The organism is Bacillus sp. BS98 (assembly GCF_008432245.1).
Classification (GTDB): domain Bacteria; phylum Bacillota; class Bacilli; order Bacillales; family Bacillaceae_G; genus Bacillus_A; species Bacillus_A toyonensis.
This window is the reverse complement of the sequence record NZ_CP043830.1, coordinates 2,138,915-2,254,257: the sequence shown is the minus strand read 5'-3', so window position 1 is coordinate 2,254,257 and position 115,343 is coordinate 2,138,915. Positions and strand designations below refer to the sequence as shown.

At 34.4% G+C, this 115,343-nt stretch carries 105 protein-coding genes, 3 pseudogenes, 1 riboswitch and 2 other annotated features (2 of these 111 running past the window's edge); of the genes and pseudogenes, 24 read left to right on the top strand and 84 right to left on the bottom strand.

Going from position 1 to position 115,343, the window contains the following annotated elements; genetic code table 11:
• Together F0362_RS11700 and F0362_RS11695 are read left to right on the top strand one after the other, a co-directional pair.
• Nucleotides 1–296, top strand: partial view of a ZIP family metal transporter gene (locus F0362_RS11700; RefSeq protein WP_000440622.1) — the 3' portion only. The gene continues 442 nt to the left of window position 1, outside the view; only the last 296 of its 738 coding nucleotides appear in the window; its start codon lies beyond the left edge, outside the window; its stop codon occupies nt 294–296.
• Nucleotides 297–377: 81 nt separating this feature from the next.
• Nucleotides 378–2,078 carry a pyruvate oxidase gene (locus F0362_RS11695; protein ID WP_000467253.1) on the top strand — a complete coding sequence of 567 codons (1,701 nt, stop codon included), beginning with the start codon at nt 378–380 and terminating at the stop codon, nt 2,076–2,078.
• A 45-nt stretch (nt 2,079–2,123) separates the two neighbouring features.
• Here the strand turns inward: F0362_RS11695 and F0362_RS11690 are convergent, their stop codons facing one another.
• From F0362_RS11690 to F0362_RS11650, 9 genes and pseudogenes are all read right to left on the bottom strand, one after another.
• Nucleotides 2,124–3,125 carry an ABC transporter permease gene (locus F0362_RS11690; RefSeq protein ID WP_149889766.1) on the bottom strand — a complete coding sequence of 334 codons (1,002 nt, stop codon included), beginning with the start codon at nt 3,123–3,125 and terminating at the stop codon, nt 2,124–2,126.
• 1 nt (nt 3,126) lies between these two features.
• A complete protein-coding gene (locus F0362_RS11685; RefSeq protein ID WP_000470649.1) occupies nt 3,127–3,993 on the bottom strand; it encodes an ABC transporter permease subunit in 867 nt (288 codons plus the stop codon).
• A 225-nt stretch (nt 3,994–4,218) separates the two neighbouring features.
• Nucleotides 4,219–5,250, bottom strand: a complete 1,032-nt coding sequence (locus tag F0362_RS11680; RefSeq protein WP_000721401.1) for an alpha/beta hydrolase — start codon at nt 5,248–5,250, stop codon at nt 4,219–4,221.
• 289 nt (nt 5,251–5,539) lie between these two features.
• Nucleotides 5,540–7,423: an FtsX-like permease family protein gene (locus F0362_RS11675; RefSeq protein WP_000897866.1), complete on the bottom strand. Its 1,884-nt coding sequence runs from the start codon at nt 7,421–7,423 to the stop codon at nt 5,540–5,542.
• 11 nt (nt 7,424–7,434) lie between these two features.
• A complete protein-coding gene (locus tag F0362_RS11670) occupies nt 7,435–8,202 on the bottom strand; it encodes an ABC transporter ATP-binding protein (RefSeq protein ID WP_000106414.1) in 768 nt (255 codons plus the stop codon).
• Nucleotides 8,203–8,451: 249 nt separating this feature from the next.
• A complete protein-coding gene (gene thrS / locus F0362_RS11665; RefSeq protein ID WP_000663080.1) occupies nt 8,452–10,374 on the bottom strand; it encodes a threonine--tRNA ligase in 1,923 nt (640 codons plus the stop codon).
• 44 nt (nt 10,375–10,418) lie between these two features.
• Nucleotides 10,419–10,641, bottom strand: a binding site (T-box leader).
• Nucleotides 10,642–10,676: 35 nt separating this feature from the next.
• Nucleotides 10,677–10,900, bottom strand: a binding site (T-box leader).
• A gap of 121 nt (nt 10,901–11,021) precedes the next feature.
• Nucleotides 11,022–11,729: a 23S rRNA pseudouridine(2604) synthase RluF gene (gene rluF / locus F0362_RS11660; protein ID WP_001222161.1), complete on the bottom strand. Its 708-nt coding sequence runs from the start codon at nt 11,727–11,729 to the stop codon at nt 11,022–11,024.
• Nucleotides 11,730–11,914: 185 nt separating this feature from the next.
• Nucleotides 11,915–12,535, bottom strand: a complete 621-nt coding sequence (locus F0362_RS11655; protein WP_000925134.1) for a DUF4937 domain-containing protein — start codon at nt 12,533–12,535, stop codon at nt 11,915–11,917.
• Between the two features lie 212 nt (nt 12,536–12,747).
• Nucleotides 12,748–12,968 (bottom strand): annotated as a pseudogene (locus tag F0362_RS11650) (hypothetical protein).
• A gap of 342 nt (nt 12,969–13,310) precedes the next feature.
• Between F0362_RS11650 and F0362_RS11645 the strand changes: the two are divergent.
• The 5 genes from F0362_RS11645 (at nt 13,311) to F0362_RS11620 (ending at nt 19,495) form a co-directional block, all read left to right on the top strand.
• Nucleotides 13,311–13,892, top strand: a complete 582-nt coding sequence (locus F0362_RS11645; RefSeq protein ID WP_000721822.1) for a hypothetical protein — start codon at nt 13,311–13,313, stop codon at nt 13,890–13,892.
• Between the two features lie 208 nt (nt 13,893–14,100).
• A riboswitch (glycine riboswitch) is annotated at nt 14,101–14,221 on the top strand.
• Between the two features lie 107 nt (nt 14,222–14,328).
• On the top strand, nt 14,329–15,696 hold the full coding sequence (locus tag F0362_RS11640) for an alanine/glycine:cation symporter family protein (protein ID WP_000451042.1): 1,368 nt from the start codon (nt 14,329–14,331) through the stop codon (nt 15,694–15,696).
• Nucleotides 15,697–16,152: 456 nt separating this feature from the next.
• Nucleotides 16,153–16,887, top strand: a complete 735-nt coding sequence (locus tag F0362_RS11630; RefSeq protein WP_000896073.1) for a DUF7018 domain-containing (lipo)protein — start codon at nt 16,153–16,155, stop codon at nt 16,885–16,887.
• 62 nt (nt 16,888–16,949) lie between these two features.
• Nucleotides 16,950–17,960: a DUF3994 domain-containing protein gene (locus tag F0362_RS11625; RefSeq protein WP_000644814.1), complete on the top strand. Its 1,011-nt coding sequence runs from the start codon at nt 16,950–16,952 to the stop codon at nt 17,958–17,960.
• 341 nt (nt 17,961–18,301) lie between these two features.
• Nucleotides 18,302–19,495, top strand: a complete 1,194-nt coding sequence (locus F0362_RS11620; RefSeq protein ID WP_000790784.1) for a S8 family peptidase — start codon at nt 18,302–18,304, stop codon at nt 19,493–19,495.
• Nucleotides 19,496–19,644: 149 nt separating this feature from the next.
• Here the strand turns inward: F0362_RS11620 and F0362_RS11615 are convergent, their stop codons facing one another.
• Nucleotides 19,645–20,169 carry a DinB family protein gene (locus F0362_RS11615; protein WP_149889765.1) on the bottom strand — a complete coding sequence of 175 codons (525 nt, stop codon included), beginning with the start codon at nt 20,167–20,169 and terminating at the stop codon, nt 19,645–19,647.
• 14 nt (nt 20,170–20,183) lie between these two features.
• Nucleotides 20,184–20,951 carry a DUF3891 family protein gene (locus F0362_RS11610; RefSeq protein ID WP_000577310.1) on the bottom strand — a complete coding sequence of 256 codons (768 nt, stop codon included), beginning with the start codon at nt 20,949–20,951 and terminating at the stop codon, nt 20,184–20,186.
• Between the two features lie 204 nt (nt 20,952–21,155).
• On the opposite strand from F0362_RS11610, the gene F0362_RS11605 reads away from it, so the two are divergent.
• A complete protein-coding gene (locus tag F0362_RS11605; protein WP_001043908.1) occupies nt 21,156–21,428 on the top strand; it encodes an HU family DNA-binding protein in 273 nt (90 codons plus the stop codon).
• A gap of 43 nt (nt 21,429–21,471) precedes the next feature.
• On the opposite strand, the gene F0362_RS11600 is transcribed toward F0362_RS11605, so the two are convergent.
• The 11 genes from F0362_RS11600 to F0362_RS11550 form a co-directional block, all read right to left on the bottom strand.
• Entirely contained in the window at nt 21,472–22,014 is a 543-nt protein-coding gene (locus F0362_RS11600; RefSeq protein WP_000959151.1) for a hypothetical protein, read from the bottom strand.
• Between the two features lie 35 nt (nt 22,015–22,049).
• Entirely contained in the window at nt 22,050–22,799 is a 750-nt protein-coding gene (gene sfp / locus F0362_RS11595; RefSeq protein WP_000573008.1) for a 4'-phosphopantetheinyl transferase Sfp, read from the bottom strand.
• A 58-nt stretch (nt 22,800–22,857) separates the two neighbouring features.
• Entirely contained in the window at nt 22,858–24,300 is a 1,443-nt protein-coding gene (locus F0362_RS11590) for an MDR family MFS transporter (protein ID WP_149889764.1), read from the bottom strand.
• Entirely contained in the window at nt 24,300–24,524 is a 225-nt protein-coding gene (locus tag F0362_RS11585; protein WP_000184074.1) for an MbtH family protein, read from the bottom strand. Before F0362_RS11585 ends, F0362_RS11590 begins: the two co-directional genes overlap by 1 nt.
• Nucleotides 24,521–31,678: an amino acid adenylation domain-containing protein gene (locus tag F0362_RS11580; RefSeq protein WP_001133895.1), complete on the bottom strand. Its 7,158-nt coding sequence runs from the start codon at nt 31,676–31,678 to the stop codon at nt 24,521–24,523. The genes F0362_RS11585 and F0362_RS11580 overlap by 4 nt, the downstream gene beginning before the upstream one ends.
• 33 nt (nt 31,679–31,711) lie before the next feature.
• Complete coding sequence (locus tag F0362_RS11575) at nt 31,712–32,605, bottom strand: isochorismatase family protein (protein ID WP_001007270.1); 894 nt, start codon at nt 32,603–32,605, stop codon at nt 31,712–31,714.
• A gap of 24 nt (nt 32,606–32,629) precedes the next feature.
• A complete protein-coding gene (locus F0362_RS11570; protein WP_000955337.1) occupies nt 32,630–34,246 on the bottom strand; it encodes a (2,3-dihydroxybenzoyl)adenylate synthase in 1,617 nt (538 codons plus the stop codon).
• Between the two features lie 12 nt (nt 34,247–34,258).
• Nucleotides 34,259–35,455, bottom strand: a complete 1,197-nt coding sequence (gene dhbC / locus F0362_RS11565) for an isochorismate synthase DhbC (RefSeq protein ID WP_001004384.1) — start codon at nt 35,453–35,455, stop codon at nt 34,259–34,261.
• 26 nt (nt 35,456–35,481) lie between these two features.
• The gene (gene dhbA, locus F0362_RS11560) at nt 35,482–36,267 is read right to left on the bottom strand and encodes a 2,3-dihydro-2,3-dihydroxybenzoate dehydrogenase (RefSeq protein ID WP_000991102.1); all 786 of its coding nucleotides are present in this window, start codon (nt 36,265–36,267) and stop codon (nt 35,482–35,484) included.
• A 716-nt stretch (nt 36,268–36,983) separates the two neighbouring features.
• Entirely contained in the window at nt 36,984–38,186 is a 1,203-nt protein-coding gene (locus F0362_RS11555) for an L-lactate MFS transporter (protein WP_000750116.1), read from the bottom strand.
• Nucleotides 38,187–38,982: 796 nt separating this feature from the next.
• Nucleotides 38,983–39,300 (bottom strand): hypothetical protein, encoded by a 318-nt coding sequence (locus F0362_RS11550; RefSeq protein WP_000627296.1) that lies wholly within the window; start codon nt 39,298–39,300, stop codon nt 38,983–38,985.
• A gap of 649 nt (nt 39,301–39,949) precedes the next feature.
• Between F0362_RS11550 and F0362_RS11545 the strand changes: the two genes are divergently transcribed.
• Entirely contained in the window at nt 39,950–40,135 is a 186-nt protein-coding gene (locus F0362_RS11545; RefSeq protein WP_000646787.1) for a YkvS family protein, read from the top strand.
• Nucleotides 40,136–40,314: 179 nt separating this feature from the next.
• On the opposite strand, the gene F0362_RS11540 is transcribed toward F0362_RS11545, so the two are convergent.
• Entirely contained in the window at nt 40,315–40,614 is a 300-nt protein-coding gene (locus tag F0362_RS11540; protein WP_000214792.1) for an ArsR/SmtB family transcription factor, read from the bottom strand.
• A 371-nt stretch (nt 40,615–40,985) separates the two neighbouring features.
• Between F0362_RS11540 and F0362_RS30520 the strand changes: the two genes are divergently transcribed.
• Nucleotides 40,986–41,159, top strand: a complete 174-nt coding sequence (locus tag F0362_RS30520; RefSeq protein ID WP_001142745.1) for a hypothetical protein — start codon at nt 40,986–40,988, stop codon at nt 41,157–41,159.
• Nucleotides 41,160–41,395: 236 nt separating this feature from the next.
• On the opposite strand, the gene F0362_RS11535 is transcribed toward F0362_RS30520, so the two are convergent.
• The 4 genes from F0362_RS11535 to F0362_RS11520 all read right to left on the bottom strand — a co-directional run bounded on the left by F0362_RS11535 (nt 41,396) and on the right by F0362_RS11520 (nt 46,334).
• The gene (locus F0362_RS11535; protein WP_001247485.1) at nt 41,396–44,485 is read right to left on the bottom strand and encodes an AAA family ATPase; all 3,090 of its coding nucleotides are present in this window, start codon (nt 44,483–44,485) and stop codon (nt 41,396–41,398) included.
• On the bottom strand, nt 44,482–45,639 hold the full coding sequence (locus F0362_RS11530; protein ID WP_149889763.1) for an exonuclease SbcCD subunit D: 1,158 nt from the start codon (nt 45,637–45,639) through the stop codon (nt 44,482–44,484). The genes F0362_RS11535 and F0362_RS11530 overlap by 4 nt, the downstream gene beginning before the upstream one ends.
• Nucleotides 45,640–45,654: 15 nt before the next feature.
• Nucleotides 45,655–45,894: a DUF2584 domain-containing protein gene (locus F0362_RS11525; RefSeq protein WP_000667358.1), complete on the bottom strand. Its 240-nt coding sequence runs from the start codon at nt 45,892–45,894 to the stop codon at nt 45,655–45,657.
• Nucleotides 45,895–46,076: 182 nt separating this feature from the next.
• Nucleotides 46,077–46,334, bottom strand: a complete 258-nt coding sequence (locus tag F0362_RS11520) for a hypothetical protein (protein WP_002093761.1) — start codon at nt 46,332–46,334, stop codon at nt 46,077–46,079.
• Nucleotides 46,335–46,794: 460 nt separating this feature from the next.
• Between F0362_RS11520 and F0362_RS11515 the strand changes: the two genes are divergently transcribed.
• Together F0362_RS11515 and F0362_RS11510 are read left to right on the top strand one after the other, a co-directional pair.
• Complete coding sequence (locus F0362_RS11515) at nt 46,795–47,847, top strand: enoyl-CoA hydratase/isomerase family protein (protein WP_000138562.1); 1,053 nt, start codon at nt 46,795–46,797, stop codon at nt 47,845–47,847.
• 149 nt (nt 47,848–47,996) lie between these two features.
• Entirely contained in the window at nt 47,997–48,629 is a 633-nt protein-coding gene (locus F0362_RS11510) for a LysE family translocator (RefSeq protein ID WP_000572351.1), read from the top strand.
• Nucleotides 48,630–48,857: 228 nt separating this feature from the next.
• Here F0362_RS11510 and F0362_RS11505 read toward each other — a convergent pair whose 3' ends face one another.
• The 8 genes and pseudogenes from F0362_RS11505 to F0362_RS11470 all read right to left on the bottom strand — a co-directional run bounded on the left by F0362_RS11505 (nt 48,858) and on the right by F0362_RS11470 (nt 58,540).
• Nucleotides 48,858–50,318, bottom strand: coding sequence for a CoA-acylating methylmalonate-semialdehyde dehydrogenase (locus F0362_RS11505; protein WP_000633339.1), 1,461 nt, complete (start codon nt 50,316–50,318; stop codon nt 48,858–48,860).
• A 22-nt stretch (nt 50,319–50,340) separates the two neighbouring features.
• The gene (locus F0362_RS11500) at nt 50,341–51,231 is read right to left on the bottom strand and encodes an NAD(P)-dependent oxidoreductase (RefSeq protein WP_000719424.1); all 891 of its coding nucleotides are present in this window, start codon (nt 51,229–51,231) and stop codon (nt 50,341–50,343) included.
• Nucleotides 51,232–51,247: 16 nt separating this feature from the next.
• Nucleotides 51,248–52,957, bottom strand: coding sequence for an acyl-CoA dehydrogenase family protein (locus F0362_RS11495; protein WP_000415977.1), 1,710 nt, complete (start codon nt 52,955–52,957; stop codon nt 51,248–51,250).
• A 155-nt stretch (nt 52,958–53,112) separates the two neighbouring features.
• A complete protein-coding gene (gene prpB / locus F0362_RS11490) occupies nt 53,113–54,021 on the bottom strand; it encodes a methylisocitrate lyase (protein ID WP_000312644.1) in 909 nt (302 codons plus the stop codon).
• Nucleotides 54,022–54,039: 18 nt separating this feature from the next.
• The gene (gene prpD / locus F0362_RS11485) at nt 54,040–55,476 is read right to left on the bottom strand and encodes a 2-methylcitrate dehydratase (RefSeq protein ID WP_000598146.1); all 1,437 of its coding nucleotides are present in this window, start codon (nt 55,474–55,476) and stop codon (nt 54,040–54,042) included.
• A 98-nt stretch (nt 55,477–55,574) separates the two neighbouring features.
• On the bottom strand, nt 55,575–56,693 hold the full coding sequence (gene mmgD, locus F0362_RS11480; RefSeq protein WP_000642649.1) for a citrate synthase: 1,119 nt from the start codon (nt 56,691–56,693) through the stop codon (nt 55,575–55,577).
• A 417-nt stretch (nt 56,694–57,110) separates the two neighbouring features.
• Nucleotides 57,111–57,383, bottom strand: a pseudogene (locus F0362_RS30735) (HesB/YadR/YfhF family protein).
• A 2-nt stretch (nt 57,384–57,385) separates the two neighbouring features.
• Nucleotides 57,386–58,540 (bottom strand): MFS transporter, encoded by a 1,155-nt coding sequence (locus F0362_RS11470; RefSeq protein WP_000440645.1) that lies wholly within the window; start codon nt 58,538–58,540, stop codon nt 57,386–57,388.
• A 237-nt stretch (nt 58,541–58,777) separates the two neighbouring features.
• Between F0362_RS11470 and F0362_RS11465 the strand changes: the two genes are divergently transcribed.
• On the top strand, nt 58,778–59,059 hold the full coding sequence (locus F0362_RS11465) for a hypothetical protein (RefSeq protein WP_000270098.1): 282 nt from the start codon (nt 58,778–58,780) through the stop codon (nt 59,057–59,059).
• 112 nt (nt 59,060–59,171) lie between these two features.
• On the opposite strand, the gene F0362_RS11460 is transcribed toward F0362_RS11465, so the two are convergent.
• Nucleotides 59,172–61,661, bottom strand: a complete 2,490-nt coding sequence (locus tag F0362_RS11460; RefSeq protein WP_149889762.1) for a transglycosylase domain-containing protein — start codon at nt 61,659–61,661, stop codon at nt 59,172–59,174.
• Nucleotides 61,662–62,127: 466 nt separating this feature from the next.
• Here F0362_RS11460 and F0362_RS11455 point away from each other — a divergent pair, with 466 nt between their 5' ends.
• Nucleotides 62,128–62,334 (top strand): KTSC domain-containing protein, encoded by a 207-nt coding sequence (locus F0362_RS11455; protein ID WP_000777816.1) that lies wholly within the window; start codon nt 62,128–62,130, stop codon nt 62,332–62,334.
• Nucleotides 62,335–62,402: 68 nt separating this feature from the next.
• Here the strand turns inward: F0362_RS11455 and F0362_RS11450 are convergent, their stop codons facing one another.
• The 5 genes from F0362_RS11450 to F0362_RS11435 all read right to left on the bottom strand — a co-directional run bounded on the left by F0362_RS11450 (nt 62,403) and on the right by F0362_RS11435 (nt 65,106).
• Nucleotides 62,403–62,615, bottom strand: coding sequence for a YqaE/Pmp3 family membrane protein (locus F0362_RS11450; protein WP_000990226.1), 213 nt, complete (start codon nt 62,613–62,615; stop codon nt 62,403–62,405).
• Nucleotides 62,616–62,787: 172 nt separating this feature from the next.
• Nucleotides 62,788–63,489 (bottom strand): DUF6944 family repetitive protein, encoded by a 702-nt coding sequence (locus F0362_RS11445; RefSeq protein WP_001070053.1) that lies wholly within the window; start codon nt 63,487–63,489, stop codon nt 62,788–62,790.
• A gap of 191 nt (nt 63,490–63,680) precedes the next feature.
• The gene (locus tag F0362_RS11440; RefSeq protein ID WP_000238413.1) at nt 63,681–64,409 is read right to left on the bottom strand and encodes an SDR family oxidoreductase; all 729 of its coding nucleotides are present in this window, start codon (nt 64,407–64,409) and stop codon (nt 63,681–63,683) included.
• A gap of 120 nt (nt 64,410–64,529) precedes the next feature.
• A complete protein-coding gene (locus F0362_RS30910; protein ID WP_033657305.1) occupies nt 64,530–64,736 on the bottom strand; it encodes a zinc finger protein 100 in 207 nt (68 codons plus the stop codon).
• A gap of 34 nt (nt 64,737–64,770) precedes the next feature.
• Nucleotides 64,771–65,106: a hypothetical protein gene (locus F0362_RS11435; RefSeq protein ID WP_001066863.1), complete on the bottom strand. Its 336-nt coding sequence runs from the start codon at nt 65,104–65,106 to the stop codon at nt 64,771–64,773.
• A 204-nt stretch (nt 65,107–65,310) separates the two neighbouring features.
• Between F0362_RS11435 and gerPF the strand changes: the two genes are divergently transcribed.
• Nucleotides 65,311–65,526 carry a spore germination protein GerPF gene (gene gerPF, locus F0362_RS11430; protein ID WP_001141565.1) on the top strand — a complete coding sequence of 72 codons (216 nt, stop codon included), beginning with the start codon at nt 65,311–65,313 and terminating at the stop codon, nt 65,524–65,526.
• Between the two features lie 208 nt (nt 65,527–65,734).
• On the opposite strand, the gene F0362_RS11425 is transcribed toward gerPF, so the two are convergent.
• From F0362_RS11425 to F0362_RS11405, 5 genes are all read right to left on the bottom strand, one after another.
• Nucleotides 65,735–66,070 carry a YolD-like family protein gene (locus tag F0362_RS11425; RefSeq protein ID WP_033658415.1) on the bottom strand — a complete coding sequence of 112 codons (336 nt, stop codon included), beginning with the start codon at nt 66,068–66,070 and terminating at the stop codon, nt 65,735–65,737.
• 620 nt (nt 66,071–66,690) lie between these two features.
• A complete protein-coding gene (locus tag F0362_RS11420) occupies nt 66,691–66,909 on the bottom strand; it encodes a hypothetical protein (protein WP_000864289.1) in 219 nt (72 codons plus the stop codon).
• A gap of 570 nt (nt 66,910–67,479) precedes the next feature.
• Nucleotides 67,480–68,331 (bottom strand): peptidylprolyl isomerase PrsA, encoded by an 852-nt coding sequence (locus F0362_RS11415; RefSeq protein WP_000727478.1) that lies wholly within the window; start codon nt 68,329–68,331, stop codon nt 67,480–67,482.
• 198 nt (nt 68,332–68,529) lie between these two features.
• Nucleotides 68,530–69,528, bottom strand: coding sequence for a glycoside hydrolase family 25 protein (locus F0362_RS11410; protein ID WP_000540675.1), 999 nt, complete (start codon nt 69,526–69,528; stop codon nt 68,530–68,532).
• A 489-nt stretch (nt 69,529–70,017) separates the two neighbouring features.
• Nucleotides 70,018–70,614, bottom strand: a complete 597-nt coding sequence (locus F0362_RS11405; protein ID WP_001157702.1) for a hypothetical protein — start codon at nt 70,612–70,614, stop codon at nt 70,018–70,020.
• Nucleotides 70,615–70,886: 272 nt separating this feature from the next.
• Here F0362_RS11405 and F0362_RS11400 point away from each other — a divergent pair, with 272 nt between their 5' ends.
• Entirely contained in the window at nt 70,887–71,081 is a 195-nt protein-coding gene (locus F0362_RS11400) for a hypothetical protein (RefSeq protein WP_000712072.1), read from the top strand.
• Nucleotides 71,082–71,507: 426 nt separating this feature from the next.
• Here F0362_RS11400 and F0362_RS11395 read toward each other — a convergent pair whose 3' ends face one another.
• From F0362_RS11395 to F0362_RS11375, 5 genes are all read right to left on the bottom strand, one after another.
• Complete coding sequence (locus F0362_RS11395) at nt 71,508–72,125, bottom strand: hypothetical protein (protein ID WP_079995200.1); 618 nt, start codon at nt 72,123–72,125, stop codon at nt 71,508–71,510.
• Between the two features lie 117 nt (nt 72,126–72,242).
• The gene (locus F0362_RS11390; RefSeq protein ID WP_001278084.1) at nt 72,243–72,779 is read right to left on the bottom strand and encodes a C1q-like domain-containing protein; all 537 of its coding nucleotides are present in this window, start codon (nt 72,777–72,779) and stop codon (nt 72,243–72,245) included.
• 131 nt (nt 72,780–72,910) lie between these two features.
• A complete protein-coding gene (locus F0362_RS11385; protein ID WP_000500114.1) occupies nt 72,911–73,159 on the bottom strand; it encodes a DUF3947 family protein in 249 nt (82 codons plus the stop codon).
• A gap of 414 nt (nt 73,160–73,573) precedes the next feature.
• Nucleotides 73,574–73,852 (bottom strand): hypothetical protein, encoded by a 279-nt coding sequence (locus tag F0362_RS11380; protein WP_002093762.1) that lies wholly within the window; start codon nt 73,850–73,852, stop codon nt 73,574–73,576.
• Between the two features lie 200 nt (nt 73,853–74,052).
• Nucleotides 74,053–74,793, bottom strand: coding sequence for an N-acetylmuramoyl-L-alanine amidase (locus F0362_RS11375; protein WP_000135303.1), 741 nt, complete (start codon nt 74,791–74,793; stop codon nt 74,053–74,055).
• A 330-nt stretch (nt 74,794–75,123) separates the two neighbouring features.
• Between F0362_RS11375 and F0362_RS30905 the strand changes: the two are divergent.
• The 3 genes and pseudogenes from F0362_RS30905 to F0362_RS11360 form a co-directional block, all read left to right on the top strand.
• Nucleotides 75,124–75,361: pseudogene (locus F0362_RS30905) on the top strand (site-specific integrase); the annotation flags it as partial.
• A 68-nt stretch (nt 75,362–75,429) separates the two neighbouring features.
• Entirely contained in the window at nt 75,430–75,744 is a 315-nt protein-coding gene (locus F0362_RS11365) for a thioredoxin family protein (RefSeq protein ID WP_001206937.1), read from the top strand.
• A gap of 629 nt (nt 75,745–76,373) precedes the next feature.
• Nucleotides 76,374–77,255: a cation diffusion facilitator family transporter gene (locus F0362_RS11360; RefSeq protein WP_000380382.1), complete on the top strand. Its 882-nt coding sequence runs from the start codon at nt 76,374–76,376 to the stop codon at nt 77,253–77,255.
• Here the strand turns inward: F0362_RS11360 and F0362_RS11355 are convergent.
• The 5 genes from F0362_RS11355 to F0362_RS11335 all read right to left on the bottom strand — a co-directional run bounded on the left by F0362_RS11355 (nt 77,245) and on the right by F0362_RS11335 (nt 79,988).
• The gene (locus tag F0362_RS11355; RefSeq protein ID WP_002093763.1) at nt 77,245–77,880 is read right to left on the bottom strand and encodes a phosphatase PAP2 family protein; all 636 of its coding nucleotides are present in this window, start codon (nt 77,878–77,880) and stop codon (nt 77,245–77,247) included. The genes F0362_RS11360 and F0362_RS11355 overlap by 11 nt on opposite strands.
• A 77-nt stretch (nt 77,881–77,957) precedes the next feature.
• Nucleotides 77,958–78,713, bottom strand: a complete 756-nt coding sequence (locus F0362_RS11350; protein WP_000486638.1) for a sporulation protein — start codon at nt 78,711–78,713, stop codon at nt 77,958–77,960.
• The gene (locus F0362_RS11345) at nt 78,695–79,516 is read right to left on the bottom strand and encodes a serine/threonine protein kinase (protein ID WP_000871043.1); all 822 of its coding nucleotides are present in this window, start codon (nt 79,514–79,516) and stop codon (nt 78,695–78,697) included. Before F0362_RS11345 ends, F0362_RS11350 begins: the two co-directional genes overlap by 19 nt.
• A complete protein-coding gene (locus tag F0362_RS11340; RefSeq protein ID WP_000473369.1) occupies nt 79,516–79,698 on the bottom strand; it encodes a hypothetical protein in 183 nt (60 codons plus the stop codon). Before F0362_RS11340 ends, F0362_RS11345 begins: the two co-directional genes overlap by 1 nt.
• Before the next feature lie 110 nt (nt 79,699–79,808).
• Complete coding sequence (locus F0362_RS11335) at nt 79,809–79,988, bottom strand: YozD family protein (RefSeq protein WP_000658452.1); 180 nt, start codon at nt 79,986–79,988, stop codon at nt 79,809–79,811.
• 150 nt (nt 79,989–80,138) lie between these two features.
• On the opposite strand from F0362_RS11335, the gene F0362_RS11330 reads away from it, so the two are divergent.
• Nucleotides 80,139–80,294 (top strand): DUF3930 family protein, encoded by a 156-nt coding sequence (locus tag F0362_RS11330; RefSeq protein WP_000456536.1) that lies wholly within the window; start codon nt 80,139–80,141, stop codon nt 80,292–80,294.
• Nucleotides 80,295–80,298: 4 nt separating this feature from the next.
• On the opposite strand, the gene F0362_RS11325 is transcribed toward F0362_RS11330, so the two are convergent.
• The 10 genes from F0362_RS11325 to F0362_RS11280 form a co-directional block, all read right to left on the bottom strand.
• Nucleotides 80,299–80,961, bottom strand: coding sequence for a hypothetical protein (locus F0362_RS11325; protein ID WP_000101503.1), 663 nt, complete (start codon nt 80,959–80,961; stop codon nt 80,299–80,301).
• 248 nt (nt 80,962–81,209) lie between these two features.
• Nucleotides 81,210–81,425, bottom strand: a complete 216-nt coding sequence (locus F0362_RS11320) for a YozE family protein (RefSeq protein ID WP_000750718.1) — start codon at nt 81,423–81,425, stop codon at nt 81,210–81,212.
• 72 nt (nt 81,426–81,497) lie between these two features.
• Nucleotides 81,498–81,770, bottom strand: a complete 273-nt coding sequence (locus tag F0362_RS11315) for a YokU family protein (RefSeq protein WP_000995765.1) — start codon at nt 81,768–81,770, stop codon at nt 81,498–81,500.
• Nucleotides 81,767–83,188 carry a lysine 2,3-aminomutase gene (ablA, locus tag F0362_RS11310; protein ID WP_000902144.1) on the bottom strand — a complete coding sequence of 474 codons (1,422 nt, stop codon included), beginning with the start codon at nt 83,186–83,188 and terminating at the stop codon, nt 81,767–81,769. The genes F0362_RS11315 and ablA overlap by 4 nt, the downstream gene beginning before the upstream one ends.
• A gap of 210 nt (nt 83,189–83,398) precedes the next feature.
• Entirely contained in the window at nt 83,399–84,784 is a 1,386-nt protein-coding gene (gene rocR / locus F0362_RS11305; protein WP_002038616.1) for an arginine utilization transcriptional regulator RocR, read from the bottom strand.
• Nucleotides 84,785–84,992: 208 nt separating this feature from the next.
• Entirely contained in the window at nt 84,993–85,850 is an 858-nt protein-coding gene (ablB, locus tag F0362_RS11300) for a putative beta-lysine N-acetyltransferase (protein WP_000878585.1), read from the bottom strand.
• Nucleotides 85,847–87,115, bottom strand: a complete 1,269-nt coding sequence (locus F0362_RS11295; protein ID WP_000811521.1) for a peptidase — start codon at nt 87,113–87,115, stop codon at nt 85,847–85,849. The genes ablB and F0362_RS11295 overlap by 4 nt, the downstream gene beginning before the upstream one ends.
• A gap of 14 nt (nt 87,116–87,129) precedes the next feature.
• Nucleotides 87,130–87,792, bottom strand: coding sequence for a CoA transferase subunit B (locus tag F0362_RS11290; RefSeq protein WP_000525286.1), 663 nt, complete (start codon nt 87,790–87,792; stop codon nt 87,130–87,132).
• A complete protein-coding gene (atoD, locus tag F0362_RS11285; RefSeq protein WP_000208114.1) occupies nt 87,777–88,475 on the bottom strand; it encodes an acetate CoA-transferase subunit alpha in 699 nt (232 codons plus the stop codon). The genes F0362_RS11290 and atoD overlap by 16 nt, the downstream gene beginning before the upstream one ends.
• Nucleotides 88,472–89,782 (bottom strand): aspartate aminotransferase family protein, encoded by a 1,311-nt coding sequence (locus F0362_RS11280; RefSeq protein ID WP_001205888.1) that lies wholly within the window; start codon nt 89,780–89,782, stop codon nt 88,472–88,474. Before F0362_RS11280 ends, atoD begins: the two co-directional genes overlap by 4 nt.
• 1,003 nt (nt 89,783–90,785) lie before the next feature.
• Here F0362_RS11280 and F0362_RS11275 point away from each other — a divergent pair.
• Nucleotides 90,786–91,535 carry a DUF4397 domain-containing protein gene (locus F0362_RS11275; protein ID WP_000083271.1) on the top strand — a complete coding sequence of 250 codons (750 nt, stop codon included), beginning with the start codon at nt 90,786–90,788 and terminating at the stop codon, nt 91,533–91,535.
• A 33-nt stretch (nt 91,536–91,568) separates the two neighbouring features.
• On the opposite strand, the gene F0362_RS11270 is transcribed toward F0362_RS11275, so the two are convergent.
• Nucleotides 91,569–92,687, bottom strand: coding sequence for a BA2291 family sporulation histidine kinase (locus F0362_RS11270; protein ID WP_000451750.1), 1,119 nt, complete (start codon nt 92,685–92,687; stop codon nt 91,569–91,571).
• 253 nt (nt 92,688–92,940) lie between these two features.
• Between F0362_RS11270 and F0362_RS11265 the strand changes: the two genes are divergently transcribed.
• Entirely contained in the window at nt 92,941–93,333 is a 393-nt protein-coding gene (locus F0362_RS11265) for a YueI family protein (protein WP_000247575.1), read from the top strand.
• 40 nt (nt 93,334–93,373) lie between these two features.
• Here F0362_RS11265 and F0362_RS11260 read toward each other — a convergent pair whose 3' ends face one another.
• Nucleotides 93,374–94,798 carry an aldehyde dehydrogenase family protein gene (locus F0362_RS11260; RefSeq protein WP_097881175.1) on the bottom strand — a complete coding sequence of 475 codons (1,425 nt, stop codon included), beginning with the start codon at nt 94,796–94,798 and terminating at the stop codon, nt 93,374–93,376.
• A 132-nt stretch (nt 94,799–94,930) separates the two neighbouring features.
• Nucleotides 94,931–96,286, bottom strand: coding sequence for a hemolysin family protein (locus tag F0362_RS11255; protein ID WP_149889761.1), 1,356 nt, complete (start codon nt 96,284–96,286; stop codon nt 94,931–94,933).
• A 359-nt stretch (nt 96,287–96,645) separates the two neighbouring features.
• Between F0362_RS11255 and racA the strand changes: the two genes are divergently transcribed.
• Nucleotides 96,646–97,188 carry a chromosome-anchoring protein RacA gene (gene racA / locus F0362_RS11250; RefSeq protein ID WP_016108320.1) on the top strand — a complete coding sequence of 181 codons (543 nt, stop codon included), beginning with the start codon at nt 96,646–96,648 and terminating at the stop codon, nt 97,186–97,188.
• Nucleotides 97,189–97,285: 97 nt separating this feature from the next.
• Here racA and F0362_RS11245 read toward each other — a convergent pair whose 3' ends face one another.
• The 12 genes from F0362_RS11245 to F0362_RS11190 all read right to left on the bottom strand — a co-directional run bounded on the left by F0362_RS11245 (nt 97,286) and on the right by F0362_RS11190 (nt 111,404).
• Nucleotides 97,286–97,882 carry a hypothetical protein gene (locus tag F0362_RS11245; RefSeq protein ID WP_000487809.1) on the bottom strand — a complete coding sequence of 199 codons (597 nt, stop codon included), beginning with the start codon at nt 97,880–97,882 and terminating at the stop codon, nt 97,286–97,288.
• 270 nt (nt 97,883–98,152) lie between these two features.
• Entirely contained in the window at nt 98,153–100,003 is a 1,851-nt protein-coding gene (locus F0362_RS11240) for a hypothetical protein (RefSeq protein WP_001243344.1), read from the bottom strand.
• On the bottom strand, nt 99,993–101,810 hold the full coding sequence (locus F0362_RS11235) for an AAA family ATPase (protein ID WP_016091088.1): 1,818 nt from the start codon (nt 101,808–101,810) through the stop codon (nt 99,993–99,995). Before F0362_RS11235 ends, F0362_RS11240 begins: the two co-directional genes overlap by 11 nt.
• A gap of 105 nt (nt 101,811–101,915) precedes the next feature.
• A complete protein-coding gene (locus F0362_RS11230; RefSeq protein ID WP_000391448.1) occupies nt 101,916–102,176 on the bottom strand; it encodes a hypothetical protein in 261 nt (86 codons plus the stop codon).
• A 76-nt stretch (nt 102,177–102,252) separates the two neighbouring features.
• Complete coding sequence (locus F0362_RS11225) at nt 102,253–103,680, bottom strand: basic amino acid/polyamine antiporter (RefSeq protein ID WP_000129458.1); 1,428 nt, start codon at nt 103,678–103,680, stop codon at nt 102,253–102,255.
• 213 nt (nt 103,681–103,893) lie between these two features.
• A complete protein-coding gene (locus F0362_RS11220; RefSeq protein WP_061529944.1) occupies nt 103,894–105,405 on the bottom strand; it encodes an ABC transporter permease/substrate-binding protein in 1,512 nt (503 codons plus the stop codon).
• A gap of 3 nt (nt 105,406–105,408) precedes the next feature.
• A complete protein-coding gene (locus F0362_RS11215) occupies nt 105,409–106,356 on the bottom strand; it encodes an ABC transporter ATP-binding protein (protein WP_000614062.1) in 948 nt (315 codons plus the stop codon).
• A 104-nt stretch (nt 106,357–106,460) separates the two neighbouring features.
• A complete protein-coding gene (locus F0362_RS11210; RefSeq protein WP_001045785.1) occupies nt 106,461–107,018 on the bottom strand; it encodes a YdcF family protein in 558 nt (185 codons plus the stop codon).
• A 63-nt stretch (nt 107,019–107,081) separates the two neighbouring features.
• Nucleotides 107,082–108,311 (bottom strand): MFS transporter, encoded by a 1,230-nt coding sequence (locus F0362_RS11205; RefSeq protein WP_061529943.1) that lies wholly within the window; start codon nt 108,309–108,311, stop codon nt 107,082–107,084.
• Nucleotide 108,312: 1 nt separating this feature from the next.
• Nucleotides 108,313–108,849, bottom strand: coding sequence for an NADPH-dependent FMN reductase (locus tag F0362_RS11200; RefSeq protein WP_000780368.1), 537 nt, complete (start codon nt 108,847–108,849; stop codon nt 108,313–108,315).
• A 145-nt stretch (nt 108,850–108,994) separates the two neighbouring features.
• A complete protein-coding gene (locus F0362_RS11195) occupies nt 108,995–110,149 on the bottom strand; it encodes a CgeB family protein (protein ID WP_061529942.1) in 1,155 nt (384 codons plus the stop codon).
• Between the two features lie 34 nt (nt 110,150–110,183).
• Nucleotides 110,184–111,404, bottom strand: coding sequence for a glycosyltransferase (locus F0362_RS11190; protein ID WP_000526215.1), 1,221 nt, complete (start codon nt 111,402–111,404; stop codon nt 110,184–110,186).
• 139 nt (nt 111,405–111,543) lie between these two features.
• Here F0362_RS11190 and F0362_RS11185 point away from each other — a divergent pair, with 139 nt between their 5' ends.
• Nucleotides 111,544–112,308, top strand: a complete 765-nt coding sequence (locus tag F0362_RS11185; RefSeq protein ID WP_142335583.1) for a DUF2711 domain-containing protein — start codon at nt 111,544–111,546, stop codon at nt 112,306–112,308.
• A 68-nt stretch (nt 112,309–112,376) separates the two neighbouring features.
• Here the strand turns inward: F0362_RS11185 and gnd are convergent, their stop codons facing one another.
• The 3 genes in view from gnd to gntK are tightly spaced (at most 18 nt apart) and all read right to left on the bottom strand, a layout consistent with a single transcriptional unit that may run on beyond the window.
• Nucleotides 112,377–113,273 carry a phosphogluconate dehydrogenase (NAD(+)-dependent, decarboxylating) gene (gene gnd, locus F0362_RS11180; protein WP_000765981.1) on the bottom strand — a complete coding sequence of 299 codons (897 nt, stop codon included), beginning with the start codon at nt 113,271–113,273 and terminating at the stop codon, nt 112,377–112,379.
• 18 nt (nt 113,274–113,291) lie between these two features.
• A complete protein-coding gene (locus F0362_RS11175) occupies nt 113,292–114,641 on the bottom strand; it encodes a GntP family permease (protein ID WP_061529940.1) in 1,350 nt (449 codons plus the stop codon).
• Between the two features lie 14 nt (nt 114,642–114,655).
• A protein-coding gene (gene gntK, locus F0362_RS11170) for a gluconokinase (protein WP_000450022.1) crosses the window boundary here: on the bottom strand, nt 114,656–115,343 show its 3' end. It continues 851 nt past the right edge of the window; the window shows 688 of its 1,539 coding nt (coding positions 852–1,539); its start codon lies off the right edge, out of view; it ends in the stop codon at nt 114,656–114,658.

Below are 115,343 nucleotides of genomic sequence, written 5' to 3'. Positions count from 1 at the left end.
CTTTAATTATCCCCTTTCTTTTTACAAAACATAAATATATTTCATTTCTATTAACAACTTTATTACTTTCTCTTATTCTCGGTACCGGTACGGTGTTTGGCATTTTAATGGAAGGAAAAGCTCTTCATTTACAAGGTCTCATTATGGGAAGCGCTATCGGTTCACTTGGTTATGTCACAATTCATGAAATGCTTTGGAAAGCTAAGAAACAGCTCTCTTTCCTTATATTTCTCATGTGGGCAACTAGTGGTTTTTTACTAATAACAGTGTTTACTTTATTCGCTGTTCATCATTAAAGCTAAAAAATTTATTATTTGTATATTTTTCCTTTTTCTTCAAAACATAATGTTATCTACCTATTATGAGGAGGAACAATTATGTTTGGGAAAACAGCTGGTGAAGCATTAGTTGATTTATTAATTGAATGGGGAGTAGAACATATATACGGTATGCCTGGAGATTCTATTAATTCTATAATTGAAGCTTTAAGAAAAAAACAAGATAAAATTAAATTCATTCAAGTTCGCCACGAAGAAGCTGGCGCATTAGCAGCGGCCGCTTATGCGAAATTAACAGGGAAACTCGGTGTTTGTATGGCAATCGCAGGACCTGGAGCTATTCATTTATTAAACGGTTTATATGATGCGAAACTCGATAAGGCTCCTGTGCTAGCAATTTCAGGACAGGTAGAAACCGATTTACTCGGAACGGATTTTTTCCAAGAAGTAAACTTAGAAAGATTGTTTGATGATGTTGCAGTGTATAACCAGCGCATTATGTCAGCGGAGCAACTACCTGCTGTAGTGAATCAAGCGATTCGTATGGCCTATACGAAAAAAGGTGTATCTGTTCTCACTATTCCGGATGACGTTCCGAAATTCGAAGTAAAAAATGGGGCTCGTGTTACAAACACTTCTTTTACATTGCCTGAGCTATTTCCGCAAAAAGAAGATTTAGATGCAGCGAAACTCGCAATAAATGAAGCGACAAAACCTGTTATTTTAGCAGGTAAAGGCGCAAAACATGCAAGAGAATCTTTACTTGCATTCGCAGAACATATCGGCGCTCCAATCGTACTTACATTGCCAGCTAAAGGAATTGTTCCTGATGAACACCCACTTTGCATCGGTGGATTAGGATTAATTGGAACGAAACCATCTTATGAAGCAATGAAACACGCGGATACTTTAATTATGGTGGGTACTTCTTATCCGTTCACTGGTTTCTTACCTGAAAAGGCAAAAACAATTCATATCGATACAGATCCTGCCCAAATCGGGAAGCGTTATGTGACAGATATCGGCTTAGCCGGTGATGCTGATAAAACATTAAAATGGTTAATTGAAAATGTAGAAAAACACGAGGACCATTCCTTCTTAGAGGATCATCAAGAAATGATGAAAAAGTGGGAAGAAAAATTACACGGTCAGGAAGAAGATTCCTCTACTCCAATTAAACCACAACGCGTTATGCATGCATTGCAGCAAGTAGCAGAAGATGACGCCATTCTTTCAGTTGATGTCGGAAATGTAACGGTCTGGACAGCAAGGCACTTCCGTATGACGAACCAGCAATTTATCATTTCAAGCTGGCTCGCAACACTTGGCTGCGGTTTACCTGGTGCACTTGCTGGAAAAATTGCGTTCCCGAATAAACAAGTATTTGCAGTTTGTGGTGACGGCGGATTTGGAATGACTATGAACGATTTTGTAACAGCTGTAAAATATAAACTACCAATCGTTGTCGTCGTATTGAACAATAATAAAATTGCCATGATTAAATTCGAACAAGAAGTTATGGGTAATATCGAATTCGGCACCGATTTAACGAATCCAGATTTCGCAAAATATGCAGAGGCGTGCGGCGGTATTGGCTACCGTATTGAGAAATTAGATGAACTACTACCTGCTTTCGAAAGTGCAGTAAAACAAAACAGGCCGTGTATTATTGATGTAGTTGTAGATGTAAACGAAGCACCAATGCCAGCAAAAATCACATTTGGTCAAGCAGCTGGTTATACGAAACATATGATAAAAGAATTATTTGAAGAAGGTAAAATTGATTTACCTCCACTTTAAACGAAAAAAGATAGCTGAAAACGATTTGTCTTCAGCTATCTTTTTTTATTTTTGTACCTCTCTATAGAATGAAAAATCATTCATAGTTGGTTGTATTTGTTTCTCTACTTTCCCTTTTTTCTTTTCCCCCTTTGGCCTTCTCACATTTCCTAATTTAATTGCATCTTGCATACTATTACTAATCAAATTTCCAGATAAGATTGTCATACTATAAAAAAGAATTGGTATGACCACGATCCAAGTATGAGTAGTTAAATGACGGAAGTTTTGACCAATTAATCCTGTCCATTCTTTTGTTACACTATCCGCCTCTATACCAAAGATTATTGTTCCGCCGAAAAACAGTTCTAACAAACCAAGATGTAAGAGAAGTAATAGGGTGCTTACAAATTGCTGGGCTACTAATAAAAGAAATGATGGTAACATATGTGGCCATACATGGCGTTTCAACCGCTGCCACTTACTCCCTCCGAGCACAGTAGCAGCCAACATAAATTCTTCATTCTTAATACGCTTTACTTCTTGCGCCGTATACAACATAACAGTTGGTACAGCAAGGCACGCAAGAACTATAATTTGAAACGTAACCCGTAAGTGAAACGGAGCAGCCTCCTCTCCACTTTCAAACATTAAAACTTCATTTAACATAAAATAGGAAATCATAATCATCGGTACAATACTAAACGGATCAAAAAAAGATGAGATAACTGAAAATGAGCGTTTACTGTACATACCAAGCAATAAACCAATCGTTCCGCCAATTACTACACGTAAAATTGCGATAACGATACTAGCACCAACTGTCCATTTCGCTCCTTCTATTATTAACTGAAAAAGGTCGCGTCCTTTCTCATCGCTTCCAAACCAAAATTTACTCGATGGTGAAAACGGAGCAGCCTCTAATCCTCCTTTTTCGTTATACATCATTGTTAATTCACGAATATTTCCGTCAAAAAACACCGTATTTCCAATACTAACAATCATTAATACACTCAAAAAAGTAACACCTAGCCAAAATCTCACATCTCTTTTTACAACTTGCCACATGTTACACACGCTCCTTTATAACATTTTTTAAAAGCGTATGTAATAAACGAAATAGTATAAAAAGCGGTACGTATAATATAACTAAACTCACTGTAAATATTTCTAATTTGGAATTTTCTTTTAAAAAAACAAACATGCCGTACGTATTAAATAGCCATTCAATAATATATAAATTTGATAACATAAATAAAATATTTGTTTTTGCATAATAGACTGTTGTTAACAAGACATTTCTTGAAATATGGTGCGTCAAAACATGTCTTAAACTCAGTCCTTTACTCTTTGCAAATATGCTATAATCTTTCTCTAATTCTTCTCTAAAACGTAATAATAGTAGCTTCATAAATAATAACGTTGTAGGTATAGCAAGACATATTATTGGTAACATACGAGCTCTATCCTCACCAAATCCCGCATGTTTCACTGGCATAAATCCTGTTTTTTGAAAGATAATTACTACTAGAAGTTGAGATAATAAAATTAATAAAATGTCCGGGATACTTTCAAGTGCGACGAAAACTCCATTCCATATACGTTGCTTTGATTGAGAGCGCTGCAATACCCACACAACGATAACATACGCAATGAGTAAAGAAAGTATAAATGCCGAAATAAATACAAACATTGTCTCTACATAATGAATCCATATTTGTGGAAATAACTTTCTTGAGTTCCGAAATCCATACGTAATTTCACCCGGTTTTAGTAACTTCTCCCCGAGAAACAGAACTGTGTCCCAAAAACCGATTAAATCAATTTGCAGTCCTTTAAATAAACGCGGAAGTGCCCCTAAAAAAAGGATACAAATAAGTGCCGCAAATAATTGTAAACATGTAACTCCACACCACTTACCAATTCGAATGAACATAACTATTATCCTTCCTATTTAAATGAATATTCAGAAATAAAATCCATGTATAGTACCTATACCTTTTAACAAATTAACTCCTCTTTCTAAAAAACATAGCAATTCCCGTCATTTTTTGGAAGTTGTATTATATCTTTCGATCATTATCCAATATTTTCCTTCCTAATCAATTCCATACTATAAAAAAGCACTTATTTTTAAACTAAGTGCTTTTTGTATTTAATTCTATTTTACGAATGTATCACACATCCACTCATAAAACTTTTCCTTTTCTTCAAATTGAGGGTAATGTGCTGAGTTTTCAAAAGCTATAAATTCCTTTTGATCCGCTTCAATCAAATCAAAATATTTTTTAGCTGCATGAAATGAAGTATTATAGTCATATTTACCCATAAGAAGATAAAATGGTAGCTTTAGCTTAGTTACTTTAGTAGGTAATGGATTCTTTAAATCTTTTTCTAATAAGACCGTTTGGGAATGTGATAATCCAACGTTATAACGAATTACGTCTAACAAGTTATATTCATTACTAAGTAACATCTGAATGTTATCACCATCTGGATTTTCAATGAGTCTTGATGTTCCACCATATTTTGTAACATAATCTCTCGGAGTGTATGTATCGCCGTTTTTAATTTTTTCGGTTAACTCTTTTAAATATGAAACCTCCTCCGCATTTCCCCCATTTTGCGCCTGTTCAATAACGTATTTTAAACTATCCATCTCACTTTCTACTGTGTCACTCATCTGCCCTATACCAACATACGCTTCATATTTTTCAGGAGCTTTATAGGCAGCTTGCATTCCAATATATGTACCGTAAGAATGCCCAATCAATATTACTTTTTCTTTACCGAGACGTTTTGAAACATAATCTGTCATAGCTAATAAATCTTCTACAAGTAGGTCTGATGATAATTTCGAATAGTCTTCAAAAAAATGATACGATTTCCCGCTTGCCCTTTGATCATAATTAACAACTGTGAATTTCTCTTCCAATAAGTATTGATATTTTTGAGCATATGGTATTTCCGAAGAACCTGGTCCACCATGAACAAAGATAATTACTGGATTCCTCTTATCTTTGCCACGTATCATAATCTCATGACCACTTCCATTTATCTCTACTTGTTCTAATGTACTTATACTGTTATTACTCTTTATTTGCGAAGTCCATGTAGGAAATATTAGTGCTATGGTTAGTAATAGTATAGTAATGACTCCAATAAGTTTTATTGATTTTTTTATCTTTTTCATAATACGCTTCCTTTCTGTTAAATTTATAAAATATCAATTTATTTCTGCAAAACTACCTCAAGAAAATAAAAGTACTAAACCAGTACACTTTCCAATTTCATCTCAATGTTTTTGTACATTACTAATGTCCCATACACATCTTAACTTTCCGCTATATAAACTCTTAATATTTTCTTAATTTTCAATATTTTATTATTATGAAGACTTAATAACGTCTTGCATACCGTATTTATGTATCACAAACATAGAAAAAAGCCCTTGTTTTCAAAACAAGGACTTTTTTCATAAACTATTTCGCTACTTCTTCTTTCGGCATTACCATCCCTTTATAAAGTTGAACAGTTATCCAGTAATAGATGAAATAAATGACTAAGAAAATCCCTATTGGCACCCACACTTTTACAAACGGGTCAACTAAAATAAAACTGAATAAGTTAAGCCCTACTAAAACGTGGGAAATTCCAATGATTGCTGGGAAGATAAATAAATATGAAATTTCTTTATAAATACTTTTTGTCAGCATACTACGTCTAACACCTATTTTTCGTAACATTTCATAACGTCGTACATCACGAGAAGCACCCGTTAATATTTTGAACATAAGCGAACTTGCCATCATTGCTAGAAAGGCAATTCCGAGGAAAAACCCCATAAACATTGTCCCACTCATGAAACTGTTCATAAACTGATAAATTGTCATTTTCGTAAATAAGTCTACTTTTGCACCTGTTGTTTTTTCAATTTGTTCTTTTTGTCTCTTGTCTATTTCGATCAATAATGGTTTATATTTTTTCATATCATCTACTTTTGCTAATGTTACAGTATGTTCTGTTCCTTGAATTCCTTTATAATGCTCTTCATCAGCAATTCTTACAGGCTTTCCGTTAAATTGATTATGTGTAATTTGTATTTCTCTTACAACCGCATCTTCCCAATCTTTTGGCATACGAGGAAGTTTATTCACTGCTTCGGGAGCTTCCAAAGCAGAATATACAGGTTCAGTTAAAGGTTCAGCCACCCGTTTACGCGCAGGCTCTTTTAAAGTTTCCATATTAAAGCGGTCGGAAATAAGTGGCGGTTTCGCAGTTAAATCGTCACGTAAGTAATACACCGCTTCTCCATCTACTTTATACTTATACTTGCTTTCTTCAACTATTTCCATTTCCTTTAATGCTGCTGTATCTTGATCATTTGGATCATGAATTACGACATCATATACACGTGAGAAATCTGTCATAATGCCTACATTTTTTTGAAATGCCATACCTGCTGTCATTGCCCCTGCACCTAATGCAATTAACATCGCTACAGTTCCTAATACTCTCGATAAACTATTTACTCGAAAGCGTAACTGTGCATATGTAAAACTATTTAAGCCCATTTCATTTCGTTTTTTATTTCCCTTAATTTTCATCACAAAAAATGGGAGCAATGAACTAAAAATAAAGTACGTTCCAAGTGTTGTAACAATCGTCGCTATTATAAAACCAAGTTCAGCATACGTTCTTATATTTACCATAAAATAATACCCTGTACTTACTAGTAATACACCCAGTACTGTCATTATAATAATGCGAGTTTTACTTTTCTTTACTTCATCTAGTGTTTCATCTTCACGAATTAACTCTAGTTCTGTTTTACGTAACAATCGAATGCTATTCATTATACCCGTAATGAAAAATAGTATTAAGAAGAAAATAGATGTAACTAAAATAGCTGGTGTGTATACAGATGCGTAACTACCTTTTGCTGAAATTTCCATGCCATTCATTAAAAAATTTCCTGCTACACTTGCAAGTAACATTCCTACTAAAATACCGATAATAATACTGACAATACCCATACCGAATGTTTCAATAAATAATAACTGTGCTACTTTTTTCTTTTTCGCTCCAAGCATCATATACATACCAAGTTCTTTTCTTCTTAATGTAAGTAAAAAAGAATTGGCATATATAATATAAAATACAGTTATGAAAGAAAGTAATATTGCACCTACCCAGAAGACGAGTCTAATACTACTAATGAGACTATTATCTTTTGTAAATTCACTGTTCATCGCCATCGTTTGGAACATATAGAAAATACTAATACTAATAACGAGACCAATCAGTAAAACCATATAATCTTTTAACATCTTTTTCATACTATGACGTGATAATTTAAATAACATTGTTTCGCCCCCTACTTAGACTCAGCAGCTGAGCCCATATGAGCGAGCACACCTAAAATGTCTTGATAGAAATTCTCTCGAGTGCCTTGACGATTTAATTCTTTATAAAGAAGACCATCTTGAATGAATAAAATACGCTCACAGTAACTTGCACTAAACGCATCATGTGTAACCATCAAAATACTTACATTGTGATTTTCATGTAAATCTTGCATTGCTTCTAATAAACTTTTTGCATTTTTACTATCAAGTGCTCCTGTTGGTTCATCTGCTAATACGATTGCCGGATTATGTACTAAAGCTCGTGCTGCCGCTGTTCTTTGTTTTTGCCCACCAGAAACAGCAGTCGGATATTTTGTTAAAATTTCAGTAATTCCTAATTTCTTCGCAACCTCATTTACTTTTCCTGTAATCTCACTTGACGGTACACCTTGCAAAGAAAGAGGCAAAGCAATATTTTCATAAATTGATAAGTTTTCTAGTAAGTTAAAATCTTGAAAAATGAATCCTAATTTTTGAGAACGAAAATCTGATAATGCATTCCCCTTCATAGAAGTAATATTTGTACCAGCTATCGTCACACTACCACCTGTCGCTTGATCCAGTGTACTAATCACATTAAGTAAAGTCGTTTTTCCAGATCCAGAAGGACCCATGATCCCGACGAATTCCCCTTCCTTAATATGTAATGATACGCCTCTTAATGCTTTTGACTGATTCTCATTTCTTTTCCCATACGTTTTTTCTACACTTTCTACAGTAACTACATTTGTTGACATTTCTTTCACTCCATCCCTTTTGTATAGTATTATTTTTTTCATATAATCCTTATTTTTCACTCATGTAAAATCTTACTATTTTTTAGCTTTTCAAACAGAAAGAGATGCACAAGTAACATGAACCTTTTTCCTCCTTCATATTCTCACTTTTCTAAAACTCGTTCATTCGATTTCTCTTACATTTACCTTACATTTTTGTAAGGTAAACAAGAAAACACACCAAATTCTAATGGTGTGTTTTCTTTTTAATCAATATTTTCTATTCTTTATTTCCTCTTCCATACTTGCCGCAAATACATCTAGCGCAACAACTTCTGACTTTTCTTCCCCATATTTACGTACATTTACAAATCCGTTTTCCATTTCCCTATCCCCAATAACAAGAACATAAGGAATTTTTTGCATTTGTGCTTCTCTTATTTTATATCCTAACTTTTCGTCTCGCACATCTCGTTCAATACGAACTCCAGCTTGTGCTAATTTATCTGCAACCTCATTTGCATATTGTACATGAACTGCATTTGAAACTGGAATTACTTTCACTTGAACTGGTGCTACCCATGCCGGGAACGCGCCTCCAAAGTGTTCAATTAATATTGCTAAAAAGCGGTCTAACGAACCTAAAACTGCTCGGTGAATAACAACTGGTCTTTTCTTTTCATTCTTCACATCTATATAATTTAAATCGAATTTCTCTGGCATTTGGAAATCAAGCTGAATTGTTCCGCACTGGTGACTTCTATTTAAGGCATCTTTAATATGGAAATCAATCTTCGGTCCATAAAATGCGCCGTCACCTTCATTTAGTCTATATTTATAATTCAATGACTGTAATACATTTTCTAATGCGGCTTCTGCTTGCTCCCACAATTTATCGTCACCCATTGAATCTTCTGGACGAGTAGACAGCTCCACTTCATATTCGAATCCAAAAGTTTTATATACGTAATCAATTTGCCCCATTACGGATTTAATTTCATCCTCAATTTGTTCTGGTGTTACAAATAAATGAGCATCATCTTGGCAGAAAGTACGTACTCTTAATAATCCGTTTAACGCTCCGCTAAATTCATGGCGATGCACTTGACCGAACTCACACATGCGAATTGGTAATTCACGATAAGAATGCAATTTATTTTTGAACATAAGCATGTGTCCTGGACAGTTCATTGGCTTTAATGCAAAACTTTTGTTGTCTACTTCTGAGAAATACATATTATCTTTATAATGGCCCCAGTGCCCTGATCTCTCCCATACTTCTTGGTTCATCATAAACGGAGTGCGTACTTCTTGATAATTGTATTCTTTTTGAATTTCTCTTAAAAATGCTTCTAATTCATTCCGAATAATTTGGCCTTTCGGTAAATAAAATGGCATTCCCGGAGCCTCTTCAGAAAACATAAATAACTCAAGTTCATTACCTAACTTACGGTGGTTTCTTTTTGCTGCTTCTTCAACAAAATGTAAATACTCTTCTAACTCTTTTTGAGAAGAGAATGCAACACCATATATACGCTGAAGCACTTGGTTATTACTATCACCTCGCCAATATGCACCGGAAACGTGAGTTAATTGAAATGCTTTCAAATAACTTGTAGATGGTACATGTGGCCCCCTACATAAATCTACAAATTCACCTTGTTTATATAGTGTTACACTTTCCCCACTAGGAATTGCTTCTAAAAGTTCTAATTTCAAGCGATCGTTCATTTCTTGAAACAGTTTTGCTGCTTCTTCTCGAGAAACCTCAACTCGTTCTATACTTATATTTTCTTTTATAATATTTCTCATTTCTTTCTCGATTTTTGGTAAATCTTCTACGTTTACACTACTTGGAAGATCCATATCATAATAAAATCCATTTTCAATAACAGGCCCTACCCCAAGATTTATATCACCATATAATCTTTTTACAGCTTGCGCTAAAATATGTGCCGCAGAGTGTCTTGCAATTTCTACTCCATCATTTGAATCTATAGTAATGATTTCTACTTCCGCATTTTCTTCAATATTTCGGCGTAAATCATATAACTGATCATTTACTTTCCCCGCGACTGCTTTCCTTTTCAAGCTACTACTAATTGATCCAGCAATTTCTTCTAAAGTAATTCCTTTTACAAATTCTTTAACACTACCATCTGGAAATTTAATTTCAATCATCTGTTCTTTCATTTTTCATCTCTCCATTTCATAATAAAAAGCACACTCATCCCTAAAATAGGGACGAGCGTGCTTTTACCCGTGGTTCCACCCAGATTCCCATTGTAAACCTACAATGGCTTCTTTTACGGTAACGTCGTTTACACGGCACTAGATACTTCATTTCCCCAGTGCAGCTCTAAGGTGGTAAGTTATTTTTCTGCGTTAGGAAGTTCTCAGCTTTCCTTCCTTCTCTGTATAACCGGGTAAAATAACTCGTGTCCTTTTCTTCGCTTATTATGAAATTGAATGCAAAAAAGCATATTCATCCCTAAAATAGGGACGAATATACTTATATCCGTGGTTCCACCCAGATTCCCATCACAAAAAACATAATGGCTTCTTTTGCGATAACGTCGCATACACGGCACTAGATACTTCATTTCCCCAGTGCAGCTCTAAGGTGGTAAGTTATTTTTCTGCGTTAGGAAGTTCTCAGCTTTCCTTCCTTCTCTGTATAACCGGGTAAAATAACTCGTGTCCTTTTCTTTGCTTTTATAAAACATCCATTTATTGTTATTTAATATATCTTATTCATTTTATTTTTGCAAGTGTTTAAAAAAATTATTTATTTAATTTAAAAAAGTGAAACCAAATTTTTTTGGTTTCACTTCACAATTTTACCAATCTTGTGGTTCGTAATTTAAATCTGAAAATAGACGTCTTTTCTCTTTCTTCGATAAATCTCTCCACTGCCCAACTGGTAAATTATTCAATTCTATATTCATAATTCTCGTACGTTTTAACGTATACACTTGATAACCTAAAGCTTCACACATACGGCGAATTTGACGATTCAGCCCTTGTGTTAAAATAATTTGGAACTCATATTTTGATAACTGTGTAACCTCACAAGGAAGTGTTTTTGTACCTAAAATTTTAACTCCCGCTGCCATTTTCTCTAAGAAATCAGGTGTAATTGGCTTATCCACTGAAACGATATATTCTTTCTCATGCTTGTTTTCAGCACGTAAAATCTCATTAACGATATCGCCATCATTCGTTAACAAAATTAAACCGTCTGAGTCTTTATCGAGACGTCCAATATGACTAATACGTAAAGGGTGATTCACTAAATCAATAATATTACCTTTTACTGCTTTTTCACTTGTACATGTAATACCTACTGGTTTATTTAAAGCGATATACACATGGTCTCGAGCAATACGAAGTTGCTCTCCATTCACTCGTACATCATCACCTGGATTTACTTGGTCACCAATTTTTGCAACCTTACCGTTAATAATTACTCTTCTCTCATTAATTAATTTATCTGCTCCGCGTCGAGACGCTTTTCCAGCTTCACTAATAAATTTATTGATACGCAAGTTAGGCACATCCTTTTCATAAAAAATTTCAAGCTCACACTGCTTCTACCGTACAATACAAAAGGGTAAGCCTCCTATTTTAACTTAAATATATTAACATGAAAGGGTATATGACGTCTTCTATTAATTTCTTGTTTACAAGAAATTATCTTTATTATACATTCATTTATACACTTTTTCTGCACTTAATATACAAGCCATTCTTCCTTACATACAGCTTGTTTACTTCTTATCTCTTCTATATCTTCATGAATGTTAGCCAGTTTATACAACATGGGAAAACCCTCTTCCACATAATATTGATGCGCCATTTCATCTTCCCAATAAGTTAATACTATGTAACGAGTTTCATTTTTTAAAGACTTCGCAACTACTCCACCTAACATCCCTTTTGCATTCTCCATTCCTTTATTCCAAATTGTTTCTTGCTTATGTAAAAAATGATTTTCTTTTTCTCCCTTTACATCACATATGGCAACTCTTACGAATGATCCTTCTGTAACAACGTTTTGCAAAGGCTTATCATTTATATCATACAACGTTTGAAATAGTTCAATTTCACATGAAAGAAACGTATCTTTTTGATTACTATTTAAATAAATTGTATCGTGAGCACCGTTCATAAATGATTGATATGCACTTCTATCTTCCCATAAAGTATATACACATGCCTCATCTTCATTCCATCCACCAAATTGCCCATGAAAACCATCTAAATGTTGTAAATCACGCCATTTTTCTTGAGCAGCCGAAAACATCTCCCTTTTCTCTTCTCCCACTTTGCAAAATATTGTTTTTAGTAACATTTCTACTTCCCCCTTATTATACAATCTCTCTCTTACAACAATTAGTTTACATAACAAAACTATGGTAACTAAAAACTTCTACTTTTGTACAAATAATCATTTTTTTGCACTATATCTATCAAACCATCTATCTGTTTTCATTTCAAATAATTCGGAATATAAAAAATGTAGCTCTATAGGAATTACATCGAAATCTTTTCTCCCTTGTATATCTATTGCTCAAATAAATAATACGTAATTTCTCTCGGATAATGTTTTACATTTACCTTTCGTTCCACTTTTTTAAAACTAACTAGGCTGGCTCCCATCCACTTGCCTTTATAATAAGCATTACACTTATATATGTATAAACCTCTTCATTATCATCATTAATATGGATTGCTGACATTGGTACTGGAAATTTTTCAATTTTAGATTCTTTGTCTACATAAATGAGTGCAAATAAAGTGAAACTTTACTCATTTTGGGATTCTTCATCCCCCACCTAACTTCTTTGCTTTCGCTGCATTTTGAAGTGGGGGTCTTACTGCCCGTTAATGCGAGATACACCAATTAATAACATAGCCGTTACAATATTTAAAACTAGTTTTCTTTTATTCACTTTCACTAAGATTCCCCTTTCTTACATATTCCTTTCATCTTTTTACTAATTTTAATTAGTTACGTATAAAAAAGATGTAATTCAAATCACTTCTAACTTTATTTTCTCTATTTAAAACAACATTATTGTTATATATTATAATTATAAGTTTTTAAATTTTGGAGGCGTTACATATTGAAGAAAATTCTTTTTACTAAATGGACAGTAGTTATTTCTATTTTCATCATTTTCGGTACGATTTTCTACGTAACTAATGGTAAAAATAAAACTGATAATGAAAAAGAAACTGTAGAAACAGTGGATACAAAAACTTTCAAAACTAAATTACAACCTAAAATTAAGGAATTGACTACTAATTATAATGACATTATCGAAAAAGATTGGTTGCCTGCCTGGGAAGAGATGAACACGAACGGAGATTCAGTGGATAGAAATAAACTATTAGTTACAATGAGTGCTGTTTCCAAACAGTATGAAACACTTATGAACGAAATAGACACGATAAAAATCGAAGAAAACATAACGGATATACATATACAAAAACAACTAATCCAATTCACAACTCAGTTTAAATCCGCATCAAATTACATGAAAAATGCAGCAGATTTAATTATTGATAAATACAATAATTCTACTCCGGCCAATGAAATAATTGAAAATACAAAACAGGCTTTAGGGCTTGCCGATCAACATATTGTCATCGCTTTATCTACTTTAAATGAAATTAAAGATAAATTAGGAATTTCTAAAAAATAAAACTGTTTACTATTTTAAAATAAAAAAAGATTGCAATTCACAGTTTATCTGTCTATAATATTTTTATTGATTTACATTCAATGTGTATATTAATTTTATAATTCGGATGAACCATTCAGGAGAAGGTCAATTGATCTACCGACGGGGCAAAAAGTTGTAATACCAACTTTGAAACTCTCAGGTCTTGGTTACAAGTAGAACTGCATGGGGACGAATCTCTGGAGAGACTCCCTCTCGCTTTTAATAGCGCGGAGGAAAAAGAGCGCCGAAGGAGCAAATCCGCTATTTTAGCGGATAATCTCTCAGGTAAAAAGGACAGAGACAAGCGAAGGAAAATGCCGATTTGTATCGGTTTATTTTTCTATTCCTTGTTTCTCCAGAGACCATTTCATTTACTTGAAGTGGTTTTTATTTTTTCTAAAAAAGGAGAATAAAGATGGAGACAGTAAGTAAAGTATTAGAACAAATGAATCATTACGTGTGGGGATTGCCAACTTTGTTGCTACTCGTTGGTACTGGTATCATTCTCACAGTGCGTTTGAAAGGTTTACAGTTTAGTAAACTATTATACGCTCACAAAATAGCATTTAAAAAGTCAGAAGATACGTCATCTTCTGGAGATATTAGCCACTTCCAAGCACTCATGACAGCTATGGCCGCAACGATTGGTATGGGAAATATCGCCGGTGTTGCAACAGCTGTTACAATTGGTGGTCCTGGTGCAATTTTTTGGATGTGGATTACCGCTTTATTCGGAATGGCAACAAAGTATGCCGAAGCAATTCTAGCAGTGAAATACCGTGTTAGTAATGAAAATGGTGAATATTCAGGTGGACCAATGTATTATTTAGAGCGTGGCTTAGGTAAGAAATGGCTTGCTGTTTTATTCGCTATATTCGGTACAACTGCTTCTTTCGGGATCGGTAATATGGTGCAATCTAACTCAGTTGCAGAGGCAATGCGAATTAATTTCTCTTTCCCCCCTGCTTTAACTGGTATATTAATGTCATTTTTAATCGCTATTGTTATTTTAGGCGGTGTAAAAAAAATCGGGAAAGTAACGGGATTTATCGTTCCTATTAAAGCTTTCTTTTATATAATTGCTGGTCTTATTATTATTTTCTATCACTTTGATCAAATTCCAGAAGCATTTTCACTTATTTTTTCTGGTGCATTTCAAGGTACAGCAGCCGCAGGTGGTTTTATTGGAGCAACAGTCGCATCAGCTATTCAAATCGGAATGGCGCGCGGTGTATTTGCGAACGAAGCTGGTTTAGGTAGTGCTCCTATTGCGGCCGCTGCAGCAAAAACAGATTCACCTGCAAAACAAGCTTTAGTTTCTATGACTGGTACTTTTCTTGATACATTTATCGTCTGTACAATTACAGGACTTGTATTAATTACAACTGGAGCATGGAAATCCGGTAAAACCGGTGTTGAAGCTACAACACTTGCATTCCAATCTGTATTCGGCACCGCTGGTAGTATGATCCTTGGTATTGCCATAATTTTATTCGCCTACTCTACTATTTTAGGCTGGTCATATTACGGTGAGAAATGTGTCGCTTATTTATTTGGAGAAGGTGCTGTTCGATATTATAAAGCAATCTTTATCGTGATGATTGCGATTGGTGCCAATTTAAAACTTGGTATCGTATGGACATTTGCTGATATTGCAAATGGACTTATGGCAATTCCAAACTTAATCGGATTAATCGGATTAAGTGGTATCGTTGTCGCTGAAACAAATCGCTTTTTACAAGCAGAAAAATTGAAAGAAAATCATAAAAAACAGGCAAGTTAATCTATGTTTAAAATAACTGCAGTTCAAATTTCACTATAAATATTAATTTTATATAGAATACAGCCCTACATTTTGAAAAAGAAATTGGTCAAAATGTAGGGCTTTTTATTTTATATTATTAAAAAAATTCCATTAAAGTAAATAAAAGAATATGTTTAGCATATTCTTTTATTTTTTAAGTAAACTTCATTTAAATTGATCAGTGTTGGTTACTCTAAAAATCATTAGCATCACACATAAATTATAGTGAAGTAATGCTAAAATAGAACAAAACTCAACATAAATATCTCTGTAAGAATCCCCTCTTTTTTTAAGCAGTATTATCAAAAAACTTTAAAGTCCAGTTGATTATATACAAATCAATACAAATCACAACTTAATAACCAGAAAATTACAAAAGGAAAACTCTTGAAGATTATGTAATATAAAGGTAATCTATAGATAGACGATTCTAAGATGTTATTCGGAGAAAACTTCTTAGTTAAGTATGTTAACTTGTTTGCACTAAATTTTACAAATAAAGGGGTATTAAGAATCATGAAAGCAAAGAAATTAGTAAGTTTAGCATTACCAGTTATGTTATTAAGTGGTTGTATTACAATTGAAACTGATAGTAAGAAAGCGGAACCAAAGAAAGAAGAAACGCAAAAGATGGAGAAAGAGAGTAAGTCAACCGATAGTAAAAAAGATGATAGCTTATCTGCAGCGAATGGTAAAGATGCAAACAGTAACTCATCAAGTAGTAAACCAAGTTCTTCTTCTAACAATTCAAAATCATCTACTTCCTCTAGTTCATCCACTGCAAAGTTAAGTGGTTCAGAAGTTGAGAAATACAAGTCAGAAATAGTAGAAAATGCTACTAAAGTTGATGATGTTTTGAAATTAATGGAAAAGGTAGCAAGTTCAGATGTTAAGTCATATAGTCAAAAGAAAAGTGAAGTACAATTAAGTATAGGTGGAGCAAAAGCATATGTAACAAAGTTAAGAAACCTCCAAGCACCGCCTGAGTTAAAAGTAGAACAAGAAAATATAAAACAATCAATGGAACTTTATAATGAAGCATTTGCACTTCTTTTTGATGCAATAGAAGAACAAAACGAAAGTAAGATGAATCAGTCATTAACGAAAGCTAAAGATGGTTCAAAGCTTTTTGAGGAAGCAACAGATAGTATTTCTAGAAAAACACAGTAAGGCTGAAATCAAGGTAAATAGATACGGCTAATTTATTAACTAAGGATAAGGGGCATTTAATCATGAAAGCAAAGAAACTAATAGGATTAACCATACCAGTTATGTTGTTAATGAACGGTTGCATAAAAATAGAAGAGTCTAAACCTGCTAAAACAGAAGAGTCTAAAACCGCTAAGACGGATTCTGAAGTTAAGACTTCTAAAGAAGCTGACTCTAGTACTTCAAAGCAGTCAACTTCTGATGTGAAGAAAGTAAGAGTATTAGCAGACGACTATCCTATGTATTTAATTGATTTAGGAAATGAGTTTGATAGATTATTCAAAGAGTACAATAATATAGTTGGGGAAGCTAGCAAAGGCAATAAGACACGAAAAGACGTATTAGTTAGTGTCGAAAACATCTTTAAAGCAATTGATAAGTTTGAAGAAATCGACCCACCGAACAAGTATATAGATGCTCAAAAGGATATTGAGAAAGCAACCGCTAAGTACAGAAAAGCCTTTGAGGGAGTAGAACGTATTTTCTCACAAAACACAGAGAAAAATACTGGTGGTAAAACTGACAAAGAAGTAATTGAAAACGCTGAAAAGTTAGTTAAAGAAGGCGACAAATACTGGATTGAAGTATATAACAACATGAAAAACGAAGTAACGAAGGCGAACGGCGGCGGAATATCTGCTAGTGAGAAAACAGGAATAGACACTAATTCAGGTGTTAACGAAGCAAACGTTAAGAGTAAAGTAACAGACGGAACTGAGTTAATTGCTGACTGGGGACTTGAAACTTCTAGTGGTTTCCTAGTAACATTTATCATAAAAGGTGGAAATACTTTTGAGTTATATACAGCAGGAACTTACCCAAACAAGGACAATATAACGGAAGGAACATGGTCTTACGATAAAAACTCTATGACTTTTGAATTACATATAACGAAGCGAATGGACAACGGTAAAGAAGTCACTGTTTCTAAGAAAGACATACCTTATATGGTACAGAATTTCGATGGTAAGACCTTACAATTATTAAATACAGAAACAAATAATACAACAAGATATGTGAAACAAAGTTTCTAATAGACAAGAAATAGAGTCACTCCCTCTTAACCACTTAGATTTCTTTTATCAAGATGGATAAAACGTAACAACTATTTATAAATGGTATAACTTCATTTGGAAATCACAATTAATCTATGAAAAAAGGAATGATTCATGCATAATGAGCATTCCTTTTTTCGTTCTCTTACTCAACCAATATCATTTAAAATAAATTTATATCAATCTTCCCCCCTTTTTATTCCAATAAAAGTTTTTCACATAAATGTCATAAATCGTATGGTCTAACTATATAGTTGAAAAGGAATGCGACATTAAAGTGTCGCTGAAAAACTCATCCAAGAAAAGGGAGGAAAAATCTTTTGAAAAACAAATTCATTGTTTTCCTATCTGTTTTGTCATTTATTATTGGTGGTTTCTTCTTTAACACGAATACTTCAAGTGCTGAAACATCATCTACTGATTACGTTCCTAACCAATTAATCGTTAAGTTCAAGCAAAATGCATCTTTAAATAATGTGCAATCTTTTCATAAATCTGTCGGAGCTAATGTCTTATCTAAAGATGATAAGTTAGGTTTTGAAGTCGTTCAATTTTCAAAAGGTACTGTAAAAGAAAAAATAAAGAGTTATAAAAATAATCCAGATGTGGAATATGCAGAGCCGAATTATTACGTTCATGCCTTTTGGAATCCAAACGATCCATATTTTAAAAATCAATATGGATTACAAAAGATCCAAGCTCCACAAGCTTGGGATAGCCAACGAAGTGATCCTGGTGTAAAAGTAGCTATCATTGATACAGGAGTTCAAGGCTCACACCCTGATTTAGCTTCTAAAGTAATTTACGGACATGATTATGTTGATAACGACAATACATCTGATGATGGTAATGGTCATGGTACACATTGCGCTGGAATTACTGGAGCACTTACGAATAATAGCGTCGGAATTGCTGGTGTTGCCCCGCAGACTTCCATTTACGCTGTTCGCGTATTAGATAATCAAGGAAGCGGGACTCTTGATGCTGTAGCGCAAGGTATTCGAGAAGCTGCTGATTCGGGTGCAAAAGTAATTAGTTTAAGTTTAGGAGCTCCAAATGGTGGTACTGCATTACAACAAGCAGTTCAATATGCATGGAATAAAGGCTCTGTTATAGTTGCAGCTGCTGGAAATGCTGGAAATACAAAAGCTAATTACCCTGCTTATTACAGCGAAGTAATTGCAGTTGCTTCTACAGATCAATCAGATAGAAAATCTTCATTTTCTACTTATGGTAGCTGGGTAGATGTTGCAGCACCAGGTTCAAATATATATTCAACATATAAAGGGAGCACGTATCAATCATTAAGTGGTACATCTATGGCAACACCTCATGTTGCAGGAGTCGCTGCTCTTTTAGCAAATCAAGGATATAGCAATACACAAATCCGCCAAATTATTGAGTCAACTTCTGATAAAATTAGTGGTACAGGTACGTACTGGAAAAACGGTAGAGTCAATGCATATAAGGCTGTACAATACGCTAAGCAATTACAAGAAAATAAAGCTTCGTAAGAAATACAGTGAAACTTTAATTATTGGAGGCTTTGTACATCCCAAATGATTATTTTCCCACACTAATTGGTACTTTATAGGCAGTTCATGCAGGATAAAATAGAAGGAGAGACTTTTACAATTAAAGTCTCTCCTTCTTACAAACTATATTACTCCCCCTTTTTCTGAATCATATGTAAATACAGTACAAAATCCATCATTGTCGATGAATGACCAAGTTGACGGATCATTGCTGTTATATTTCCTCTATGATATGTACCATGATTTACGACGTGTTGCACTAATTCTAAAATTGAAGTATGTAGTGTCCCTGCATATGGATTCTTAATAACAAATTCAGCATGTACATCTTGTTGTGTACTTAGAAATTCTTTATACTGATTAGCTATATTTAAAAACATTTCTTCTAATTCATTTAGCGATTTTGTATCGATTTGTTTTTTTAACTTTTCACGATCTTGTATTGCTTCACTCATTCTTCTGCCATGTAATATGTGTAACCACACTTGATCTGTAATATAAATATGCGCAAAAGTATCCTTAATGGATGGGAATACACTCTGTATCTGCTCTTTAAAAATTGTCTCATAATTTGGTAACTCTTTTAATCGATTGAATAATCTAGTATTAGCCCAAGCATGGTAATCACACTGTTTTAATATATAATCTTTCAATTTATATTACCTCCTTATTGTATAAAACGAATGTTTTGCTCCTTCATTTCCGATTCTCTATCAGCTTTTACAATCCCTTTTTCTTCAATTTCATGTTTATTTATCGTTTTATATTTTACATACGTATAAAATTCCGTTTGAAATGGAAATGGTGTAATCCGAATTGTTTCCTCGTCCACCCATTCAGCTTGAATAAGTTTCTCCTCTTTACTATTAAACATTTCTGTTCCTTCAAAACCATCTTTAAATAAATCAACTTCATCTTTCTTTTTGACACCAGGCTTATTCATACATACGTATAAAGAAAGTTCATCACAAAACTTTAATAATCTATAATGTTTATCGAACATCGCAAACTGTTCCTTTGTTAACGTTTTCAAAATTCTTTTTTGTCGTTCTAATTCATGTTTATAAAAAGAAAGCATCTCTTCATCTTCCTCATTTAATGGGAATGATAAAAAGTGTTTACTACACAGTAATGCCCCGTATGGATTAGAATCTTCAATTTCATTCAAACCAATCGTATAAAAAACAAAACGTAATGGGCTTGGACAATCCATAAATGTATACGGAATATTTTTAGCATCATTCAAAATTGGTACTTTATCAAGTTCTATCCATCCTCTATCATGTTCATATATTGCATCAATTGTCTCTTTTAAGTATGTTGTATCTTCAAAAAAACATTCTTTTATATGCCTAGCAATCTCTCCAGCCAAAAAACCATGATCATGTTGACGAATTAATATACTCTCTTTCTCACTCTTTTCACGAAAAATCATACGTATATTCCCCCTCATCCTCATACTATTGCTTTTTGTATGCATCAATTCTTAATTAATCCCCAATTATTAGCAGGGATTCAGTCTCTTGCAACGAAATTAACATAACTATATAGTATTCTTTCCAACCATAAAACTAGCTTTATCTTTACTATCCATTATACTAAAACATTCATTCTAAAAAAATTTTTATGAGGTGAAAACATGAATAAAACAGAATTAATTAAAAATGTGGCACAAACAGCTGATATTTCTCAAAAGGATGCTTCTGCAGCTGTACAATCCGTATTTGACACAATTGCTAACGCATTACAATCTGGCGATAAAGTTCAATTAATCGGTTTTGGAACGTTTGAAGTGCGTGAAAGATCTGCTCGTACAGGGCGTAACCCACAAACTGGGGAAGAAATTCAAATTGCGGCTGGTAAAGTTCCAGCATTTAAAGCAGGTAAAGAATTAAAAGAAGCTGTTAAATAAACAAGAAACCAGCCATTTTATAGGCTGGTTTCTTGTTTATTTCTTATTTAAGCAAGTCCTTTATATTTTCTGCATGATACACTTCACAAATATAAAATACACATTTGCAGTTACTTACAATTTGATATTTTCTAGTTGGATACACATTCGCCGCAACTGAACATCCATCAAACAATTCGATAATATTTCCAGATGGCTGATATCCTTCATATAATACGTTTCTTCTTACTTCCATTTTTTCTATCAGGTTTTCAACAGGAATAGTTCCACTTTCTAATTCACTTTTTATTGTATCCGGTAAAAAAGAAGTATCCGCAAAAATTAGATTTTCAGATAACACCTTACCATTATAACTAACATTAGATACACGATAAAGAAATGTTCCGTTTTTATCAAAGAAATTTTTTGCTTCTTTCGGAATGTACTGCCTATCTATTACCTCTTGTTCTAGAACATCAAATTGAACTGTATCATTCAAAAGCTTTTCTAAAGCAAGAATAGATGATGTATCTCCAGAAAATAAAATATTTTTAATTGCTTGTACATTATAAGTGAATTCATTTGTTCTACTTTCCGCCACTAACATGTGGAACACCTCTTCTATAAAATATTTTATTAAACTTATTTATAATTTAATAGCGCTACCGCGTCTAACTGCGTAATTTCAGTTACTTCTTTACTAAATATTGCAATGGAAGCCATATAATCTAAACTAGGCCTTACATCTTCCATCCTTGTATTTTCTGCTAACTCTTGTCTATCCCTAAAAACCAACAATTTAGGAGGATCATTTGGAGCTGATACAGTAATTTCAACTGGTGGAATCAATAGTCCTTCACCTGTCGCTTTCAGCACAGCTTCTTTTCGAGTCCAATACGTTAAAAATCCTTCTAATCGCTGTTCATTAGGTAATTTCATAACTTGTGCTATTTCAATATCTGTTAATACGCCCTCTGCCATTTTCATCACATCTACATTTGGATTCATTTGTTCAACATCAACACCGACAGATGCAGATTTTGTAAATGCAACGACAACCCACTCACCCGAATGTGAAACTGATAATTGTGGCATACCTTCTGGTAATTGCGGCCTACCATGTTGTAACTTACATACTGGGCACAATCGATCAATCGGCACTTGAACTGGCGACATAGAAAGTATCTTTCCAAGAACTAACCTACTAATTACGCAACCTATTATAAAACGTGCACGATCTGCCGAATGATGATATGAATTTGCTTTCTCTTGCTCTACATCATTTAGTAAATTGTAATGCCATGATTGTAAATCTGAAATTCTTGCCCACCATATTTGACAATCATTCTCATTCAAAGTTGGTATAGAATCTACAACTTTACTTTCTATCATGTAAAATCTCCTTTTTACTACTAATATCAATTTCAATTAAAGTAGCATACATATATTGCTATTCATTGACGAGTTCTTTCTCTTTTTGTGATACGGATAACATTTTTTCTTTCTTCTTTGACATTACCTCTTTATCAGAAATACGTAAAGAAAATAGTAATGCTATAAGTAAAAATAGTGCTGATCCAATTAATGCCGCTTTATATGGCAAGAAATCTGATTGTGCGTTATTCTGTACGTTATTACTTCCAAAACCAGACAGTATACTAGCTAAAACAGCAACTCCTATTGCAGATCCTAATCGGTTTTGCACATTGAATATAGTAGTTGCTCTACCCATAGAAGATGGTGTGATATTGTTAAAAGCAGAAAATTGAACTGCACCGACAGACTGCCCTAAGAAAATACCTATGCCAAACAATAATGCCCGTATTTGCCATGGATTCGTATCATGATTTACAAAACTTAATAATACAAATATAACCGCGGTACTTATTAGTCCAATAGAGATTACCTTTCGAGCACCTAATTTCTTATACGTCCATGGTACAATTTGCGAAGAAATCATTAATCCAATCGCCTCTGGGAATGTCGTAAGACCTGATTCCAGCGCAGAAACTCCGATTACATTTTGATACATAAGCGGAAAAACAAATAGCATTCCAAGTAAACCAGCAGATGAAAACAAGGATATGAGACTCATTTTTCTAAAAACGGGTTCTTTTAATAAGCGTAAATCTAACATCGGTTGCTTTACTTTCAATTCTACTATTATAAACAGTGAAATGAATACAATCCCAGCTATCCCAGTACTTATTATTTCTGGAGAAATCCATCCTTTTGACGGCCCTTGACTGAGTGCATAGATGAGCATCGCAAAACCTGGTGCTGAAAGAACAAAACCGAGAGAATCAAAACGACCAGCTGATTTTTCAATATGCTCTGCTAAAAATAGAAGTCCAAATAGCAACGCAATAATACCAAACGGCAAATTAATATAAAATGCCCAGCGCCAAGACATTTGATCTACAAAGAAACCACCAATAATTGGTCCAATCGCTGGTGCAACAGCAATTGGCAGTACAATAAATCGAGAAATTTTTGGTCTTTCCTCTGGTGAAAATGTTCGGAATAACATCGCCATCCCGACCGGTGTTAAAAGTCCGCCACCTGCACCTTGAATGATACGAAAAATATTTAATGAAGTAATATCATTCGCAATTCCACATAATGCAGATGCAATTGTAAAAACGAAAAGGGCAGTTAAAAATACTCTTTTCGTACCAAAACGATCGCCTAACCAACCGGAAATCGGAAGAAAAACAGCTAAGCTAACTAAATACCCAACATTTACTGTCCCCATTGCAGATGGGGGTACTTGCAGTTCTTTGCTTATCGTTTGCAATGCTACATTCACAATTGTTGCATCCATCGCAGCCATAAACATCGCTGTTATATACACGATGCTTATAACTACTTTTGGATTTATTTTTACTTTCATTATTGTTTTCCTACTAATATTTTTTCGCTAATTTGATTTTTTTTTGGCTCTAAATCATTCCAGTTTACTTCAACGCATTCTAAGCAAACTTGTCTGCTAGCTTCTTCATGTACGACATTCCATCCAATTGGTACATCGAGAAAGGCAGGCCAGAGAGAATACTGGCCCTCCTCATTCATTAATACTTTATATGTGTAATTATCATTTTCAAATGGATTCGTCATACTCTATTTACCCCTTTCTTATTCTGTAAATATTTCGCTAGTACTTGCCCAATTTCTGTAAGCGGCCCTGGCTGACATAAATCTTTATGTCTACAATCAATATCATGTTGCACGATATCTCCATCTAAATAATTTAGCCATGTATTTGGAGAAATAGGATCAAACCAGTCTGGTATAACAGTAGACCTAAAGAATAAAATATCCCCGTTATAAACTTTCGGTACATATTTCCCTAACAACCCTACTGAATTTACATATGTTTCTTTCAAGTTCAATATAGTCTCTTCTTCAAGACTTGCTAATGCACTTCCATCTTTACGAAGGATTTCAACTGCACTTTCCATTGTAAGTGGTTTACCATCCATGTTGTCTGGGTCATATCCGCCTAAAGCAAGTAATGCGATTAACGCTTCCTCTTCAGTAGGCGCTTCCGTATTCGGTAAGAAGTGTCCAGGATAAGAATCAAGCATAACGAGTAATTCTACTTCTTCTCCTTCATTTTGTAGTTGCGCCGCCATTGCATGCACAACATTTCCTCCAAGCGACCAACCTAATAAACGATATGGTCCATGAGGCTGTATTTCACGAACATGTTTCAAGTAATCCGCCGCCATCTCCTCTAAACTTTTTGGAAGTTCTTCATTTTCAGCGATACCACGTGCTTGTACACCATAGATTGGATAATCTGTTCCTAAAGATTTCATAAGTCCTGCATAGCACCAACTTAATCCACCTGCTGGATGTACACAAAATAGTGGTAATTGATCCCCGCTTGCTCGTAATGGAAGCAATACATCAAGTGCACTTTGACCATTCCCAATCTCAAGCCTTTCAGCAAGCCCCGCAACAGTAGGTGCTGCAAATAAAGTTCCAATATTCAGTTCAACGCCAAGTGCCTCTTTCATACGACTCATAAGCTGCACTGCAAGAAGTGAATGACCACCAAGATCAAAGAATCCATCATCAATTCCAATTTGAGACACACTTAAAACTTCTGTAAACAAGTCACATAACATTTCTTCTTGCGGTGTTCTCGGTCCGCGGCTAGATGATGATGCAATAAACTCTGGAGCTGGCAATGCCTTTCTATCTAATTTACCGTTTGGAGTTAAAGGTAACTCATTTACTACTACAAAAGCGTATGGAACCATATAATCTGGTAAACTACCACTAGCATGCTGACGCATTTCATTCGTATCAATCGTTTCATTATTTGATGCGACGATATAAGCAACTAATCGTTTATCCCCTGGTTGATCCTCCCGGACAATAACAGCCACTTGTTCAACTTTATCGTGTTTCATTATGACCGCTTCTATTTCCCCTAATTCAATTCGGAATCCACGAATTTTAATTTGATGATCTGCACGTCCTATATAATCTAACGTCCCATCTTGACGCCAGCGCGCTAAGTCTCCTGTGCGATACATTCTTGTACCAGGTTTACCAAATGGATCTGCGATAAAACGTTCAGCCGTTAATCCTGCTCTTCCTAAATATCCACGAGCTAGTCCAGCACCTGCAACATACATTTCTCCAACTACTCCTGGCGGCACTGGTTGTAAATAGTTATCTAATACGTATACTTTAAGATCTGGTATACTGCACCCGATTAAACTATTTGCTCGTAAAGAAACGATACTCTCATCTAACTCAATATAACTAACATGTACCGTCGTCTCCGTTATACCGTACATATTAATAAGTTTCGGTGCGTTATGAGGATGACGACTATACCAATCTTCTAATCGACTTAGTTCAAGTGCTTCTCCACCAAAAACAACATATCGTAAAGATAGTTTTTGACCAACCTCTTCATTTTCACGATCTGCTTGCATCAATTGATAGAAAGCTGATGGAGTTTGGTTTAAAACAGTAACCTTTTCCTTAACAAGAAGCTGTAAAAATTCTTTCGGCGAGCGACTTACAGTATGTGGTACTACAACTAAACGCCCTCCATATAATAAAGGTCCCCAAATTTCCCAAACCGAGAAATCAAAAGCGTATGAATGGAACATCGTCCACACATCGTCTGCGTCAAATTGGAACCAATGATCGGTTGCTCCTAAAAGTCTTACTACATTTTGATGAGGTATCATAACTCCTTTCGGTCTACCTGTTGAGCCTGACGTATAAATAACGTAAGCAATATGTGAAGGAGATAACGGCTTCAGGCACTCCATTTCATCAATATTGTCTTCACTATATTTCTCAATTTCTTCCATTACGTTCACATCATCAACTAAAATCTTTAGTGACTCATCACATTCAATTTCTACACTTGAATTTGTTAATACACATGATGGTTTCGCATCGTGTAGCATAAATGAAATACGATCTGACGGATAATCTGGATCTAACGGAAGGTATCCGGCACCTGCTTTAAGAACAGCAAGTAAGCTTACAACCATGTTTAATGATCTTGGCATCGCTAAAGCAACGAGTTGATCAGGACCAACCCCTTTTGCTATTAGGAATCGAGCTATTTTATTTGCTTTTCTATTTAACTTTTCATAAGTTAATTTCTTATCTTCAAAGACAACAGCTATAGAATTTGGATTTATATGAGCCTGCTTTTCAAACAATTGTGGCAATGTCATTTCTGGTGCAATTTGAAAACCACCATTCCACTTTTCTAATACTGTATTTTTCTCTGCTACAGTTAATATTTCTAATCTGCCAATTGATTGATTCGGATTTGTAGCTGCATCATCTAATAACAAAATGAATCGTTCTATTAGTTTTTGAACCGTTTCACGTTTATATAAATCGGTACTAAACTCTAGTAATCCATGTAAACCGTTCGGAGTACCATCAACCTCGTTACTCTCACTAATTTCAAATGTTAAATCAAATTTTGCAGAACCAACGCTTTGAATTTCAAGGCTCGCTTCTAAATCTGGTGCATTAAACGTTGCTTCTGGTGTATTTTGAAAAGCCAACATAACTTGAAACAACGGGTGGCTGTTTCGAGTACGTACTGGATTTAACACTTCAACAAGCCTTTCAAATGGAACATCTTGATTTTCATAAGCTGCAAGATTTACCTGCTTCACTCTATTTAATAATTCTTTAAAACTTGGATCTCCTGACGTATTTGTACGTAACACTAATGTATTTACAAATAAACCAACAATATCTGAAAGTACATCATCATTTCTTCCAGCAATCGGACTTCCAATTGGTATATCAGTGCCTGCACCTAATCTTGTAAATAGTGCACTAAGTCCTGCTTGCAATACCATAAACAAACTAACCCCATTTTTACGACCAAGCTCTACTAACCTACTATGCATACCTTCATCTATATGAAAATGAATTGTTTCCCCGCGATAACTCGTTTCCACCGGACGCTGGTAATCTGTAGGCAACTCCATTTGGTCTGGTAAACCTTTAAGTTCTTCTTTCCAAAAATCTAATTGTGTTGAAATAAGACTTTCTGGTGTCGTTTCATCACCTAGCAATTGCTGTTGCCAAAGTGCATAATCTGCGTATTGAACTGGTAGTGTCTCCAGCTGAACTCTGTCACCTTGACATCGTGCTTTATACGCCGCTGTAAAATCTCTCGTTAACGGCTGTAATGACCAGCCATCACCTACAATATGATGTAATAGAATTAATAATACATGTTCGTTTTCACTCACTGTAAAAAGTTGCAAACGAACTGCCGGCTCAAAATCGAGGTTAAAGCTATATCTTACCGCCTCTGAAAGTACACTTTCTAATTCATCTTTACATGTATTAGTTATAACCATTTCTAGATTTAAGTTTTCCATATCTAAAATTTTCTGATAGGAACTACCTAATACGTTAGGGAAAATTGTTCTAAGTGTTTCATGTTTCTCAACTACATCATAAAAAGCACCTTGTAATGCTTGCCGATTCAATATTCCATTCATACGAATGACTAGCGGAATATTATAAGTAGGACTTGGACCTTCTAAACAATTTAAGAACCATAACCTGCGCTGTGCAAATGAAAGTGGAACTTCATTTGGCCTACTTGCTTTCTGAATAGCTGGTCTTGCACTTTTTGCATGGTTTAATTGTTTCGCCAGTTCGGCAACAGTTGGTGATTCAAATAGTTTCCCGATTCCTAATTCCACACTTAACGTTTCACGAATTCTTGCCATTAAACGAGATGCGAGAAGTGAATGTCCACCCATTTCAAAGAAATTATCATCAATGTTAATTCGAGAAACACCAAGTACTTCTGCAAATAAATCACATAATATTTCTTCTTTCGGATTTCTAGCAACTCTCTCATTGTTCATTCCATTAAAATCAGGAGCAGGTAATTTCTTTCTGTCAACCTTACCATTTGGCGTTAATGGTAATTCTTCTAGCACAACAAATGCCGATGGTATCATATAATTCGCTAAACTTTCTGAAACATAAGAACGAATTTCTGAAAGATTAATCGGTTCCTTTTCTTCTGCAACGATATACGCAATGATGCGTTTATCATTTGGACGATCTTCTCGTACCATCACTACCGCTTGTTGAATATTTTCATGTCGTTGTAATACCGTTTCAATTTCAGCTAATTCAATTCGGAAACCACGAATTTTTATTTGATGATCTGCGCGACTCATGTACTCTAGCACACCGTCGTTACGCCATTTCACAAGATCACCTGTGCGGTACATAAGCTTCCCTGGTTCTCCATATGGATTTGCAACAAATCGTTCAGCCGTTAACGCAGGTTTTCCTAAATATCCGCTTGCGATTCCTTCTCCTGCAATATATAATTCACCGATAACTTCAGGTGGAACAGGTTGTAATCCTGCATCCAATACATACACTTCTGTATTGCAAATTGGCTTTCCAATAGGTGGTATACCCTTTTCACTTTCATCAATGTTCATGAAAGTAGACCAAATCGTCGTTTCAGTTGGTCCATATAAATTAGTTATTGAGCAACCTAATTCTTTTAATTTATTTGCTAAATACGCTGGAAGAGCTTCACCACCAACAAGTATGTTTAGCCCTTGTAGCTTTTCTGGATAATCAGTTACTAACGCCTGCCAAAGCGTCGGTGTAGCCTGCATAATGGTCACTCTTTCTTCTTGTAAAAGTGTCGTTAATGCTGATGGCTCTTGTATGTCTTCTTTTTGCGCAATTGTTAAACTTGCGCCACTAATAAGAGGTAAATAAATTTCTAGAGCAGAAATATCAAACGCAAAAGTTGTAACTGCTAATAAATGATCATTTTCATTTAATGAAAACTTTTGTTGCATAGCCATTAAAAAGTTACTTAAACCTCTCATAGGAACAATTACACCTTTTGGGTTTCCTGTTGAGCCTGAAGTATATATTGTATAGGCTGGGTTTAAAAGTGATACATCATTCTTACATGCTATATTCATACGAGAATATGTATGTAACGCTAGTTTCGTTTCTTCTTCATCTAATACAATTTTTTTCATATCATTTTCTATAACTAACTTAGATGAAACAGATGAATGTGTTATGATACAAACTAGTTTTGCATCATTTACTATATAATTAACTCTTTCTGCTGGGTATTCTGGATCTATTGGTAAATATGCTGCACCAGCCTTTAAGACCGCTAGCATACTAACTACCATTTCTATTGATCTAGGGAATACTAAAGCTACAAACTGGTTTGGTCGTATGCCTTCTTCTACTAAATAATGTGCTAGTTCATTCGCTCGTTCATTTAGCTCTTTATACGTAAGGTTTACACCGTCACAAGTAATCGCTAGTTTATTTGGATTTTTTTGCACTTGTTTTTCAAATGATATAGGTAGACTGATTAACTCATCATCTTCCTTCGTTTCATTCCATTCCAATAAAACTTTATGGTTTTCTTCAGGCAGAGTAATGTTTATTTTTCCAATAGACTCGTTTTTCTCATAATTATTTATTACTAATTCAAATAGATTCATAAATCTTTCTTTATGCAATGCTAGCTCCGCGCCATTATATACTTCGGGATTCGCATCAAAATGAATCATTAACTCCTTTTGATCAAAACGTTTATATACATTTATCGATAAATCATCGACAGGTCCTGCTGATAAGTTATGCGTAATACCACGCTTCCCAGCAAAATTAAGCCCGTAATCAAATGGCATAACATTCACTAACGGTCCAAACAACCTTTGATTTTCACCTAGTAACTTTAAGTCTCTTCTTAATTCCTCATGACGGTATTTATGATGGCGACGTACATCTCGGATTTCTTTAGAAACTTGTTGCAATAATTCCGCAAGAGTTATATTTGGAGTTACTGTAATACGAAGTGGAACTAAATTCATTACCATACTAGGTGTATGAATAGATACAGAACCTAGACGTCCCATCATTGGTAAACCTAAAACAATATCATTTTCACCTGTTAATTTATGCATATAAATACTTGTTACAGCGACAATGAATTCCGGCCAACTTGTTAACGAAATATTGATTTCTTCTAGTAAAGTTTTCGTGCTAGAACTAGATAAATAAGCTGTTTCTCGTGAAAATCCATTTGATGTTCTCGGTGCTCGTTCTGCCAAACTTACAACTTCTGGTTCATCCGCAAATTTTTCTAACCAAAAAGTACGATCTTCCTGAAATTGTTTAGACTCACGATACTCAATATCTTCTTGCACAACTTTTGCAAGAGAACCAAATGGCTTTTCATTCTTGTTTGTTTCTTCTATAAGTGATGTATACTCATTCGCTATCTTTTGGCTAAGAAGTGAAAATCCATAGCCATCCATCACAATGTGATGGATGCGCTGATACCAAAAGAAACGATTATTTTCAACTTGAATAAGTGCTTCAGTAAATAAAGTATCTTTTTTCAAATCGACTGGCATAGATAAATCATTTTTCATCCATACTTTAGCAGCTTCTTCAGGATTTTCTTCTTTACGAACGTCAATAAAATGCATATGAAACTGTGATTCTTCAATAACTTGCCATGGGCCAATTTCATCCTCTTCGAAGCGAACATGAAGTGCTTCTGCTTCCATTACAACTTTACGTACAGCTAATTCAAAAATGTCTTGATGAATATTCCCGTTTATTTCTACATATTCCCCAGTATTATATATCGGATTAAGCGGATCTAATTGTTGCGCAAACCACATACCAGACTGCGCAGATGATAACGAATGACGAATCTTTTGACTGTTAGGCATTCTTTACTACCCCTTTATTATGTAGTCTATTTGTTACAGCACCTGTGCTGTTTGTGAAGATAGTAAGCTGTACCAACCTGCAACAGTTGGACGTTCTGCTAAATCTGCAAACGTGATTTCTTTCCCTTCACGACGCCACTTCTCTACTAAACTCATAATTCTGACCGAATCAAGCCCTCTATTTAATAAGTCCTCATCAATATCAATACTCTCTACTGGCTCACGAAGTAGTTGTGCAACTAGTTCATGTACTTCCTGTATAGTGATTCCTTCACTCTCATCACCTTTTACACTTTGTAAATCTTTTAACAATAGGTTTGTTGATGTCGTTACTGCGCATCTATTAGATGCATACTCCAATGCTTGTTTATGATGCTCTAGTGAAAAATCAGCAACTGCATCTGCTACAAAGAACGGCTCTATACCATCCATAAATGCTTCACAAGCTGTTAAAAGGCATCCAATATGCGCATAAATACCGCAAATAATGAGTTGATTTCTTCCTTGTTCATTTAAAATTTCTAATAGATTTGTCTTTTTAAATGCACTATATCTCCATTTTGTTAGGAATATATCATCCTCATCAGGAGTAAGTTCATCAACAATTTTCTTTTTATCTGGTCCAGCAGGAATACCGTCACCCCAAAAGTCTTGTAATAAACCTCTTTGTTCTAACGTTTGTCCACCAGGTTGCGCTGTATAAACAACTGGTATACCAAGTTGTTTACATTTTTCTCTTATCATTTTAATATTTGAAATAAGTTCTACTTTTGGTGATTCTTTATCGCTATATGCATCAAGAAAATATTCTTGCATGTCATGAATTAAAAGTACTGCACGTTTCGGGTCTGGTGTCCAATTCACTTTATTTTTTGGTAGTTCTGATTCAATTGGCATTTTATATACTGAAATAGATGGGATAGCCATCTAATCACTTCCTTCCGGTTTTTATTATTGTTTTACTGTAATAAGTTTTTCAGCAATGACTTTACGTAGTTCTTTTTTGCTGACTTTTCCGACTCCTGTTTGCGGGAATGATTCAATAAATTCAATTCGATCTGGAATTTTATAAGCCGCTATACCACGTTCTCTTAAAAACATTTTTAATTCACTTACAGTTGGAACTTGTCCGCGAGCTATAACAAAAGCACAGGTGCGTTCACCTAAATAATCGTCAGGCATAGATACAATTGCTACATCATGTACTGCATCATGTGCTAATAGATGATTTTCAACCTCTTCCGCAGCAACTTTCTCACCACCACGATTAATTTGATCTTTATCTCTTCCTTCTACAATGATGTAACCTTGTTCATTTACTTTTACAAGATCACCTGTGCGATAAAATCCATCCTTTGTAAATGATCGTGCATTATGCTCTTCCGCTTTATAATAACCACGAATTGTATATGGACCTCGTGTTAATAAACTACCTACTTCACCCGGTTTTACATCGTTATCATTTTCATCAACAACCTTTACTTCATCGGATGTAGACATCGGTCTACCTTGTGTATGAATAATGATTTCTTCCGGATCATTTAATCTTGTGTAATTTACTAGCCCTTCTGCCATACCAAACACTTGCTGTAACGTACATCCAAATGTAGGACGAATACGCTTCGCAACTTCGGCACTAAATTTCGCGCCACCTACTTGAATCACTTGCAAGCTCGATAAATCGTTATTACGGGAAGATGCAGCATCAAGCCAAATCATTGCTAATGGTGGAACGAGCGCTGTAATCGTCACTTTTTCTTTTTCTATAAGAGCAAATGCCTCGTCTGGACTCCCTCCAGTTGCCAACACTACCTTTCCACCCGCATAGAAAGTTCCAAATGTTCCTGGAGAACTCATCGGGTAATTGTGTGCTACTGGAAGAACGGCCATATAGACACTTTCTGCATTTAAATTACAAATTTCAGCACTAACACGTAAACTATAAATATAGTCATCATGTGTTCTAGGAATTAATTTAGAAAGTCCTGTTGTCCCTCCTGATAATTGAAGAAACGCAACATCACTTGGCTGAACTTCTGGTAATGAGACGGGATCCATATACAGATCATTTATGTTCACAAACTCTTCTTCTTCTCCCACTACAATTACATGTTGTAAAGTTTGCACTTTCTCTTTCACTTCTCTTGCTAGTTTTCGATAATCAAAACCGAGAGCCTTATCTGAAATAACGTAAGCGCTCGCCTCGCCAAACTCACAAAAATAACTAATTTCACTGCTTCGATGTGAAGGTAGCGCAAAAACAGGAAGCGCTCCAATTCGAAATAGTGCAAAACATATTTCGAAAAACTCTATAATATTAGGTAACTGGATTACAACTCGGTCTTCTTTCTTTATTCCTACATTCAGTAAACCTGAAGCTAAGCGATCTACCTTTTTATCAAGTTCACTATACGTTATATGCTTATTACCGCTTACAACTGCAATCTGATCTCCATATTTTTCAGCACGCTCTCTTAACACTCGGCCAAATGTTTCACCAAGCCAACACCCTTCTTCTCGGTAACGATCGACGAATTCTTTTGGCCATTCCGTATAACCTGTTAACATTCTTTCTTCCCCCTATTCATTCAACGAATTATCTCTTAACCCTAAAGCCTTCAGCATTGTTTGGAACTTAGCTGATGTTTCTGCTAGCTCATCTTCTGGTTTTGACTCAGCAACAACTCCAGCTCCTGCATATAAACGAAGTGTATTCTCTTGCACTTCCGCACAACGAATTGTAACAATCCATTCGCCATCTCCATTTAGATCGCTCCACCCTAACATTCCTGTAAAGAATTCACGGTCAAATGGCTCAATTTTTTGAATAGCCTCTCTTGCTGCTTCCATTGGAGTTCCGCAAACTGCTGGCGTAGGATGGAGAGCAATTGCTAATTGTAAAGAAGAAGTATTTGGATTCTTAAGTTCACCTTTCACTTCGGTAGACAAATGCCACATTGCTTCACTATGAATAACTGATGGTTTTTCTGGCACATGCAATGTATGACAATACGGACGAAGCGCAGCAGCAACCGCTTCAACTACTACCGCATGTTCATGTAAATCTTTTGGTGAAGAGAGTAATTCCTCTGCTCTTCTTTTATCTTCAGCTGGATCGTCACTTCTTGGTCTTGAACCAGCTAATGGATTAGAAACGACTTGCATACCACTACGTGAAACAAGCAATTCAGGGCTTGCTCCAATTAATGTCTTATTGTTCTCTTTTTCATCTTTCGGTAAATTCACAGCAAATGTATAACCGTGCTTATTATGCTCTGCTAATTCGCGAAGTAGTTTTTGTTTATCAATCTTCTCTGAAGATTTAACATCTAACGATCTAGATAGAACGATTTTCTTTAAATCTCCATCCTGAATTTTTTCAATCCCTTGCTTCACACCATTCATATAAGTTTCAGAAGCTGGAACCGGTGTCATTTCAAATGTCAGTTTCTCATTTGGTTTTATCTCATTTGTTGTCTCCAACTGTAAACACTCAGTAATTCTGCAATATTCCGGTACAATAAGTTGAACTTCTTTTCTACGATCAAAAGGCAAAGCACCAACAACGATAGGATTCGGATTTCCGGATTGTTTTGCATTACTTAATACCGCTTGTACAAGTTCTGGAAAACTTTCAATTTCATGATGTTTTACTGTAGTAACCTCTCCTTCTGTCAATATCGTTCGAGTTGGTGAAGCGAAAAAGAACGAAGATTCAGTCTTATAATCTTCTAATAATTTTTCTGACAGTTCCTTTACGGCTGTAAGTTCATTCATAGTATGAAAACCTCCTGAATTTTTTATTAAACTCCTAATGTAGCTCCGCCATCGACACATAAATTGTGCATTGTAATATGACTCGCTTTATCAGAAGCTAAAAACAATACTGCTTCAGCAATTTCTGAAGGTTGTGCAATTTTTTGTAATGGTATACCGAGTCTATATGTATTTTGGGAACCAGCAATTATATTTTTAGCTCCATTCTCATCAGCCCATAGTAACCTTTGCATTTCAGTTTCAGTAGAACCAGGAGAAACTAAGTTGCAGCGAATATTGTATGATGCAAGCTCTAATCCTAAACATTTCATGAACATTGTCGTTGCAGCTTTTGATGCAGCATACGCAGCCATTTCCATTCTCGGAGTATTTGCTGCATTTGAGCCAACTGTAACAATTGCCCCTGATTTTCTTACCATCATACGTTTACTTACCGATCGAGATATATAGAAAACTCCTGTAGTATTTACAGAGAATGTTTTATGCCAATCTTCATCACTTAAAGAGTTAATCGCTCCCATTCGTAAAACTCCTGCGACATTTACTAATATATCTATAGGCGCTATGTCATTTTCAATTCGGTTTACTACCTCTTCAACAGCATTGCTATCACTCACATCTAAATGAAATGTCTTCATACGCGTTTCATATGATGCATCATGATTTAATAACACATTTAACCCTTCTTCATTTTGATCAACCGCAATAACTGTAGCCCCTCTTTCTAAAAACATTTTTGCTACAACACTACCTATACCTTGCGCTGCACCTGTTACGAAAACGGTTTTTCCATCAAATTCCCCTGCGTTCATTTCCTCTATCCTTTCATATAAAAATTAATCTAATGAAACAAATTGAATGATAACGATTTTCATTATCATTGGTGATGTAAAAAATAATACACTTACTAAACTAATTGGTCAAGTGTACTTTTCATTAAAATGCAATTAATTGATAATGTTTTTCATTTACTGCTCTTACATCGAAATGATAATGTTTCTCAATAATCTTGTCAATCTTTTTTTATTTTTCAGACAAAATATTTTTTATGTTTCTATGTAAGTCTACATCTATAAGCATTAAAAAGTACTTTAAATAAAGTGCAACTTTATTCATTGGGGGTTTTACGGGCTGTAATAAAGGATACAAAATAAATCCATAATTCCTTATCATCTTTTTGAAATTCAAAAAGATAACTTGTAGATTTCTTCGCCTACAATGCTTTACCAAAAATTCATTTTTTCTTTTCTCAACATTTTTCTGAAAATATTTTATTTTACATCTTTCATTTCTCAATAAATATTCTATGTATAATCTAAGATTTATTTAGATTTTCCTATATTATGCATCCCTTAATAAAATCCTAATATAATCCAAATTGATGTTTTACTCGCGCTTTTATTCGTATCATTACGTCGATTACAAGGACTTGGTAGGGAAAAATAATTTAAAAAAGTTCATATAGAAAAAAGCACCCTATTTCATAGAGTGCTTTTTCTTATCGTTGTGCCATAGAAGGTTTAAATCGTTACGCTACACTGCGATATTCTTCTTCTTTTTCTTTTTTCTTATTAGGTGCTTGAATTAAAATTGCGATAATAAATGACACGACACATAATACGCCGATCACCATGAAAGTTGGTTTAAATCCACCTAGAATTGCACCGATAAAGGAACCTGCAAGCGCTCCAAACCCGAATCCTTGATACACAATTCCGTAGTTTTTACTATGATTTTTCATGCCGAAGAAATCACCAACAATAGCTGGGAAAATAGTGATATTTCCGCCAAAGCAAAACGCTACACTTGCTACACAGACGAAGTAGATACCATAATTTAAATCTACGAAACTTAGGACCAAGACTGAAGTCGCCATAGCAACAAAAGTACCAGTAACGATTTTTAAACGGCCGATTTTATCTGATAACGGTCCTAGAATAATACGACCTAATGTATTGAAGATTGCAACCATAGCCACTGCATTAGCTGCTGTTGTTGCGCTAAGCCCTACAAGTTGAACACCGATGTCTTTTACCATGCCAATTAAGTATAAGCCACTCATACATGATGTAAATAACATAATAAATAATAAGTATACTTGTTTTGTACCTAGCATTTCTTTCGTTGTATATTCCTGCGTTTTTGTTTCATGAACTGCCCCTTGATCAGCAGCTTGATGGATTAAACAAGCGCCAATCACAATCATAGCTGTAACAATTAAACCCCAGTATATAAACGCTTGTGATACACCAACTGATTCAATCAACTGTGCGTTTATGTATTTAAAGATTAGGCTACCTGAACCATATGCAGAGACAGATATACCAGCAATTAAACCTTTACGCTCTGGAAACCACTTAATTAAATTCGATAGTGAAGTGATATATGCTGTACCATCTGCATACCCTACGACAACTCCTGCTAATACATAAAGCAATATTAATGAGGAAGCTTGTGAACTAAGTATTAATCCTAGTCCTAATGCTAGTCCAGCTATCATAATGAGTTTACGAAGTCCCCATTTTTCTTGCAGTTTACTCGCAAACAATGTTGAAAACGCTAAAGAAAGGCTTGTAATCGAGAAAGTTATAGCAACAGCATTCAGACTCCAACCAAATTTACTAACTAAAGGCTGATTGAACAAGCTCCAAGTATATATCGTTCCAAGCCCCATTTGTACTATGACTGTACCAAGGACAACAAGCCATGGATTAACAGTTGATTTTTTCATATTATCCCGCCTCCTCCTTCTATTTCAATGCTATTCGCTACATTTGATTTTTTTATGTTCATTTTGTCCACCTCTTTGATTTGACAACTTCATTGTATAAGATGTTTCCGCTTATGTAAGCACTTACAATACAAAGCGTCAAAAATATGAAATCAGTTACAGAAAACGAAGGGTGAAATACAAAGAACTACTTATTAAATACGTAGCGGCCGTTCGTATTGTGTTATATAAGTACGGCTTACAAGTGTTTTTGAAATCTTTTTCATTTAGTGAAACTTTAATCTGTAGGATTTTATTCACCTCTCATTGATTATTAGGCCACACCAATCAGATGTTTACGGGCAGCCCGACTCCCACCTAATTTCTTTGCTCCAGTCAAATTTTGATTACCTTATGCAAACAAAAGGTTCCCTACTTAATTGGATACGAATATATATAACTTCTTTTCGAAGTTTCTGGTTGTTTGCATGAAAAAAACCATTACATTAAAAGTGTAATGGTTACAATCCTATAGTGTCCTCTTTAATCTCAGAATGACTTCTCATCTATACCTATCTTATTAAAAACTTTACTTTCAAAAATTCGGCCTATATGAATATCTGTTTGACAACCATCTTTGAATTGAACTTTAAATAGTAGAACACAAATGAAATCATTGTCAGCCTTTGTTAATACACGTACTATTTGAATTGAGTTGTTGTATTTTCGTAAATTAAACTGGGCTGTAATAAAACCTTCTCTTTACTATTTAGTAAAGAGAAGGTTTTATTAGGTCAATTCATAAGGCTGATTTTCTTTATACGTTTATAATTGTTTCTTCAAATGTAACGATTGGCTCTACAAATTCCATCATAACGAAAGCGTTTTTAATACGTCTTGTTAAAACTTCTTTTAATTCTGCACACTTTTCTTCTGTAAGTGATTTTACAAATACAAAATTGTGATAATAGACCACACTCTTCTCTTTACTTAAAGGATTTAAAAACATCCCCTCTTTTGTAACGAAAGCGTTAGAATGCCCCGATAGAGTTGAAAGAAACGTCTCTAAAATTTTTATTTCTCTATTTGAAAACTGTTCCTCACAAACTACTTTAATATTCATTTCTGTTATCATTTATATATTCCCCCAACCAATTTTTTCACAAGGGGATAACTATAATACTATTAAAATTTCACGAGACTCCCCTTGCCGTTCAAAAAATTCACCAGAAAACTAGTTTGCTTAACTTTCTTTTTCCCTTTACTCATATGAATCTCTCCTTTCATATATATTACTTCTCCATTTTTAATTGAATACCTTTTTATATTTGAGTTTTTCTATATTTTTAGTCAGATTTATACAGATCATAACTCCATTTCTTTTCATTCCTTATACTATATTCACCTGAATACTATTACTTTTGAGAAACGCTTATTTATACTTATTGAAGAAATCACTTACTGTACTCCTAAAAACAATGCTGCCTTCCCTATAAAACTTTGCTTATCTACTTTACGTTTAGAGCTACATATTATCTCTCTTTTGATTAATTTGTTTAGCTACATAATTTACATAGAAATATTGGTTCGCCAATTCTGAAAAATTTTACTTTGCATATAATAACCTTAAACAAAATATAACTTTTACCATAGGAGCACTCTATACTTTTTTATTAAATAAAAAATTTTTCATTGATAAACAAAACTAAATATTCACTAATATAACTATCCGTGGTTTAATATATGTAATAAACAAATATTTCTGTCTTTTATAAGGAGGTACTATGAAAGCAAACGTAGGGGATACTATACTTTTTCAACGAAATAATTTAAAGATTACAGGGTCTGTACTAAAACTATATACTGAATCGGTCTTAGTTGAAATTACAGATGTAAGCGGTGGTACTTTTGAATTTGATCGAACGATAGTAAATCATAAAAACTATAAAATTTTAAATGCAAATACATAAAGTAAAACTTTAATCAACCCTCACCAATCGGGCATTAACGGGCAGTTTATCTCCCATCCTAATTTCTTTGCTCAAGCTAAATTTTGAGGTGGAAGTTTCATTGCCCGTTAATGCGGGATAAAACAACACAAAATAGCCTCTGCTCACCAGCAGAGGCTATTTTATATCATAATACTTCATTAGTTTATATATCCTAAAACATTAACAATCTTACTCGCTTTTAAATTATTAATGTGATAATAAATTTCTAAACCCTTTCGCTCAGCTCGTAACACTTTACCTTTCATTTTTGATAAATGTTGCGAAACAGTCGATTGTGGAATATTCAACAATTCTGTTAATTGTGTTACATTACAAGTTTTTCTAGTACTTAATTCATTTACAATTTGTAATCGGATTGGATGCGCCATAATTTTTAAAATATCTACATCCTCTTCTGAAACTACACTTTTTTTCATTTCACTCGTATATGTTGTCATAAGACATTCCCCTTTTATATGAATTCCTTTTTATTAAGATCCATTTCTACAAAATTCAATACTCCCGCTCAAGACCTTTATATAGAAATAATAGGATCTCAAATTTTCAAAAATAGAACTTACAATTATTCACTTTTTTTATTTATTCATTTATTTATTTGGTACATATACATAATACAATGTTAATATGTGCTCTATGTGAAGTTAGCATAAATTTATGATGAAGATTTATTTAATGACTTGCATCCTACTACGTGCTGGATAGTTTTATGCATTTTGTATCTTCCGCATAAAACTATCCAGTAATCTTAACACATTTTAGGCGTTTGTATATACTATTTACAAAACAATTTGGCAAAGGAGGATTCCATATGCCTACAATGTTACAAGAAGAAATTGAAGAAGCACGTGAGACATATGTCAGTCGTATCATTTTAGTTGGTGGATCAACTCTATTTTTAGTAGGTGGTGTTATATCGGCAATCGTAGCTTTTAAAGCTTATAATCGTTTGGAAAATACACCGCCTTCTTCTGATAATTCATAGGTGAGTTATCAAATTTTGAATAACAAACATACAAAGGCCGTCTCTAAAAAAAGAGACGGCCTTTGATTTTTCATAAGTTCTACATTTAATAACGATTAGAACCAGCTTACATACTTTTATTTAAATTTAAATGTAAATAAAACATTTTAAAATATAAACTATTACTTACATAATAAATTTATGAAACAATTCGAGAAAAGCGTGATTAAATCTTTTAGCATGAACTAAAATTGAACTTACTTCACCACAAACCGAGTCTGACTACACCCATCCTTCTGCTTTGTTACTTCTAATACAGCTGGCATTGCGTTTTTCAACTCTTGAACGTGTGAAATAACACCGATAAATCGGCCTGATTTTTGTAAGTCAATTAAAGCGTCTACTGCTTTCGTTAATGATTCCTCATCTAATGAACCGAAACCTTCATCGATAAACATCGTTTCAATGGAAATACCACCTTCATACGCTTGAATGACGTCTGCCATTCCAAGCGCCAAGCAAAGCGATGCGTTAAACTTCTCACCGCCAGATAATGTTTTCACATCACGTGTTTGGCCGGTGTATGCATCGTACACATCTAAACCTAATCCACTTTGACGGTTTCTTTTTTCAACTCGCTCACTTCTTTTTAAATAAAATTGCCCATTTGATAATTTTCGTAATCGTTCGTTTGCAATTTGAACAATTTGTTCTAAATACTCAATTAAGATGTAACGCTCGAATGATATGCGACTTTCGTTATCGCCTTTCATTACTTCATATAAATCAACTAGTTCTTGGAAAGCTTTTTCTTCCTCATGAATTTGTTCATCAATACGTCTAATACTTTCATGTAAATCAGAAATATATGTTACAGCGTTTTGCGCACGTTGTCGTTTTTCTTTACTTATATCGAGATTGATCTCTAATTCTTTTATATACTCACCTAACGATGTAATATCCATAAACTCTTTATCTTTTAATTCAGCATGTAACTCTTCAATTTGTTTTGCAAGTACTTCAAGAGATGAATAGTAACTTTGAATTTCTTTTTGTAACATCTCCATCTCAGCATCATTTAACTTAGCTTCTTTATACGTTAGCTGATCTATAAATCCCCTCTGCTCTAGTTCTTTCATAAAGCGCGCGAGAGTCTCTTCTTTCTTCAATTTTGCACTTTCAAATTGATTAGATGCACCTTCATGTTCTGCTTGAATACGTATATTTTCATTTTGCCAATGTTGATATGCTTCTTGCACTTTCTTCCATTCGTCTTCCATTAACCTAAGTTGTTGCATTGCTTGGTCAAACTGTGCTTTCCAAGCTTGTACTGTTTGTAAGTTATCTGGAATATTTTGTTTATCATGTTCATATGACGTACGAAGTTGCATGCACTCCATTTCTGTACGGTGCTGCAATGTTTCTGCTTCACGCTTTTGTTTCTGAAGTTCATCTACTTTTTCTTCTACACTTTTTATATTCACAGCAATTTGCTTACGCGTTTCTTCGCTTTCTTTTAACGTATTAACTTCTGCCGCTAATTGTTTTCCTTTTTGAACGAGTGCACTGTACGTTTCAACTAATTCATCTGAGTGATACCCTCGTTTCATGACTTCTTCGATCACCTGTTCATATTGTAGTCGATAGAAATTCCATTTCTCCTCTACTTGAACATGTAATTTTTCAGCAACATTTTTCTTGTCTCTTAAATCGTTTAACTCTTTTTCATCGATCGCATTACTTTGCTCTGTCGCTTTTTTCGGATGATTCGTACTACCACAAACTGGACAAGATTCACCATCATGTAAATGAAGTGCTAATATGCCTGCTTGTTCGCTTAGCCAGCGGCGTTCCATATTTTCATATGCACGAACTGCCTCTTGCATCTTAGTATATGCTGCTTCTTTTTCTTGCTCGAATTTTTGTTTCTCTTGCCAAACGTCATATGCTTGCTTTAAAACTTTTGCATCTTCTCGCATGTTCGTTAGTTCTTCTACTTTCGCTACATACTGCTCAAGTGCTTGTTCCAATTGCTGTAATTCACCAGACATTCTCTGTTTTTGATTTGTATGCTCTTCTAGTAGTTGATCGAGCTTTTGCATACTTTCTTTTAATCTTCCTAGTTGAATTTCAGCGTTTTGTAAATTCAACTTTTTTTCAGCTAATGATGCAATAATTGATTGTAATTCTTCTAATCTTTGAACAAGTTTTTTAGCATCTTCTCGTTCAAGTTCTTTATTTTTTTCTACTTCGTATTTCTGCTGTGCAAGTGTAAAACTGGTTATTATATTCTCTTTTTTTACGATAATCTGCTTTAATAAACTTTCAGCCTTCTGTTCATTTTGCATTGCTTCCTCGTGCCATTGCTCAAATGGTAATAAATGCTTTGCTTGTTCCGCACGTCTAAAAGATGTTTCTTTCCTTTCAATGACTGCACGGTTTTCTTGTAAAGTGTTGTATCTCTCATTCTTTTGTTGTAAATCTGTAAATTTCTCATTTACAGATTTTGCTGCATGAAAACGTGTTTCAGCTTCTTTTAATTGCTTTGTTCGAGCATCTTGTTCTAGTTGTAATTGCGCAACCTCTGTCTTATATGCCGTTGTTTCTTGCTCTAACGCCTCTACTACTTGATGCGTATTTACATGTTCTTGTTCCACTAATGTCTCTAATAATGCTCCATCTCGAATTGGTAGTTTAAATACATTGCGGAAATGTAACTCTCGCTCTTTTTGTTTTTCTTGCAGAACGTCTTTCCATTGTTTTCGTTTTTGATCAAGTAATTCACGCATTAATTTATAACGATCTGTTTTAAAAATACGACGTAAAATCTCTTCTTTGTTTTCTGTCTCAGATGTTAATAGTTTTCGGAATTCTCCTTGTGGTAACATAACAATTTGACTAAATTGATGTTTACTTAACCCAATTAAATCTTCCACTTTTTTGTTTACATCTGTTACATGAAAACGATCAACAGCTGGAATTTTTTCTCCATCCATAACGTCATATAATTCTACTGCATGTCCTGTAATCGTCTTATTCCCTTGTTTTTTATGGCCAAGTTGCCGTTTTATTTCATAGCGCTTCCCTTTTAACTGAAAAGTTAGTTCTACACTTGTATAAACATTATCATCAGCAAACTGACTTCGAAGCATGCTCGTATCACTACGTTCTTCCCCACTAGCTTCACCATATAATACGTAACAAATCGCATCAAAAATCGTTGTTTTTCCAGCTCCCGTATTTCCAGAAATGGCGAAGATACGATGCTCTCCAAGATCATCAAAATTGATTACTTCTGTCTGTTTATATGGCCCAAATGCTGTCATAATTAGCTGAATCGGTCTCATCCTCGTTCACCTTCCCGTTCTTGCACTGTTTGTAATACTTCTACAAATAGACGTTCTTTCTCTTCTGATAAATCTAAGCCTTTCATTTCTTTATAAAAAGCTTTTAAAAGAGATACATCATCCGTTTTATGTCTTGAAACAGTTACTTCATTTGACTCTGTGAACTCTCGCCTTTGAATAGACCTTTCAACATGCATTGCATTTGGATATACAGAGCGTATTTTTTCCATTGGCTGCAAAACAGGATTTTCATCTAATAGTTTTACAAACACGTAATCTTCACTTACCGGATGTTGTAATAATTCATCTATTTTCGCTTCTACTGTTCGCATTTTACGACGTGGTGTAAGTAATCTTTTTTCAATTGTTGTTTCACCCTTTTCGTCCAGTTCCACGATATAATATCCTTTTTTATGTTTTTCTTCAGAAATAGAATATGCAAGTGGCGAACCTGAATATCGAATTTTCTCATTACGTACGAAATGCGCTTGATGTAAATGTCCAAGCGCTGTGTAATGAAATTTATCAAAATAATGACTATTTACGTATTCAGCACCACCAATTGAAAGCGGACGTTCTGCATCACTTGTATTCTCCTCCGCTTCTCCCGCAGAAGTTACAAATGCATGACCTACAAATACATGTCTTACTTCTTTATCCATCGTTTCAGAAAGTTCATTCATAAAAATACGCATCGCATCATCATGAGATCGGACGTCTTCGTTTTTCAATACATGTCTAACTATGCTTGGATCCGCATAGGGAACTAGATGGAAGTGAACCTCGCCATATTCATCATTTAATACAATGGGTTCATATGGAAATTGAAATTGCCCCACAATAAATAATCCTTGTTTCTTCATTAAACTACTACCGAAATGTATACGATCTGGACTATCATGGTTTCCTGCAACTGCGATAACTGGTGTTTGTAAATCAATCACTATTTTTTGTAATACATCATTTAATAAGTCTACTGCTTCCGTAGGTGGAATTGCTCGGTCATATAAGTCCCCTGCAATAATTACGGCATCTGGTTTTTCTTCTTCAATAGCTTGTACAAACTGATCTAATACAATCTTTTGATCTTCAGTCATATACACGCCATGAACAAGCTTGCCTAAATGCCAATCCGCTGTATGAAATAACTTCATAATTTCCTTCTCCTTTTAATTTACTGAGTTTAGTGATACGAGTTGATAGTTTACTGTAGTTTTTCCGTTCTCCCACTCTAACTTTTGTATAATCGCACTACCAATTCTTTCTTCATTTGATTTATATAAAGGTAATATTTCTTGAACTGCAAATAAATGATAACCATTCAAGTTTAATTGAAATATGTTTTCTTCCATATGTAATCTTACTTCTTTTTCATTTGAAACTATTTTTGTGTGCATCTCAAATTTCATAATAGATACAACCCCTTCTTATAATCTCTACATTTTAATAGTATAGTGGCTATGCAAGATTGACAAGTACATACACGGTAAAGTACACACTTTTCTGTTGCTATATGTTTTATGTTTTTATTAAAATTACGGTATGTGAAATTTAATGCTATGCAAAAATAAAAATGTCTAAATAGACATTTTTATTTTTGCATATAATCTTTCATTACATAATATAAAATCGTTATTAAAACGCTCGCTACGAAAAATGAAAAAACCACCACAATATACCCATCTTTATTTAATAGAAAACATAAGGAAATAGATACGATAAAAATCGGAAATACGAGACGAACTTTATCCTTTACTTCTTCTGTCGTATCTGTATGATGAAAAAACTGAGTAATCCCTATCATTAATGATGACAAGATAATAACCGACAATAATAAAGGTCCTGGCATTCCGATTTCTCCTTTCTCTATTTCTAATTCCATGTAAACATTCTTTATCATTTAAACCATCTGTTTTCAAGAAATTTTTTACATTTTACACATTTATAATAGCGCTTTTGCCATAATAATTTCAAATAATATCACTTACATTAATAATGTATTATTCATCTTCAATATTCAAAATCCTGCAAAGATAACTCGGCAAAATATGCGTTGAATAAAGTGAAGCATGAATTAATAGGTATGAACAAAACTCCCATTGCCTATCGCTCGTACCTATCAAACTTTTAACAGCCATTCTCTTCTACCTAACTTTCTCGTATGCGTCGAATTTCAAGGTGTGGGCCTTCTTATCCACAAATAGCGGAATAAAATAACACTTACCGTCAACTTTAGACAAAATTTATACAGGACATTTCAATACGTATCAAGAATTAAGAATAAGAAGATATATAAGGGAGGATGAATCATGACTGAAAACGTTTTATTTTCTGTTAGTGAAAACGGCGTTGCATCAATTACTTTAAACCGCCCAAAAGCACTTAACTCTTTATCTTATGATATGTTACAACCAATTGGGCAAAAACTTAAAGAATGGGAGAACGATGAGCGCATTGCAATTATCGTATTAAAGGGAGCCGGAACGAAAGGTTTTTGCGCAGGCGGTGACATTAAAACTCTTTACGAAGCACGTTCAAACGAAGTTGCTTTACAGCATGCAGAACGTTTTTTTGAAGAAGAGTATGAAATTGATACATATATTTATCAATATAAAAAACCGATTATCGCTTGTTTAGATGGAATTGTAATGGGTGGTGGTGTCGGACTTACAAATGGTGCGAAGTATCGTATTGTGACGGAGCGCACAAAATGGGCGATGCCTGAGATGAACATCGGCTTCTTTCCAGACGTCGGCGCCGCATATTTCTTAAATAAAGCACCTGGATATACAGGATATTACGTTGCTTTAACAGCATCTATTTTAAAAGCTTCTGACGTATTATTTATTCATGCTGCTGATTACTTTATGACGTCTGATTCATTACCAGCTTTTCTAGCCGAACTTGACAACGTAAATTGGCATACTGAAGATGTACATACTCATTTAAAAGCAGTTCTTCAAACCTTTACATCTACTCCTGACTTAGAAAGCAAACTTGCTGCTTCATTAGAGGAAATTAATACACACTTTGCCTTAGAAACGATTGAAGAAATTATCGACTCATTAGAAAAAGGAGATAGCGAATTCGCTTTACAAACGAAACAAATATTATTATCAAAATCTCCAATTTCATTAAAAGTAACTTTAAAACAACTATTAGATGGCAAAGGAAAATCTGTTGAAGAATGTTTCGCTACAGATCTTATACTTGCTAAAAATTTCATGAGACATGAAGATTTCTTCGAGGGCGTACGCTCCGTTGTCGTTGATAAAGACCAAAATCCGAATTATAAATATAAACAGGTAAGCGATGTTTCAGAAGACGACGTAAATCGTTTCTTTAACTTACTTAATGCCTAACAGTGAGGCTATATTTGTAGTGTATTCACCACTACGAATATAGCCTCTTCTTATTTAATATTTTTTAACAAAATTTAATTTTATTAAATCAAATTTTGTGCTAAACTAATTTTAATCAAATTTTCTAAAAATAAAGAAGGAGGACGAATATGATAGAAAATTATCTTCTTTTCATCATTATGTCTATTTGTCTAATCATTTTACCTGGACCTGATACAGCGATGGCTACGAAGAACACATTAGTTGCTGGTAAAATGGGCGGTGTTAAAACAGTATTCGGTACATGTGTAGCACTTTTGATTCATACTTTAGCTGCTGTAATTGGTCTTTCCGCACTTATTGTAAAGTCAGCTCTTTTATTTTCTATTTTCAAATATGTTGGGGCCCTTTATTTAATCTATATTGGTATTAAAGCCCTATTAGCAGTGAAAAACAAAGAAGGTGTAAATACAAATGATGTATCTATAAATAATGATAAAGAACATACTTCTTGTTTTCGCCAAGGGTTTCTTACGAATTTATTAAACCCTAAAATTGCAGTCTTCTTTTTAACTTTTTTACCACAATTTTTAAATCCAAGTCATAATACATTTATTCAGCTTCTCGTAATGGGTCTTACTTATCTCGTTTTAACAATCATTTGGTTTGCCTTTTATATATTTTTAATTGATAAAATTAGTGCTTTTATGAAGAAACCGAAGACGCAACGTTATATTCAAGGGCTAACAGGAATCGTTTTAATTGGATTTGGTATTAAACTAGCATTAGAAAAAAATAATTAATAAAGTGAAACTTTAATCAATGGGGTTTTGTTCATCCCCCGCCAATTATTAGCCTTCACCAATCGGGCGTTTACGGACTGCACAGGGCTTCCACTTAACTTTTTTGCTCTAGCCGAATTTGGAGATGGGAGTTTTACTGCTCGCTAATAGCGGGATAAATGCGAAAAACACCACTATTAATAGTGGTGTTTTTCGCATTTAACAACTAATCTGGCAGTCTACTCTTTATTAAAACCAGCGCTCCGTTACAACCTTTTTACGTGTATAGAATTGAACGCCATCTGTACCATTTGTACCTAAATCACCAAAGAAGGAAGCTTTATTTCCTGCAAATGCGAAGAATGCCATTGGTGCAGGAACATTTACGTTTACACCGATCATACCAGCATCGATGTTATCACGGAATGTTTGTGCATGCTTCCCATTTGAAGTGTAAATAACAGCACCATTCGCAAATTTAGATTGATTTGTTAATTTAATACCTTCTTCTAAATCTTTCACTCTCACAATACTTAATACTGGAGCGAAAATTTCATCTTGCCAAATTTTCATTTCTTGGTTTACGCCATCAAAGATTGTTGCTCCAACGAAGTAACCTTCTCCAACTTCTTCATTAATTTTACGACCATCTACTAATAAAGTTGCTCCATCTGCTACACCGCTATTAATATAGCCTAAAACACGCTCTTTATGCGATTCACGGATTAATGGTCCAACGTAATTATCTTCGTTGAAACCGTCACCTACTTTTAGTTTTTTCGTCTCTGCTACTAGTACGTCGATAAATTCATCAGCAATTTCATCTACTACTGCTACTACTGAACATGCCATGCAGCGCTCTCCACTACTTGCAAACGCAGATCCAATTACACCTTGTACCGTTTTTTCAAGATTGCAATCTGGCATTACAATCGCATGATTTTTCGCACCTGCTAACGCTTGTACACGTTTTCCATGTTTCGTACCTGTTTCATATACGTAACGAGCTACCGGCTCAGAACCAACGAACGAAACAGCTTGAATATCTTTATTTTCTAAAATGCTATTTACAACATCTTTTCCGCCTTGTACTAAATTTAATACCCCTTTTGGAAAACCAGCTTCATAGAATAACTCTACAAGTCGCTCTGCTAAAAGTGGCGTTCTCTCAGATGTTTTTAATACGAACGTATTACCGCAAGCAATTGCAAGTGGGAACATCCATAATGGAATCATCATTGGGAAGTTAAACGGTGTAATACCCGCAACAACTCCAATTGGATAGCGCCAGATCGATCCATCAATTCCGCTTGCGATATTAGGAAGAGCTTGTCCCATCATTAAATTTGGAGCTGATGTTGCAAGTTCTACCGCTTCAATACCACGTTGTACTTCACCTGTTGCATCTGTTAGCGTTTTACCATTTTCTAGCGTAATGATTTTTGCAAGCTCATCTTTATTTTCTTGTAATAGCTGTAAATATTTATATAGATTTCTTGAACGATTCGGAACTGGTACTTTAGACCATGTTTCAAATGCCGCTTTTGCCGCTTCAACAGCCTTTTCAACGTCTTCTTTTGGAGAAAGTGGAACGTAAGCAATGATTTTTCCAGTCGCTGGATTCGGAACCGCTTCTACTTCTGTACCAGTAGATTCTACCCACTCGCCATTAATATGATTTTTTACTCGTTTAATTTCAGTTGTAATCATTGTATTCTCTCCTTTTTATGATTTATTTTTGATTAGAAATTAATTGTTCGCTAACTTTCTTATATAAAGCAGCCATATCGTTTTCACCATATCCTGCCTCACTCGCTTCTTCATATACATTTAATAACATTTCACTTACAGGTAAGTGAAGTTCACTTTCCTTAGCTAAATCAACTGCAAAGCCTAAATCTTTTTTTAATAGATTTACAGTAAATCCTGGCTCATAGTTTTCTGCTGCAATGAAACTTTTATAATTGCGCTCATAAATTCTACTTTGACCGTAACTTACATTTAAAATATTAAACATTTTATCTAAATCCATATTACTCTTTTTCGCTAATGTTAAAGCTTCACTCACACCAGCTGTATAGAAACCAATTAATAGATTGTTAATTAATTTAACAGTCGTACCACTATCAATTTGCTCGCTTACGTGGAAAATATTTGCTCCTAACACTTCCATGATAGATTCAGTTTTATCATATACGTCTTTTGATCCACCTACCATAAACGTTAATGTACGATTTTCTGCACCAATTACCCCACCGCTAACTGGTGCGGCTAAAAAGTCTACTTTCTTTTCTTTCGCCGACTCCTCTAACTGTTTGTTTAATTGTGGAGATACAGTACTTGTATCAATTAATACGACATTCGAGTGGCTATTTTCAAATAATCCTTCTTCCCCAAAATATACTGCTTCAACAGCACGAGGTGAAGGTAAACTTGTAAAAATCACATCGCATGTCTCTGCTAATTTTGAGATTGATAAGCCGATAATTCCTCCTTCTTTTTCAAAGGAAGCTTCAGCCTCTTTATTTAAGTCCACACCATATACTGTGTAACTTGATTTAACTAAATTTTTAGACATCGGAAGGCCCATGTTACCTAAACCGATAAAACCAATCTTTTTCATATCGCTTTCCTCCTATTTACACAATATATTTCCCACGATTTATAATAGCTTTCGCAATTTCTCTCTTTTTCGTAAATACGTTCGTGTATAAAGGCACTAATAATTGACGGATTTCAGCTAACATTACGTGTCTATCTTGTTCTTCTGTGACAGCCGCTGAAAGTATAGAAATCGCCGCTTCTTCTACTTTACGATAGCCTTCCTCACAAATAACATCCGTTATCATTTGTTTTGTACGCTCTTTTTCTTCACCATTTTTATTAATTGCTTTACTCGTACGTAAAAATGCTGATTCCATGACGTACACGTCCGTCAACATATTTGATAATACACGTGAATATTCTTGCTCTTGATCAATTTTTAATCCTGGAGTTTTAGAGAGCGTTTTCAAAGATTGTTTCAACAATTTTTTCGCTAATAAAATGTAACGATGGTTTCTTTCTACAGTTGCTATATCAATTTCTACTTCAGTATCTTCTATTTGTTCGATTTGCTTCATTAACATTTTGGCAACTGTTAATCTATTAATTTCATTTGTTCCTTCAAAAATACGACTAATTCTAGCATCACGATATAATCGTTCTACTTCGTATTCTTGCATATAACCGTAACCGCCATGAATTTGTACAGCTTCATCTACGATATAAGCAAGTGTTTCAGAAGCGTTCACTTTATTCAGTGCACATTCAATTGCAAATTGGGACATTTTTTTCATAAGGTCCTCATCACTCTCATGAATTGCGTCATCAATTACACCTGCTGTACGATAAGCTGCACTTTCTGCTCCATATGTTGTAATGATCATATTTGCAATTTTCTCTTGTATCATCGTAAAGTCTACTAATTCCGTTTGGAACTGTTTTCGCTCTTTTCCATATTGAACTGACAAACCGATTGCTTGTTTTGCTGTTCCAATATTTCCAAAAGCAAGTTTTAGTCTAGCGAAGTTAAGAATATTAAGGGCTACGTGATGCCCTTTCCCAACTTCCCCTAACACATTTTCAGCAGGGATAACTACATCTTCTAAAATAAGCGTCGCTGTTGAAGAACCTTTAATCCCCATTTTCTTTTCTTCTAATCCAATAGATACACCTTCACATGCTCTTTCGACAATAAACGCTGTCATTCCTTTATTTGTCTTCGCAAAAACAACGTATACATCTGCCATATGAGCATTTGTAATCCACTGCTTCTCACCATTCAACTTCCAAGCTGTACCCTCTTCATTCAAAATTGCGCTTGTTTTTGCACTTAATGCATCAGAACCAGCATTTGGCTCAGTTAGAGCATAAGCCCCAATCCATTCTCCCGATGCGATTTTTGGTAAATATTTTTCTTTCTGTTCTTTCGTTCCGTAATATATGTAAGGCAATGTACCGACACCAGCGTGTATATTAAAAGAAACGCTAAATGCACCAGCGTAACCCATCTTCTCTGCTACAAGACCTGAGACAGCCTTTCCTAACTCGAACCCGCCATAATCTTCTGGTACCTCAATGCCTAATAATCCAAGTTCCCCAGCTTTCTCAAATAATTGACGAGAAACTTTATAGTTATGTTTTTCAATGTTTTCAATTTGTGGAATAATTTCCTGTTTAACGAATTGTTCTGTCGTTTTTGCGATTAAGTCTTCATCCCCTGAAAAATCTTCTGGTGTAAAGAAAGTATTGTTCACATCTTTATTGATTGAAAAAAATTCATCCCAAGGTAACTTCGTTTTCTCCATCTGAATCCCCCTATCATTTCGACCTTCATTGCTTTTTGCGTATGCTCGTCTACGATGAGTGGAATATCTTATTATTGAAAACAGAAGGCGATGAATTTTCACATCAAGCAGTTCATTTTGCCAAAGATGTATTCTCATCGCCCTAGTTGTTTTATCTATTGATCTTCTGATAATACTGTTTTTGCAATTCCAGTATCTAATTCTTCAAAGTCATGATATGAAATTGTCTCATATAGCTCGCTTCTCGTTTGCATATTTGAAAGTGCATCTTTTTGAGAACCAGTCTCTTTAATTAGCGTGAATACATTCTCATATGCTTTTGCAGCAACTCGAAGCGACGTTACTGGATAAATCACCATTTGGAAGCCCATATTCGCAAATTCCTCAGCACTATAATATGGTGTTTTCCCAAACTCAGTCATATTTGCTAGTAAAGGTGCATTCACTTTGCTAGTAAATAAACGGAATTCTTCTTCCGATTGAAGCGCTTCTGGGAAAATTGCGTCTGCACCTGCTTTAACATATGCATTCGCTCTTTCAATCGCAGCATCTAGTCCTTCTACACCGCGAGCATCTGTGCGTGCAACAATATATAAGCTTGGCGCAACTTCTTTAATCGCTTTAATTTTTTGAACTAATTCTTCTGTCGTAACAAGTTTCTTACCATTTAAATGTCCACATTTCTTCGGTAATTGTTGATCTTCAATTTGAACAGCCGCTACTTTTGCCTCTACCATTTCTACAGCTGTTCTCGCTACGTTTAGTACTCCACCAAATCCTGTATCAATATCAACAAGAACTGGTAAATCTGTAGCTCTAACTAGATCTCTTGCTCTTTCAGCTACTTCAGTAGATGTCACGATACCTAAATCTGGCAGACCTTTACTTGCAGTGTAAGCAGCTCCCGATAAATAAAGAGCTGAAAAACCTGTATTTTTTGCAACAAGAGCGGCCATTGCATCATGAGCACCTGGAATTTGCAAAATTTCATTTGCTTCTACTAAAGCTCGGAAGCCATTCGCAAGCTCCTCTTGTGTTGACTGTTTATTCACAACCCAAGCCATTCTAAATTCCCCCTATTATTAAATTAAGAATAGATCTACAAATTCGTTTACATTCATATTTTCTAGTTTTTCTTCATTTAAACAAACTTCATGAATTTGTTCTTGTTGCTTACTAGAATAATGACCTGCCATATTTGCAGTGAATTTTTGAACAACTTTTGGAATCGCTTCGTCTCTACGGAAACGGTGACCAAGTGGGTATTCACATTCCACGTTTTCTGTTACAGTACCATCTTTAAAATGAACTTGAACAGCGTTGGCGATTGAGCGCTTGTTCGGGTCAAGATAATCTAAACTGTACTGTTTGTTTTCAACAACAACCATCTTATTACGTAATTCATCTACACGTGAATCATTTGCTACTACATCCTCATAATCGTCCGCTACGATATCTCCTTTTAATAAACCAATTGCCGTAATGTATTGTAAACAATGATCACGATCAGCTGGGTTATTTAATGGACCTTCTTTATCGATAATACGAATTGCTGATTCATGAGTTGTAATTGTAATACGATCAATTTCATCTAATCTTTCTTTAATTTCCGGATGTAATTTCACTGCACATTCTGCAGCTGTTTGTGCATGGAATTCTGCTGGATATGATACTTTAAATAATACATTTTCCATTACATAAGACTCTAGTGGTCTAGCTAATTTTAATTCTTGTTTGTTAAATAATACATCTTGGAATCCCCATCCTGGCGCAGATAATGCTGTTGGATAACCCATTTCACCTTTTAGAGCAGTCATTGCAAGATGAACACCGCGACTCGTCGCATCACCTGCTGCCCATGATTTACGTGATCCAGTATTTGGAGCATGTCGATATGTACGAAGACTAGAGTTATCAATCCACGCATGTGATAATGCATTAAAGATTTCTTCACGTGTTCCACCAAGCATTTTCGCAACTACTGCAGTTGTTGCTACTTTTACATATAATACGTGGTCAAGACCAACGCGGTTTAAGCTGTTTTCTAAAGCAAGTACACCCTGAATTTCATGTGCTTTAATCATCATTTCTAGTACTTCACGTACTTTTAATGGTTCTTTTCCTTCTGAAATACGAACACGGCTAATATAATCTGCAACTGCTAAAATTCCGCCTAAGTTATCAGATGGATGTCCCCATTCTGCTGCAAGCCAAGTATCGTTATAGTCTAACCAACGGATCATACATCCAATATTGAATGCACCTTTTACTGGATCTAGTACATAAGACGTTCCTGGTACACGTGTACCGTTTGGCACAACCGTTCCTGGTACAACTGGACCTAATAATTTCGTACACTCTGGATATTGCAGTGCTAAAATTCCGCATCCAAGTGTATCTAATAATACGTAGCGAGCAGTACTAAATGCTTCTGCACTAGTAACCTCTTTATTTAATACATAATCCGTAATTTCTTCTAATAATGCATCTTTTTGTTTAATTTCATTTGTTTTAATCATGCTATTCTTCCCTTTCTGTCGAAAATTCGTTATTATTAATGATGGGTGTCTGTCAAACACCCATCTGGCGGGCGGCGCTAACAACTCCCCAGTTGTTCTTATTTACTAAGTACATGTCGCTCGCCAACATAATTTACACGTGGACGGAACAAGCGATTATTTGCATGTTGCTCAATAACGTGCGCACATAGTCCTACTGTTCTAGAGCTAAAGAAGATTGGTGTGTACAGTTGAATTGGGATACCAAGCATCCAATATACTGGTGCTGCATAATAATCAAGATTCGGATAAATGCCTTTTTCCTTCTCCATGATTTTCTCTCCAGCTTCACACATTTCATATAGTGTATAATCGCCTTTTACATCACATAGCTGTTTTAAAGCTTCCTTCATCATAAGTGCTCTTGGATCCATTTTCTTCATATAAACACGGTGTCCAAAGCCCATAATTTTTTCTTTGTTATATAGTTTTTTCTGTAATAACTCTTCAAACTTCTCAACATTGCCAGCCTCTAAAAGCATGTACATAACAGCTTCATTCGCACCGCCGTGTAAGCTTCCCTTTAAAGATGCAACCGCACCAGTTAGAGCACCGTATAAATCTGATTGTGTTGACGCAATTACACGCGCTGTAAATGTAGAGTTTGGCATTTCATGTTCACTATATAAAACAAGGGAACGATCAAAGATCTTCTCCTCAAGTTCAGTCGGTTTCTTACCAGTTAACATATAGAAGAAATTCGCACTATATGACAATTCCTGAAGAGGCTCAATTGGCTCCTCATTATTTAAAATATGATAGCTATTTGCTACAATATTTGGTACTTTACTTAAAAGCTTATAACCTCGATCTTTGTTTACTTCTAACGAGCGATTTTCAATATCATTATCATAACCAGCTAATGCAGACACACCTGTACGCAAGCCATCCATAGGATGCGTTTCTTTAGGCAACGCCTTTAGAACGTTGAATACCCCTTCTGGCACTGCATATTCTTCTTTTAATTTCTTTTCAAGTGTTTCTTTTTCATCCTCATTCGGTAGATGTTCTTCTAATAAAAGGTGCACAATGTCTAAATACTCTTTTGTTTTTGAGAGTTCGATTAAATCATACCCTTGAATTACAATTTCACCTTTTACTGTGTCAAGAAACGAGATTTTCGTCTCCGCTGCTACTACACCATCTAATCCCGGGGAAAATTTTTCTTCAGCTTTCATTATTATTTCCTCCAATCCTAATAGATCTTCGTGCACATAACTGTAAGCCTTTACAATACTTTAGAACTACATTTCTATTTCAATGTATCAGAGTTTTTAGAAGATTTCAATTTATTTTATAATGATAAGTTTCCTATACTTTTATTGATGTAACAATACAATTTTTTGAAAATAATTTTCATATTTTTCAAAGAAAGGACAGACTTCTTTACAATTCTTTTTAAAACAAAATATAAAGATAATTCATGTAATCCCATCAAACATATCTTTTTTCCGAATTTTATTACAAAATAGAAAAAACGAGCTGTACACATGTACAGCTCGTTTCTATATGATATTTATTTCACTATCCTCTAAATATAATTCTTATATAAAACTTATTCATTTTTAATAAAGTTATTATTTTACATAATTAAATTAAATTTCTTCTGTTTCTTTATGATAACTTACAACTAAATCATAGTTTTGAAAGTACCAAAGATCATCAAAATCTACAAAAATAGAATACCATCTTTCTTCACTGACACTATTTCCCCATCTGGTTTCTCAGAAACAATCCCTAAAAGAATATCCGGGCTGAATTGAACTGTTTCCACCATATCTTATGACAAATCGAATACATTCATTGCGATTGATTCGTAATTCTTCTTTAAACCATTTTACAGCTTCGTTTTCAACGATAATATTCAATTTTATCCCTCTCGGCTTAATTCTTTTTCACTTAACTTTTGTCTTACAAACATACCAAAAACAAGTAAAGCTATTACAGCTGAAACAGAGCTTGCTGTAAATAAAATACGATAGCCAAAAATTTGTGACACAAATCCAAGTAAAATTGCACCTAATCCGATACCTAAATCAAATGCTGTAAAAAACGAAGCGTTAGCAACTCCTCTTTTACTAGGATCAACAATTGTAAGCATCGCCGCTTGTAAAGCTGGCTGTGCTGAGCCAAATCCCACACCGTATAATGTCGCTGCAATAATGATGCCCGTCAAACCATTTGCCATCGTTAATACAACTATAGCTAAAATAGTAATACATAGTGCTGGAAGTATGATGAATACTTCTCCATATTTATCTAATAATTTACCTGAAATCGGTCTTACAATTGTTAATGCAATTGCATATACAAGAAAGAACATCCCAGGATTCACATTAATTGAAGAAGCGAATAACGGTAAAAACGTTGTAATGCCACCATATGCAAATGATAAAAAGAAAACAACAACCGTAATTGATAAAACGGATTTTTCAAATAGTTGAATTTTCCCTTTTTCCTTTTGTGGCGTGAATGACATTTTCGTTATTAACGATAATATAACTGCCATGAAAGATAAAAGAGTTGCTAAAAGGAATAGACCATGAAATGAATAATATTGTACTACCCATAATCCAATCATCGGTCCGATTGCCATTGCAATTGTCATAGCCATCCCGTACCAGCCCATACCTTCTCCACGGCGTGAATCTGGAATAATATCAGTTATCGCAGTTCCAACAGCTGTTGTAGAAACGGCCCATGTCACTCCGTGAATAACGCGTAAAACTGCTAAAAGGACTATAGTCGATGCTAAATTATAGGAATACATCGTTAGCACAAAAAGGATGAGTCCGAAAATAATAAAAGACCTTCTACCATATTGATCTAACATACCTCCAATAATCGGTCGTATTACAACAGCAGCTATTGTAAACATTCCCATCATCAATCCAACTTGTGATTCATTTCCACCAATCTCTTTAATGAATAGAGGAAGCGTTGGAACAAGTAAATAAAACCCTGTAAATAAAAATAACATTGCGAAAGACATTTGAATAAATGACTTCGTCCATAATCGTTCCATAAACCCCCCCCCATAAACACGTGAAATTTACGATTAACACTCCCATTGTACATTTTCTCTGTCTCTTTTCCCTCAGCAAAAAGACGTATCTTTTCATATTAAATAGTCCACTCTCAGCATTGATTGGTCGTACGACTTTGTACGTATGCTTTAACCGAAAGTCCTATGTATTTGTACCTTTATACGTGTTAAGAGAATATACTATTTTATTATCTCAACTTAGGAGTGATTATTTTTATGTGGGTATTATCAAGAGTAACTGCCGTGGTTCCTTCAACTCCCGGAATACATGTGCCCGCCGTCCATACAGCTAGCTCTGATGTTGGCATTGAACTTCCCGCAACTTGGCAACAATATCAAGTTCCCGGTCAAGTTACTCCCTCATTTTGGCATCACGGTACACACCCAAGTAGCACTACCTTTTATAACCCCAGTTATGTTCCATTACCCCCGACTCAAGTCTTTTATCATTTTCCATCCATTTATTTTCAAAATTTCTATGGTACGTTTAACATTTAAATAGCATCATTGCATAGCTCCTATATTTACTTCCAATCCCTTTTCAACATAAAAAAGTCGAATTCCTTATGTAAGAAATTCGACTTTTTTAATTGCTTTTTATTAACTTTTCTTATTGGCCAGTATTAGCAGGGACTTCTCCTGCATTCCCCCCATTATTCGGTGGAGTTGTCACTGGTGGGGTTGGATTCCCTTGACCTCCCCCGTTATTCGGCGGTGTTGTGTTCCCGCCTCCTCCGTTATTCGGCGGCGTTGTGTTCCCGCCTCCTCCGTTATTCGGCGGCGTTGTGTTCCCGCCTCCTCCGTTGTTCGGCGGCGTTGTGCTCCCGCCTCCTCCGTTGTTTGGAGGCGTTGTATTTCCTTGACCATTTCCATTATTTTGTTCATTTTCTTTCTTTTGTTCTTCTTGCTTCTTAAGGTCATCTTGTTTCTTTTGTTCTTCTTGTTGCTTCTTAAGGTCATCTTGTTTCTTTTGTTCTTCTTGTTTCTTTAATTCTTCCTGTTTCTTAAGTTCTTCTTGCTTTTTCTCTTCTTCAGTTTTTTGCTGCTGATCTTGTTTCGGCTGTTCAGTTGTATTCGGTACGCTCGTATTTGGTGAAGAATCACGTTTCTCACCTTTTATACGTAATTCATTACCTTCTTTCACAACACTACTTGGCATCTTAAATTGTGATTTATCAGTAGCCATCTCGCTCATCATTTCTTTAAAGATCAACTGTGCAATTTTCGTATTTTTACTACTAATATAATCGTCTTTACTATCTTTCATATAACCAGTCCATACTGCCATCGTATACTGCGGTGTATATCCTGCAAACCAGCTATCACGAGTCGCACTGTCTGGTAATTTATATTGCGCTGCTTTTTCCGAAGAATAGTTCGTTGTTCCTGTTTTACCAGCTACATCTAAAGAACTTATATTAGCAGCTGTACCAGTACCAGATGTTACGACGGAACGAAGCATATCTGTAATCATATAAGCTGTATAATCTTCCATCACTCGTTTTGACTTTTGCTCAAAACTTTTCGATTTACCATCTGGATAAACCACTTTTTTAACAAAATGCGGCTTCGTATATTTACCGTCATTACCAAATGCAGCATACGCACCTGCCATCTCAGTTGGCGATACTTCATTTGTACCAATCGCTGTTGATTCTGTCGGTGGTGCATTAAATGTAATACCTAACTTTTCAGAGAAAGTTTTTGATTTAGTTATTCCTACTTCTTTTGCAGTTTTAATAGCTGGAACATTACGTGATAATTTTAATGCTTCACGCATTGTAATTTGTCCTAAATACCCTCTATCTGAGTTTCTGACATCTTGACCACCAGTATACTTAAATGGCGAGTCATCGACTTGATGATAAGTAGCCCATTTTAAATATTCAATTGCAGGAGCATAATCAAAGATCGGTTTCATTGTTGAACCTGCTGAGCGATCTAATTCAGTTGCCATATTATGACCTTTAAATACAGCCTTATTTTCACCACGCCCACTACCTATAGCACGTACTTCACCTGTTTTCGTATCCATAAATGTGAAAGCCCCTTGGAATTTCTCATTTGGATAATCAATAATATTTGTATTTAAAATATTATCAGCCAATTTCTGTGCCTCTGTGTCTAATGTTGTATAAATTTCTAAACCGTCAGAACCAATATTAGCATCAGGTAATTCTTTTTCAACTTCTTTCACAACTGCATCCATAAATGCAGGATATGGCATCGCTTGTAATTCAGCTGCCTTTTCAACACCTTTGTCTACTGGTACTTTCGACGCTTCTTCCATTTCTGCTTTTGTAATATAACCATGTCGATTCATTAACTTTAGTACAACATTTCTTCTTTCTGTTGCCTTTTGAATATTTTGTGGTTTCGACGGGTCGTAATTATTTGGTGCTTTCGGTAAACCTGCAAGCATCGCAACTTCTGGTAATGTTAAGTCTTTTAATTCTTTTTTATAGTAGTTTTGTGCTGCTGTTGCGATTCCGTATGAGCGGTTTCCTAAATTAATTTTGTTTAAGTACATCTCTAATATTTCATGTTTTGAATACTGTTGTTCTAGCTTATAAGCTAAATACACTTCTTGCGCCTTACGCTTTGGTGTTTTATCCATTGATAAGAAGTAGTTTTTAATAACTTGCTGCGTTATTGTACTTCCGCCTTGCGAACCGTAATCTCCTTTTAAACTAACTAAAACTGCACGAGCAGTACCTTTGAAATCCACACCACTATGCTCATAAAAACGTGCATCTTCCGCAGCTAAAAAAGCATTTTCTACTAATTTAGGGATTTGATCATACGTAACGTTGGTTCGCTTTTCTTTTCCGTATTCATATACCAACTTCCCGTCTTTATCATAAATTTTTGAGGATAACGGATTAACAAGTTTTGCTTTTTCAAGTTTTGGTGCATCCTTAATCATTACAAAAAAGGTAGCAACCCCCGCCACTAAACCTACAATACCAAGTAATAAACAACTAATTAAAAACTTACGGAAAAATGATGTTTTACCCTTTGGTTTTTGTTTTTTAGAAGCTGGCTGATTTTTCTTTTTAACTTGTCGTCGCTCCTCTCGAGAACGATAATTTTCTGACATGTTACTTTCTCCTGCCTTTCAATTCTCCCGTTGATTTACTAAAAATATTGAGGCCACCTTCCCAAATATCTTTACATTTAGAAAGTGTGTTCATCGGAAGCATTCAATATTTTCCTAATTCACAGATTATAAATTTTAGATACTCTTAAACAAATTATTTTTTACCTCTATTCCTTCAAATAAAGCTGCCCCATTACGCATAAAATGGAAGAGATAAAATTTTAATACCTCGTATAAATAATATACCTTTTTTTCAAATGGTCAATATTTTCTTATTAATTTCATCAAAGGTGAGATAAAAATAGCATATCGATATGAACTTCGTGTGAACTTCTTTATAAATAGGTATAACAAAGATTTAATATATTGGCTATCCGTATTACTGCTGCTTTACATATTCTTATTTCAACAACCTAATCCTCATTTCTAAAAGAATTTACAAATAAAATTAAGGAGTTGTATGCTTATGAAATTATCTCCTGTTATATCAAAAAATTTGATTGCTGTTGGTTATAATCCCTTTTCTATGATTTTACGAATCCAATTCAAAAATGGCATGTATGATTTCTTTAATGTACCTGAAAGCATTTACAATGGTTTATTAAATGCACAATCTAAAAGTTATTACCATAAAACTTACATTAAAAATTCTTTCCGCTACACTAAAATTTAAACTTAAGCACCAAATAAAAAGAAAGGAGGTTAATCCCCCTTTCTTTTTATACTATTTTCACAGACGAATTATCTTCTATTCCTCTTATTAATTTCATCATATGCTTGAATTTGTTTTCTCACTCGCCGATCCGCCTTTTTATCATGTACGACTAAAATCGCGTGTATGACGCCTGGAACCCAAAATATTAAAGTTAATATGAAATTAATTATTGCTTGAAATGGCTTTCCGCAAAATAATACAGCTACAGGTGGAAGTAGAATTGCCAATAAGTACATCATCTCTTGAAAACTCCTTATTTTGGATTTTTTATAACACTTCTTTTCATATGCAAGCACACTCTTTGATTTTGAAGTTACACAAATTTCAATTAAGCAATTATAACATTTCTTCTATAATATATATTCTGTCCATATGCAAAAAAACCTACTAGACCAAACTCTTCCTACCTATTTAATTACATTTTACATCCGCTCTTTCAATGAGTATTTTAAAATTCTTATTATTTTCAAAACTTTTCTCTTTCTCTACTGCAGTTAATCCAATCGCAGAAATTACCGTTCCTATTGCCTGTATCCAAATACCAATCAGTGCTATTATCCTCTCATCCTTCTTATCAAGAATACGATCTTCGTTTTCTACTTCATCCTTCGATAAATTAATTATGCCTTGATACGCTTGTAGTCCGGCCCCTAAGCTTTGCATAGAATTGCCTAGTACAATGATTCGCTGTTTTACTTTCATCTCAATCAAAGCTGCTTCTACTCCTAAAAAAGCACCAATCGATTGTAAACTGTTCCCGACAATGATAAGATAATCATTCTCTGTTAATTGTTCATTTTTATTAAAATATGTTCCTATTACATTTGATATATTCCCTAATGCCAATAACTCAATTCCCATTTTATCCAGTGTTTCACTTTCATTCTGCAAACATATATTTCGATTTTCTACTTCTTCATCTTCATCTTCGGTATAATTACTCGCTATAATTTGTAAAATATACCCGAAGGCTTGTAATGAGCTTCCTATAATAACAAGGTCCGATTCAATTTTCTCTTCCCCAATAAATCCTCTTGTCGTTCCAATAGCAGCTGTAAGATTTCCTCCTACTTGATACCATGCTCCTGTCACTTTTAAACTGCTTGGATTCATTTTCATCACCTATTTTGATATTTTCTCGTGCTTTCGAAATAACCAAAAGTCACTCTTAATCAAATATTTTATTTTCCATATGTAATTTTGTGCATTCTATAATGTGTTACTAATACAAAAAGTACCTTAAAGGTACTTTTTTAGCCAAAACGTATATCACTGAAATTACATTGAGTAATAGATACTTATTTTTAAACACATGCTGGGCATGTCAATGAATCTCCATTTTTATCTATTGTTATATTCAATATATATCGAATCGCATTATGTGACCACATTTCAGGTGTGGGTGATTCATTAACATACTGTGGTGCACATGAATGCAGCATTGGAGTGCTAATACCACCGCCAGGATCTAAAGCAACTACAGCCACACCATCAGGCAATTCCAGTGCCATAGATTTCGTGATACCTTCAATTGCAAACTTCGAGGCACAGTATGGTGCAAGATCTGCCTCACCTTCTCTTCCCCAACTAGAACTCATATTAATAATAATTCCTTCTTTTCTATCTACCATTGCTGGGACAAATGCTCTTATTACATTTACTACACCATTCACGTTTACATTCATTACATTTTCAAATTCCCCAGCGGTAACTTTCCAAATTGGTGCATTTTGATTCACAATTGATGCATTATTTATTAACAAGTCGGGAGCCCGATATTTAGTAAGGATATCATTTGCCCAACTACTAACTTGCTGCGAATCTGAAACATCAATTATTTGAAAATCATGTGTATTACCGTATTGTTTTTTTAGTTCTTCAATTTTATCTTTTGAACGTCCACATCCACATATGTTCCATCCCAATTCATGAAATCGATCAACCATCGCGCGTCCTAATCCTTGCGTCACTCCTGTAATAATTACGAGTTTCCTAATGTCATTTCGCTTCAATCCCTCGCCTCCCTTTACCATATTTTACTCCTTTAACCTTCATTTATCTATTTACTAAAGTATTAAAAACACTTCATACTTTAGAAGTATTTTTAATATTGCACACATAAACAAAAGAGTAACCATAATGGTTACTCCCGTTTACATATTTAAAAATTCGTTGTTTATTTCATTATTAATTTTTAAATTGCAACTTTTCTTTCCCGCATTTTTACATTGATACATATAAACTGTACCTAATTTACCAGCTTGAAAATCCTCATTACCCTGCATTTTCATAAAACTATATTTATGTTTATAGTGCGATTCATCTAAATAATTTCCAATCCACTTTTCAACATAACACAGTCCACTTTTGTGAAAAAATCTTCAACTAGCCTGATTACATACTTTTATTTAAAAGCTCAATTTCATATTGTAATTTTTTGAACTGCTCAAAATGCATTGTTATAGATTGACTGCTACCAACTTCAGCACTTTGTTTCACCAGTAATACTCCTGTATCATGAAAAAGCGCTTCAAGTTCTTTTCTGATGGACACTTTTGCAATATGAGCTGTTTTAATTGCAGATAAAATTGCAATCTCATTAAACTTTAATTTTATTTCATTTGGACAAAATGCGTTTTCAATCAATATAACTTCATTGCTATAAATAAGCGCAACAAGATTACTTGATTTTGCATCTGATAAATCTACTTTTTTTATAACGTTATTCATAACATTTTGCCTCCTTTGTTTTCGTATATATTAATTATACAAATTATTTCTTTTTTATTATCCAACTCATATTAAGTTTAACACACTTTTATTGAAAGCCACGCTTGAAACGTTTTACTATTCCACAATTTTTGTTACATGAACCATTTGGACTTTACTCCCATATAGTAATGTTAACAATTCATTATAAAGCAGGTGAAAATTATGCCCTCAGTTGTAGGGAATTTAGTTGTACAAAATAGTAACGGATCATTTAACTTAGGTGATTTCTACAACGTTTCTCCGAAAGAAAATACGAAAGCTTACAATGGATCTGGCGCATCAAACGTTGGTTTTGTTGTTAATACTTTTAACGGTGTTAGTGCGACTAATACGTTTGATTCGGACCTTGCAGATCAAAATCAAGTGGGTACAGCCTAACCCTATTTTTCATCTTTCTGTATAGGAATTTTAAATTTGTCTATACTATAATCAGGCTGTTTCACAGCTATTATTGAATGTTGGAGTACCCTATCTTTTTCTCCCTTTCCCTGGGGCTTAGCAGTTAGCATGAAGCCAGCTGCTATTTCGCATTATTTCTTCCATCTATCAGAAATAATAGAAGCTGGATATTAAAGTTCAGCTTCTATTACATTATTTCAATTACATCTGTAAAACTCATTACGTGAGTTTTATAAAATGCGTCTGTGCACATTATAATCTGCCTTACCGGGTCTATATGAACGACTGTCATATAACTTGTAAGTATGTAGCCATCTTCAAAATATGTCACCAATATTTCTTGCTCAGACAATAATGCCGTTAGCAATTTATCAGAAATTCTTTCTTTTTCTTCATTTGTTACTATCGGCCTTTGCACTTTTAATTTCTCACCAATAACCTTTCTCATACTTAACAATTGTTCCGACATTACTGTAAATGGAACCCACTCTCTTTCTTCTTTCTGCCTCTTTACATGATTCATTTCTTTATCTCCTTGATCATTTATCCACTCTATTTCACACATACTGTTACTCCATCATTTTTAGTAATTACTAAGTTCGTATTTATTTCTAAATTGTATAAGGTCTGCACCAAAAAAGAACATTCGTTCTAATTATACACGAACCTACGTTCTTTTGAGAAGGAGCATATTTATATTTTTTTCCCTTAAAACAAACTTTTCACTCTCTACACATTGAAACACATTTAGCGAATAAAAAACGATTTCACATAAAGTGAAATCGTTTTTTCTAATACGTTATATTTTCAACTTTATTTTTTTATCTTGACTAGCTTTCTTTCTGAATGAAAGTTTCATTTATTATTCGTCAACAAACTACAACATTATATTCGTTTAATCGAATATAAAATCCCTGCCTACACTACAAACCTTTATTTTTTTGCATGAACCATTCTTAAACGCAAACATACATTATAATGAACGAACTCACAAAATTTAAGAAATTTATAATGTAATTCAATTTATTCCTTATAGGTTTTCTGTGAAAAGAGGGCGATTTCCACACTCTCTTTTCGTACATATCATATTACAATATCAAATACTCCTTTGCTTTCATAATAGTTTGATATCGCTACCATTCATTACATATATTTAGGATGTATGGTTATATGTAACTCCCTCTCCGTTTCTCCTCTTTTCGGATGACGAAAATACTCTATTTCATATTTTAACACTTCATACTCAACCATCCCAATTTTAATCCCTTTCGTTTCTTTTAATATAGCTAATAAATCACTTATATTTTCATCATTCGATTCAAAAACTTTCCCTCCGTCTTCTCTTTGAAAAATCACTTTCATATATTCTCCCCCACTTTCATTTATTCATCTAGTAAATAATACATTTAGAAATATTCATAACAAAAAGAACATCCTTTTTAATAGAATGCTCAACTTTTCACTTCCTATAATATTGCAAATGTTTATTCAAAAATATTATATGTACTATTCTTCAAATTATGTTGATCCACTATAAAAATTTATATACTTAATTTATATGTAATAAAATAATCAAAACATTACTATATCAACATTTTTTAAAACGATTATTATTTCCAATTTCATTTTCCTACAATTTTCCATTGTAATTCTTAATATTTAAATGTAATATTATATTGTCTTACTATCTTTTTTATAACACACACACTAATTAGAAAAGGGAACTCAATATGAGTTCCCTTTTCTAATTCAAGTTACATAATACTTCTAGAGTTTTACCTTTAAAAATTTTATTTTATTTAGTTTTTTGTTTTTTACTTATCCGAATCATTCTAGTATGATTGTGTTTACCGAAGAAGTCTGCATTCTTTTTTCAAAATAACAAAAAACAGAAGTCTAGCAAAATGCTACATTTCTGTTTTTTTATCCGTATTATTTCTTTTCTAGAAATTTAAATGTCTCTTTATATTCTTTATCATTCACCTTAATATCAGCATCTTTTAATAAATCATTGACTACTTGCTGTTTCCATTTACCTGTCGTATCTTGTAATCTTTGTTGTTCTAAATCTTTACGGATCTTATCCTTCACTTCTTCAAATGGTTTCAACTCTTTTTTATCGGTCACTTTAATAATATGGTAACCGTAAGATGTTTTAACTGGTTCACTTACTTGTCCTGCATTTAATTTATACGCAGCTTCCTCAAATTCTTTAACAGTTTGCCCAGGGCCAAAACCAGCTATTTCCCCGCCCTGTTCCTTTGAACCAGTATCTTCTGAGTACTGCTTCGCTAAAGCGGCAAAATCTTCACCATTATTCACTTTCTCTTTTACTTCTTTAGCGGTTTTTTCATCTTTTACTAAAATATGACTTACCTTCATTTCTGGTTTATAGTTATCTTTTACATCTTTTTCTGTGACAGTCGCTTTAATCGCTTTTTCAAATGCAATTTCTGGTTTCATTTTTTCTTTTAATTCATCTTCGTTTTTTAACCCAAGTTTTTCTAAAGTCTCTTTAAAATTGTCGCCCATTTTATCTTTTGCTTCTTTTACTTGTTTTGTTGCTTCCTCATCTGAAACTTTATATTTATCTAGCAGCGCCTTACTTAATACCATTTGATATAATGTACTTTCTCCATATTTTTGTTTTAATTCTTTACTTAACTCTTTCTCTGTAACATTTCCTACTTTTGATGTTACTACGTTGTCTGAGGAACCACATGCAGATAATGCGAGTACCACGCATGAAATAATTGTTCCCAAAAATAGCTTTTTCTTTTTCAATTCAAATACCTCACTTTTATTATTATGCAACGTAACTATACACCGTTATTGTGAAAACAGTGTGTTTTCCATATGTAATTCATTTCATTTGAATCAAATATGTATCATATTTTTTATACACAAATATGAAAAATCTTCTCACTATTTATTAATGAGAAGACTCTTTACGAATGCCTCAAAAACATTTAACGACTAAGGTTACTTAATGATTAAATGTTTTTCCGGTATCCAACTACTTTGTCCGATATCTACCGCATTTTTTACTCTTCCCCACACACGGTAAGATGTTGATCCATCTATATTTCCTTTATAATTAATACATTCAGGCTCTCCATAATAATTCACTCCGTACCCGACAGGATATTTTGAAGAAGCATAATACCATCTCACATCAAAATGGTTTAAATATACCCACTGCTTATCATTCCCTAAGCAAATCATATCTTTATCGCCGCCTCCCCAATAACTGTTTAAAATTAAATACGGGATTTTCTTAGTGATTGCACCTGTATACTGGGGGTTCACAGGATTTTCATATAAATTTATGCCGTATCCATCAGGATATTTTGAAACTGCAATACCAATACCACTTGATTGCTGCAAATCCACTACATTAGATTGATTTTCTTGATTCGAATCTATAAACCAGGAAAGTGACTTATTTCCTATTAATTGATTCAAATCACATTTCCCGATCCCAGGAACATTCCCCGAATCCGTATATTGCCAAATATCACACGGATACGCCGGCTTATTCCCTCCATAACGAGGAATCCATACAAAATCAGCATCAATATTACGCGCTCCAAACGATACATACGTGTGATGCCCAACATATAAACCTACTTTTTTCGCACCTAAACGACGTAATTCATCTATAAATACTTGTGTCCCGCCTTGCATATCTACCATCGTTTGTACTTCAACATCCGCCACCCAAAACGCAGCAGACTTATCGCCACGATTCCAAAAATCTTGTGCCTCTTTCTTTGCATCTGCAATAGAAATAAAACGACAAAATGCATAATTACCAAACGGAACACTATGCTTCTTCATTGCATTCACATAATTTTGATACATAAAATCCACCGTATTTGAACCATCTTGCACTCTAGCAATAACTAAATCTAGTTGAGGCGCTGCAATTTCCCAATTAATAGTTCCATTCCACTTTGAAATATCAACAATGTAACCCATTACAATTCAACTCCTTTTTATTATCATATTCAAAGCTTGTTTTAGCATAATCCACATATATCTATTACTATCTATCTATAATATAAATAAGAAGAAATCTTTATTTTTTGAAATATATAATCTTTAAAACTACTTCTTTCAATCTCTCCTCTAACTCATATAATTAGGCGTGAAAATATCAATTTATTTAAAAATGATTTTTCTGTTGATAATATAAAATCTTCTATATGTCCTATGTTTATTTGCTTGTACGTAGAAAACCCCTATATGTGAACTATCTTTTTATAATAGTCTAGCCTAACACTCATTGTTTATTTCATTTCTATCTGTAATCAACAATTCCATACGCTATCCAGCCTATTTAAAATTGAGTAAAACTATAATTTTTTTACATTTTACCACTGATTGCCAGCCAATAAATTTTGGTACAAAATAATATTAATACATAAAAAAAGACATTTCCGATTTTTGAAAATGTCTTTTTGCATCTTAATAAAACAACTTTGGTTCTAAATCTTTATTTTGTAATTGTGGATTTTCACTGTTCATAACGCAACTTGTGGAAAATAATATTGGGATATCACAAACATCATCCTGCATTACATCACGAAACACATTTGCAGCAACACCTGTAAACGTTTGACATAGATTTGAAATATCATCATTAAAAAATTGAATCACTTCCGCTTTAAAAACTGGAAATACAACATTCACTCCACCAGGGAACTGAGGTTGTACCACAACTTGTTCAAAATAAGGATTATTCTCTAACGCTACTTGAAATAAATGCGCAATTTCAAATGCATCTAGTGGACAAGGAAATGGATTTACAATTTCATTTTCATTATTCGTTACAATAACCGTTACACTTACATTTCCAAATTGTACAGAAGATTTTAGAAGCGTTGCTAATGCTCTCGCTTTTTCATTACTTAACGCATGCACTAAAATAATATAATTCCCGCCAACCGGAATAAGTGGCCCCACTGTAACTGTTGGATCAGCACCAATTGAATTTCTTAGTTCATTAAAATGTGTGATCCACGGTGGTGAAAGCTGTGGCTGAGCTTGTACATTTTCTTGCATTCTTTTATTACCTCCTCATACTATTCTTACTACCGTAATATGTATCAGGACATAAAATGCATTAGATAATCAAATCATTTTTCATATTATATTAATTATACATTTCATAGAGTATTCTCCGCTTTTCCCCACATGTTTATGTACTTATACGACAATGAGGTTCTATATTATAATCAACTTAACAAAGATTTCATATTATATAAATACACCTTAATAATCATTTAAATCAAAAGGTGAAGCACATATAATGTGGAATATTAGGAGCTGATTTCATGAAAAAAGAACCTATCGTGTTCAAAGTTCCACCGAATTCAAAACTAAAAGTTACATTTTTCGGTCCTTGTAACGAAGTAATTACAAATGTTTCTATAATTAATCAACTACTCACCCCTAAATGCCAAACTATCACGCAATATCCAAACTTTAAGAAATATGTAACTGAAGTACGATCATTATCCCATTGTTAGTCCCCATCATGCACGATTTTCACAACTTTGTTACCTAGATTATTTCGAAAGAAAACAACTACATCCCTAAACTAAAATTACTCATTTCATGATATTCCATTGATAATTTATTGATTCTTTACACATTTTCATTAAACACGCATATATTATCCTATGGAGATTATCCACTCATAAAACCTATCTTTCTTTTGAGCATACTTTTTATGTATGCTCTTTTTTTATATCCATCGTGTGGATTCGACAATAACCTTCTATATATTATACTCTCACTATTACCATTCATTTCTCTTCTATTATATCTAATTCATAAAACACTCATATAATAAACGAAATTAAATCTGATTGCTTATATATTTTAGAAAAACAATAAAAAGCCCACACTATTTAGTGAGGGTCTTAACAAACTTTCTATAAAACATCTACTTATCAGCTCCATTCAATTGGAGAAGGAAACCTTGCCGCTTCAAAATGAACAGTATTTAAACCATTAACGTTTTGTACAATAACGCCATCAATACTACTTTCTGCGAAAATTTCAACTACATCCCCTGCTTCTAATTGAAGAATAGAAGTGACTGAAACATCATTATTAAAAAATACCCCTGTCCCAAAGTAATCATTATCTATAGCTATTGCTGTATTTCCATTTACACGAATTTCTACTCTAGCTCTGTAATTCACATTAATATCATTTGGTGAGAATGTTATATTCCCTAATACACTATACACCCCTCTAGTCTTAGGCATAAAAGTGGATGTTACTGGATTATATTCATTTGCTAAATCAAATTGTTCATTTTGAAATAACACTTTAACAGACGTATTTGCCAGAATAGGTTGATTAACTGTATTCACAGCTCTAAATGCCGACGCTCTTACAAGCTCCTCTTTCTTATTACCACAACAATTTACTTTTACATACTTCCCATCACATTGACTACTTTTCCTATAACAATCATGACTCTTCTTTTTGTACTCGTTACAATACTTACAGTAATAATAAAACGTAGTAAGTCCCCCTTTAAATTTATTATTACATACTATGCAAAATTGATTAGAAAAGCTTGGATGAGCTGTTACTATTATTAATAAAAAAATGAATCCCCACCTGTTTGGTGAGGATCTATTATTAAACTTCTATTCATTTTTAAATTACCTACTTTATTTAGTAGGAGACGGAAATCTTGCCGCTTCAAAGTGCGAACCATCTTCTAAGGGGCTTAAAACACCATCTATACTACTTTGTGCATAAATCTCAACTGTATCTCCTGCATTCAATTGAATGATTGTTGAAACACTTACAACATTTCCAAAACCTATTGGACCAAAAAAGTCATTATCTATAGCTATTGCTGCATTTCCATTCACACGAATTTCTACACGAGCTCTATAATTTAAATTTGTATCGTTTGGAAAGAAACCAATCGTTCCAATAATAGAATATACGCCTTTCGTCTTCGGCATAAAAATAGACGTTGCTGGATTATACTCATTTGCTAAATCAAATTGTTCATTTTGGAATGACACTTTCACAAAAGTATTAGCAGGAACATTTTGATTTACAGTATTTCTAGCTCTAAATGCTGATGCCCTAACAAGGTTATCCTTGTTGGCATGACACTTACTAGTGTTATTACGACAATCATGTTGCTTCTTTTTATAATCCTTACAATACTTACAGTAGTAATAACAAGACATACTCGTTCCCCTTTCAAGCTTATTACTACATATTATGCAAGATTGATTAGAGAGGTTTGGACTAGCTATTCTTATTTTTAAAAGGGTGCTTTTTACTTGCACCCTTTTGTATTCATTTTATTCCTCTATATTTATAAATTGAATACTGTTCCATATGGAATTGAAGTAAAAGCAATTCCATATGGTGTAAAATGTTGCGTTGGGTAAAAATACTCCATTGAGGAATAATACGGTTGTATACCTTGCTGCATTTGCATTTGTTGTTGCATTTGCAATGCTTGTTGAACAGCTTGAACTGTACTTTGTGCCCCGCTATACGTTATAGCCGTACCATACGCTGGTCGTATGCCAACTTGAGAATCCACATATGAATAAAACATTAATTTCAACTCACTTTCGAATAAGTTATTACAAAGTATGTTATGTATAATTATTTCAGTGAGTGCTAAGAGCTAGTCTACTAGCCTTTAGCACGTTTTTCATTTTAAATGTTTCTATTGCCCTCCTAATTTCCTATTTCACTTCCAAGCTTCATCTGCTAATAATACTTTAACTATTAAAGGTGATTTTATGATCCAAAAATAAATGTACCTCAAATAAAAAACTATATGTGGCTAGCTCTATCAGCCCTCCTTATATAGGTGAACTTACAACCTTTTTCATACATTCTTAATTTATTAGTATTTGTGAATGAAAAGTCACTTCATATATTTTGGAGAGACTTTTCATTCACGATTTTCCGATAATTCCTTAACAAAATAAAAAAGTAGCTTTTAGGCTACTTTAAATTGCTTTTATCCCCAAGAGAAATGATATATATATTCTCCCGTTACACTTTCATTAATCCCAGTAATCCTTACAAATCGCATTAAGTCTGCTCCTTGAAGAAAATACATCGTAAGTGTAACTGGTACCTGTGACCACATAAATTGATAAAGCTCGTTCACTCTCTGCTTTGTTGAAACAGTTACATCATATACAGGACCATTATTCCACGCAGAAGTTTGAACTGCAGTGAACGGAAGGTCTTTCCCATTTACCACTATTCTTGCCACACTTTGAGTTATGTCCACAACAATCTCCTCCGCTATTCCAAAATTAGACCTGTTTCCATACTCATATTCTTATAAATATTCGTAGCTTTAATAAATGCTTGAGGAAAACCTCTATTCAAATTAATTTATTTTATAAAATAAAAAAGCAGCCTACTCATCATACGAGTAGGCCTCTTTTTTTCGCTTTACATAGGCTTATTTGTATTTACATAGTATGTTTACTTAACAGTATATGCCCAGCCTTTACGGTCAAGATAATCAGTGAATGCTTTTAATTGAGTATCGCTAGTTGGATCAGTTACAGGATAAACATAGCCATCACTTCTAAGAATTAAGTTACCTGTCATCTTAACTGAGTTTAAAGCACTTACTAATTCAGCCAAGTTTTCTTTACCTATTCCACCAACTTCGACAATATTACGTTTTTGAGGTGGTTGGCTACCTCCACCAGATTGTCCAGTTAAAGCAAAAACGATTGAATTAGCGATTTTATCAACATCCCATTTTGCCATATCGGAATCATTATCAATGAATCCTAATTCGATAAGAATAGCTGGTGCTTTAGTCCCATTCAATACTGCTAAATCTTTACGTTGTTTCGCACCACGATCACGCCATCCAATATCTTTTGCTAGTTGAGCTGAAATTTTAGATGCTAGTTCATTCTGATCATAATACAGCACTTCAACACCCTGCCCAGTCCCATCACTTGCATTAAGGTGAAAAGCAATAGCTAAATCTACAACATGTGAATTACTATTACGAATAATATTATTTAAATTTTGAGCTTGAGTGCTTCCTACTTCGTCCGTATCATCATAGACTGTGTGTCCTAAAGCTTTTAACTTGGCCGCAACCGCATCTTTAACTTGACGATCCAAAACATGCTCTTTCCGATTTCCCCAGTTAGCCCCTTGTACAATACTATTGTGTCCTCCATGTAAACTATAACGCGCCATTACTCAACATCTCCTTTTTTATTAGTATATTCAGAGATTTCCTCATGGTCTGTCCATATACCTAAGTCCATACCAAGTGCAGACAAATAAGGCGCTAATTCATCTAAAATCTTTTCGCATACCGAATTTAATATAATAAAATTCAAGTAAAGAAAAAACCGCAACCCATTTTTTCAGTTACGGAATCTTTTTTGTATTCTCTTTTGAAAAATTCATTATGAATCACTCTCACTTTCTAATTATCTAGTCCATTTAGTTTTAATGTCACTCTATTAACGATACTTCCCCATAAATATCTAAAGAAATTTCTAATCATGCCATCCCAGCTACTTGCAAAAAATGAAGAAAAAGCTTATAAAGAAAAGTGAGGTTCCTGATATTCGGTTTCATAATCTAAAGCAATCCCTTAACATTAATGTTGCAATAATGTATTTAACTAAAGATCGTAAGCGAATGATTAGGACATGAAAGAGTAGGCAACACATTAGACACCTACTCACAAGTTGTACCAGACCTACAAGAAAAAGCAGTCGAAGATTTTGCAAACAATCTATTTCAAAAATACTAATGTTTGCAATTACGGATTTCGCATACAAATACTAGCTTATCCGTGTAACATTGAGAGGAGTCAAAAACATGAGAGAAATCAAGTCTGAAAAAGAATTCAAAGACATCATCGCAAGTGAGGAGCCAGTAGTTGTTAAGTTCTTTACTACATGGTGCCCAGATTGTGTACGCATGGACAACTTTATCGGAGAGGTAATGGAAGAGTTCAATAAGTTTGAATGGTATTCTATTAATAAAGATGAGTTCCCAAGTATCGCTGAAGAGTATCAAGTAATGGGTATTCCAAGTTTACTTGTATATCAAAATGGCGAGAAGCTAGGCCACTTACATAGTGCTAATGCAAAAACTGAAGAGCAAGTTACTGAGTTTTTAGAAGCATACTAAGATGAAAATCCTCTGAAAAATATTTTTCAGAGGATTTTCATCTTTTTTCACAATTATTGTCGTAGCTCTTTCTTCATGACCAATGTATATAATTACACTCCTTTCCCCCTTCATCCCCTAAGTATAGATGTATACGTTCGTATCACCACTTTCATATGTAATTAATATATCGTATTGTCGTATTTCGCCACTTTCCTTTTGTTTTTTCATTTCAATCCAAAAATTATGAACCCCATTGATTATTTGTTTGTTTTCTATGTTCATTACATATCTTTCATTTAATCCACCGTATCCTTTACATGTAGATATTGATCATTTAGAAATATAATACTTCTTCACAATTTCATCATTTGATGAATTACATCCAGTCATTATTAGAAAAATACATAGTAAGAAAAGTATTCGTTTCTACATCCACCTACCATCGTATCCCTTTCATTGTGAATGATTCCCAATTATATTCATACCCTCACTTTGTACTTTTCAACATATTTTTCCTTAACGAAACATTGTTACCCCCTACTTAAAAAGCTATAAAGTGTCAACAATGTTTGTATAGACCCACACGAGTTTCATTTGATACTCTATGTATAGAAAGAAATTCCTTTAAAGAAAGGTGCGTGATTAAAATGGATACTCTTTCTCATAAAGAAGCTGATAAAGGTGCTATTGTCAGCATTATGGCCTACATATTTTTATCCTCTATGAAAATTATCATCAGTTATATTACCCTCTCTAGCGCATTACGTGCTGACGGTTTGAATAACTTAACGGATATTGGTGCCTCTTTAGCAATATTAATCGGTTTAAAAATTTCTCGTAAACCTCGAGATCCAGATCATCCATATGGGCATTCGCGTGCAGAACAAATAGCTTCGCTTGTTGCTTCTTTCATTATGGCAACGGTCGGATTAGAAGTTGTTATTAGTGCCATTCAATCATTTTTAAATCCGAAACAAGCTGCGCCCAATGTACTTGCTGCATGGGTAGCTTTATTTTCTGCTGTCGTTATGTACTGTGTATTTAGGTATACGAAAAAGATTGCAATTCGAACAAAGAGTAAATCATTAGAAGCTGCCGCAAAGGATAATTTATCAGATGCGCTCGTAAGTATTGGTACAGTTGTAGGCATTGTCGGCTCACAGTTCCAAATGCCTATTTTAGATCCTATTGCCGCTCTAATTGTCGGCCTTATTATTTGTAAAACTGCATGGGAAATTTTCGTAGAAGCTTCTCATATGCTAACAGATGGCATTGATCCTAATAAAATGGAAGAATATGCTGATGCTATTGAGCATATTTCTGGTGTGGAAAACATTGTAGATATTCGAGCGCGTATGTACGGGAATCAAACGTACGTTGATATTACAATCGAGGTAGACGCTCGTATGGATGTTGGAGAAAGTCACTGTATTACTGACAACATCGAAGCCATGCTTCGAAAAAAATTCGGAATTTACCATGCCCACATTCATGTTGAACCAATGGAAAAAGAACCTATTATGACATAGGTTCTTTTTTTATAAACGCTTTATGAAATATAACACATAAAACGAGCCAGCTACCGCCAGCTGCCCATCCTGCTAATATGTCAGATGGAAAATGCACGCCAAGATATATTCGGCTAACTGAAATAGATAATACAACAAAGCTTGCTATAAGAATAATCAACAGTTTTTTATGCAATGAAATACGCTCTTCAGTAATTGTGACGTATGCAATAAATCCTAAAAAAGCAGTAGCATTCATCGTATGACCGCTCGGAAAACTATATCCAGTTGCAGTAACAAGCTGCGTTACATCAGGTCTTGCCCGTTCATACCATAGTTTAAGCATACTGTTTAAATAACGAGATCCGTAGTAATTAATTGTTAGAAGTAATGCACTAAGCAACTTTTTTCTAACGAGAAAATACATTACAAGAATAATGAGTAACGGAAAATATATTCTTTTGGAACCGATAAAGGACACCCAAGTAAAATAGGTTGTCAAATAATCGTTTCGAAAACTTTGAATAAAGTGTGCAACTATATTGTCAAATTTCTCAATACAAGCGGTATGATACGAAAGTGATAGTGCGACAAAACAAATGAGTAGAGTAAAGCTTAACAAGTATAAATGTCGATATCGTTTCACATACATAACCTCACTATGCAAAAAAATGGAGCGGTTGTTTTAGTTTTCCTCTCCATTTCTTTTTTATGCATAGTTTATTAAAAAATATAATTGTTAATTTTTTGCTGCATCGTTGGGATATCTTCATTCGTTACTGTAAAGCGAATAACCTTCTCATCCAGATCAAGTGCTTCTGCAAATAAACCTGCCAATCCACGTGATTTTCTATCTACTTCCATAATGATTTCTAACCGATCGTGGGAACTTGGCAAGATTAATAATTCTAATTCATCTAATTTCCCATAATACTGTCCTGAAACAGGAATAAACTCAAACTCTTGTGCGAATGGTACTTGCTTACGTAATCGATATGGTAATTCTTCGCATTCTATATGACGCGCTTTAAAACCTAATTGATTTACACTCTCTAATACACTGTTCAATAGTGCATTTGGCAACACTTGAATGTAATCACGGTCACTTGGATCAATACTATTTTTAATATCAAGGCCTGTATGAACCCAAACCGTTTTCATTCCAAGTGTTAGTGGTGCTTCAATTGGCATCTTAAATGAAAATGGAATTTCTTTCTTTTCATTTGGCTCTACAGAAAATGGATCTGTTAAACGAACTCGCTCTAAGTCAAACGTTGCTGTTACTTTTTTATCATCCACTTCTCTTACATATGATGTAGATAACGTTAAGTAAATGCTTTCAATTTGTTGGCTAACTGATCCCCCAGTTATACGAACCTTCCCTACTATCGTTTCTCCAACTACATACTCCTCTTTTTCAAGAACAGTATCTACTTTTGCACTACCAATGCCAACACTCGCTAAAAACTTTTGAAACATGGAGTCTCCATCCTTTCTAAAGCAAAAGCTATATCTTTGTTTAAATCTTGTACATTCTCATAGTACGGTGTTTTTATTTGTAACATTCGCATCAATATTTCACGATTATCATTTTTCAAAGTTAACTCTTCATACCATGGCTTTTCATGTTTTTCAATAGATTCATATCCTGCATATAATAAAAATAACGAGAAATGGCCAAGCGCATAAAAATCGCTACGAAAGTGAACTTCTCGCATCAAAGCTTGTTCACCTTCATACGTTGTAGCTCGCTCATCATCCTCACCTTTATATTTAGCTAATCCAAAATCAATAATACTAATTTGATTTTCTTTCATTAATATGTTCGGAATACGTAAATCTCGGTGAATAATACCTTTACTATGAAAAACTGAAACAATTCCTAATATTTCATATAAAATTTCAAAAACTTCACGTTCTTTATATACACGCCCATCTGAGAAAATATAATCTTCAAAATTTTCACCAGGCATATATTCCATCACAAAAAAGCTTTTTTTCTCCCATAAGAACTGATCATAGAAACTAGGAATTGCTTGATGATTCAATGTTTGTAAAATCATTTTCTCTTGCTCAAATGATTTTCTACCAGACTCATATCTTTGTTTACTTTGTCTTAACTGTTTTAAGACTTTATATCTATTTATTTGTAAATCATTAACGACATATGTAACCCCATAACTGCCCATTCCAATTACTGATTCAATTTTATAACGTTCTGCTACAATTGTATTTTTTCGCAGTGGTCTATCAAATAAAGCTAGTACACGATGCCATTTCATCAGCTACTTGAAAAGAAGCTACGGCTTTTACGTTTTCTTTTATAATGTTGGTGTCCATAACCAGATGAACGTCGCTTATAGTCACTACTTGAATAAGAGCGCCCTCTATGACGATAATCACTACTCGAATACGAACGATTTTTTTTCTTTCCTAATAAAGAATCAATAATTTTTTTGAACATCCCTTCACCTCTTTAGTAAAATTTTCTCTTAATTATACCAATAATTTATAAGCACATTTGTGACAAGTTTGTAAAGAGTAAAAAACGACGAGTTTAGCCCGCCGTTACTTTCAATCTTCCTCTTCATCAAAAACTTCGTCAATCATGCATTTCTCTAATAAATACTCGAATGTAATATCTGCGAGATCTTCAATTTCCTCTCGCTTTGGGACGTATCCCCTTTCAATTAGTTGCTCATAAAAAAACTCCGCAATCTCTTCCGTATCAATTACGACTTCAATTTCCTTCATGAGCATCACTCCTTTATTTCTGTTTTATGAAAAAATCTCAAAATTATGTATATGAGATTAGAAAAATAGTTTTTCTTTTTTTATAGGTCATATCATTTGGACGAGGTGCATACGATGGTAGTACAAGCTATCCAAAAGGGGGAAATAATAATGGAATACCAATACGAAGTAGAACAAACAAAAGAAGAGTTCATGCATGAAGATCAATGGGCAGACTCTCTTATTAAATGGCTTTTTATTTTTTTAATAATTGTAGGCATACCTTATACTGCATATGTTGTTGTTCAATTTATTCTCTCTGTCTAGTTAACTATTTTTTCTCTGTCAATTTAACTAAATAATTATGAACAACATCCATAACAATTTTATATTCTTCATCTTTAAATGTATCAAATAACAATTGATAATCGTTATAAATATCAAGTAACCCATCTATGATTTCTTGACGATTTGTCTTAACACTCACTTTTTTCGAGTTGTTAATTGACTTTAATTTTCCTAAATCCAATTTATTCATGCCGGCTTTATCTTGTTTCATTTTCTTCAAAATTGCATTTGCCGTTTGAGCATTGGCAAGTAAAGTTAAATCTGATTCATCCGCTTCTAACCATTCACCATCCGTAATTCGTGATAACTCATATATCGTATCTTCCCATGCGTCATTTTTGTATCTCCATACCTCTGTACGAAAACCAACAATACGGAAAACATCTTTATCATATCCAGTCACTTGCACGAGATCACCAAAGGTGAAATTATAATTTAATTCAATCCACTCCGTATCGCCCTTTTTCATTTCTTGCTCTGTAACGTGTTGCAATGTTTGTTCTACATAAAATCCATCGTGATTATTGACTTCGTATACATAAACCCCATCTAAAACTTTCATATTTGTGATTTTACCAACGGTTCCATATAGCGTAATCACGACTATGTCCCCTACGTTGTATTTAGGTTGTTTTTTTCTTGCCATCTCTATCTCTCCTTTTTTTGACGTCGTGATTTTGATAACAGTATATGCAACCTACTTAAAAACGCTTATCACAGAAGCTTATATTCATAAATTTTTTCGATAAAAAAATACCACTACATAAAATTTATGTGAAACGCAAAAAAAGCTAGTAAATAGACTAGCTTTAAATCAAGACATTTCATATAAAAAAACATACAGAATACTTCACTTTCAAAAAGTAATGTATTCTGTATGTTTTCAAATCGTTTTTATCCTTCTTGTATGTATAAATCCCACGCTTCATCAAATATAGACATACTTTCTAGCATTCCACTTAACTCTAAGTATGAACTAATTTCATCATAGTCTTCAGATTGCTTCGGAAAACTTAAATCATCATACATTGCCTCTGCTAAATCTGAAATTTCATTTCTAAATAAAGCTGCGCGATGCTTCATCATATAATGGTAAAATGTCTTTTTCAAAAATATTCCCTGCCTTTCTAACTTGGATACATTATACAAGGCAAAAAAGAAAAAAACCAGCATAAAAGCTGGTTAAAAGTCGAAATAATTTCTTTTTAATAGTCTTGGTCTTCCCATTAACTCTTCATATGTTAGTTGTTTTGGCAAATCTTTCGTATAAATTAAAAACAACTGATCTTCAATTTCTTTTACAGTATGGTCTGCTTGATAGTCCATTCCACATGAGGAACAAGAAATACATGGTGTCTTTTGGATTTCAATGGCTTTCGTACCATCTGGTAGTTCCCAATACACAGTATTCAAGCTTTCTTTCGCTTCTGTACTGTCACACCACATACAATTCATACTGCATCACCCTCAGTTTTTTTGTCGTTTTCTTCTAATTTAGCCATTTGCGATTGATATTTTTTATCTTTTAATTGGTCTCGCTTATCACGTTTATCTTTTAAAGATGCATGCGTATCATTATCTTCATAGTCTTTACGACGGTTCATACGCTGTAAATCATCTGGAACAAGGTTAAATTTCTTATCGCTCATAAGACCTGCAATACCAACATCTGAACGTTTTTCTTCATAGTTCGGATAAATTTCTTTAAAGTAACCTTCAGCTCTTCCTGGAATGTAGCTCTCTGGTTCTGGATACGTCGTAATAACCCCTTCAAAGTTACGAAGTACAACTTTATCCGCACTTTGTGAAATTAAATAGTTTGGCTGAAGCGCAATTTTTCCGCCTCCGCCCGGTGCATCCACAACGAATGTCGGTACTGCATAGCCAGAAGTATGTCCACGTAAGCCTTCAATAATTTCAAGACCTTTAGAAACTGGTGCACGGAAATGTCCAATACCTTCAGATAAGTCACATTGGTAAATATAATATGGACGTACACGGATTTTTACTAAGTCATGCATTAGCTTTTTCATAATTGGAACGCTATCGTTAATACCTGCTAAAATTACCGCTTGGTTTCCAATTGGAACACCCGCGTTCGCTAGCATTTCACATGCTTTTTTCGATTCCTCTGTAATTTCAATAGAAGTGTTGAAATGTGTATTTAACCATACTGGATGGTACTTTTTAATAATGTTACATAAGTTTTCTGTAATACGTTGCGGGAATACTACTGGTGCTCTCGTTCCGATACGAATAATTTCAACATGCGGAATCTCTCGTAAATTTTTTAATACGTATTCTAAAATTTTATCATTAATTAGAAGACCGTCACCACCAGAGATTAAAACGTCACGTACTTGTGGTGTTTCACTAATATAAGCAATCGCATCGTCTAATTGTTTCTTCGGTACACCCATTCCAATTTGTCCACTAAAACGACGGCGTGTACAGTAACGACAATACATAGAACATTGATTCGTTACTAAGAATAATACGCGGTCAGGATAACGATGTGTTAGCCCTGGAACTGGTGAATCTTCATCTTCATGAAGTGGATCTTCTAAATCATATTTCGTTTTATATAACTCTTCCGAGATCGGTACAGATTGCATCCGAATCGGACAGCGTGGGTCATCAGGATTCATTAGCCAAGCATAATACGGTGTAATATTTAACGGGATCGTTTTCGTTGAAATTTTAACGCCCTCTTCTTCTTCAGGTGTTAAGTTAATCACTTTCCTTAAGTCATCTAACGTTTTGATCGTATTCGTTAATTGCCAAACCCAATCATTCCATTGCTCTTCAGTAACATCTTTCCATAATTCGATATCCTTCCAGTGACGATTTGGTTTGTATACATCATGTAACATTGCTATTCCCCCTTTTTATACGCTCATCCTTTATATAAGCAATTGTTATGCCAACTTCATATTCTTGATAAGTAAATGTGCGAAATACCCTACTATATAGGAGAAAAAATATTTTCAAGTGCAGTAATAACAGAATATTAACTATCATATTCATTACCTTTTATATATGTAAACGTTCTTTCATTGGTGCAAACACACAAAAACCGCCGATTATTCGGCGGTTTTGTCGTACTTACTCAGTTTATATTGAAGCGTTTGACGCGGAATACCTAACATTTTTGCTGCTTGCAAAATATTTCCTTCCGTTTCAATCAACGCTTGGTCTATTAATTCCTTTTCTGTTTGATGAAGAGCTTCCCGAAGCGGTAATATACTTTTCTTCTTTGGAAGTTTCTCTTTCTTAAATATACGAGGTAAACAATTTGCGGTTAATGCATTTCCTTCCGCAATAATGACAGCATGTTCAATTGTATGTTTTAACTCACGAACATTTCCAGGCCATTGATAAGCTTGTAGTCTTTCTTTCGCTTCCTTATCAATTTGAAGTACACCTTTTTTATAGCTTTTATTATATTCTTTCAAGAAATAAGAAGCTAATAGTAATACATCCTCAGTTCTTTCACGTAGTGGCGGGATATATAATGAAAACACATTTAATCTATAATATAAATCAGTGCGAATTTTATTTTCTCGTAAACATACTTCTGGCGGCTGATTCATCGCGGTAATCACGCGAACATCTACTTTCCTCGTCTTATTATCACCGATTCGTCTAATGACTCCATCCTCTAATACACGTAGCATTTTCGCTTGTAAATCGAGCGGCATTGAATTCAGTTCATCTAAAAATAATGTTCCTCCATCTACAAGTTCAAATAAGCCTGCCCGTTCAATCGCCCCTGTATAGCTACCTTTTGTCGTTCCAAACAGTAAGCTTTCTAATAGTGATTCTGGTAAAGCTGCACAGTTTTGTGCAATAAATGGCTTGTTTTTTCTTTTAGAAGCTTCATGAATTGCTTGCACGAACAGTTCTTTTCCTGTTCCCGTTTCACCATATATTAAAACGTTTGCATCTGTTGGCGCTACTTTTTGCGCTAACTCTTTCGTCTGTTTAAAGCGAGAATCATTTGTCACTATCGTCTCAAATGCAGCATGCTTTTTAATCACTTTTTTTCTAGACGATCGCTTTATTTTCGACTGTAAATCGACAATGGTATCAGTTAGCTTTTGAATTGTAGAGTAGTCTTTCGCAATTTCAACAGCACCAGCAATATTCCCATCTATAAAAATAGGTAACGTCGTATTTACAGTACAAACATCTTCTCCATTTAAATTTTGATAATGTTGCACTTGATGTACAATTGGTTTTTTTGTATCTAAAACTTTCATCAATGTACTCGTTTCCCTAGTTAAAGATGGGAACGCCTCTAACAAATGCTTTCCTAACACTTTTTCAATTTTGGATCCATCGTGTTTCGCAGCAACTGTATTATAAAAAATTGTAATACCATTTTCATCTACTGCGTGTATAGCCTCATCAATACTGCCCAAAATCGCTTCAATGACTTCTTGTGTCGAAACTGCTAGCAATGTCATCCCCCCTTTTGCCGAAAATTCAGCAAATATTATGCCGAATTTCCGGCATACTTATGTGCGATTATAAGCATGACGATTCCGTTCTAATATTTTGATGAAATTTATTTTTGATTAGATAACGTAAAACTTTAATTAGTCGGGCTTTTACGAGCAGCCCGATTCCCACCTAACTTTTTTACTTTACAGCCGAATTTTGAGGCGGGAGCCTTCATGCTTTCGAATAGCTAGATAAATCTTTTACCCATATATTCATATCTTCCAACTTATCGAAAATGTAGCAATTGTTCGCCAGTCTTCCTGTATATGTATAGCCTAACTGATGAAAGGCAGCATTCATACCGAAAGATAGCGATCGAGCAATTGTATAGGAACAGAAAATAGATTTTTCTTGAAGCTCTTCTTCTAACTTAATGAGCAAACTTTTCATAAACCCATGTTTACGATATTCAGGTAAAGTAGCACAATTCGTTAATTCTGCATTGCCTTCCTTTACGTTCATTTCTGCAGACGCTGTACTAATGATTTTCCCCTCAAATTCATATACGTAGTAAATTGTATCGTCTTCTTTCATCGTCTGTAATACATAACTCGCTTCATTTAAAGGTGTCGGATACACTTCAAATACTTTTCCAAAGACAGTTGCTAATTCTTCTGCATCTTCTTCAGTCGCTTTTCTTAACAGAAATTTCTCCGGGACTACTTTTTCTTTTACTTCTTTTGCTTTTACACCACTTAAAATAGTATCTTCCTCAGACCAATGAATACTATTTCGTCTTTCATCATTATTATATTTCACAAAGAAGTATGCATCGTGTCCTTGAAAATAATGAGATATCGTCGCTTCCAATAAGAAACCGAAAGAGAGCCATGTTGAAACATGCTCTCCCTTTCCTTTAATAATACATTTAGTGAAAGAATGTTTCTCTGCTAGTCCGTCAATTGTCTGTATAATACTTTCAACATTTCCTGTATAGTGATCTATTCGAATACGTTTATTAAAATAATCTAAAACTCCTTCTACTGTATGGCAATTTGTCTGCTCTCTAAAAGATTCATAGTATTTCATTTTTTCACCTCACACCAATCTAGTAATGTACATGCAATAATTTTTGCGGCAGCTATCATTTTATCAATTTCTATATATTCGTTTGGATAGTGTGCTACTTTCGTCTCTCCCGGACCAAATACTATCGTTGGTACACCTGAGATTTGTGTAAATAAACCTCCATCAGTCCCCCACGGAGATGCTTCAATCATTGGTTCCTTCCCTTCAATTTCAACAAAGTTATGCTGAAGTGTTGTAATTAACTCATGGTTTTCTTCTAGTTCACCAGGAACCCATCTCGCTCCAAACCATTCTACTTCTACTGGATTTTCAACAAACCAATTGTCCACATCATGTAATTCAGCGATCCAACTCTCAAACTCTTCTTTTGCTGCCTCTATAGTCTCATTCGGCGCAATACCATATCTTCCTTCTAAAATTAACGAATCAGGAACAGAACTTGGCCAGCTACCACCTTCAATTTTCCCAATATTAATTGGAATTGGAATCGGAATTCCTTTAAATAACGGATCAGTAATTCGACCATTTCTCTTCTCTTCTAATTTTCTCAAATGATCTATAACAAACATGCTTTTTTCAATTGCACTTACTCCTTCATAACGTGTACCACCGTGTGCAGCTTTCCCTTTTACATGTAGACGGAACCACATTGACCCTTGTTGCTTCGGGAAAAACTTCATATTAGTCGGTTCTGGAATAATGACACCATCTGCCTTATATCCTCGTAATATAGTCGCTAATGTCCCTGCCCCGCCACTTTCTTCTTCTATGACACTTTGAAAATAAATATCTCCTTTTAATTCAACACCAGATTCAATAATCGCTTCCATCGCAAGCATAAGTGCGACATTGCCGCCTTTCATATCCGTCGTTCCGCGGCCATATATACGATTCCCTATTTTCTCACCACTATATGGGTGATGGTCCCATTGATTCACATCGCCTTCTGGTACTACATCAATATGCCCATTTAATATCATAGATTTTCCATCGCCGCTTCCTTTTAAAGTTGCCACAATGTTCGGGCTGTCTGAAAAACTTGTACGTGGTGATACAAAATAAGGATGATCTTTCATTTTAGAAAAAGATGGTTCCCAAATATCAAGATCTAAACCTAGCTCACGTAATTTTTCAATCACAATTGCCTGCGCACCACTTTCATCACCAGATACGCTTTTTTCTTGAATTAACCGTGTTAAAAATTTCACACTTTCCTCTTCATGACTCTCAATATAATCACAAACTTGCTTTTTTAATTGCTTCATATATTACATCTCCCTCATTCAATAACTAGTAAGTTAGAGCCAATTTGAAACTCAGCTTCCGTATGTCGCTTTATATCTTCTACTGTATACGGGCTCATTAATTCTTGTAAAATGAGTCCACTCGAAGTCACTTCCATAACCGCCATATCTGTAATAATTAAATCTACACATTTCTTTGACGTTAATGGCAATGTACACTCTGAAACAATTTTTGCATTTCCGTATTTATCAACATGATTCATCACAACAACGACACGCTTCGCTTTTTGTGCTAAATCCATCGCTCCCCCAATACCGGGCACACGTTTCCCTGGTACAATCCAGTTTGCTAAATCTCCATTCTCACTCACTTGTAATGAACCAAGAATCGTTATATCTAGTAAACCTTTTCGAATCATCCCAAACGCAGTGCAGCTATCAAAATAACTCGCTCCTGTAATAAGAGAAGTCGGTAAACCTGCTGCATTACATAAATTCTCGTCTTCATTCCCTTTACTTGGCGTTGGCCCCATACCGACGATTCCATTTTCTGCATGAAACATTACATTTATATCGTCAGGCAAATGATTCGGTACAAGCGATGGAATGCCAATACCTAAATTTACAATCATGCCATTTTGTATTTCTTTCGCCGCACGCCTAGCAATCTTATCTCTCACTTCTACGCCCATACCCATTTCCAATTCACTCCTTCCGACGGTACGATATAATTTACGAAAACACCTGGAACGACAATTTCCTCAGGATCTAAACTTCCAAGTGGAACAATTTCTTCTGCTTCTACAATCGTTATGTCCCCAGCCATAGCAACATGAGGATTCATATTCCGCGCACTTTTGTCGAATACAAGATTACCAAACGGATCAGCTTTTTTCGCATAAACAATCGCAACTTCAGCAGTTAATGCAGTTTCAACTAAGTATGTCTTGCCATTCATTTCGACTGTTCGTTTTCCATCTTCTACAATCGTATCAACACCAACATCAACTAAAACACCACCAAGCCCTACGCCTCCAGCGCGAATACGCTCTGCTAATGTTCCTTGCGGGGAAAACTCAATTTGTAATCGTCCTTCATTTAACTGTCTTCCTGCATTTGGATTTGAACCAATATGGGAAGTAACTAAAGACTTAACCCGTTCATTTGTAACAAGACGACCGATTCCTACATCAGGAAAGCCCGTGTCATTTCCTATTAAATTTAAATTTGTAACTCCCTTTTCTAAAATAGCCTGTATTAAAGTTGGAGGGGATCCAATCCCCCCAAACCCTCCAAACATTAATGTCATATCATCATGGAACAAAGAAATTACTTCCTCTATCTCTTTTAATTTATTGAATGTATTTGTAATTGTTGTCATACGATACTATGCCCTCCTTTTTGCATCATCTCTTCTACACTTTTTGCAAAAATTGAAAGTAATTCATCTAACTCGGAATATGTAGTTGTCATCGGCGGTGCCACAAGCAGTGCGCTATCTTCTTTTCCTGCTTGCCCTGAAACAGCTTGGTATAAAAGAAGACCATTTTTAGCTGCAACCGAAATAAGCTCCGAAGCTTTTGTAAACGGTTGCAATTCTATTCCGATCAGCAACCCTTTTCCACGCACATCCGCAATAATTGTCGATTGTTGCTGAACTTTCTGTAGTCCCTTAATTAAATATTCTCCCTTTTCCGCTGTTTTTTCAGGTAGATTATGTTTCTCCATGTATTCAATAACAGCTAGAGCCGTTGCTGCAGATAATGGATTTGCACTTAGCGTATGACCACTCATAACAGAACGTGACCCACGTAAAATCGGCTCCATAACTCGGTCACTAACAATCGTCGCAGCCATTGGTGTATATCCCGCTCCTAATCCCTTACCAAGCGTCATAATATCCGGTTCTACACCCCAATGCTCCATCGCAAACCATGCACCAGTACGACCAAGCCCAGTCATTACTTCATCCGCAATGAATAAAATATCGTAATGACTACAAATATCTTTAATCACTTTATAATATTCTTTCGGCGGTACAACCGCACCGCCAGCTGCTCCGATAATCGGTTCAGCAATAAAAGCTGCAATATGCTCCGCACCAATTCTTTCAATTGATCTTTCTAGTTCAGTTGCACAAGCAAGCTGACAAGTTGGATATACCTTTTGTACAGGGCACCTGAAACAATATGGGGCTGGAATAGTTGGATAATCTTCCAAAATAGATACGAAACGTTGTCTGCGCAGCGGATGCCCAGACATTGATAAGGCTCCCATCGTAATACCGTGATAGCTCATCCAGCGTGACAAAATTTTATGTTTCCCTTGAATACCGCGCTCCTGAAAATGCTGAATTGCAATTTTCATAGCTGTTTCATTTGCTTCCGTACCACTATTTACGAAAAAGCTCCAGTTCAAATCTCCTACACTTAAATCACTTAACTTCTTCGCTAGTTTTTCAGCTGGTTCACTCGTAAACTGTGATCTATATACGAAAGCAATCTCCTCTGCTTGCTTTTTAATAACATCTGCAATCTCCTTTACGCCATGTCCAATACCTGCCGTAATTGCTCCTGACGAACCATCAAAATATTTATTTCCGTTCTGGTCATACAAATATACACCTTTTCCATGTGAAATCATTGGATACGGCTGACCAACAAGTGGTTTAATTAAGTAATCGCGCATAGCGCTCCCCCATTTCTTCAATTTGTATATGTATATGAAGAAAATTGACGTTTCTTTCATAAAAAAGAATCCTCTGCACAAGCAGTGAATTTATCAAAATACTATTATAAAATATACAAATGAGTGCTAATAAATGTTTTGAAAACAGAAAATTCAGAACTTAAAACGAAGACCAATCCTTATCTGTACGCTCAAATAACCCTCCCTTATATAAAAGTAACGTATTACTAAATGTTTTCCTAACATAATGCCAGCTTCCCTCAAATGCCGACATTGTGTAAACTTCGACGGAACTCCCTTTAAACTCCTTCCTATTATCCTACTTTAAATTGCATATTTCCAAAAAAATTTCGACAATTATCTCGCCGCAATGATAACAATCTTTTTATAGAAACTAATTTTCCACATTTAATATTTTCAGTTTATACATAAAAAAAGAACCGATTAACCACATTAATCAGTTCGGCACGACGCTCTTTTATCAATATTACTGGGACTCGCTAAAATAAATCAAAAAACCATACGTTTTACGAATTCAACAGTCATATAACGATTTTTCACACAAATTCCTTCATAACTTCATTCACAATCATAATCGGGATATCCCCATCCCAAGGTGCCACTCCTTCCACCGAAGTTAAACTACCTTTCCTTTATAAATTATGTAGGACAATTATCCCTTTGTATGTGTGTTTGCCTATAAATTAAAAAATCCCTTTACTAAAATTTTTTTATACATGTATTCGATACGTTGATTGAAATGCCCTTATAATTTAGTCTTTTTATATTTTTATTACTCCTAGTAAATATAAGCTTCTATTCAACTTAACTAACTCCATATACAACTCTTTTAGCACCACTTTACTAGCCAATAATACTCAGACATACTTCTCCCAAAATATATTTTTAATCTTTTACTTTTCCCATTCAGAAATACAAGTTTTTCGCATAACCTCTTTCTCACTTCGCATATAGTTTTAATGATGACAAAGGAGGAATGTGCATGTCTCAATCTGAAATCGAAAAATATGGACAAGAAGCTGTACGTTACGATCAGCTCGCCCGTTACTATCAATATAGCAATCCCAAAAAATATGTAGAACTATATATGAAGTATTACGATGCACTTACAAAACTTGTACAGGCATATGAAAAAAGAGATTCACAAGAAGCCGCTTTACCGTCACATATAAGAATTTTTCATTCTGCTCCAAACACGCCTGCGGTTGACATTTTAGTAAATGGACAAAAGGTAATCAAAAACATTTCATTTAAGCAATTTAGCCCCTATTTATCATTAGTGCAAGGTAAATATCGCATTGATATCGTCCCTGTCGGGAACGAAACTCCAATTTTTTCAGCTTTAGTACCGATAATGGGAAATCATACGTATACACTTGCCGCAATAAATAGTGATAATCACCTACAATTACAACCTATACTTGATAATACACATATACCATCTGGGCAAGCCAAAATTCGATTTATGCATTTTTCTCCAGATACCCCTGTTGTTAACGTAGATTTAAAAGGTGGAGATCATTTATTTGAAAATGTGCTCTTTAAACAAATAACAGATTTTTTACAAGTTAGCCCTGGTACAGCAGATATTGAAGTTTCACTCGCAGATAATAAAAAAATCCTGTTAACTTTACCTAAATTCGATGTTGAACCGAATATAATTTATACCATTTCAATAGTAGGTTATTCAACTAAAGACCCTAAATTAGAAGCCGTTATACTTACAAATTAAAACAGTCTACACCATTTATTTGGTGTAGACTGTTTACTTTTGAAATGCAATTTGAAATTCTGTCCAATCGCTATCTGAACGACACATAATGGACCCGTTATGTTTTTCTACAATTTGTTTACATACAAATAACCCAATACCAGTTCCTAATTTTTTAGTAGTTACAAATGGTTCAAAAATCGTTTCTACATTTTCAGCTGGAATCATCGGTCCATTATTTTTTATCACAATTCGAATAGCTTGCTCTTCTTCAAAAACATCAATGATAATTTTCCGCTCTTCTTTCATTGCTTCCATAGCGTCAATTGAGTTCATTAAAATATTTAAAAATACTTGCCTCACTTCACTCCGATAACCAACAAGTGGTATTGGATACGGCAAATTCTTTTCAATCGAAACATTTGCATTAACCAAACTCGGATATAAGAACTGTATAATATCTTGGAACAAGTCATTAAGCCAAAAACGTTCCGATTCATTCCACATTTCTTTTTTCGAAACGAGTAAAAATTGCGAGATTCGAAAATTTAATTGATCTAATTCATGCGAAATGATATCTAAATACGATAAACTCGGATGGTCTGCCTTTAATAATTTGACAAATCCCATAATTGAAGTAAGCGGATTACGAAATTCATGTACAAAACTAGCTGACATTTGTCCTAAAATCGTCAGCCTTTCTTTATGTGTTTCATTAATATATTGCTGTTTTTCCTCTAAATTCCTCGATATAATTTCCGAGTATTTTAAAACGGTATAATAAATTAATTTGTCAAAACAAGTATGTATTTTGGCCATAATTGGTTTCAATTCACGAGCGCTAACATCTAATTCACACATCGCTTCAAAAAGTTCATTTCTTCCCACATTTGCATTATAAACAAAGTCTCCAATATTCGCATCTGCTCCTGCTCGTTCAATTGCGATTTTCTCGCATAATGGTTGAAGATAATTTATATCTTTATCTTCCATAGTAAGTTCGATTATTAACTCTAATAAATCCTCTCCATTTTGAACTACTTCTAGTTTAAATGGATCTTTTTCGGAAATTATCATTTTGTTTTTCCAGTTCTCTACGAATTGGTGCCTGTTGTTTTTCAAGTGTGAACAAAATACTTCTTTAATATCCTTATCGATTGGAAAAACCTCCATTCACTCCATTTCCATACGACGAATACCCTTTATATTTTGAATATTAACACAAAAAATATGTTTCGTTAATAGATTATTGTCACATTTTGTTAATTTCTGTTGATAAAATTATTTTTTTCTTTCTTATTTAATTATTTATATTCAAATCTCTCTTTTTCCTTCTCATTTTTTTAATTATTTCCGTATTCAAAACGACTTTTTTTGCATCATTTTTAATTCTTGCGTACAATAGGAAGTGAAAGGTGTGAAAAATATGGTAAATAAAAATGTGGAAGACTATCTCCAAGAAGGCATTTATGGCCAAAAGCAAAACAAACCAGAAGAACGTAATATGTATTTAACTACATTACGTGAGCGCGTAGAAATCGCTTTAACTATCGGTCAAGTAATGCAAAGTAATGTATATACTGAAGTAGCAAGTAGCATACGCTCTTCTCAATCATTACAAATCCTCCTAAACGGTGGCATTGCTTACCCACATTTATCAAAATACATTAAATTAGCAAACGAAAAAAATATTCCTTTTACAATTGTTCAAAATAAAGATACAGCAACACCAATCGGTTTAGTATTATCTCATAGCACAGCTGTAGATAAAGAACAAATTTATGTAGAAGATGCTATTTTCAAACAAGAAATGAAGTAAAATAAAAGGTACACTTAATTAAACAAGTGTACCTTTTGCTTTATTTTTTAATACACACTAATTTCATTTCTGTCATTTCTTCAATTGCATATTTAATTCCTTCACGACCCGTGCCACTTTCTTTCACACCACCGTAAGGCATATGATCTACTCTAAACGTTGGAATATCATTAATCATAACCCCACCAACCTCTAACTCATCAATTGCACGCATCGCTTTAAATAAGTTATTTGTAAATACGCCTGCTTGTAAACCGTAACGTGAATGATTTACTTTCTCTATCGCCTCATCAAATTCTTTAAATGTATTTACTGTCATAACTGGACCAAATACTTCTTGGCACTGTACAGATACATGCTCTGGAACATTTGTTAATACAGTTGGTTCGAAAATTCTTTCATCACGCTTCTTACCACCGTATAAAACAGTTGCTCCTTCCTTAATTGCTTCTTGCACCCACATTTCAATTCGCTTTACATCTTTTTTCGAAATTAAAGCTGATACATCCGTTTCCTCATTCATTGGATCACCAACAACAACAGTTTCCATCGCTTTCTTTAGCTTCGAAAGAAATTCATCCATTCTCTTTTCGTGTACAAACACACGTTGTACCGAAATACAAACTTGTCCATTATTAACAAATGCGCCCCATTTCACACGTTCCATTATCTCATCAGTTAACTCTACATCTTCATCAATAATAACGGCAGCATTGGATCCTAATTCCAACGTAACTCGTTTTAATCCAGCCTTTTCCTTTATTCCGATTCCGACTTTCGGACTTCCGGTAAAAGTAATGGACGCAACATCATCATTTTTAACAATTGCCTCGCCAACAGTTGCACCAGGACCAGAAATGATATTCAAAGCTCCCTTTGGCAACCCTGCTTCTTCAAATAATTCAACTAATGCGTAAGAAGATAATGGCGTTTGATCAGCTGGTTTTAACACAACTGTGTTTCCGGCAGCAATTGCAGGGCCCACTTTATGCGCTACTAAATTTAACGGAAAGTTAAATGGCGTAATAGCTCCTATAACCCCAATTGGTTTGCGAATCGTATAGGCAATCCGCCCATCTGCACCAGGTGCTGCGTCAAGTGGCAATGTTTCACCATATATACGCTTCGCTTCTTCTGCTGCAAATTTATATGTTAGAACAGTACGATCTACTTCTCCCCTTGCAGCACGTATTGGTTTTGCAGCCTCTTTTGCAATAATTTCTGCAAACTCTTCTCTTCTTTCATCCATTATTTGCGCAACCTTCTCTAAAATAGTTGCCCGATCGTATGCTGTTAATGTATTCATTTTTTTCATTGCATTTTTTGCAGAAGTAACAGCCTCTTGAACATCTTCTTCCGTTCCTTGTGCAATTTCCGCTAACGTTTCTTCAGAGTATGGTGCACATAATGGTTTATACGTGTTTACTGACTTCCAATCTCCATTTATATATAAATGCTTTTTCATCTTTCTTCCCCTTCCAAATATATGTATAAAATAATACTTCACCTAGTGAAAGGTCTGACTTATGTAATTGTATCATAGCCCGTATTCCTCCAAAAACATTATGCTCAAAAAAACTCTGCTATATAGCAGAGTTTACGAGCTAATTTGCTCTTGTAAAGAAATTTGTTTTTCATCTTCTAAAACGACAATCGATTCTACTGTTTTTGTAACTTCTAACCTTTTAATATAGCGCCCGTCTAATTCTTTCACACAAAACTTATAATTTTCAATTTCAATGGAATCCTCTTCAGCAATCTCTATATTCTTCGTTAATATCCAACCACCAATTGTATCAACACCATCATCATCAATCGCTAGACCAAATAACGTATTCACTTCACTAACGAGTACTTTTCCCTCTAGTATCGTCTTTGTTTCACTAACTTGTTGAATTTCTGGCTGTTCATCCGTATCAAACTCATCCTGAATATCTCCTACAATTTCCTCTAAAATATCTTCAACAGTAACAAGTCCAGATGTACCACCATATTCATCTATCAATATAGCAATATGTGTTCTTTCTTTTTGCATTTTTAAAAACAAATCATGAATTGGAATAGAATCAATAACTAAAATAATTGGTCTAACATATTGCTCTACTGTCTTTTTATTAACAGCTTTATGCTGTACAAACTCAGTAAAAATATCTTTAAAATTTACAAAACCTATTACGTGGTCTTTGTCGCCATCAACAACTGGATACCTTGTATATTTTTCACGAGACATTTTTTGCAAAGCTTCTTCAGCGGGCATTTCTTTACTTATAATATTCATTTCAGTTCGAGGTACCATTATTTCTTTTGCAATCCGATCATCAAATTCAAAAATTTTATTTACATATTTATATTCAGATTGATTAATTTCACCATTTTTGTAACTTTCTGAAACTAATAACCGTAATTCTTCTTCCGAATGAACCTCATCATGCCCTTTCGGCGGTTTCAGCCCTAGCAGCTTCGTAATGATTCGAGCTGAACCATTTAATAGCCAAATGAATGGGAATGCAATACGATAAAAGAAAATTAACGGCTTAGAAACAAGCAAACTCACTTGTTCAGATTTTTGAATTGCAACTGTTTTTGGGGCCAATTCCCCTATTACAACATGTAAAAAAGTAATTAACAAAAATACTAAAATTACAGCAAAAATATCTGCGAGCTGAGTAGATATGTTCCACTTTGCAAAAAGCGTGTCAAATATTTGCTTTAGCGCAGGTTTACCAAACCACCCAATTCCAAGAGCTGTAACTGTTATTCCTAACTGGCAAGCCGATAAATATTCGTCTAAGTTTGTAATGACTGTTTTGACAGAAGTTGCACGATTATTTCCCTCTGCAATTAAATTGGCAATTCGTGAACTCCTCACTTTAACAATTGCAAATTCTGCTGCAACGAAAAATGCCGTTAAGGCAATTAAAACAATCACTATACTTATACTATATATGTCCAAATACTTTTCCTTACTTACATTGTAAGCAAGGAAGCCACCTCCTACTTAATTTTATTCAAATGAAGTAAGCATTCTAATACTCTAACAAAATTCTACATTAGCAACCACCTTTTTATATATTATATGCATACATAAAAAAGATATTTATCATTATGATAATCTAATTCATTTCCCCTCGTCAAATCAAATTATTCTAAATCTTAAGATGAATCATTTTTATATAAACGATATATTCTTCACAACTTAATTTCGTGAAAAAACACTTTCTTTGCCGATTCCACACTTCTTTTGTCATACCGGAAGGGAACTTACTTCATAGATCGAAATCATTCAACAGGATATATATAGGAGGGATTATTTTGGAATATAAAACACCATTTATCGCAAAAAAGTTAGGTGTTAGCCCCAAGGCTGTTGTCCGGATTGCACAACAATTAAATCTTACGATAGAAAAAAATAAATATGGTCACTTTATTTTCAAACAAGATGATGTAGATCAAATGTTAGAATACCATCGTTCTCAAATTGAGCATTCGCAAAACTCTCAACCTACTCAAAAAACATCATCAAATGATGTTGAAGAATTAAAAACTCAAGTAAACACAATTTTTCAAAACACATCATCAAATGACTTTGAACAATTAGCTATTCAATTACACACAATTACAAGAAGGCTAGATCGAATGGAGGAGCAAATGCAAGATAAGGCAAACGATGTCGTTACGTACCAACTTTTGCAACACCGTCGTGAAATGGAGGAAATGTTAGAACGAATCCAAAAGCTAGAAGCTTCCCTCAAAAAAGAAGAGCCCATATATATTACTCCTGATTCAAAACCAACATATGAAAGAGAAAAGAAACCGAAGCGCCGCAAAATGATTTTTAGTATATTTGGATTATGATTTTTAGACCCTTATTAAAACAATAAGGGTCATTTTTTCATGAAGGATACTGCCATATTAATATATCATTCTCTATATTATATATATTCACTTCTAATTATTTTGTTAACATAATATTCTTACTGTATTCCGCGATCAATGCCTGTGCATGAGCATTCCCTTGAATCACATCGCGAAATTCTTTTAAAGAATACAAATGCGTAACTCCTTTTCGAGCATGAATTCGCACTGGTACACCTTGTAAAGTATCATGAAACTGAAATGGATTGTCTATCGGCTCTATAGGAAAACCGAGTGTTAGTAGATACATATACATTCTTTTTGTAACTGCTGCAATATACCATTCCGCTTTCGTTTCTAACGCATGCACAAATAAAATAGCTGTTAGCCTTTTGAAATGCCCTCTCCCACGAGACGTTTTCGCAATACTTAGCTTGCCTATTTCATACACATTTTTCAAATCTTTCACTAAATCATTTTTAGAAAACGGATAGAAAAACTCAGAATTTGATTGTTCGGGTACCGTATACTTAATACACTCTACTGTACCTATATGATGCTCATCTTCTATTAATAAAAATCGTGTTGGATTTAAATTACGTTCTACGAACATTAAGTTTCTTTCTTCACAAAAATCTCCCCATAGTTGCTCGAACCAAAAATGTTCTTCCTTTGTTTGAACACGCTGGAACATATTTCCCCGCCTTTCCCATCGTCGCTCTGTTTTGATAACGCTTTCACTATCTATCATATAAGAACAAATCTTCGTATGCAACTAAAAATATTTATGACTTATTATATTCTGCAAAACGAATTAAATTCCAACTTCGTCGTCTTTTACCTCACATGTACAGTTATTCTAATAACTTATGTGTATCACTTTTCAAATTACATCCTACTTACTTCCATACAGCATATAATTCTTCTTAATCTAAAAGAAATCCTTTATGAAAAAGGATTTCTTTTACTTCTTATTATTTTTTAACCACTTCTCAAAGATTTGTACCATCCCATGTTTTCCTGCTAATTTTTCTTCTCCTTGTTTCGTCTTATATGGATATAATTGCAAAAAGACACCGCACCCAGATTCAATTTTTTTACTATGCATATGACTTCCTGGATATACACAAATAACTTCATAAATTGCCCGTCGATGAAAAACACGTTTTCCATTCTGTTCTTCTACATACTTTATAGACCAGTATTTATACATTTGCTCAGTCGCTTTCGTATTTCCAACGTGCTGAAAAATATTGTACATTGGGCTATACTTCACTTCAATAATAATAGAAGATTTATATACGTATTTCCCTTCTTCCTTTACATAACAGTCTAAGCGAATATCTGGTTTTTTTGTATCCTCGCCATTATAAAAGTTACTCCCTTTACTTAATGCAATAAGGGGGTGTGTTTCAATTAAGTCATTAAATGCAACGTGAACCTTCATATCATCTTGATGTAAAACTACTGTCGTCCCATCTTGTAACCCATCTACATAAAAATGCTCTTGTATTTGTTCACGAATGGGATTTCTAGCTTTAAAACCAATTTGCTCTAGCATGGAAATAACGATAAAAAAAGCGTAATATTCATACACTAAAAACGTTGGTTTATATACAAATAATAAAGATGGAGATTGATCTGTATATTGTGGAAGTAAGTTTAAATGCTGTAGTAATTGTTGATGTGGAATTGGTAAATCGTATGAGTTCATATTACCCGTTTCAGAAACTTCTCTCCAAAAGGGGGAATATATTAAAGTTTTAAAGTATTGTACACTTTCACGTACAATATGAGCTAATATTTTATATTCTTGTATTTTCACAGAGCTTTTACGTAAATCGGCTTCTTTTAGTAAATGTATATTTTTATATTTTTGCTTCTCTCTATCAGTCACAGATCCATTACGCTCAATTGTTTGCATAATCGTTTTTACAGCTTGAAACTCTTCTAATTTTTTCTTTTTTTCTCTTTCTAATATTTCAATTGTTTGACGTAAAAAACTTTCGGCTTCAAGTAAATAATGATAAAATTGCATCGCTTTAAATTTAAGAAATGCATTTTCCCTACTATTTTTTTGTTCAATAAACTTACGATTATAATATTTCGTATAGGACTTTCTTTCCGCCATTATTGTTCCTTTTCTCGTTGCCTTCCGTTCCTTCACTTCCCATTTATATTCATGTATAAATTTTGAACTTGATTCAATCTTTTTAAAAACTTGTTTTATCTTTTTCATTTTTTGCGGCAGCTTTCTAAGTAATACTAAATAAGAAGAATCCTCAATATCACTAAGGGCAGAGAAAGTCTTTTTATAATAACCTCTATCTAAAATCAACTCATTTAAAATTGACTTTACATAGTTTTGAATCATTTCAAATTGGTCATCAAAAAAATTTTTTGGAACGATTTGAAAAGCACCATAATACGTTGTGTCTTCTATGCGAACTTCAAAATGATATAAACCACATCGCCATGGATAAAAGAATTCCGTTTTTCCATGTTCATAAATTAGTACCTTTTGTTTTTTTTCATTTATTTCGTATTGTGACTCTTTTATATTTTTCTGGCCCTCATACACTTTATTCCATATGAAAGTAATATTCATTGGACTTTCATAATGGTAATGCAATCTTATCGGTTTTAATTCTTGTACTTTGTAAATACATTGAACTAATGCTGTAGTAGATGTGCAAAGACGATTTAATAAAATATACTCCCCTTTTGCCTCTGTTCCTATGATTAACTTTAATACAAAAGGGAGCGTTTCATTCGTATCAACGATTTCTGTTTCATACCGCTCTTCATTTCGCATATCCATACAACTCCAGTTCTCTACGTTTTTCTCTTATATATGCTAAAGAGTGTTCAAATGTAGAGACTCTGTTTGCAAGTGGCGATTGCAAAAGAGGTACTAAAGTCGCTCCCCTTTTTACTTCTTCAGAAAGTAATGACCCAACCATCATTTCAGTACCTCTTAATTTCGTCAGTACACGTTGCTTTATTTGTAAATCAAAACCTTCTTCTCTGCTAATCATATAAGAATGATTATTTTGAAACGGTATATTTTGCAAATACATAGCAATTGCATTTGCACATCGAAAAGAAATTCCCTTTGACGCATCATGTGATGACAATACAACATGCAACTTATCTAATAGCTCTAACTCTTCTTCAGAAAACACTTCAATCATAGATTTCTTTCTGATCCAATTTATCCGAAATTCTCCCGCTGTTACTTTCAGAGGTGGTTGTAATACACCTTTCTCTTGTACCATGCACATCTCACAAAACGGAATTTTTTGTAACGTAATTAAATTGGTTCGGTCTAATAATCGATCAGAGAGTTCTTTCGTTGTTTCATCAAAATTCACAGTACCTACAAAGATAATATTTTCTCCAATTTCAATTGTTGATGGAATTTGGTTTTCTAATTTCTGCGCACCCTCATACAAATTCAAAATACGATTTTCCTTTTCAAGTTGAAGAACAGATAGAAATGGAGTAAACCAATGCTCAATATGTGACATGTTCATTTCATCAAAAACGATTATATACAATTGATTTTGATTTTCTTTTGCCTTCATTAACGCTCTAACTAACTTTGTTTCACTTTCAATAAAAGTACCATTTGGGTGAAGATATCCAAGTAAATCATGTGGTTCTTGATACGATGGAGAAATCGGAATCCAAACCAATTCTTCTCCATACTGTAATCCAAGTGCCTCTGCATAAGCTTGCACAAAGCGTGATTTTCCAACTCCCGGTATACCACCAAGAATCGTTAACATATTGGTTTTTACACTTATATGAAAATTATAAATATCTGTTTCGTCCAAATACATCCCTTTATTACGCACCGTACTTTGTACATACTGTAAAAAGGATGATTCACGCTCATCCCATTCCCATACTTCCTTGTGTATTTTTATATCCTCTACTTCAACTAGCCTCCCTTCTTCCGTTATTCGTTTTTTTAATAGCTCATACACTTGATCACTTACGAAATACAATTGCTCTTCTACCGCGATTTCTACATGCTTCATCCAGTCACTTAAGTCTATATATTTACATTCTCGATTTTGTTCAAAATACGCGATTGAACTAATTGATGACTTTAACAATATATTTCCATATAACCTTCCATCATGCCACAGTAATTCAGGAGACTCAAAGTCTTTTGGATATTTCGGCATAAGAAATGATAAATAACCATTACAAAGCTTTCGTTCTAAAGACTCTCTTTTTTTATTATCTGCAACTTTAGGTGCTGGAATCATTTTATAGCCAGTTGCTATTTCTCTAGGTTCTTCTGTACATATTAACTCCACGTACACATTTCCTCTTTCATAATAAAGACGAAACATAACCAATTGCTTTTCTAATTTCTTCTTCTTTAATTCTGAAAAAATCTTTTCATTCTTTTTATTGCTACATAACCCTTCAAATATATAATGTTCATTTGTAAATTGCTCTTGTAAATTAGATGGTATTGGCGATAGACATTGTACAAAAAAATTCTCTCCATTCTTCTCTCTCTCCGCTTTTATAAATTTCCCGATAAACCTCATATAGTACATTCGTTTTATAAAACTTGGCTGAAGAGCTTTATGTAATTTCATCTTAATCACCTTCTTTTTTCATACTATTCTTAGTGTATGAAAGAAAAAAAAAACTAGAAATAAAAAACCTGACGTTATCCGCCAGGTTCAAAATTAAAACGTATATTAATGAGATGGAAATGCTTTTTTCTCTTGTAAAATAGCATTGTGAGCAATTTTCATTTTAGCCAGTACATATCGTAATCGATCCTCAGCGTTTTCATCTTTATTTTGCTGCAACTCCGCTAAATTCTCAACAGAACTCGCTAAATTTTCAATTACTCCCCTTAGTTCAGGATGATGATTAAAAAAAGATTCTTGTACTAATACTTTCCTTAACTCACTAGCTAAATCAATTATTCTAGACAACTGTTCTTTTTCTTCCATTTTCATCCCTCCTGAATATCTTATGTATTAAATATTCTCTACACAAAGAAAAAAGCCCTTTAAATGAAAAGGACTTTTACATTTTTATCGTTCCAGTTATCAACAGATAAAGTGATGTGATAGCTGCGACAACAATTGCCCACATCACATATCTCTCTATACCTACAAAACAACGATTCCCTTTTTCTTTTCGTGCAAACATGTAAACGATAATCCCAATTCCATATACGATTGAAACGAGTAATAAATTCTTTAAACCCGCTGCATAAATAAGCCATACAGAATAAATAGAGGCAATTAAAGCTAACGAGCCATTTTTTACTTTTGCATCTTTTAGTTCATTTGTAATTACTAATTTGAATTGGTATAGCGCTGATAATAAATATGGTAATAATATTGATGTTGACGCAATAAAATACATAATTTGATATGTCGATTCTGAAAACAGAACAATTATAAATATAATTTGAGCAACGATATTTGAAATCCATAATGCCATGTGTGGCGTTTGCTTTTTATTGGTTTTCGTAAAGACCTTCGGAAACACGCCATCTTTTCCTGCTACGTGAGAAATTTCCGAAACAAGTAAAAACCAGCCAATTAATGTACCTACAAGTGACGCAACTAATCCAATATTAATTGCCATTGCACCCCATGGCCCAACAACATGTTCTAATACATGTCCCATTGAAGGAGTTTCTAAAACGGAAAGTTCTCCTCGCGTCATTGCTCCCATTGACAGAACAGAAATTAAAATATAAATAGACATAACTAAAATTAATCCAAGTACTGTCGCTTTTCCAACGTCCCTACTATTTTTTGCTCTTCCTGATAATACAACTGCTCCTTCAACCCCAATGAACACCCATAGCGTTACAAGCATTGTATTTTTCACTTGACCAAGAATAGCGGAAAGTGAGATTGTTCCTTCTCCCCAAAAATCATGTGTAAATGTATCCCAGCGAAACGCTGTTACCATTACGACAATAAATAATAAGATCGGAACTAATTTCCCTACTGTTGCAATAACATTCATAATGGAAGCTTCACGAATTCCAAATAAAATTAGAAAATGCAATGTCCATAGTAAAAGTGATGCACCTACGATTGACGCAACATTATTTCCACCTTTAAAAATTGGGAAGAAGTAACCTAATGTACTAAACAGTAGCATAATTGTTGCAACATTTCCTAAAATCCCTGCCAGCCAGTATCCCCAAGCACTGTTAAAACCAATATATTCACCGAATCCAGCTCGTGCATAACTATAAATTCCGCCCTCAAGCTCCGGTTTTTGTCTTGCTAACGTTTGATATACGAGCGCAAGTGGAATCATTCCCATTGCTGTAATACACCAACCAATTATCGTTGCACCACTATTTGCTCCTACTGCTAAATCATGCGGTAAACTAAAAACACCGCCACCAACCATCGTTCCAACTACTAATGCGATTAACGGAAAAAATCCTAACTTCTTTTCTATTTGTACCACCCCATCTGTCATTCTAGGTGTTATGTTCGTTCAACTATTAAAGTCACCTTTTTCTCTAATAGACGTTTCTCTTATATTTTTTCAGGAAAACATTACTTATTCTAAAAGAAAATGAAGAAAAATGGAATACTTTTTTGAAAAAATGTATAAGTATGCACAAAAAAACCGCTCATTTTGTAATGAGCGGTCATTTTAAACATATAAAATTGTATATTTCTTGTAAAATTAACGAAGTAAATTCTCTTTTTGTAAAAATTGTTTCGCTACTTCTTCACTACTTTTACCATTCACATTTACTTCATAATTCATTTTTCGCATTTCTTCATCTGCAATCTTTCCAGCTAATTTATTTAATACTTTTTCAAGTTCAGGATATTTTTGTAATGTCTCTTTTCTTAATAACGGCGCACCTTGATAAGGTGGGAATAATCCTTTATCATCTTTTAGCACTTTAAGTCCGTATTGCTCCAATTCACTATCCGTTGAATATGCATCGATTACGTTCACATCACCAGATTGAATTGCACTATAACGCAGTTTCGGTTCCATCGTTTTAACATTTAAAAACTTATAGTTATATAACTTTTGCATTCCTTTATAACCATCTTCACGATCTGCAAATTCTAATGTAAATCCTACTTTAGCTTCCTGTGCAATATTTCCTAAATCAGAAATTGTATTTATATTCTTTTGATCTGCTATTTTTTTCGGCATCGCTAGTGCATATGTATTGTTATACTCCATTGGATTTAACATGACCATATTATATTTTTTTTCCATTCCAACGCGAGCTTGTTCATATACTTCCTCACGATTTGTGCTTTTCGGTTCTTCTTTCACGAAAGTAGATAAGGCTGTTCCTGAAAATTCTGGGTATATATCTACTTCACCTGATTTTAACGCTTCAAATACAAATGCTGTTTTCCCAAGACCCGGCTTTAATTCTACTTGTAAATCTGTATCCTGTTCAATAAGTTGTTTGTACATTTGAATTAAAATTTCTGGCTCCGATCCAAGTTTTCCAGCAATAACTATATCTTTCTTTTGTGTATTCCATAGAAATGGAGTAGCAATCATAACTACAACTATACATATCGTCAATATAACGCACTTAGAAGAGCGTTTGGGACTCTCAAGTATGCGTAGTACTATATCAAAGAATAAAGCGAGTAACGCAGCTGGTACGGCCCCTAAAATGATAAGCGCATGGTCATTTCGATCGATCCCGAGTAGTATGAGCTTACCGAGCCCACCAGCACCTATTAAAGCAGCTAATGTAGCCGTTCCAACAATTAATACCATCGCTGTACGAATACCAGCCATAATAATTGGCAACGCGAGCGGAAGCTCTACCTTCCATAACCTTTTCCAGCTATTCATCCCCATAGCTCTCGCCGCTTCTATAAGTGATTCATCTAATTCCCGTATTCCTGTATATGTATTTCGTAAAATAGGTAATAGTGCATACACAACTAATGCGATTATAGCTGGCAGTTTTCCAATTCCTACTAACGGAATTAATAGTCCAAGTAAAGCAAGTGAGGGCACTGTCTGCATAACAGCAGAAGTCCCTATTATAAATTCAGCCATTCGTTCTTTTCTCGTTAATATAATGCCAAGTGGCACTGCAATAATTACTGCAAAAAATAGTGAAATAAGCGATATTTGTAAATGCTCACTTAATGCACTTAGCAATTCTATTTTTCTTTCTTGGAACGTTTGAATAAAATCAGTCACTGTTTAGCCTCTCTCCTTCATTTGTTCAACAATATAATTGACAATATGACGACTTGTTAACATACCAACATATTGACCATCTTTTTCAACCGGCACTGATTCTTCAGTTTGTAAACGGACTAGTGCTTCTTGTAAAGGAGCATGTAAAGATAAAGCAGCTCCTTCTATTCGTGTATGATCGTCTAGTGGCATTACATCTTCTATAATTATTCCCTCATACCATTGTCGCCCACGATTTCCAATGAACTCCTCAACAAACTCATTTTTCGGATTATGTATAATACCTTCAGGTGTATCTAATTGAACAACTTTTCCTGCTCTCATTACACAAATGCGATCACCAAGTGATAATGCCTCTTGCATATCGTGCGTTACAAACACGATCGTTTTTTGAATCTTTTTTTGCAGTTGTACGATATCCTTCTGAAGTTGCTCCCTGCTTAACGGATCTAACGCACTAAATGGTTCGTCCATAAGAACAATTTTCGGATTTGCGGCTAATGCCCGTACGACACCGACACGTTGTTTTTGCCCTCCTGACAATTCATCAGGCATACGATCACGATATACATCTGGATCGAGCCCAACCATCTGTAGCAAGTCATCGACACGTGCTTTTATTTCTTTTTTGCTCCATTTTCTCATTTCAGGAACAACTGCAATATTTTCAGCGATTGTCATATGTGGAAATAAAGCAATTTGCTGCAACACGTATCCTATATTCCAACGTAATTCATTTATATTATATTGTTGAATATCTTTTCCATCGATTAAAATTGAACCTTCTGTCGTTTCAATCAAACGATTAATCATCTTCATTGTCGTTGTTTTCCCGCAACCACTCGGACCAATGAGAACAAAAAATTCTCCTTTTTTAATTTCTAAATGCAATGAATCCACTGCTTTTGTGCCATCTTCATACGCTTTTGACACATGATTAAATTGAATCACAAATACAACTCCTTTATTGTTGTTTCCTTTATTTTGATGGAATATGGAATTCATTTCAAATGATACGCATTATTTCTATATAAAAAAGAGCTCACATTTGAGCTCTAACGGTCGAACAATATTGTTTTCATAATAGCAGCATATTCACGCACATACATTTTTCTCTTAGAACGCATTGGCGTTTCTGCAGCTAATGCCTCCATCTGTATTCCTAAACGCCTTGCAATTATTTTTGTTCGATATAAATGATACGTATTACTGACAACTACCGCATGTTTTACATCAAATAAATCCATACTAAACTTCAAATTTTCATACGTATTTGTCGAACGGTCTTCCATTAAAATACGACTCTCATCTATACCGTGTACCATTAAATAGTTTCTCATACTGTGAGCTTCCGGTATATCTTCATCTTCTCCTTGACCACCTGAAACAATTACTTTCACCTCAGGGTGAGAATATAAATATTCCAACGCTACATCCAAACGGTTTTGAAGTGATAAAGACGGTCTATCTCCAAATAACTTTGCACCTAATATAAGAACGTATGGAGAGTGATTACTCAATTTCTCACGAGCAACTTTATTCATTCGAAACGTCATATAAATAATGTATAGTGGCGGTAGTAATAAGATTATAAGTAATATCCATTTGTTCATAAATAAGTTAACACTCCCTTTCTTTTTATTATATAGAAAAAGAAAGGGAGGCAGAAGTAATTTTTAAACGAGTGATTTATTCGGAACATCCGCTCTGATTTTACGTTGTGATATCACATAGTAAAGAGCGATTCCTAATGATAGGATCAATATACAGCTTAATAGGTAAAATGGGAGCATTACCCCAACTTTAGATACACCTGCTGTAAACACCATTAATAATACTATTCGTATTCCTGTACCAATTAAGCGAAATAAGCTGTCCACTCGTCCCATTACTTCGTTTGGGATTTCCTCCATCATCAATACATTTCTCGCGACTCTTGTTCCAGCGTTTCCAATCGCATGAAAAATCGCTAGTCCATATAACAGCATTACGGACGGTTCAATGATCATTATGGTAATTGAAATTACATAAATGATCATCGTCAAAACGATTGAAACTTCTGTTTTAACATACTTCATTATGAGTGGAATACTGATTCCCGCAATAACCGCTCCGACACCGTACATCATACCTTCTACTGCGTATACAGAAGCATTGGCTTTAAGTATATCTGAAATATAAACTGGTATTAAATAATTTGCCATCATAACACCGATAAACGGCATATAAGTGGCAAGTAAAAACCAAAAAAGCTTAGGACACTTTTTCATAAAGTGAATTCCTTCGAACAATTGCTTCTTAAACGGTACTTTCCGTTTCACTTCTTTTTTCTTTACGTACGGTATACATAAGAAAAGAAAAAATGCTCCTGCAAAAGTTAACATATCTACTAACAAGATCCATTTCAAAGAAACAATTTCAATTAAAAAACTCGCAGCTGCTCCTGAAATAACTTGTGTTAACTGTCCTTGTATCTCCATCGTTCCACTTAAATTTTTATAATGTTCTGCTTGAAATATTTCTTGGTTAAATGCAAAAATTGTAGGATAGAATAATAGATAATAGAATGACCCTGCTATATAAATAATAATGTAATGAATAGAATGATAAGATTGCCCGGCAAATCCCCATATAGTCATCATTCCTATAACGGCTATCCCGATACCTTCGTTACATAACAATAAAGATTTTCTTGAAAAACGATCAATGCTTTGCCCAATGAATGGTGTTAATAAAAACATAATGAGGGTTGCAACGATCGAAACATAACCAAACGTTGTCTCTCCCCCACCTTCTTTAATTAACAACCATGGGATCGTAATCATAACAATCCCGGAACCAATAGCTGATAAACTATTGGCTCCTAGAATGTAATACAAGCGAGAATCATGATAAAGCGAGGACATATCACTCCACTCCTAGTTGTTTTTTCACCTCTTTATATACGCTCATATATGCTTTTAATTCTTTAACTACATCATGAATTAATGGTTTTGCATCTTCTCCAAGTTCACCATCTTGTACGTGAAGTCCATCAAGCACTACTTGTTTTGGGATTGCATTTGCGTAAACACCTCTAGCAACAGTTCGCATACTATTTAATGCGTTAATTCCTCCTTTACCGCCCCCCGCAACAGCTAGTAATGCGACAGGTTTATGGATAAACTCACTACTACTTAAGTAATCTAACGAGTTTTTCAGCGCTCCGCTCATCGCATTATGATATTCTGGTGTACATAGTACTACACCGTCTGCTGCTTTCACTAACGCTTTTAATTTTTTTACTGCCTCTAAATCACGTTGCGATTCTTCGCCGTTATATAAAGGCAATTCCTCTATTGCTAAATCGTATAACTCCCCTTCAAATTGATCTGCAATATATTTTGCCACAACGCGAGTTCTACCTAATTTTCTTGGTGTACCGTTAATAACGACTAGTTTCATAAACAATTCTCCCCTTTGTTTTCAAATTCTACTTATATATTATCAGAAATTTCTATACAAAACACAATATAAAGAGGGAACTTCCTTAATCAAATAGTATGATACACGAAAAAAGAACTCATACTTTCGTATGAGTTTCGCGCTATTACTTTGTTTCACCATTCTGACTTATTGTACCTATGCTTTTATTTGCCTCAAAATGGTAATATGCTTTTTCCGCTAATTCTGTTCGTTCTTCTGGTAATTCTATATATTTCATTACGTTTTCAATTATTTTTTCGTACGGAGTAAATACAATTCCCGGCCACTCTACCTCATCTTCTGGATTACTATTTTCGGAAATAATAAATTTCTTATTTGCGACTGCATAAGACACGCGAGGTGTTTCAAGAATTCCTGATAAGTAAAAATGAATATTTAATATAATTTTAGCTCTAGCAATCAATTCATTTCTAACAATTCCCCACGCATTATTTTTAAAAACTATATTTAAATTTGGGGCAATCGCTTTTAGATGATCAAAAATAGCTTGCCGCCTCGGATTAAGAGCACCTATAAACAGAATATCAATATCTTCAGTAATGTCATCTTCAAATGCATCTTTTTTTATTTCCAAAGTTGGAGCATAGTTCATTTTTACATGTTTTATTTCTTTTCCTACCCCTTTTTGTTTTAGCCACTCTATATTTTGTTTACTATAATCCCAAATCACTCTATCTTTTAATAATATTAAATAAAGCGGGTGCGCATATGGACTTCCTTCGTATAGCTGTTCTAAATTATAAATAATTGCATCTTGCGGAAGGAGATTCGGGTTATAAGCGTATGTATGCGCTCCAAAAATAACTGTATTCTTTACATTTCCCAGTATTGTTTCTGATATAATTACTGTATTTCCCTCCTGCTCCAACCTCCATTTCAAAGCTCGCGCAACATCTATGAAACTACCGTACGTCTTCGGGCATATAAAAAGACAATAATCATATTCTTTATTCAAATAAACTTCCATTAATTTTAAATTATTTTTATATAAATCTACATCCGGATGTTTAAGTACCAACTCATTTGCATGTTTTCTTGCCACTTTATATAATCCAGCATAATAAGCAGCGATGCATCTTCTTAATTCGATTCTTTCCCGATCTTCATCTAATACATCCATGTTTAAAAGAAGATTTGCGATACAATACGCTTTTAAATGATCACGATCATAATAATAGTCTAGTAGTGGCATCAATTCTTCATACGTATTTCCATGCACCGATTCCCCTAGTTCAATCGCCCATCGTATTAATTCCATGATTATTCCACTACTCCTTTAACCGGAAATGTATTTAATAAAATTTCGCATTATTTTCTACCACATTTGCTATATGAAATGGAATCTCTTCTTTTATCGATTCCAAATACTTTTGCGACACCGCCCCTAAATGTTTTTTATGAGGTATATAGAAAGCACTAATAGAAATTTCATAGTCAAATAAGTAATCATACACATGATAATCCACAAATAGAAGATCATCCTTTGGAAAAGGAATTTCCTTCCCTTGCAGAGCATACATCAAAGCAATATTGTTTTGAGATCGTAATCGATACAACCTTGCAAGTTGGTATAATGGTTCAGCCCGAGTTGGTCTATATTCCCACGCTTTTTGAAAATAAAAAACAGCTAATGCTAAATATTTCTCTTCTTGCCCTTTAACATTTTCTTTTTCATCAGCATCTGTCACTTCATTTTGTTTATTTGCTGAACGATTTGCTAACTGCTCATAGCAAAATCCTATTCGCAATAACGAATAGAATACCTCTTCAACCCAACCCCCTGCTTCCACTCGTTTTTTATACCATTTAATCGAATCTTCAAATTGACTTAAATGAAAATAAGTCTGAGCTAAATAAAATAAATATCTTATATGCAAATCTGGCGTTGTTTCTGGGTCGTTTATTCCTTGTAACAACAACCTCTCATCTCTTTCAAATTTATCAGCTTTACTCCCGCCATCTCCGGGATCATTCACGACAAGAGTCTCTAACCGATCTACCCTCGTATTGTAATTCGCTCCAACTTTTGAGCGATCTATATCCCAATACTCATGAGTAACACCGACAGATTTCCATGGTAAAGAAGCTTTCAAAAGACGTGTAAGCCAATATTTAATATGAACATCATATTGCAATGTAAGATAATGATCTTCCGTTAAGCTCGTTTTATCGAAATTCGGATCAACCTCTAAAATCATATCCGCATCTAATATTAATAAATAATCTGCTTCTGGATATGTTTTTTGCGCTAATGAAACAGCTAAACTTCTGTTATAACCAAAGTTTTTAAACGGCTCATGATGAACCGTCCCAGGTATCTCATTTTCCTTACACCAATTTTCAATAATTTCAGGCGTATTATCCGTCGATCCAGTATCACAAATAGAAACATAATCTACAATTGATTTTGTTGCATTTAAACATCTTTCCATAATTCTAGACTCATTTTTGACAATCATACAAAGACATAACTTTTTTTCTTCCTTTGCAGACTTCACTTGCTCATTTCCCATTTAACCACCTCATATTTTATTAACACGCTCTTCTCATATGTAACAACATTTTTTAGCTATACTGATGACATAAGCACCCTTTTACTATTTATGAAAACTTCATTTTATTTATTCTTACTTTTATGTTGGGACATATTTCATGCTTCGCTTTATATTTGATACAATCAATACAAAAAAACATAATACGGGAATCCGTACATTTCAAAGTCTAAGAGGAGGTTATATTTTGTTGGATTACATTTGGCTAGATGACAAATCACCAATTTTAGAACAACTACCAAGTAATTTTAAATCTGCAGCTATATTGCTACATCCATTTGTCCAAATGCCTTTAGGATGGGAAAATTCTGTGAGAAAAAGACCATATGAGCACATCTATCCTAGCGCTGAAGAAATCATTCACAATGGGAAATCCGTTTCTTGGAAGGAAATGATGTCTTGTAGTGGATTACATTCATACGCAGACCTAGCAATGGCCATGTTGACTTCCATTAGTGCCTTTTCAGAAGAATATAAAAGAGAGGATTTAGCTGAAAAGCTACATTCAAACTTAAAAAAAGATCTTTATTATCCAACAGAAGATTATACGTCTATATTTTTATTACACAAATTACTTAAACTCCTCGGTTCTAAAGGTGCAAAAAATCTATATTTCTCTGAACCAATTCTTGATACAAACGGATTATTACAGGTAAATAATACTACTCCATTAAATATTTGGGACATTAGCAATAATGAGTTAATTATTACTGGAGAAGACAATGAGTATGCGTTTATGAGTATATACGATTCCTTTACAACCTTATTATTAGCTAAAGAAGAAAATATAGAATATATTGTTCAATCAATGAATGTTGAAGCTGTCATTTGTGACAATAAAACGATGATTGATTGGTATTTTTAAATTAGTAATTTCTTAAACTATAAAAAAGAAACTTGCGCTTATGCACAAGTTTCTTTTCAAAAACATCCTTATTTTTTTACAACTTCATGTCCACCGAACTGATTACGTAGTGCTGAAACTACTTTTCCGTGGAATGTATCATCTTCCTGAGAACGATAGCGCATAAATAATGACATCGCGATTACTGGTGCCGCTGCTTGTAACTCAAGCGCAGTTTCAACAGTCCATTTCCCTTCTCCTGAAGAGTTCATTACACCTTTAATGCCATCAAGTTTAGGATCATCTGCAAATGCTTTTTCAGTTAAGTCCATTAACCAACCGCGGATTACTGATCCGTTCGCCCATACTTTTGCAACATCTTCATAATTGAAATCAAAGTCACTCTTATCTAGTACTTCAAATCCTTCAGCGATTGCTTGCATCATGCCGTACTCAATACCGTTATGAACCATTTTTAAGAAATGACCACTACCAACGCGGCCAGCATAAGAATAGCCATTTTCTACTGCTAAATCTTTAAATAAAGGTTCTAATTGGTCATAAATTTCTTTTTCTCCACCAACCATTAAACAAGCACCGTATCTAGCTCCTTCTACACCGCCAGATGTACCGATATCTACATAATGTAATCCGAAGCTTTTTGCTTCTTCAGCACGGCGTAACGTATCTTTATAGAATGAATTTCCACCTTCAATAACGATATCACCTTCATCTAATAACGGATACACATCTTTTAATACTGACTCTACAACTTCTCCTGCAGGCACCATTACCCAGATCGTACGAGGAGCTTCTAATTCAGCGATCATTTCTTTTAATGTATGACGTGCAGTAATTCCTAGTTTTCCTGCCTTTTCTACAAGCTCTTTATTTACATCGTATACAACTACTTCATGCTTGTCTTCATGTAAGTGTTCAGCTAATGGGAATCCCATTTTTCCTAATCCAATTAAACCTAGTTTCATATTAATCAATCTCCCATTCTATACAAATATATTTAATAACGAAATTAATCCAAGTGCTACAACTGATAGTATCGTCTCCATTGCAGTCCATGTTAATAATGTTTCTTTCACAGTCATTCCGAAATACTCTTTAATCATCCAAAATCCAGAATCATTCACATGTGATAAAATTAATGATCCTGCGCCTGTTGCAAGTGCTAGTAGTTCAACATTTACCCCAGGTGTACTTGCTGCAATCGGTGCTACAATTCCAGCTGCTGTCATCATAGAAACAGTAGCTGATCCCGTTGCAACTCGGATAAGTGCTGCAATTCCCCATCCAAGTAATATTGGTGAAATATGTGATTCTTTCGCCATTTCAGCAATTGTAGTACCAATTCCAGAATCTAATAACACCTTATTAAACGCACCACCAGCACCAATTACTAACAGTATGTTTGCAATTGGCCCTAAGCAATCATTTGTAAATTGTAATACTTTATCTTTAGAAAATCCTTTTGCATAACCAAGACTAATGAAAGAATAAATCGTTGCAATTAATAAAGCGACTATTGGATCTCCAATAAAGTGTAACACTTGTGCAAGTTGACTCGTTTTATGTAACGCTACTTCAGCAATGGATGCACCAAGCATAAGAAATACTGGAAGTAAAATAGTAAACAATGTATTTCCGAAGCTAGGAAGTTCTTTCTTCTTGTCTCTTTCAATAAATTGCTCCGCTATATCTAACGGCACTTCTTTATGTATACGAGCACCGATCCATTTTCCGTAAAGCGGCCCCGAAATAATTGCAGTTGGAAGTCCGACAATTAATGCATATAAAATTGTCTTCCCTACATCTGCTTTAAAAATACCTACCGCTGCCATCGCTGCTGGATGTGGTGGAACAAGTCCATGTACAACTGAAAGACCTGCTACAAGCGGAATACCGATTGTAATAAGTGATACCCCTGTTTCTATGGCGATTGTAAATACTAATGGAATTAATAGTACAAATCCAACTTGGAAAAACACCGGAATCCCTACTAAAAATGCAACAAACATCATTGCCCAGTGAACACGTTTCTTCCCAAAACGATCAATTAATGTGTTAGCAATTCGTTCAGCACCGCCAGATTCGGCCATCATTTTCCCAAGCATCGTTCCTAATGCTAAAACAATTGCTAAAAACCCTAACGTACTTCCAAGACCCGATTTAATAGAATCAATAATCCCTGGATGTTGTGGTGAAGTTGCAACCAAGGGCATCCCCATTGCTAGCCCAACTCCGATTGCTGTTAAAATTAATGCGACAAATGGATGCCATTTCACTACTGTAATAAGTAGAAGTAGTATGACAACTGCCGCTAGTACAATCCCAACTACCATTTCTCCCAATCCCCCTATTGTTTACGTTGGAAAGCAGCTATACAATCAAATTCTTCTTTCAATCGATTGTAAAGTCGTTCATACATATAAAACATTTCTAAATAAATAGCCGTATTTTCTTTATTTGGTACATGGTGATGGACAATATCAATCCAATCCTTCACCTCGTCAAGAGAATCAATTTTTCCTACCGCATATAAAGCAAGTGCCGCTGCCCCAAGCGCAGATGCTTCATGACTTTCAGGAACAAGCAATTCTTTTCCCATCATATCGGAGAGCATTTGTCTCCAAAATGCAGACTTCGCAAATCCTCCTGAAACACGTATTTCAGTAAGTGGTCCTGTACAATCACGGATTGCAAGTGCAACTGAATATACACTCATACAGACACCTTCCATAACTGCTCGTATAAAATGTTCTCGTTTGTGCTGAAGGTTTATCCCAAAGAATGTACCTCGAGCATTTGCATTCCAGTAGGGTGCACGTTCTCCAGATAGAAACGGTAAAAATAGTAATCCATCTGCTCCAGCTGGTACACTTTCCGCATACTTAATTAATAAATCATAAGGATCAATCCCAAGCTTCCTCGCTACCTCTTGTTCCGGGCTACCAAATTCATCACGTAACCACCTAAGTAATATTCCACCGTTATTCGTTGGCCCACCGATAACCCAGTGCTCATCTGTTAATGCGTAACAAAAA

Coding starts and splice junctions, on each gene's coding strand:
- F0362_RS11695 (WP_000467253.1), top strand. CDS start 378: ATGTTTGGGAAAACAGCTGGTGAAGCATTAGTTGATTTATTAATTGAA.
- F0362_RS11690 (WP_149889766.1), bottom strand. CDS start 3,125: ATGTGGCAAGTTGTAAAAAGAGATGTGAGATTTTGGCTAGGTGTTACT.
- F0362_RS11685 (WP_000470649.1), bottom strand. CDS start 3,993: ATGTTCATTCGAATTGGTAAGTGGTGTGGAGTTACATGTTTACAATTA.
- F0362_RS11680 (WP_000721401.1), bottom strand. CDS start 5,250: ATGAAAAAGATAAAAAAATCAATAAAACTTATTGGAGTCATTACTATA.
- F0362_RS11675 (WP_000897866.1), bottom strand. CDS start 7,423: ATGTTATTTAAATTATCACGTCATAGTATGAAAAAGATGTTAAAAGAT.
- F0362_RS11670 (WP_000106414.1), bottom strand. CDS start 8,202: ATGTCAACAAATGTAGTTACTGTAGAAAGTGTAGAAAAAACGTATGGG.
- thrS (WP_000663080.1), bottom strand. CDS start 10,374: ATGAAAGAACAGATGATTGAAATTAAATTTCCAGATGGTAGTGTTAAA.
- F0362_RS11655 (WP_000925134.1), bottom strand. CDS start 12,535: ATGTTACTAAAAACAATATTTTGCAAAGTGGGAGAAGAGAAAAGGGAG.
- F0362_RS11640 (WP_000451042.1), top strand. CDS start 14,329: ATGGAGACAGTAAGTAAAGTATTAGAACAAATGAATCATTACGTGTGG.
- F0362_RS11630 (WP_000896073.1), top strand. CDS start 16,153: ATGTTATTCGGAGAAAACTTCTTAGTTAAGTATGTTAACTTGTTTGCA.
- F0362_RS11625 (WP_000644814.1), top strand. CDS start 16,950: ATGAAAGCAAAGAAACTAATAGGATTAACCATACCAGTTATGTTGTTA.
- F0362_RS11610 (WP_000577310.1), bottom strand. CDS start 20,951: ATGATTTTTCGTGAAAAGAGTGAGAAAGAGAGTATATTAATTCGTCAA.
- F0362_RS11605 (WP_001043908.1), top strand. CDS start 21,156: ATGAATAAAACAGAATTAATTAAAAATGTGGCACAAACAGCTGATATT.
- F0362_RS11600 (WP_000959151.1), bottom strand. CDS start 22,014: ATGTTAGTGGCGGAAAGTAGAACAAATGAATTCACTTATAATGTACAA.
- sfp (WP_000573008.1), bottom strand. CDS start 22,799: ATGATAGAAAGTAAAGTTGTAGATTCTATACCAACTTTGAATGAGAAT.
- F0362_RS11590 (WP_149889764.1), bottom strand. CDS start 24,300: ATGAAAGTAAAAATAAATCCAAAAGTAGTTATAAGCATCGTGTATATA.
- F0362_RS11585 (WP_000184074.1), bottom strand. CDS start 24,524: ATGACGAATCCATTTGAAAATGATAATTACACATATAAAGTATTAATG.
- F0362_RS11580 (WP_001133895.1), bottom strand. CDS start 31,678: ATGCCTAACAGTCAAAAGATTCGTCATTCGTTATCATCTGCGCAGTCT.
- F0362_RS11575 (WP_001007270.1), bottom strand. CDS start 32,605: ATGGCTATCCCATCTATTTCAGTATATAAAATGCCAATTGAATCAGAA.
- F0362_RS11570 (WP_000955337.1), bottom strand. CDS start 34,246: ATGTTAACAGGTTATACGGAATGGCCAAAAGAATTCGTCGATCGTTAC.
- dhbC (WP_001004384.1), bottom strand. CDS start 35,455: ATGAATGAACTTACAGCCGTAAAGGAACTGTCAGAAAAATTATTAGAA.
- dhbA (WP_000991102.1), bottom strand. CDS start 36,267: ATGAACGCAGGGGAATTTGATGGAAAAACCGTTTTCGTAACAGGTGCA.
- F0362_RS11555 (WP_000750116.1), bottom strand. CDS start 38,186: ATGAAAAAATCAACTGTTAATCCATGGCTTGTTGTCCTTGGTACAGTC.
- F0362_RS11550 (WP_000627296.1), bottom strand. CDS start 39,300: ATGATAACAGAAATGAATATTAAAGTAGTTTGTGAGGAACAGTTTTCA.
- F0362_RS11545 (WP_000646787.1), top strand. CDS start 39,950: ATGAAAGCAAACGTAGGGGATACTATACTTTTTCAACGAAATAATTTA.
- F0362_RS11540 (WP_000214792.1), bottom strand. CDS start 40,614: ATGACAACATATACGAGTGAAATGAAAAAAAGTGTAGTTTCAGAAGAG.
- F0362_RS30520 (WP_001142745.1), top strand. CDS start 40,986: ATGCCTACAATGTTACAAGAAGAAATTGAAGAAGCACGTGAGACATAT.
- F0362_RS11535 (WP_001247485.1), bottom strand. CDS start 44,485: ATGAGACCGATTCAGCTAATTATGACAGCATTTGGGCCATATAAACAG.
- F0362_RS11530 (WP_149889763.1), bottom strand. CDS start 45,639: ATGAAGTTATTTCATACAGCGGATTGGCATTTAGGCAAGCTTGTTCAT.
- F0362_RS11525 (WP_000667358.1), bottom strand. CDS start 45,894: ATGAAATTTGAGATGCACACAAAAATAGTTTCAAATGAAAAAGAAGTA.
- F0362_RS11520 (WP_002093761.1), bottom strand. CDS start 46,334: ATGCCAGGACCTTTATTATTGTCGGTTATTATCTTGTCATCATTAATG.
- F0362_RS11515 (WP_000138562.1), top strand. CDS start 46,795: ATGACTGAAAACGTTTTATTTTCTGTTAGTGAAAACGGCGTTGCATCA.
- F0362_RS11510 (WP_000572351.1), top strand. CDS start 47,997: ATGATAGAAAATTATCTTCTTTTCATCATTATGTCTATTTGTCTAATC.
- F0362_RS11505 (WP_000633339.1), bottom strand. CDS start 50,318: ATGATTACAACTGAAATTAAACGAGTAAAAAATCATATTAATGGCGAG.
- F0362_RS11500 (WP_000719424.1), bottom strand. CDS start 51,231: ATGAAAAAGATTGGTTTTATCGGTTTAGGTAACATGGGCCTTCCGATG.
- F0362_RS11495 (WP_000415977.1), bottom strand. CDS start 52,957: ATGGAGAAAACGAAGTTACCTTGGGATGAATTTTTTTCAATCAATAAA.
- prpB (WP_000312644.1), bottom strand. CDS start 54,021: ATGGCTTGGGTTGTGAATAAACAGTCAACACAAGAGGAGCTTGCGAAT.
- prpD (WP_000598146.1), bottom strand. CDS start 55,476: ATGATTAAAACAAATGAAATTAAACAAAAAGATGCATTATTAGAAGAA.
- mmgD (WP_000642649.1), bottom strand. CDS start 56,693: ATGAAAGCTGAAGAAAAATTTTCCCCGGGATTAGATGGTGTAGTAGCA.
- F0362_RS11470 (WP_000440645.1), bottom strand. CDS start 58,540: ATGGAACGATTATGGACGAAGTCATTTATTCAAATGTCTTTCGCAATG.
- F0362_RS11465 (WP_000270098.1), top strand. CDS start 58,778: ATGTGGGTATTATCAAGAGTAACTGCCGTGGTTCCTTCAACTCCCGGA.
- F0362_RS11460 (WP_149889762.1), bottom strand. CDS start 61,661: ATGTCAGAAAATTATCGTTCTCGAGAGGAGCGACGACAAGTTAAAAAG.
- F0362_RS11455 (WP_000777816.1), top strand. CDS start 62,128: ATGAAATTATCTCCTGTTATATCAAAAAATTTGATTGCTGTTGGTTAT.
- F0362_RS11450 (WP_000990226.1), bottom strand. CDS start 62,615: ATGATGTACTTATTGGCAATTCTACTTCCACCTGTAGCTGTATTATTT.
- F0362_RS11445 (WP_001070053.1), bottom strand. CDS start 63,489: ATGAATCCAAGCAGTTTAAAAGTGACAGGAGCATGGTATCAAGTAGGA.
- F0362_RS11440 (WP_000238413.1), bottom strand. CDS start 64,409: ATGGTAAAGGGAGGCGAGGGATTGAAGCGAAATGACATTAGGAAACTC.
- F0362_RS11435 (WP_001066863.1), bottom strand. CDS start 65,106: ATGAATAACGTTATAAAAAAAGTAGATTTATCAGATGCAAAATCAAGT.
- gerPF (WP_001141565.1), top strand. CDS start 65,311: ATGCCCTCAGTTGTAGGGAATTTAGTTGTACAAAATAGTAACGGATCA.
- F0362_RS11425 (WP_033658415.1), bottom strand. CDS start 66,070: ATGAATCATGTAAAGAGGCAGAAAGAAGAAAGAGAGTGGGTTCCATTT.
- F0362_RS11420 (WP_000864289.1), bottom strand. CDS start 66,909: ATGAAAGTGATTTTTCAAAGAGAAGACGGAGGGAAAGTTTTTGAATCG.
- F0362_RS11410 (WP_000540675.1), bottom strand. CDS start 69,528: ATGGGTTACATTGTTGATATTTCAAAGTGGAATGGAACTATTAATTGG.
- F0362_RS11405 (WP_001157702.1), bottom strand. CDS start 70,614: ATGCAAGAAAATGTACAAGCTCAGCCACAGCTTTCACCACCGTGGATC.
- F0362_RS11400 (WP_000712072.1), top strand. CDS start 70,887: ATGAAAAAAGAACCTATCGTGTTCAAAGTTCCACCGAATTCAAAACTA.
- F0362_RS11390 (WP_001278084.1), bottom strand. CDS start 72,779: ATGTCTTGTTATTACTACTGTAAGTATTGTAAGGATTATAAAAAGAAG.
- F0362_RS11385 (WP_000500114.1), bottom strand. CDS start 73,159: ATGTTTTATTCATATGTGGATTCTCAAGTTGGCATACGACCAGCGTAT.
- F0362_RS11375 (WP_000135303.1), bottom strand. CDS start 74,793: ATGGCGCGTTATAGTTTACATGGAGGACACAATAGTATTGTACAAGGG.
- F0362_RS11365 (WP_001206937.1), top strand. CDS start 75,430: ATGAGAGAAATCAAGTCTGAAAAAGAATTCAAAGACATCATCGCAAGT.
- F0362_RS11360 (WP_000380382.1), top strand. CDS start 76,374: ATGGATACTCTTTCTCATAAAGAAGCTGATAAAGGTGCTATTGTCAGC.
- F0362_RS11350 (WP_000486638.1), bottom strand. CDS start 78,713: ATGTTTCAAAAGTTTTTAGCGAGTGTTGGCATTGGTAGTGCAAAAGTA.
- F0362_RS11345 (WP_000871043.1), bottom strand. CDS start 79,516: ATGAAATGGCATCGTGTACTAGCTTTATTTGATAGACCACTGCGAAAA.
- F0362_RS11340 (WP_000473369.1), bottom strand. CDS start 79,698: ATGTTCAAAAAAATTATTGATTCTTTATTAGGAAAGAAAAAAAATCGT.
- F0362_RS11335 (WP_000658452.1), bottom strand. CDS start 79,988: ATGAAGGAAATTGAAGTCGTAATTGATACGGAAGAGATTGCGGAGTTT.
- F0362_RS11330 (WP_000456536.1), top strand. CDS start 80,139: ATGGAATACCAATACGAAGTAGAACAAACAAAAGAAGAGTTCATGCAT.
- F0362_RS11325 (WP_000101503.1), bottom strand. CDS start 80,961: ATGGCAAGAAAAAAACAACCTAAATACAACGTAGGGGACATAGTCGTG.
- F0362_RS11315 (WP_000995765.1), bottom strand. CDS start 81,770: ATGAATTGTATGTGGTGTGACAGTACAGAAGCGAAAGAAAGCTTGAAT.
- ablA (WP_000902144.1), bottom strand. CDS start 83,188: ATGTTACATGATGTATACAAACCAAATCGTCACTGGAAGGATATCGAA.
- rocR (WP_002038616.1), bottom strand. CDS start 84,784: ATGACATTGCTAGCAGTTTCGACACAAGAAGTCATTGAAGCGATTTTG.
- ablB (WP_000878585.1), bottom strand. CDS start 85,850: ATGAAATACTATGAATCTTTTAGAGAGCAGACAAATTGCCATACAGTA.
- F0362_RS11295 (WP_000811521.1), bottom strand. CDS start 87,115: ATGAAGCAATTAAAAAAGCAAGTTTGTGATTATATTGAGAGTCATGAA.
- F0362_RS11290 (WP_000525286.1), bottom strand. CDS start 87,792: ATGGGTATGGGCGTAGAAGTGAGAGATAAGATTGCTAGGCGTGCGGCG.
- atoD (WP_000208114.1), bottom strand. CDS start 88,475: ATGACAACAATTACAAATACATTCAATAAATTAAAAGAGATAGAGGAA.
- F0362_RS11280 (WP_001205888.1), bottom strand. CDS start 89,782: ATGCGCGATTACTTAATTAAACCACTTGTTGGTCAGCCGTATCCAATG.
- F0362_RS11275 (WP_000083271.1), top strand. CDS start 90,786: ATGTCTCAATCTGAAATCGAAAAATATGGACAAGAAGCTGTACGTTAC.
- F0362_RS11270 (WP_000451750.1), bottom strand. CDS start 92,687: ATGGAGGTTTTTCCAATCGATAAGGATATTAAAGAAGTATTTTGTTCA.
- F0362_RS11265 (WP_000247575.1), top strand. CDS start 92,941: ATGGTAAATAAAAATGTGGAAGACTATCTCCAAGAAGGCATTTATGGC.
- F0362_RS11260 (WP_097881175.1), bottom strand. CDS start 94,798: ATGAAAAAGCATTTATATATAAATGGAGATTGGAAGTCAGTAAACACG.
- F0362_RS11245 (WP_000487809.1), bottom strand. CDS start 97,882: ATGTTCCAGCGTGTTCAAACAAAGGAAGAACATTTTTGGTTCGAGCAA.
- F0362_RS11240 (WP_001243344.1), bottom strand. CDS start 100,003: ATGCGAAATGAAGAGCGGTATGAAACAGAAATCGTTGATACGAATGAA.
- F0362_RS11235 (WP_016091088.1), bottom strand. CDS start 101,810: ATGAAATTACATAAAGCTCTTCAGCCAAGTTTTATAAAACGAATGTAC.
- F0362_RS11230 (WP_000391448.1), bottom strand. CDS start 102,176: ATGGAAGAAAAAGAACAGTTGTCTAGAATAATTGATTTAGCTAGTGAG.
- F0362_RS11225 (WP_000129458.1), bottom strand. CDS start 103,680: ATGACAGATGGGGTGGTACAAATAGAAAAGAAGTTAGGATTTTTTCCG.
- F0362_RS11210 (WP_001045785.1), bottom strand. CDS start 107,018: ATGAACAAATGGATATTACTTATAATCTTATTACTACCGCCACTATAC.
- F0362_RS11205 (WP_061529943.1), bottom strand. CDS start 108,311: ATGTCCTCGCTTTATCATGATTCTCGCTTGTATTACATTCTAGGAGCC.
- F0362_RS11200 (WP_000780368.1), bottom strand. CDS start 108,849: ATGAAACTAGTCGTTATTAACGGTACACCAAGAAAATTAGGTAGAACT.
- F0362_RS11195 (WP_061529942.1), bottom strand. CDS start 110,149: ATGGAATTAATACGATGGGCGATTGAACTAGGGGAATCGGTGCATGGA.
- F0362_RS11190 (WP_000526215.1), bottom strand. CDS start 111,404: ATGGGAAATGAGCAAGTGAAGTCTGCAAAGGAAGAAAAAAAGTTATGT.
- F0362_RS11185 (WP_142335583.1), top strand. CDS start 111,544: ATGCTTCGCTTTATATTTGATACAATCAATACAAAAAAACATAATACG.
- gnd (WP_000765981.1), bottom strand. CDS start 113,273: ATGAAACTAGGTTTAATTGGATTAGGAAAAATGGGATTCCCATTAGCT.
- F0362_RS11175 (WP_061529940.1), bottom strand. CDS start 114,641: ATGGTAGTTGGGATTGTACTAGCGGCAGTTGTCATACTACTTCTACTT.